At 62.5% G+C, this 115,343-nt stretch carries 92 protein-coding genes, 3 tRNA genes and 1 rRNA gene (1 of these 96 running past the window's edge); 52 read left to right on the top strand and 44 right to left on the bottom strand.

Annotated features, from left to right (window positions below; genetic code table 11):
* Positions 1 to 1,944: the 3' portion of a catalase gene (locus KRX51_RS00480; RefSeq protein ID WP_218361017.1), read on the top strand. Its footprint begins 183 nt before the window's first position; only the last 1,944 of its 2,127 coding nucleotides appear in the window; its start codon lies off the left edge, out of view; its stop codon occupies positions 1,942 to 1,944.
* 85 nt (positions 1,945 to 2,029) lie between these two features.
* Here the strand turns inward: KRX51_RS00480 and KRX51_RS00475 are convergent, their stop codons facing one another.
* Positions 2,030 to 3,625, bottom strand: coding sequence for a glutamate synthase subunit beta (locus KRX51_RS00475; RefSeq protein WP_218361016.1), 1,596 nt, complete (start codon positions 3,623 to 3,625; stop codon positions 2,030 to 2,032).
* The gene (gltB, locus tag KRX51_RS00470) at positions 3,618 to 8,228 is read right to left on the bottom strand and encodes a glutamate synthase large subunit (protein WP_218361015.1); all 4,611 of its coding nucleotides are present in this window, start codon (positions 8,226 to 8,228) and stop codon (positions 3,618 to 3,620) included. Before gltB ends, KRX51_RS00475 begins: the two co-directional genes overlap by 8 nt.
* 348 nt (positions 8,229 to 8,576) lie before the next feature.
* Here gltB and KRX51_RS00465 point away from each other — a divergent pair, with 348 nt between their 5' ends.
* From KRX51_RS00465 to KRX51_RS00450, 4 genes are all read left to right on the top strand, one after another.
* The gene (locus KRX51_RS00465; protein WP_255549328.1) at positions 8,577 to 9,476 is read left to right on the top strand and encodes an HNH endonuclease family protein; all 900 of its coding nucleotides are present in this window, start codon (positions 8,577 to 8,579) and stop codon (positions 9,474 to 9,476) included.
* A gap of 150 nt (positions 9,477 to 9,626) precedes the next feature.
* Positions 9,627 to 11,723 (top strand): acyl-CoA dehydrogenase family protein, encoded by a 2,097-nt coding sequence (locus KRX51_RS00460; protein ID WP_218361014.1) that lies wholly within the window; start codon positions 9,627 to 9,629, stop codon positions 11,721 to 11,723.
* Between the two features lie 238 nt (positions 11,724 to 11,961).
* Positions 11,962 to 13,692, top strand: a complete 1,731-nt coding sequence (locus KRX51_RS00455) for an AMP-binding protein (protein WP_218361013.1) — start codon at positions 11,962 to 11,964, stop codon at positions 13,690 to 13,692.
* A gap of 114 nt (positions 13,693 to 13,806) precedes the next feature.
* Positions 13,807 to 15,531: an AMP-binding protein gene (locus KRX51_RS00450; protein WP_218361012.1), complete on the top strand. Its 1,725-nt coding sequence runs from the start codon at positions 13,807 to 13,809 to the stop codon at positions 15,529 to 15,531.
* A gap of 109 nt (positions 15,532 to 15,640) precedes the next feature.
* On the opposite strand, the gene KRX51_RS00445 is transcribed toward KRX51_RS00450, so the two are convergent.
* The 5 genes from KRX51_RS00445 to lysX all read right to left on the bottom strand — a co-directional run bounded on the left by KRX51_RS00445 (position 15,641) and on the right by lysX (position 22,401).
* On the bottom strand, positions 15,641 to 16,177 hold the full coding sequence (locus tag KRX51_RS00445) for a hypothetical protein (protein WP_218361011.1): 537 nt from the start codon (positions 16,175 to 16,177) through the stop codon (positions 15,641 to 15,643).
* Between the two features lie 400 nt (positions 16,178 to 16,577).
* Positions 16,578 to 17,312, bottom strand: a complete 735-nt coding sequence (locus KRX51_RS00440; protein WP_218361010.1) for an SDR family oxidoreductase — start codon at positions 17,310 to 17,312, stop codon at positions 16,578 to 16,580.
* A gap of 7 nt (positions 17,313 to 17,319) precedes the next feature.
* Entirely contained in the window at positions 17,320 to 18,051 is a 732-nt protein-coding gene (locus KRX51_RS00435; RefSeq protein WP_218361009.1) for an SDR family NAD(P)-dependent oxidoreductase, read from the bottom strand.
* 40 nt (positions 18,052 to 18,091) lie between these two features.
* Complete coding sequence (locus KRX51_RS00430) at positions 18,092 to 19,111, bottom strand: prolyl oligopeptidase family serine peptidase (protein ID WP_218361008.1); 1,020 nt, start codon at positions 19,109 to 19,111, stop codon at positions 18,092 to 18,094.
* A gap of 11 nt (positions 19,112 to 19,122) precedes the next feature.
* On the bottom strand, positions 19,123 to 22,401 hold the full coding sequence (gene lysX / locus KRX51_RS00425; RefSeq protein ID WP_218361007.1) for a bifunctional lysylphosphatidylglycerol synthetase/lysine--tRNA ligase LysX: 3,279 nt from the start codon (positions 22,399 to 22,401) through the stop codon (positions 19,123 to 19,125).
* A gap of 204 nt (positions 22,402 to 22,605) precedes the next feature.
* Here lysX and KRX51_RS00420 point away from each other — a divergent pair, with 204 nt between their 5' ends.
* Together KRX51_RS00420 and KRX51_RS00415 are read left to right on the top strand one after the other, a co-directional pair.
* Positions 22,606 to 24,687 carry an NADPH-dependent 2,4-dienoyl-CoA reductase gene (locus KRX51_RS00420; RefSeq protein ID WP_218361006.1) on the top strand — a complete coding sequence of 694 codons (2,082 nt, stop codon included), beginning with the start codon at positions 22,606 to 22,608 and terminating at the stop codon, positions 24,685 to 24,687.
* Between the two features lie 329 nt (positions 24,688 to 25,016).
* Positions 25,017 to 25,991, top strand: a complete 975-nt coding sequence (locus KRX51_RS00415) for an endonuclease domain-containing protein (protein ID WP_218361005.1) — start codon at positions 25,017 to 25,019, stop codon at positions 25,989 to 25,991.
* Positions 25,992 to 26,184: 193 nt separating this feature from the next.
* On the opposite strand, the gene KRX51_RS00410 is transcribed toward KRX51_RS00415, so the two are convergent.
* Genes KRX51_RS00410 through KRX51_RS00400 form a run of 3 tightly spaced genes read right to left on the bottom strand, consistent with a single transcriptional unit; the run spans position 26,185 to position 28,181 of the window.
* On the bottom strand, positions 26,185 to 26,853 hold the full coding sequence (locus KRX51_RS00410; RefSeq protein WP_218361004.1) for a nitroreductase family protein: 669 nt from the start codon (positions 26,851 to 26,853) through the stop codon (positions 26,185 to 26,187).
* A gap of 57 nt (positions 26,854 to 26,910) precedes the next feature.
* Positions 26,911 to 27,609 carry a hemolysin III family protein gene (locus KRX51_RS00405; protein ID WP_218361003.1) on the bottom strand — a complete coding sequence of 233 codons (699 nt, stop codon included), beginning with the start codon at positions 27,607 to 27,609 and terminating at the stop codon, positions 26,911 to 26,913.
* Between the two features lie 26 nt (positions 27,610 to 27,635).
* Positions 27,636 to 28,181, bottom strand: a complete 546-nt coding sequence (locus tag KRX51_RS00400) for a methylated-DNA--[protein]-cysteine S-methyltransferase (RefSeq protein WP_218361002.1) — start codon at positions 28,179 to 28,181, stop codon at positions 27,636 to 27,638.
* A gap of 74 nt (positions 28,182 to 28,255) precedes the next feature.
* Here KRX51_RS00400 and KRX51_RS00395 point away from each other — a divergent pair, with 74 nt between their 5' ends.
* Entirely contained in the window at positions 28,256 to 28,564 is a 309-nt protein-coding gene (locus tag KRX51_RS00395) for a hypothetical protein (protein ID WP_218361001.1), read from the top strand.
* Positions 28,565 to 28,775: 211 nt separating this feature from the next.
* Here the strand turns inward: KRX51_RS00395 and KRX51_RS00390 are convergent, their stop codons facing one another.
* On the bottom strand, positions 28,776 to 29,669 hold the full coding sequence (locus tag KRX51_RS00390) for a cation diffusion facilitator family transporter (RefSeq protein ID WP_218361000.1): 894 nt from the start codon (positions 29,667 to 29,669) through the stop codon (positions 28,776 to 28,778).
* Positions 29,670 to 29,759: 90 nt separating this feature from the next.
* On the opposite strand from KRX51_RS00390, the gene hrpB reads away from it, so the two are divergent.
* Positions 29,760 to 32,273 carry an ATP-dependent helicase HrpB gene (gene hrpB, locus KRX51_RS00385; protein WP_218360999.1) on the top strand — a complete coding sequence of 838 codons (2,514 nt, stop codon included), beginning with the start codon at positions 29,760 to 29,762 and terminating at the stop codon, positions 32,271 to 32,273.
* On the opposite strand, the gene KRX51_RS00380 is transcribed toward hrpB, so the two are convergent.
* Entirely contained in the window at positions 32,270 to 33,481 is a 1,212-nt protein-coding gene (locus tag KRX51_RS00380) for a glycosyltransferase family 87 protein (RefSeq protein WP_218360998.1), read from the bottom strand. The two genes, hrpB and KRX51_RS00380, sit on opposite strands and share 4 nt — an antisense overlap.
* Before the next feature lie 104 nt (positions 33,482 to 33,585).
* Between KRX51_RS00380 and KRX51_RS00375 the strand changes: the two genes are divergently transcribed.
* The 4 genes from KRX51_RS00375 (at position 33,586) to KRX51_RS00360 (ending at position 36,471) form a co-directional block, all read left to right on the top strand.
* On the top strand, positions 33,586 to 34,629 hold the full coding sequence (locus KRX51_RS00375) for a triacylglycerol lipase (RefSeq protein WP_218360997.1): 1,044 nt from the start codon (positions 33,586 to 33,588) through the stop codon (positions 34,627 to 34,629).
* A gap of 9 nt (positions 34,630 to 34,638) precedes the next feature.
* A complete protein-coding gene (locus tag KRX51_RS00370) occupies positions 34,639 to 35,400 on the top strand; it encodes a YggS family pyridoxal phosphate-dependent enzyme (protein WP_218360996.1) in 762 nt (253 codons plus the stop codon).
* 159 nt (positions 35,401 to 35,559) lie between these two features.
* Positions 35,560 to 35,829, top strand: a complete 270-nt coding sequence (locus KRX51_RS00365) for a hypothetical protein (RefSeq protein WP_218360995.1) — start codon at positions 35,560 to 35,562, stop codon at positions 35,827 to 35,829.
* Between the two features lie 225 nt (positions 35,830 to 36,054).
* Positions 36,055 to 36,471, top strand: coding sequence for a Rieske (2Fe-2S) protein (locus KRX51_RS00360; RefSeq protein ID WP_218360994.1), 417 nt, complete (start codon positions 36,055 to 36,057; stop codon positions 36,469 to 36,471).
* Positions 36,472 to 36,900: 429 nt separating this feature from the next.
* Here KRX51_RS00360 and KRX51_RS00355 read toward each other — a convergent pair whose 3' ends face one another.
* Positions 36,901 to 38,517, bottom strand: coding sequence for an alpha/beta hydrolase (locus KRX51_RS00355; protein WP_218360993.1), 1,617 nt, complete (start codon positions 38,515 to 38,517; stop codon positions 36,901 to 36,903).
* Between the two features lie 156 nt (positions 38,518 to 38,673).
* On the opposite strand from KRX51_RS00355, the gene KRX51_RS00350 reads away from it, so the two are divergent.
* Positions 38,674 to 39,540 (top strand): SDR family NAD(P)-dependent oxidoreductase, encoded by an 867-nt coding sequence (locus tag KRX51_RS00350; RefSeq protein ID WP_218360992.1) that lies wholly within the window; start codon positions 38,674 to 38,676, stop codon positions 39,538 to 39,540.
* 13 nt (positions 39,541 to 39,553) lie between these two features.
* Positions 39,554 to 40,135, top strand: coding sequence for a hypothetical protein (locus KRX51_RS00345; protein ID WP_218360991.1), 582 nt, complete (start codon positions 39,554 to 39,556; stop codon positions 40,133 to 40,135).
* 8 nt (positions 40,136 to 40,143) lie between these two features.
* On the opposite strand, the gene KRX51_RS00340 is transcribed toward KRX51_RS00345, so the two are convergent.
* Positions 40,144 to 40,839, bottom strand: coding sequence for a lipocalin family protein (locus KRX51_RS00340; RefSeq protein ID WP_218360990.1), 696 nt, complete (start codon positions 40,837 to 40,839; stop codon positions 40,144 to 40,146).
* A gap of 112 nt (positions 40,840 to 40,951) precedes the next feature.
* Here KRX51_RS00340 and KRX51_RS00335 point away from each other — a divergent pair, with 112 nt between their 5' ends.
* The 3 genes from KRX51_RS00335 to KRX51_RS00325 are packed head-to-tail and all read left to right on the top strand — an operon-like array spanning position 40,952 to position 44,477.
* Positions 40,952 to 42,721: an McrB family protein gene (locus KRX51_RS00335; RefSeq protein WP_218360989.1), complete on the top strand. Its 1,770-nt coding sequence runs from the start codon at positions 40,952 to 40,954 to the stop codon at positions 42,719 to 42,721.
* Positions 42,722 to 42,737: 16 nt separating this feature from the next.
* Positions 42,738 to 43,955 (top strand): McrC family protein, encoded by a 1,218-nt coding sequence (locus KRX51_RS00330; RefSeq protein ID WP_218360988.1) that lies wholly within the window; start codon positions 42,738 to 42,740, stop codon positions 43,953 to 43,955.
* Between the two features lie 9 nt (positions 43,956 to 43,964).
* On the top strand, positions 43,965 to 44,477 hold the full coding sequence (locus KRX51_RS00325) for an NUDIX domain-containing protein (RefSeq protein ID WP_218360987.1): 513 nt from the start codon (positions 43,965 to 43,967) through the stop codon (positions 44,475 to 44,477).
* A gap of 550 nt (positions 44,478 to 45,027) precedes the next feature.
* Here the strand turns inward: KRX51_RS00325 and KRX51_RS00320 are convergent.
* Positions 45,028 to 45,110: transfer RNA gene (locus tag KRX51_RS00320), tRNA-Leu, on the bottom strand.
* A 280-nt stretch (positions 45,111 to 45,390) separates the two neighbouring features.
* Between KRX51_RS00320 and KRX51_RS00315 the strand changes: the two genes are divergently transcribed.
* The 7 genes from KRX51_RS00315 to pknB all read left to right on the top strand — a co-directional run bounded on the left by KRX51_RS00315 (position 45,391) and on the right by pknB (position 54,694).
* Positions 45,391 to 46,422 carry a DUF3662 and FHA domain-containing protein gene (locus KRX51_RS00315; RefSeq protein WP_218360986.1) on the top strand — a complete coding sequence of 344 codons (1,032 nt, stop codon included), beginning with the start codon at positions 45,391 to 45,393 and terminating at the stop codon, positions 46,420 to 46,422.
* 123 nt (positions 46,423 to 46,545) lie between these two features.
* Positions 46,546 to 47,010: an FHA domain-containing protein gene (locus KRX51_RS00310; RefSeq protein WP_218360985.1), complete on the top strand. Its 465-nt coding sequence runs from the start codon at positions 46,546 to 46,548 to the stop codon at positions 47,008 to 47,010.
* Positions 47,007 to 48,380 carry a PP2C family serine/threonine-protein phosphatase gene (locus tag KRX51_RS00305; protein ID WP_218360984.1) on the top strand — a complete coding sequence of 458 codons (1,374 nt, stop codon included), beginning with the start codon at positions 47,007 to 47,009 and terminating at the stop codon, positions 48,378 to 48,380. The genes KRX51_RS00310 and KRX51_RS00305 overlap by 4 nt, the downstream gene beginning before the upstream one ends.
* Entirely contained in the window at positions 48,377 to 49,735 is a 1,359-nt protein-coding gene (locus KRX51_RS00300; protein ID WP_218360983.1) for an FtsW/RodA/SpoVE family cell cycle protein, read from the top strand. Before KRX51_RS00305 ends, KRX51_RS00300 begins: the two co-directional genes overlap by 4 nt.
* Positions 49,732 to 51,174 carry a penicillin-binding transpeptidase domain-containing protein gene (locus tag KRX51_RS00295; RefSeq protein ID WP_218360982.1) on the top strand — a complete coding sequence of 481 codons (1,443 nt, stop codon included), beginning with the start codon at positions 49,732 to 49,734 and terminating at the stop codon, positions 51,172 to 51,174. The genes KRX51_RS00300 and KRX51_RS00295 overlap by 4 nt, the downstream gene beginning before the upstream one ends.
* 6 nt (positions 51,175 to 51,180) lie before the next feature.
* Complete coding sequence (locus KRX51_RS00290) at positions 51,181 to 52,635, top strand: protein kinase (RefSeq protein ID WP_370624944.1); 1,455 nt, start codon at positions 51,181 to 51,183, stop codon at positions 52,633 to 52,635.
* Between the two features lie 37 nt (positions 52,636 to 52,672).
* Positions 52,673 to 54,694 carry a Stk1 family PASTA domain-containing Ser/Thr kinase gene (gene pknB, locus KRX51_RS00285; protein WP_218360981.1) on the top strand — a complete coding sequence of 674 codons (2,022 nt, stop codon included), beginning with the start codon at positions 52,673 to 52,675 and terminating at the stop codon, positions 54,692 to 54,694.
* Here the strand turns inward: pknB and KRX51_RS00280 are convergent.
* Positions 54,676 to 55,344 (bottom strand): aminodeoxychorismate/anthranilate synthase component II, encoded by a 669-nt coding sequence (locus tag KRX51_RS00280; protein ID WP_218360980.1) that lies wholly within the window; start codon positions 55,342 to 55,344, stop codon positions 54,676 to 54,678. The genes pknB and KRX51_RS00280 overlap by 19 nt on opposite strands.
* A gap of 147 nt (positions 55,345 to 55,491) precedes the next feature.
* On the opposite strand from KRX51_RS00280, the gene crgA reads away from it, so the two are divergent.
* Positions 55,492 to 55,761 (top strand): cell division protein CrgA, encoded by a 270-nt coding sequence (gene crgA, locus KRX51_RS00275; RefSeq protein WP_218360979.1) that lies wholly within the window; start codon positions 55,492 to 55,494, stop codon positions 55,759 to 55,761.
* A 687-nt stretch (positions 55,762 to 56,448) separates the two neighbouring features.
* Here crgA and KRX51_RS00270 read toward each other — a convergent pair.
* Complete coding sequence (locus tag KRX51_RS00270; RefSeq protein ID WP_218360978.1) at positions 56,449 to 57,186, bottom strand: rhomboid family intramembrane serine protease; 738 nt, start codon at positions 57,184 to 57,186, stop codon at positions 56,449 to 56,451.
* Positions 57,187 to 57,232: 46 nt separating this feature from the next.
* On the bottom strand, positions 57,233 to 57,772 hold the full coding sequence (locus tag KRX51_RS00265) for a peptidylprolyl isomerase (RefSeq protein WP_218360977.1): 540 nt from the start codon (positions 57,770 to 57,772) through the stop codon (positions 57,233 to 57,235).
* A 108-nt stretch (positions 57,773 to 57,880) separates the two neighbouring features.
* Between KRX51_RS00265 and KRX51_RS00260 the strand changes: the two genes are divergently transcribed.
* Positions 57,881 to 58,912, top strand: a complete 1,032-nt coding sequence (locus KRX51_RS00260; protein WP_218360976.1) for a hypothetical protein — start codon at positions 57,881 to 57,883, stop codon at positions 58,910 to 58,912.
* A gap of 512 nt (positions 58,913 to 59,424) precedes the next feature.
* On the opposite strand, the gene KRX51_RS00255 is transcribed toward KRX51_RS00260, so the two are convergent.
* From KRX51_RS00255 to gyrA, 4 genes are all read right to left on the bottom strand, one after another.
* Positions 59,425 to 59,497: transfer RNA gene (locus KRX51_RS00255), tRNA-Ala, on the bottom strand.
* Between the two features lie 91 nt (positions 59,498 to 59,588).
* Positions 59,589 to 59,665 (bottom strand) — tRNA-Ile (locus tag KRX51_RS00250).
* Between the two features lie 96 nt (positions 59,666 to 59,761).
* A complete protein-coding gene (locus tag KRX51_RS00245; protein ID WP_218360975.1) occupies positions 59,762 to 60,088 on the bottom strand; it encodes a DUF3566 domain-containing protein in 327 nt (108 codons plus the stop codon).
* Between the two features lie 2 nt (positions 60,089 to 60,090).
* Complete coding sequence (gene gyrA, locus KRX51_RS00240) at positions 60,091 to 62,601, bottom strand: DNA gyrase subunit A (protein WP_370625039.1); 2,511 nt, start codon at positions 62,599 to 62,601, stop codon at positions 60,091 to 60,093.
* 201 nt (positions 62,602 to 62,802) lie between these two features.
* On the opposite strand from gyrA, the gene KRX51_RS00235 reads away from it, so the two are divergent.
* The 3 genes from KRX51_RS00235 to KRX51_RS00225 all read left to right on the top strand — a co-directional run bounded on the left by KRX51_RS00235 (position 62,803) and on the right by KRX51_RS00225 (position 64,162).
* Entirely contained in the window at positions 62,803 to 63,021 is a 219-nt protein-coding gene (locus KRX51_RS00235) for a CopG family transcriptional regulator (RefSeq protein WP_218360973.1), read from the top strand.
* Entirely contained in the window at positions 63,018 to 63,281 is a 264-nt protein-coding gene (locus KRX51_RS00230; protein WP_218360972.1) for a TetR family transcriptional regulator, read from the top strand. Before KRX51_RS00235 ends, KRX51_RS00230 begins: the two co-directional genes overlap by 4 nt.
* Before the next feature lie 77 nt (positions 63,282 to 63,358).
* Complete coding sequence (locus KRX51_RS00225) at positions 63,359 to 64,162, top strand: Abi family protein (RefSeq protein ID WP_218360971.1); 804 nt, start codon at positions 63,359 to 63,361, stop codon at positions 64,160 to 64,162.
* On the opposite strand, the gene KRX51_RS00220 is transcribed toward KRX51_RS00225, so the two are convergent.
* Positions 64,159 to 65,079 carry an alpha/beta fold hydrolase gene (locus KRX51_RS00220; protein ID WP_370624942.1) on the bottom strand — a complete coding sequence of 307 codons (921 nt, stop codon included), beginning with the start codon at positions 65,077 to 65,079 and terminating at the stop codon, positions 64,159 to 64,161. The genes KRX51_RS00225 and KRX51_RS00220 overlap by 4 nt on opposite strands.
* Positions 65,080 to 65,201: 122 nt before the next feature.
* On the opposite strand from KRX51_RS00220, the gene KRX51_RS00215 reads away from it, so the two are divergent.
* Positions 65,202 to 66,695 (top strand): lipase family protein, encoded by a 1,494-nt coding sequence (locus tag KRX51_RS00215; RefSeq protein ID WP_218360969.1) that lies wholly within the window; start codon positions 65,202 to 65,204, stop codon positions 66,693 to 66,695.
* A gap of 71 nt (positions 66,696 to 66,766) precedes the next feature.
* Here KRX51_RS00215 and gyrB read toward each other — a convergent pair whose 3' ends face one another.
* From gyrB to dnaA, 5 genes are all read right to left on the bottom strand, one after another.
* Positions 66,767 to 68,803, bottom strand: coding sequence for a DNA topoisomerase (ATP-hydrolyzing) subunit B (gene gyrB, locus KRX51_RS00210; RefSeq protein WP_218360968.1), 2,037 nt, complete (start codon positions 68,801 to 68,803; stop codon positions 66,767 to 66,769).
* A 125-nt stretch (positions 68,804 to 68,928) separates the two neighbouring features.
* Positions 68,929 to 69,573: a DUF721 domain-containing protein gene (locus KRX51_RS00205; RefSeq protein WP_218360967.1), complete on the bottom strand. Its 645-nt coding sequence runs from the start codon at positions 69,571 to 69,573 to the stop codon at positions 68,929 to 68,931.
* 9 nt (positions 69,574 to 69,582) lie between these two features.
* Positions 69,583 to 70,797: a DNA replication/repair protein RecF gene (gene recF, locus KRX51_RS00200; protein WP_218360966.1), complete on the bottom strand. Its 1,215-nt coding sequence runs from the start codon at positions 70,795 to 70,797 to the stop codon at positions 69,583 to 69,585.
* An 18-nt stretch (positions 70,798 to 70,815) separates the two neighbouring features.
* Positions 70,816 to 72,006 carry a DNA polymerase III subunit beta gene (gene dnaN / locus KRX51_RS00195; protein ID WP_218360965.1) on the bottom strand — a complete coding sequence of 397 codons (1,191 nt, stop codon included), beginning with the start codon at positions 72,004 to 72,006 and terminating at the stop codon, positions 70,816 to 70,818.
* Positions 72,007 to 72,389: 383 nt separating this feature from the next.
* Positions 72,390 to 74,147, bottom strand: a complete 1,758-nt coding sequence (gene dnaA / locus KRX51_RS00190) for a chromosomal replication initiator protein DnaA (RefSeq protein ID WP_218360964.1) — start codon at positions 74,145 to 74,147, stop codon at positions 72,390 to 72,392.
* 672 nt (positions 74,148 to 74,819) lie between these two features.
* Between dnaA and rpmH the strand changes: the two genes are divergently transcribed.
* The 7 genes from rpmH to KRX51_RS00155 all read left to right on the top strand — a co-directional run bounded on the left by rpmH (position 74,820) and on the right by KRX51_RS00155 (position 79,922).
* Positions 74,820 to 74,957, top strand: a complete 138-nt coding sequence (gene rpmH, locus KRX51_RS00185) for a 50S ribosomal protein L34 (RefSeq protein WP_005511646.1) — start codon at positions 74,820 to 74,822, stop codon at positions 74,955 to 74,957.
* Positions 74,958 to 74,969: 12 nt separating this feature from the next.
* Positions 74,970 to 75,350 carry a ribonuclease P protein component gene (gene rnpA, locus KRX51_RS00180; RefSeq protein ID WP_218360963.1) on the top strand — a complete coding sequence of 127 codons (381 nt, stop codon included), beginning with the start codon at positions 74,970 to 74,972 and terminating at the stop codon, positions 75,348 to 75,350.
* Positions 75,316 to 75,630 (top strand): membrane protein insertion efficiency factor YidD, encoded by a 315-nt coding sequence (gene yidD, locus KRX51_RS00175; protein WP_218360962.1) that lies wholly within the window; start codon positions 75,316 to 75,318, stop codon positions 75,628 to 75,630. The genes rnpA and yidD overlap by 35 nt, the downstream gene beginning before the upstream one ends.
* Before the next feature lie 60 nt (positions 75,631 to 75,690).
* Positions 75,691 to 76,707, top strand: coding sequence for a membrane protein insertase YidC (yidC, locus tag KRX51_RS00170; RefSeq protein WP_218360961.1), 1,017 nt, complete (start codon positions 75,691 to 75,693; stop codon positions 76,705 to 76,707).
* Positions 76,708 to 76,926: 219 nt separating this feature from the next.
* A complete protein-coding gene (gene rsmG / locus KRX51_RS00165) occupies positions 76,927 to 77,583 on the top strand; it encodes a 16S rRNA (guanine(527)-N(7))-methyltransferase RsmG (protein ID WP_218360960.1) in 657 nt (218 codons plus the stop codon).
* Positions 77,584 to 77,810: 227 nt separating this feature from the next.
* Positions 77,811 to 78,752 (top strand): ParA family protein, encoded by a 942-nt coding sequence (locus tag KRX51_RS00160; protein WP_218360959.1) that lies wholly within the window; start codon positions 77,811 to 77,813, stop codon positions 78,750 to 78,752.
* A gap of 48 nt (positions 78,753 to 78,800) precedes the next feature.
* On the top strand, positions 78,801 to 79,922 hold the full coding sequence (locus tag KRX51_RS00155; RefSeq protein WP_218360958.1) for a ParB/RepB/Spo0J family partition protein: 1,122 nt from the start codon (positions 78,801 to 78,803) through the stop codon (positions 79,920 to 79,922).
* Positions 79,923 to 80,066: 144 nt separating this feature from the next.
* On the opposite strand, the gene KRX51_RS00150 is transcribed toward KRX51_RS00155, so the two are convergent.
* The 7 genes from KRX51_RS00150 to KRX51_RS00120 form a co-directional block, all read right to left on the bottom strand.
* A complete protein-coding gene (locus KRX51_RS00150) occupies positions 80,067 to 81,251 on the bottom strand; it encodes an N-acetylmuramoyl-L-alanine amidase (protein WP_218360957.1) in 1,185 nt (394 codons plus the stop codon).
* Positions 81,252 to 81,323: 72 nt separating this feature from the next.
* The gene (gene trxA, locus KRX51_RS00145; protein ID WP_218360956.1) at positions 81,324 to 81,644 is read right to left on the bottom strand and encodes a thioredoxin; all 321 of its coding nucleotides are present in this window, start codon (positions 81,642 to 81,644) and stop codon (positions 81,324 to 81,326) included.
* Positions 81,645 to 81,718: 74 nt separating this feature from the next.
* Positions 81,719 to 82,681, bottom strand: coding sequence for a thioredoxin-disulfide reductase (gene trxB, locus KRX51_RS00140; protein WP_218360955.1), 963 nt, complete (start codon positions 82,679 to 82,681; stop codon positions 81,719 to 81,721).
* A 110-nt stretch (positions 82,682 to 82,791) separates the two neighbouring features.
* A complete protein-coding gene (locus KRX51_RS00135; RefSeq protein ID WP_218360954.1) occupies positions 82,792 to 83,385 on the bottom strand; it encodes a sigma-70 family RNA polymerase sigma factor in 594 nt (197 codons plus the stop codon).
* 103 nt (positions 83,386 to 83,488) lie between these two features.
* Positions 83,489 to 86,797, bottom strand: a complete 3,309-nt coding sequence (murJ, locus tag KRX51_RS00130; protein ID WP_218360953.1) for a murein biosynthesis integral membrane protein MurJ — start codon at positions 86,795 to 86,797, stop codon at positions 83,489 to 83,491.
* Between the two features lie 26 nt (positions 86,798 to 86,823).
* Positions 86,824 to 89,295: a hypothetical protein gene (locus tag KRX51_RS00125; RefSeq protein WP_218360952.1), complete on the bottom strand. Its 2,472-nt coding sequence runs from the start codon at positions 89,293 to 89,295 to the stop codon at positions 86,824 to 86,826.
* Complete coding sequence (locus KRX51_RS00120; protein ID WP_218360951.1) at positions 89,292 to 90,200, bottom strand: NUDIX hydrolase; 909 nt, start codon at positions 90,198 to 90,200, stop codon at positions 89,292 to 89,294. The genes KRX51_RS00125 and KRX51_RS00120 overlap by 4 nt, the downstream gene beginning before the upstream one ends.
* Before the next feature lie 112 nt (positions 90,201 to 90,312).
* Here KRX51_RS00120 and KRX51_RS00115 point away from each other — a divergent pair, with 112 nt between their 5' ends.
* A complete protein-coding gene (locus tag KRX51_RS00115) occupies positions 90,313 to 91,758 on the top strand; it encodes a CCA tRNA nucleotidyltransferase (protein ID WP_218362182.1) in 1,446 nt (481 codons plus the stop codon).
* A 26-nt stretch (positions 91,759 to 91,784) separates the two neighbouring features.
* Positions 91,785 to 92,405, top strand: a complete 621-nt coding sequence (locus KRX51_RS00110) for a YqgE/AlgH family protein (protein ID WP_218362181.1) — start codon at positions 91,785 to 91,787, stop codon at positions 92,403 to 92,405.
* 8 nt (positions 92,406 to 92,413) lie between these two features.
* On the opposite strand, the gene KRX51_RS00105 is transcribed toward KRX51_RS00110, so the two are convergent.
* The 3 genes from KRX51_RS00105 to KRX51_RS00095 are packed head-to-tail and all read right to left on the bottom strand — an operon-like array spanning position 92,414 to position 95,035.
* The gene (locus tag KRX51_RS00105; protein ID WP_218360950.1) at positions 92,414 to 93,481 is read right to left on the bottom strand and encodes a DUF695 domain-containing protein; all 1,068 of its coding nucleotides are present in this window, start codon (positions 93,479 to 93,481) and stop codon (positions 92,414 to 92,416) included.
* A 2-nt stretch (positions 93,482 to 93,483) separates the two neighbouring features.
* Positions 93,484 to 94,458 (bottom strand): bile acid:sodium symporter family protein, encoded by a 975-nt coding sequence (locus tag KRX51_RS00100; RefSeq protein ID WP_218360949.1) that lies wholly within the window; start codon positions 94,456 to 94,458, stop codon positions 93,484 to 93,486.
* A 10-nt stretch (positions 94,459 to 94,468) separates the two neighbouring features.
* Positions 94,469 to 95,035, bottom strand: coding sequence for an SdpI family protein (locus tag KRX51_RS00095; RefSeq protein ID WP_218360948.1), 567 nt, complete (start codon positions 95,033 to 95,035; stop codon positions 94,469 to 94,471).
* Between the two features lie 97 nt (positions 95,036 to 95,132).
* On the opposite strand from KRX51_RS00095, the gene leuS reads away from it, so the two are divergent.
* Positions 95,133 to 98,009: a leucine--tRNA ligase gene (gene leuS, locus KRX51_RS00090; RefSeq protein ID WP_218360947.1), complete on the top strand. Its 2,877-nt coding sequence runs from the start codon at positions 95,133 to 95,135 to the stop codon at positions 98,007 to 98,009.
* On the opposite strand, the gene KRX51_RS00085 is transcribed toward leuS, so the two are convergent.
* The 4 genes from KRX51_RS00085 to KRX51_RS00070 form a co-directional block, all read right to left on the bottom strand.
* Positions 98,010 to 98,399, bottom strand: coding sequence for a hypothetical protein (locus KRX51_RS00085; protein WP_218360946.1), 390 nt, complete (start codon positions 98,397 to 98,399; stop codon positions 98,010 to 98,012).
* Positions 98,400 to 98,429: 30 nt separating this feature from the next.
* Positions 98,430 to 99,341, bottom strand: a complete 912-nt coding sequence (locus KRX51_RS00080; RefSeq protein ID WP_218360945.1) for a universal stress protein — start codon at positions 99,339 to 99,341, stop codon at positions 98,430 to 98,432.
* Positions 99,342 to 99,638: 297 nt separating this feature from the next.
* Positions 99,639 to 100,127 carry a MarR family winged helix-turn-helix transcriptional regulator gene (locus tag KRX51_RS00075; protein ID WP_218360944.1) on the bottom strand — a complete coding sequence of 163 codons (489 nt, stop codon included), beginning with the start codon at positions 100,125 to 100,127 and terminating at the stop codon, positions 99,639 to 99,641.
* A gap of 410 nt (positions 100,128 to 100,537) precedes the next feature.
* On the bottom strand, positions 100,538 to 101,638 hold the full coding sequence (locus tag KRX51_RS00070) for an inositol-3-phosphate synthase (RefSeq protein ID WP_218360943.1): 1,101 nt from the start codon (positions 101,636 to 101,638) through the stop codon (positions 100,538 to 100,540).
* A gap of 395 nt (positions 101,639 to 102,033) precedes the next feature.
* On the opposite strand from KRX51_RS00070, the gene KRX51_RS00065 reads away from it, so the two are divergent.
* The 8 genes from KRX51_RS00065 (at position 102,034) to KRX51_RS00030 (ending at position 109,592) form a co-directional block, all read left to right on the top strand.
* Positions 102,034 to 104,199: a transglycosylase domain-containing protein gene (locus KRX51_RS00065; protein WP_218362180.1), complete on the top strand. Its 2,166-nt coding sequence runs from the start codon at positions 102,034 to 102,036 to the stop codon at positions 104,197 to 104,199.
* Between the two features lie 20 nt (positions 104,200 to 104,219).
* Positions 104,220 to 104,420 carry a hypothetical protein gene (locus KRX51_RS00060; RefSeq protein WP_218360942.1) on the top strand — a complete coding sequence of 67 codons (201 nt, stop codon included), beginning with the start codon at positions 104,220 to 104,222 and terminating at the stop codon, positions 104,418 to 104,420.
* Between the two features lie 123 nt (positions 104,421 to 104,543).
* The gene (gene rpsF / locus KRX51_RS00055; protein ID WP_218360941.1) at positions 104,544 to 104,831 is read left to right on the top strand and encodes a 30S ribosomal protein S6; all 288 of its coding nucleotides are present in this window, start codon (positions 104,544 to 104,546) and stop codon (positions 104,829 to 104,831) included.
* A 39-nt stretch (positions 104,832 to 104,870) separates the two neighbouring features.
* A complete protein-coding gene (locus tag KRX51_RS00050) occupies positions 104,871 to 105,419 on the top strand; it encodes a single-stranded DNA-binding protein (RefSeq protein WP_218360940.1) in 549 nt (182 codons plus the stop codon).
* Positions 105,420 to 105,476: 57 nt separating this feature from the next.
* The gene (gene rplI / locus KRX51_RS00045; RefSeq protein ID WP_218360939.1) at positions 105,477 to 105,932 is read left to right on the top strand and encodes a 50S ribosomal protein L9; all 456 of its coding nucleotides are present in this window, start codon (positions 105,477 to 105,479) and stop codon (positions 105,930 to 105,932) included.
* 642 nt (positions 105,933 to 106,574) lie between these two features.
* On the top strand, positions 106,575 to 108,053 hold the full coding sequence (gene dnaB, locus KRX51_RS00040; protein WP_218360938.1) for a replicative DNA helicase: 1,479 nt from the start codon (positions 106,575 to 106,577) through the stop codon (positions 108,051 to 108,053).
* A 91-nt stretch (positions 108,054 to 108,144) separates the two neighbouring features.
* Positions 108,145 to 109,236 carry an acyltransferase family protein gene (locus tag KRX51_RS00035; RefSeq protein ID WP_218360937.1) on the top strand — a complete coding sequence of 364 codons (1,092 nt, stop codon included), beginning with the start codon at positions 108,145 to 108,147 and terminating at the stop codon, positions 109,234 to 109,236.
* Entirely contained in the window at positions 109,233 to 109,592 is a 360-nt protein-coding gene (locus KRX51_RS00030) for a co-chaperone YbbN (RefSeq protein ID WP_218360936.1), read from the top strand. Before KRX51_RS00035 ends, KRX51_RS00030 begins: the two co-directional genes overlap by 4 nt.
* A 3-nt stretch (positions 109,593 to 109,595) precedes the next feature.
* Here KRX51_RS00030 and KRX51_RS00025 read toward each other — a convergent pair whose 3' ends face one another.
* On the bottom strand, positions 109,596 to 110,675 hold the full coding sequence (locus KRX51_RS00025) for a serine hydrolase (RefSeq protein ID WP_218360935.1): 1,080 nt from the start codon (positions 110,673 to 110,675) through the stop codon (positions 109,596 to 109,598).
* Positions 110,676 to 110,918: 243 nt separating this feature from the next.
* On the opposite strand from KRX51_RS00025, the gene KRX51_RS00020 reads away from it, so the two are divergent.
* Entirely contained in the window at positions 110,919 to 111,683 is a 765-nt protein-coding gene (locus KRX51_RS00020) for a PspA/IM30 family protein (RefSeq protein ID WP_218360934.1), read from the top strand.
* Positions 111,684 to 111,771: 88 nt separating this feature from the next.
* Here KRX51_RS00020 and KRX51_RS00015 read toward each other — a convergent pair whose 3' ends face one another.
* A complete protein-coding gene (locus tag KRX51_RS00015; protein WP_218360933.1) occupies positions 111,772 to 113,157 on the bottom strand; it encodes an NYN domain-containing protein in 1,386 nt (461 codons plus the stop codon).
* 191 nt (positions 113,158 to 113,348) lie between these two features.
* Between KRX51_RS00015 and KRX51_RS00010 the strand changes: the two genes are divergently transcribed.
* Positions 113,349 to 114,539: an MFS transporter gene (locus KRX51_RS00010; RefSeq protein WP_218360932.1), complete on the top strand. Its 1,191-nt coding sequence runs from the start codon at positions 113,349 to 113,351 to the stop codon at positions 114,537 to 114,539.
* Between the two features lie 481 nt (positions 114,540 to 115,020).
* Positions 115,021 to 115,343 (top strand): 16S ribosomal RNA (locus tag KRX51_RS00005); the annotation flags it as partial.

The following is a 115,343-nucleotide window of genomic DNA, read 5'->3' as shown; positions in this document are numbered from 1 at the left end:
TACGTCACCACCGCCCAGGGTGTGCGCCAGTCCCAGACTGACCACTCACTGCGCGCCGGTGATCGTGGCCCGACGCTGCTGCAGGACCAGCACCTGCGCGAGAAGTTGCAGCATTTCGACCGTGAGCGCATTCCGGAGCGGGTGGTGCATGCCCGTGGCGCCGGTGCGCATGGTGTGTTCACTGCCAATGGCCGCGCCGAGGGCATCACTCGCGCTGCGTTTTTGAAGAAGGACGCCCAGACCCCGGTTTTCGTGCGTTTTTCCACCGTGGCCGGTTTCCGCGGTTCCATCGACACTGCCCGTGACACTCGTGGTTTCGCGGTGAAGTTCTACACCGATGAGGGCAATTACGACCTGGTGGGCAATAACCTGCCGGTGTTCTTCATCCAGGACGGCATTAAGTTCCCGGATGTTGTGCATTCAGTGAAGCCGCATATGGATCGCGAGATTCCGCAGGCGCAGTCGGCGCATGATTCGTTTTGGGATTTCGTGTCGCTGCACACTGAGGCCACGTTCCACACGTTGTTCAATATGACCGACCGTGGCATTCCGCGTTCGTACCGGATGATGGAAGGCTTCGGCGTTCACACGTTCCGCCTGGTCAATGAGGCTGGTGAGACGTCTCTGGTGAAGTTCCATTGGAAGCCGCGTTTGGGCGTGCATTCGATGGTGTGGGAGGAGGCTGTGCTTTCCGGTGGTGCTGACCCGGATTTGCATCGCCGTGATCTTGCCGACGCTATTGAGGCCGGCGCTTACCCGGAGTGGGATTTGGGTGTGCAGGTCATGCCGGATACTCCGGATGAGACGTTTGAGGGCATTGACCTGCTGGATCCGACGAAGTTGGTTCCCGAGGAGCTGTGCCCGGTGGAGATCATTGGCACGATGAAGCTCACTGGCAATCCGACGAATTATTTCGCGGAGACTGAGCAGGTCGCATTCGCCCCGGGCAACCTTGTCCCGGGCATCGAGGCCACAAACGATGCGCTGCTGCAGGCTCGCCTGTTCAGCTACACGGATACGCATTTCCACCGTCTGGGTGGCCCGAATTTCGCCCAGTTGCCGATTAATCGCCCGCATGCGCCGGTGAATGATATGCAGCGCGATGGTTTTGGCCAGCAGGCTTTGCATTCTGGGACGTCGGCGTATCACCCGAATAGTGTCGATGGTGGTTGCCCGTTCCATGCGGATCCGCAGGCAGCGGCCGGTTGGCTGGAGGTCCCGAAGCAGGTTGCTGGGGAGAAGACTCGTACTAAGCCGGCGAGCTTCGAGGATCATTTCACGCAGCCGCGTCTGCTGTGGTTGTCGCTGACTGATATTGAGCGTCAGCACGTCACGGATGCGTACACCTTCGAGTTGGCGAAGTGCTATAGCGAGGTTATTCGCAAGCGTGTGGTCCAGGAGGTGCTGGCCCATATTGATTCTCAGCTTGCCGACGATGTCGCCGCTGGTCTTGGTTTGCCGAAGCCGGAGAAGGTTGCCTTGCCGGATCCGGAGCCGTCGGCTGCGTTGTCTCAGATTGGTGGCAGGTTCCCGCTTGATGGCCGCCAGGTCGCCATTTTTGTTGATGAGTCGGCGGCCGAGGCCGATCTCGCCGCTGCTATTAAGACTGTTGACGAGGCCGGGATGGTGCCGTTGGTGCTGGCCGCTACTGGTGGCAGTGTTGCTGGTGCGACGGTGAATCGTGCGTTGCATGCGGTGCGGTCGATTGAGTTCGATGCCGCCATCATTGCTGCTGATTCGCAGGCCCCGGAGGCGCGCATTCTCGTTGATGAGATGTTCCGTCACCTCAAGGCGATTGCTTTTGTTGGTGCTGGCGCGGAGCTGGTGGGGCGTGCTGCTGATGTTTCTGCCCCGGGCGTGATTGCTGCGGATAGTGTGCAGCAGGCTGCTGTTGAGCTTGCCGACGTTATGCCGGGCCACCGGGTGTGGGATCGCGCCCGCTAAACGCTGACAGTGCCCCCGCCTGCCCTGGGGCGCGCGCGAAACACCCCCGATACCGCGAGGTACCGGGGGTGTTGTGGTGTCTGGGTTAGACGCTGATGGGGTTGTCGGCGGGTTCGACTGCGCGCGGCAGGTTGGACTCGCCCATGAGTAAGCGGTCGACGGATTCAGCGCAGGCGCGGCCTTCGGCGATAGCCCACACGATGAGTGAGGCACCGCGGCCGTTATCGCCGGCGATGTAGACCGGGCCGTCGAATTGTGGCAGTCCGACGGTGTTGCCGGGCCGGGCGTTGTTGAGGTTGGTGTCGCCGACGGGGCGGTCGTTGGCGTCGAGGGCGCGGTAGTCCTCGTCGCGCTTGAAGCGGCCGCGTTCGTCGAAGCCGATGCCGAGTTCTTTGGCCAGGCCGGCGCGGTCGGCGCCGGTGAAGCCTAGAGCGATGAGCACCAGGTCGGCTTCGAGTTCGAAGTCGGTGTCTTCGACGGGTACGCGGCGGCCGTCGACGACCTTGACCTCGTTGGCGGATAGGCCGGTGACGTGGCCGTCTTTGCCGTGGAAGGCCACGGTGTTGGCGTTGAAGAGGCGGTTGCCCAGGGTCTTGCCGACGGTGCGGGATTTCAGGCCCAGCGCCTCAACCTGCTCTGGGGTTTCCTCACCGGTGAGGGTGTATTCGCCTTCTTCGTGCGCGGTGGCGACCTTCCATACCAGTGGCTGCATGGGCCACGGGGTGGAGGCGGCGCGTTGCCGTGGGGCGCGGGGGCGGATGTCGAGCTGGGTGACGCTGGTTGCGCCTTGGCGCAGGGCGGTGCCGAAGCAGTCGATGCCGGTGTCGCCGCCACCGATGACGACGACGCGCTTGCCGCGGGCGTCGATTTCGGGGCGCTCGGAGTCGCCGGCGACGACCCGGTTGGCCTGGGGTAGGTACTCCATGGCCTGGTAGACGCCTTCGAGGTCGCGGCCGTCGACGGGCAGGTCACGTGGCTGGGGGGAGCCGGTGGCTAGTACGACGGCGTTGAATTCGGCCAGGCGGGCGGAGTTCGGGGAGACGCCGGTGATGAATTTCACGCCTTCGCCGCGCATCTGCTCGAGTCGCCGGTCGAGGTACTGGGCTTCCATTTTGTAGTCCGGCACGCCGTAGCGCATGAGGCCGCCGAGGCGGTCATCCCGTTCGAAGACGGTGACGCTGTGGCCGGCTCGGGCCAGCTGTTGGGCGGCGGCCAGGCCGGCTGGCCCGGAGCCTACGACGGCTACGGACTGGCCGGTATCGAAGCTGGCCGGGATGGGCTGCACCCAGCCTTTTTCGAACCCGCGCTCGGCGATGGCGAGTTCGACGTTCTTAATGGTGACGGCGTCGTCGTTAATGCCGAGCACGCAGGCGCCTTCGCAGGGTGCGGGGCATAGCCGGCCGGTCCATTCGGGGAAGTTATTCGTCGCGTGGAGGCGGTCGAAAGCTTCCTTCCAGCGTCCTTGGCGCACCAGGTCATTCCACTCGGGGATGATATTGCCCAGCGGGCAGCCGGAGTGGCAGAACGGAACGCCGCAGTCCATGCAGCGTGAGGCCTGGCGTTCGATCTGGCCCTCGGGCGCGGCTTCATAGATTTCGCGCGAGTCCATCAACCGCAGCGGAACCGGGCGGTGTGCGGGTTCTTCGCGGTTGTACTTCATAAATCCACGGGGGTCAGCCATTGTTCACGGCCTCCATAATTGCTTCGTTGACGTCGAGGTTGTCGGCCTTGGCGAGCTCGATGACTTTCAAGACGCGGGCGTAGTCGCGCGGCATGACTTTCTTCAGCTGCGCGGCGTTGATGGTGGTGGTTGAGCCGGTGAGGCTGCGGTGGCGTTCGATGACGTTTTGCAGCCATTCGCGTTCTTCGGCGTCAGGCTCGCAGATATCGACCAGTTCAGGGTTGACCTGGTTGGCGAGGTTGCCGTCGTCGAGCAGGTAGGCGATACCGCCGGACATGCCGGCACCGAAGTTGCGGCCGACGGGGCCGAGCACGACGACGCGGCCGCCGGTCATGTATTCACAACCGTGGTTGCCGATGCCTTCGACCACGGCGAGGGCACCGGAGTTACGCACGCAGAAGCGCTCACCGACGCGGCCGGCGATGAATAGTTCACCGCTGGTGGCGCCGAAGCCGAGCACATTGCCGGCGATGATGTCTTCGGCAACATTGGCCGTCGGCGGGGCGCTGCGGGGCGGGCGTACCACGATGTGACCGCCGGAGAGGCCCTTGCCGACGAAGTCGTTGGCATCGCCTTCCAGGGTCATGGTGATACCGCGCGGCACGAAGGCACCGAAGGAGTTACCTGCCGAGCCGTTGAGCGCAATATTGATGGTGTTGTCGGGCAGGCCGTCGGCGCCGGTGGCGCGGGTGACTTCGTGGCCCAGGCGGGTGCCGACGGCACGGTCGACGTTGGAGATCTGGTGCTTCAGGTACACCGATTCCGGCTTTTCGCCGGTCGCGGCTGCGGCCAGGGTCGGGCCGACCTCGGCGAGGATGGTTTCGTCGAGAGTGCCGGCCAGGCCAGCGTCTTGTTGCTTGGTGCAGCGCACGTCCTGGTCCGGGAAGAACGGGGATTCGGCGCGGGCCAGGATGCGGTCCAGGTTGAGTTTGGCAGCGCGCGGCAGGTTGTCGAGGTCCTTGCGCGGGCGCAGGCATTCGACATGTCCGACGGCCTCGTCGATGGAGCGGAAGCCCAGTTCGGCGAGGTATTCGCGGATTTCTTCAGCGATGAAGGTGAAGAAGTTCACGACGTGTTCGGCGCGGCCGGTGTACTTCTTGCGCAGCGTCGGGTTTTGCGTGGCGATGCCGACGGGGCAGGTGTCCAGGTGGCAGACGCGCATCATGATGCAGCCCTCGACGACGAGCGGGGCGGTGGCGAAGCCGTACTCTTCAGCACCGAGCAGCATGGCGACGACGACGTCGCGGCCGGTTTTGAGCTGGCCATCGCACTGCACGCGGATGCGGTCACGCAGACCATTGCGCATCAGCGTCTGCTGGGTTTCGGACAGGCCGAGTTCCCAGGGGCCGCCGGCGTGCTTGAGGGAGGTCAGCGGGGAAGCGCCGGTGCCGCCGTCGTGGCCGGAGATGAGCACCACGTCGGCATGCGCCTTGGAGACACCAGCGGCGACGGTGCCCACGCCCTGCTCTGCGACGAGCTTGACGTGGATGCGCGCGCCCGGGTTGGAGCTCTTCAGGTCGAAGATGAGTTGGGCGAGGTCCTCAATGGAGTAGATGTCGTGGTGCGGCGGCGGGGAAATCAGGCCGACGCCCGGGGTGGTGATGCGCACCTCAGCGACCCACGGGTAGACCTTGTGCGGCGGCAGCTGGCCGCCTTCACCGGGCTTGGCGCCCTGGGCCATCTTGATCTGGATATCGGTGCAGTTGGTCAGGTAGTGGCTGGTCACACCGAAACGACCGGAGGCGACCTGCTTGATCGCCGAGCGGCGCCAGTCACCATTAGCGTCCGGTTCGAAGCGGGCAGCATCCTCGCCGCCCTCACCGGAATTCGACATTGCGCCCAGGCGGTTCATGGCGATGGCCAGGGTTTCGTGGGCCTCGGCGGAGATGGAGCCGTAGCTCATCGCGCCGGTGGAGAACCGCTTGACGATGGCGGAGACCGGCTCGACCTCATCGATCGGGATCGAGGGGCGGTCGGATGTCAGCTCGAATAGGCCACGCAGGGTCGCCAGTCGCTTGGACTGGTCATCGACCTTCTTGGTGTAGTCGCGGAAGACCGCGTACTGGCCGGTGCGGGTGGCGTGCTGGAGGGTGAAGATGGTCTCCGGGTTGAATAAGTGGTACTCGCCTTCGCGGCGCCACTTATATTCACCACCCAGGTCGAGTTCACGGTGCGCCTGCTCCTCCGGCCGGGGCAGGAAGGCACTGCGGTGGCGCGCTTCGACGTCGGCGGCGATCTCGTCGAGACCGATACCTTCCAGCGGGCTGAAGGTGCCCGGGAAGTACTCGTCGAGGAAGTCCTGCTCCAAGCCGATAACGTCGGCAAGCTGAGCGCCACGGTAGGACTGCACCGCGGCGATACCCATCTTGGACATCACCTTAAGCACGCCCTTGGCGGCGGCCTTGCAGTAGTTATGGCAGGCCTGGTCGAGGGTGAGGTCGCCGAGCTGGTTTTTCATGCGCAGCTCGTCGATGGTCTCAAAGGCCATATAGGGGTTGATGGCGTCGGCGCCGAAGCTAATCAGCATCGCCATGTGGTGGACCTCGCGGGCGTCACCGGACTCAATAATGAGCGAGGCACGCGAACGGGTCTTTTCCTCCACCAGGTGGTGGTGCACCGCAGAGGCCAGCAATAACGACGGGATCGGGGCGTTGTACTCGTCGGACTCGCGGTCAGACAACACAATGATCGACGCGCCACGGTCGATGGCCTCAGAGACCTCACGACGCACGCGGCGAATAGCGTTGCGCAGGCCACGGCCACCCTTAGCCACCGGGTACAGGCCAGAAATGACCGTTGCGGAGAAATCGGAGTACTCGGAGTGGCTGCCGAGTTCAGTCAGGGTAACCAGGTCGTGGTTATCCAGGATGGGGTGCTGCAGGCGAATCCGGCGGGCAGCGTCGGCGGTGGGGTTGAGCACGTCGGCCTCAGCCCCAAGCAGGGTATAAAGGCTGGTCACGGAGTGCTCGCGGATAGAGTCCAGCGGCGGGTTGGTGACCTGGGCGAAGCGCTGCGCGAAGTAGTCGAACAACATCCGGGGGCGGCTGGACAGGGCCGCAATCGGGGTGTCGGAGCCCATCGAGCCGATCGCCTCAGCGCCGGTGAGCGCCATCGGGCGGATGATGATGTCCACGTCTTCTTCAGTGATGCCGAAGACACGCTGGCGCAACACCGCGCGGCGGTGCGGCATATAGGTGTACTTGCGCTGCGGCAAGTTGTCCATGTCCACCAGGCTGCCTTCTACCCATTCGCGGTAAGGGCCGGTGGCGGCGATATCCCGCTTAATTTCGGCGTCATCAATAATGCGGCCGGCGGAGGTATCCACTAAGAACATGCGGCCGGGCTCGACACGGGTGCGCTGCACAATATGCTCCGGGGCAATATCGAGCACACCGGCCTCGGAGGCCATGATGACCAGGCCTTCGTCGGTGACCCAGATGCGGCCCGGGCGCAGACCATTGCGGTCCAGCACGGCGCCAATAACAGTGCCGTCGGTAAAGGCCACGGCGGCGGGGCCATCCCACGGTTCCATGAGGCAGGAGTGGTACTCGTAAAACGCGCGGACGTCGGGGTCGAGATCGTCGTCGTGCTCCCAGGCCTGCGGGATCATCATCATCATGGCGTGCGGCAGGGAGCGGCCACCTAGGTGCAGCAGCTCGAGGGCCTCGTCGAAACGGGCGGTGTCGGAGCCGTCGGGGTCACATACCGGCAGGGCGCGGTCGATGGAACCCAGCGCTTCGGAGCGGATGAAGGACTCGCGGGCGTTCATCCAGTTTCCGTTGCCGCGCACCGTGTTGATTTCGCCGTTGTGGGCGACCATGCGGTGCGGGTGGGCCAGCGGCCAGGAGGGGAACGTATTCGTCGAGAACCGGGAGTGGACCACCGCCAGCGCGCTGGTCAGCTCCGGGGACTGCAGGTCGAGGAAGAATTTCTCCAACTGCGGAGTGGTCAACATGCCCTTGTAGACCATGGTGCGGCTGGATAGCGACGGGAAGTACACGGTGTCGCTACCTGCGCCTTCGCCGGCGCCGCGTTCGCCGAGCTCACGCTCGCAGCGCTTGCGGACGAACCAGACCTTACGGTCGAGTTCCAGCCCGGAGAGCTGGTTGCCTTCGTGGTCACGGGCGGTGACGAAGAGCTGCTTGATGACGGGCATGGCGGCCCGGGCCATGGAGCCCAGGGAGGAGGCGTCGACGGGCACATCGCGCCAGGCGATGAGGTCGACGCCTTCTTCGGCACAGATATCTTCGACGGCGCGGATGGCATCGAGGGTGGCCATGCGGGCCTGCGGCAGGAAGCACAGGCCGGTGGCGTAGGCGCCGGGCTTGGGTAGCTGCACGCCGGTGCGGGAGAGTTCAGCGCGGCAGAAGGTGTCGGGCAGCTGAATGAGGATGCCGGCACCGTCGCCGGTGTTTTTCTCGGCGCCGGCGGCGCCACGGTGGTCGATATTGACGAGAGCCTGAATGGCCTTATCCACAATGTCGCGGCTGGCGCGGCCAAGAGTGTCGGCGATAAAAGCGACGCCGCAGGAGTCATGCTCGTGGGCGGGGTTGTAGAGGTCGCGCGAGGGTGAAGTCGCCTGTGGGCTCGTGTGGGAGGACATAGCGGGCCCCTATCCTGTTTTGGGCCCACACCGACCCTGATGCGGCGAGGTGCCTTGGTGTGGCAGCTCGCTGACCGGTTCGAAGTGGGCGCTTTGTACTGATTAAGTCCTACATTCGCCTACGACGAGCCCGGTAGCGAAACAAGTGCAACCTCATTTCCCCAGGTCAGCATTCAGGTGTGATGTATAGCACAACTGTGGTGTGGCAATTGATCGACCTGGTAAAAGCCGCGTAACCCTTGCGAAATAATGAGCGCACCCTAACTAAGGCCTACCTATGCCGGCGTGCCGACGGTATGTGCGAACCCGGGCACGGGCAATGTCCAAGCGGCCTCTACCGTTAATTCCATGCTCACATCACAGCCACTCAAGCACGCCCCCACCTACTTCTGCGCCATCGCGATGGGGTCAATACTGGTGCTTTCTGGCTGCGCGACCGGACTGTCTGAGACCACATCGACTGATGTGGACCAATCGCCAGCCCAGTCAACTCAGCCAACACATTCCGCTCCGCCTGCCGACGGCTACGACGGGGCTGGCGCGGCCGACGAGGCTGACGGGGCTGACTCCGCCCAGTCCTCCCCAGCCCAGCCCGGCGCGGCCCAGCCCGGCGCGGCCGCCGAGATTAACGCCATGCTGGACGACCTAGCGGTCAAAGGACGCGCGCCGAAAACCGGCTACGAACGCAAGCAGTTCGGGCAGCGCTGGAGTGATGATGTGCCAGTAGCTCTGGGCCACAACGGCTGCGATACCCGCAATGACATCCTGCGCCGGGACCTGACAAATATTCAGTTCAAACCCAATACCCGCGACTGTGTTGTGCTCAGCGGCATCCTGGTGGACCCCTACACCGGCGCCACAATCCAGTTCCAGCGCGGCAATACCACCTCCCGCGAAGTACAGATCGACCATGTGGTGGCCATGGCCGATGCCTGGCAGAAAGGCGCCCAGCAACTCGATGCGGCTACTCGGCAAAGTTTCGCCAATGACCCACTGAATCTGCTCGCGGTCGATGGCACCGCGAATCAGCAAAAAGGCGCCGGCGATGCTGCGACCTGGCAGCCGTCGAATGCCCAGTTCCGGTGCCGCTATGCCGCCCGCCAGGTAGCGGTGAAACACCGGTACCAACTGTGGGTCACCGAGGCTGAGCGCGCCGCCTTGGAACGTTGGTTGGGCACCTGTGGGCCAATGGATGCGGCTGCATTGGATTCAATTGTGGCCGGCGCGGAGGCAGCGCCGGTGAATTAAGCAGTCGCGTGTGCGTCAGCTAACGACCAGGTCGGCAGCCCTAAGCGTCGGCAAGCAGGATAGTGACACCTAAACAATTGCTGCGCGCAGTGCCCACTTTTGCGGCATTTTCCTATTTACCCTGGTCATATATCCGCGTAGCCTGGGCACATGACGAACAAAGATGACCTGGACCACACCGAAGGCATCACCAGCGCCGACAGCACACGAGGCCATGAGGCCTCCTCGGACGGCGCGGAGCGCTCCCATCGCCCGTCAAAATTGCCCACCGAGCCGAACCCGGCGGTAGCCGAGACGCTCATGAAGGCCCTCGACGGGCGCTGGTCTGAGCGCCGCGCCATCATGCGCGAGCTACTCGACGACGAATTTTTCCAACCGCAGTACGGCCTACCGCTGGATGAAGCCCGCGACGCGCTCATCCCGCGCCTGGAGAAACTACGCGACTGCGGCCTGCCACTAGGCGCGTTCACCGAGGCCCAGGGCGGCACCGGCAATACCGGCGACACCCTGACCGGCATGGAAATGATTGGCCACGCCGATCTTTCCGTGATGGTTAAGTCCGGCGTGCAGTGGGGCCTGTGGGGCGGCGCGGTCGAAGCGCTAGGCACCGAACGCCACTCCAAGTACGTGCGCGACATCATCAACCTGGACCTGCTTGGTTGCTTCGGCATGACTGAGCGCGGCCACGGCTCTGATGTGCAGAACCTGGAAACCACCGCCACCTACGACCCCGAAACCGAAGAGTTCGTGGTCCACTCCCCCACTGCCTCTGCGGAGAAGGTCTATATCGGCAATGCCGCTCGCCACGGCACGATGGCTGCCGTCTTCGCGCAGTTGCACACCCCAGATGAGAACGGCGAGCCCGGCGAGAGCCACGGCGTGCACTGTCTGCTGGTGCCGTTGCGTGACGACGAGGGCAATGCCTTGCCGGGTGTCACCATCGGCGACCACGGCCTCAAGGGCGGCCTGACCGGCGTCGATAACGGCACTTTCTCCTTCGACCACGTGCGGGTGCCCCGTGAGGCGCTGCTTAACCGGTTTGCTGATGTCAGCGCCGACGGGAAGTACAGCTCGCCTATTGAGTCGAAGAATCGGCGTTTCTTCACCATGCTGGGCACCCTGATCCGGGGCCGGATCTCTGTCGGTGCTGCTGCTGGTGCTGCCACGCGCACCTCCCTGGCCCTGGCTTTGAGCTATGCGATGCGGCGGCGCCAGTTTGAGGGCCTGCCCGGTAATGAGAAGCGCCTCATCGACCACCGTGCACACCGCCTGCGCCTGCTGCCGCTGCTGGCGCGCAGTTATGCCCTGGCGCTGCTGCAGAACCAGACCATTGAGCGTCTGCACGAGCAGGTGCAGTTGATTGACCACGGCAAGTGGGATGTGGCTAACCCCACCGAGGAACAGCAGTGGCAGCAGCGGGAAATGGAGTCCCTGGCCGCTGCGGTGAAGGTCGCCAATACTGAGCACGCCACTTTTGCCATCCAGGAATGTCGTGAGGCATGTGGCGGCGCTGGCTATATGGCAGAGAATCTGCTGCCGATCTTCAAGGATGACTCCGATGTTTTCACCACCTTTGAGGGCGACAATATGGTCCTCGTGCAGATGGTGGGCAAAGAGCTGCTGACCGCGTATGCGCGCGATATGGCGGACCTGGATCCGATGGATATGCTGCGCTTCGGCGTGGACAATATTTCTGACCTGGTGCGGCGGCGTACCACGGTGACCACCACGATTCAGTCGCTGCTGGACCGGATTTCGGACCGTGATGAAGAGTCCATGTTCGACCTGGCCTACCAGGTGCAGCTATTTGAGGACCGTGAGCAGAATCTGCTGAAGTCCCTGGCCCGGCGCCTGCGGGGCGCGAAGAAGATGGAGCCCGAGGATGCGGTGCGGGCTGTTGATGAGGCCCAGGATCACTTGATCGCCTGCGGTTTTGCCCGGATTGACACCTTGTTGTTGGAGGCGCTGGCTGAGGCTGAGGCCAAGATGGACCCGGCGGATGAAGCCACTGAGGTGTTCCAGCAGGTGCGGAATCTGTTCGCGCTGTCGGTTATTGATGAGCACTCCGGTTGGTACCAGGAGCAGAATATCCTTACTGGTTCGCGCACGAAGGCTGCCCGTGCTGCCGTGAATGACCTGGTTGATTCGCTTGGCCCGTGGTCGCAGGTGCTTGTCGACGCGTTCGGCGTGCCGGAGGCGTTGCTTGAAGTACCGATGCTTAACGACGCTGGCGTCGATGAGGCTTAAGTCGGGCGCAATCGGCTTGACGTGAGTGTTGGCCGCAGTGCGGCGTACCCCTGATCGTGGATTGGGTGTACGCCGCATTGTTCATTTTGTGACCAATCTGTAACACTTGCTGTGCCGCGGCCGATATTTAGAACGTGTCTAGCCATAAGGCTGCGCTAAAACACAGAATTGTTTTGTTAGCCTATCGAGACTATTATTTCGGCCGCCACCCGATTGCCTGCGAAGGAGTTCATAGCCAATGAAAACTGAGACGAACGTCGTACCCCACAACCCCATTTCCTTCCAGGTCAAAGCTGCACTGCAGTCCGTTAAACCACTCATGGAATCGGGTGCGCTCTACATGACGCCCGCTCAGGCCCCCAAAATAGCGAACTACCTGCGACGCTGGGGTTTCTCTGTGGCAGCACTTATCAATATGGGCGCACTGCGCTACCCCAACCGACTAGCCCTAGTCGACGATCTGGGCGAGCTCACCTATACCGAACTGCGTGACCAGACCGTCCAGATGACCAAAGAGCTCATCGACCGCGGCATGAATAATGAATCCTCCTTCGGCGTCATCGCCCGCAATGGCCGCGGCATCATCATCCCGATGGCGATGAAGGCCTTCACCGGCGCTCGCATCATGCTGATGAATATCGGCGCTTCCCCCTCCCAGATCGACGCCCTGGTCGAGCGCAATAACATCAACTACCTCTTCATTGACGAGGAGTTCCTGCCGCAGCTGCCGGAGGATATGCACGGCTGCCAGATCGTCATCACGCACCTCGAAGACCCCAATGACCGCTCCGGCCTGCCCGAAGGCGCCCTGGTCATGCAGGACCTCATCGACTCCGGCCTGCATTCCAAGGCCAAGCTGGAAGACCGCCCGAAGCAGTCCCGCATTGTCATCATGTCCTCCGGCACCACCGGCCTGCCCAAGGGCATCATGCGTGATGAGCCGAAAACCCCGGCCACCCTCGGCGCTATCGTCGACCGCGTGCCGTGGCGCCGCAATCTGGTCATCCACCAGGCCGCCTCCATGTTCCACGCCTGGGGCTGGGCAAATGTCATTATCGCCATGGGCACCGGCGCCACCCTTGTCACGCACCGCATCTTCGACGCGAAAAAGTGCATTGAGCAGTGCAAACAGTATGGCGTCAACGGTATGATTTCCGCCGCCATCTGGCTGCGCTTCCTCAAAGACGAGCTCGACGCACAACCGGACACCAAGATCGGCCCGTTCAAGTTCATGGTGTCCTCCGGTAACGCCATCCCGGCCTGGCTAGTCACCGCCCTGACCCGACGCTTCGGGCCCGTGGTGTGCAATTTCTACGGCTCCACCGAGGCCGGCCTGACCACCATCGCCACCGGCCCGGAACTTGCCGCCATGCCGGATACCGCTGGCCGCCCGGCGATTGGTGTGCGCCTGGCACTGCTCGACGAGAACAATAACGAGGTCCCGCGCGGCGAAATTGGTCGCCTGCACTGCGTCCAGGAAATGACCTTCAAGGGCTACCTGTCCGAGGACGATAAGTACACCACCGTTGACGGCATGTTCGAGATCGGCGACACCGCCCGCATGGATGAGAACGGATACCTCTATATCTGTGGCCGTTCCGACGACATGATCATCAAGGGCGGCGAGAATGTCTTCCCCCGCGAGGTTGAAGAGCTCGTCGGCCCAATGCCCGGCGTGGCCGATATCTACGCCCGCGGCGTGCAAGACGATGACCTCATCGCCGAACTGCACCTCTACGTGGTGCGCGATGACACCTCCGAAGGCGAGCAGCTCTCGGCGGAGGCCATCCAGTCCTACGTCGGCACGCACCTGGCGTCCTGGTCGGTGCCGGACAAGGTGATCTTCATGGATCACCTGCCGCGCAATGGTGCCGGCAAGGTGGTGCCGCGCTATATCGACGAGGCCCGCGAAGGCGACCCGGCATCGACGATGGCTGCGCGCCCGCATGCCGACACCGACGCTGAGTAGTCCCAGAAGGCGACAAAATTAACACAATATGGTCACAATCTGGGTATAGTTCGATATTTGGGCTCCGATTCACCCGCGCCGGGCCCCATTTCTAATGTGCCGAGGAGAACCACTGTGACCAGCCCCCAGGGATCGACGTCTCAACCCGCAATGCCGAAATCCGAGTACTACCCGGAGAAAAAGCATGGCGTTCCGGCCAAGCACGAGGCCATCCACATGCTGCAGGCGATTCCGCCGATTATCCGCACCGGCATGCTGAACGTCGGCGGGCCAGTGCAGGCCGCGAAATTCGTGGAAGGCGCCGTGCGCTGGGGTTTCTCCACTGCCGCCCAGATTCGTCGGTCCAGCTGTCGCGCGGGCGACCACACCGCCATCATCGACGATGACGGCCAGCTGACCTACCAGGAACTCGACGACCAGGCCACCGCCCTGGCCCGTAACCTCAAGGACGAGGGCGTCGGCCCTGGCTCCCGGATGGCGATCATGGCCCGCAACGGCCGCGGCATTATTTTCCCGCTGGCCGCGAAGGGCTTCCTCGGCTGCGATGTGCTGCTCCTGAACGTCGGGTCCTCCAAGCAGCAGCTCGACCGGATCTTCGCCGAGCACAATATCGACTACCTCTTCGTCGACGACGAATTCCTCGACCGCATTCCGACCGAGGCGCACCCCGACGTCAAAGTCACCGTCGTGCACATTTCCGATAAGGACAACCCGCCGCAGCTCAAACCCGGCTGGACGACCCTGTCGGAGCGCATCGCCACCGGCGGCCGCTCCAAATTCGCCCTGACCAACCGCAAGGGCCGGATCATCATCATGTCCTCGGGCACCACCGGCACCCCGAAGGGCGTTATCTACGGTGAACCGCTCACCCCGAAGGCCGCCGCCGGCATTCTGCAGCGCATCCCGTGGCGCCCGTACCAGGTGGTGCAGCAGACCGCCTCGATCTTCCACGCCTGGGGCTGGGCGAACCTCAATATCGCCCTGGCCGCGCGCTCCACGCTGGTGCTGCGCCGCGTCTTCGACCCGGTCAAGTGCATGGAGGACGCCGAGAAGCACGGCGTGAATGCCTACGTGTCCTCCGTCGTATTCCTCAAGGAGATGCTGGAGGCCGAGGAAGCAACCCGCGCCTTTAACCTCCACCAGCCGCGGTTCATTGTGTCCGCCGGCAATGCCATGCCGGCCTGGCTGGTGCGCAAGCTCAATGCCCGCTTCGGCCCGGTGACCTGCAACTTCTACGGCTCCACCGAGATCGGCCAGGTCTCTACCGCCTCCGCTAAGGAACTCGCCGCCAACCCGGAGACCGCCGGCCGCGCCATGCCCGGTGTTGCCCTGTCCATTCGTGATGAACAGGGCCGCGTGGTTCCCACCGGCACCATCGGCCGCATCTACTCGGCCAACGGCATGATGTTCAAGGGCTACACCAACCCGGACATCCCGATCGACATCATCGACGGCCAGGTCGCCATTGGTGACCTCGGCTACCTCGATGAGAAGGGCTACCTGCACGTATGCGGGCGTGCCGACGACATGATCATCAACGGCGGCGAAAACATCTTCCCGCTGGAAGCCGAAGAAGCCCTGGGCACCCTGCCCGGTGTGAAAGACGTCTTCGTCCGCGGCGACAAGACCGACCCGATCAAGTCCCGCCTCGTGGCCTACGTGGTCCGCGAGGACAATGAGGTCGGCCAGGCCCTGACCGAGGATGACGTCAAGCGCCACGTGGTGGACTGCCTCATCGAGCAGGCCGAACCCCGCGACGTGTTCTGGATGGACGACCTGCCCCGCAACGACACCGGCAAGGTGCTCAAGCGCGAACTGCCCGATATGCAGGACGCTTAGGCGCCCGCCAGCCCACAACGTCGGCAAGCACCAACGCCGACACCACAAGAAAAATGCCGCGCTCCCAACGAAGGGGGCGCGGCATTATTATCGCCGGTAGCGACCTGATTTAGACGTACACGTCGGCAGCGCGAACACGACCCGGAACCGTATTAACCACAGCGACCGTGCAGGCAATGCCGGTCAACTCAATCAGGCTATTCCAGTCCCCGTCGAGCAGGCCGCCCATAAAGACGCGCACCACAATAGCGACCGCACCAATAGCCACAACCGCAGCCTTGAACAGGCCAGTATTCGACGTCATATAAGCCGGAATCGCCAACGCGCCGCCAATAATGGCGAACACAATGCACAGCAAAGCCCAGCCGACAGCGGCGGACAGCGTGTCATTCGCGTAACCGGTGAGGCTCGTGACGATGGCGTCAACCAGCCAGACCAAAGCGCCAGTAATAACGCCGCCGAGCAACGCAGTGATGCCAATATTGGCCGCCAGGCTCTTGCCATCGAGGCGACCGGCGATGAGACCCTTCTGCGCCGGGGGCTCCTGGTACTGCTGGCCCTGGTATTGACCCTGGTACTGGTCCTGGTACTGGCCCGGATACTGGTTCTGGTACTCGGGCTCGCCGTAAGGGTTGGGGCGTGACATGGATACCTCACTAGGGTCCTGGGATTATTTACGCTTGCCCCGGGATGGTAGCAAGCAACGGTGAAACAGCGGCATCGTCGCGGCGGTTCGGTGCTGCTGCTGGGGTGCTGAGCGGGTGCACGGCGTGTGTGGTGCGTGTGGGGTGTGTGATGCGTGCGTGTGGCGCGTGAGGTGGGTGTGGCGCGTGGGGTGCAGGCGCGGGCGCGGGCGCGGCACCTGACAGCCCCGCTAACGCCTCCCGCGCACAAACCCGTACCAATTGCGCAGATCCGTACGAAATTTCGCACGGATCTGCGCAATTGGTACGGATCTGCCGAAAGAGGGCGACACCGGGCGCGAAAGACGGCGAAAAGGCAGCCGGCAGCCCACCCCAGCCACCGCCCCAGCTACCGCGCCCCAGCTACCGCCGCCCCAGCCACCGCCGCACCGGCCGCACCGTAACTTCCTCAACGATGGACTCGTCGGTGGTGTCCACGCACAGCCGCACCGCCCCGGCAATGGACTCGGGCCGCACGTAGACGCTGCCGTCGTAGGTGTCCGGCCCGTTGCCGCGGCGGGTCTGGATTTCCACCTGCATATCGGTATCGACCTTGCCCGGATGCACCGAGCACACCCGCACCGTGCCGCGTTCTTCCTCGCGCATCGCCATGGTCAGGGCACGCAGCGCGAATTTCGTGCCGGAGTATGGCCCCTGCTTCGGGCCTGACATGTACCCGGACCCAGAGTTAATCATCACCACGGTGCCGCGGGCGGCGCGCAGGGCAGGCAGCAGCAGGCGAGACAGTTCGGCCACCGCGAATACGTTGACCTCGAAAATGCGCCGCCACCGGTCCCGCTCGGTTTCCGCGATGGTTCCTTCGTCGTTAATGCCGGCGTTGTGCACCAAGACGTCGAGGCGTTCCAGGCCCAGCTTGCCGACGGCGGCAGCGAGGTCCGTATCCGAGGTGACGTCGCAGACAAATGTCGAGGCCGAGTCCAGCTCGTCGGCAATCGCCTGGGCGCCATCGACACTGGTGGCGCCGCACACAACGTGGTGGTCGCGGCCCAGGTCGTGGGCAATGGCGCGGCCAATACCGCGGCTCGCACCAGTGACCAGGGCAATGGGGCGGGTGGTGTTCTGTGGAGTCTCAGTCATATGCACCTTAAATAGAGGTCTGGTCGATCGGGGTGACCTGCACGAAGTCGATATTGACGTGGGCTGGGCGGTCCGCCACGAAACGGATTACCTCACCAATATCCTCGGCAGTGAGATTTTCCTTCCCCGCGTAGACAGCGTCGGCCTTCTCGGCATCGCCATCGAAACGCACCAGGGAGAAGTCGGTCTGCACACGGCCGGGGTCGACCTCGGTGACGCGCACACCATCGGCGGCGATTTCCTTGCGCAGCACCTCAGTCAGCGAACGCTCACCATGCTTGGCGGCGTTATAGCCCGCACCGCCGACGTAGTTGAAGCGGCCAGCCACCGAACCGACGTTAATCACCGCGCCGGAGGCGGACTTCAGTTCCGGCAGTAGCGCACGGGTCACCCGCAAGGTGCCCAGCACGTTGACCTCGTACATCCAGCGCCACTTCTCTTCGACAGCGTCCTCAACGCTTTCCAGCCCCCAGGCGCCGCCGGCGTTATTCACCAACACACCGACACCGCGGCCGGCCAGGGCGTCGGCAAGCGCATCGACCTGCTCCTGGTTGGTGATATCGACGGTGTGCACCTCGGCCACACCACCATTATTGGTAATGCTGTCGGCTAAACGCTGCAGGTTACCGGTACGGCGGGCACACAGGTGGACCTCCCAGCCAGCGGCAGCAAGCTGCTCGGCGGTGGCGGCGCCAATACCGGAAGAGGCGCCGGTGATGACTGCGATTCGATTCGTCATGGGCCCACAATAGCGCCGGGGCCCCCAATGCCCCACAGGCTCAGCCGGCCAGATGATCCAGGATCGCCTCGCGTGCCGACTGCCACGGCACCGCATTTGGATCAGCCCACGACGAATGGGCGGCGTCATCGAAAAGCCGCACATCAACCGTGCCGCCAGCCGCAGCGATACGGTCCGCGTACACCGTGGCCTGCTCGACGTTGACGACCTGGTCATTGCGGCCGTGCAGGATGGTCAACTGCTTCGTGATGTCAATATTCTGCGCCGGCGAGGCCAGGCGATAATGGTCTGGCACATCCTCCGGGGTGCCGCCGAGCAGGGCCGCCACAAACCGATCCTGGCGACTATGGGCAAGCGCCATGTCGTACACCCCAGCCACCGGCACGTATGCCAGCGGGATGAAACCCGGGTTCGCGCCGGGGGCTTCCGGGGGCAGCACCTGGCGTGTCGACACCCACGCGGTGAGGTTGCCACCCGCACTGATCCCGGTGACCACCACCCGGGATAGGTCCAGGGCCACCGGGGAGCTGGAGTGCAGGTTGGGGATGAAGTCAATCGCCGCGGCGACATCGTCGTAGGTGCCGGGCCAGCCACCGATATTGGGGTCTGTTGCCGCATCGGCGCCGGGCACGGTGCCCCGGTACTCGATATTCCACACCGCGACCCCACGCGAAACCATGTCGCTGGCCAGGGCATTCATGCCTTCTAGGGTGGATTGTTGGGTCCAGCCGCCGCCGTGGATCATAACCACCAGCGGCACCGGCAAGGCGGGGTCGAGCACCCGCGGCACGTAGAGGTCACCGAATTGGCGGGGCCCCTCGCCGTAGGCCACCCGGGCATCGGGTGCGACGAGCTCACCGGTGCCGGAGTCGAGGCGACCGTATTCGAGCCACGCTTCGGGGCCCGGCCGCTGCGGTGCGGGCTGCGCCGACGCGGTCGGCTCGCGGTCGGCGGTATCCTCAGACCACTCCGGCTCGAACACCACAATGCCTAGCGACACCAACGCCACCACCGACAACGCGGCGATGAGGAGAAGCTGGTATCGGGTAGGAATCTTCACGCTTTCCTACCCTAGCCGCGCGGGTCGGCTTCGGGCCGCACGAAGGGAAACGGCAGGCTGTCGCGGATACTTAAACCGGTAATGAGCATCACTAATCTGTCGATGCCCATACCCAACCCACCGGTGGGCGGCATCCCGAATTCCAGGGCACGCAGGAAATCTTCATCAACTTCCATCGCCTCCGGGTCACCGTCAGCGGCCAGCAAAGATTGCTGCTCCAGGCGGCGGCGCTGCTCCAGGGGGTCGGTCAGTTCGGTATAGGCAGTACCCAGCTCCACTCCCCAGGCCACCAGGTCCCACCGTTCGGCCACCCCAGGCTCGCTGCGGTGCGCGCGGGTGAGCGGGGACACGCTGGTGGGGAAATCGGTGTAGAACGTCGGCCGGCCGGTGTGCTCCTCCACCAGGCGCTCATACATTTCCAGCGAAATCTGCCCGGCGTCCCAGTCCGGCCGGTGCGGCACCCCGGCCTGGTCGCATAGCCTGCGCAGGGTGGCGGCGTCGGTGGCTGCAGTGAGCTGCTCGGTCTCGATTCCGCGCGCCCGCAGCGCCGTGGTGATCGCGTCGAAGAACCGCACTACCGGCCAGTCCCCGGAAATATCCACCGGCTGCCCGTCGGGCCCCGGCACTGTGCACTGCCCATTGGCGGCGATGGCGGCCTGCTGCACGATGTGTTGGCACAGCAGCCGCATGGAGGTGTAGTCGCCGTATATTTCGTATGCCTCGAGGATGGTGAATTCGGGGTTATGTGTCGCATCAACACCCTCATTCCGGAATGTCCGGCCAAGCTCAAATACGCGCTCCACACCGCCGCACAGCAGGCGTTTCAGGTACAGCTCCGGCGCAATTCGCAGGTACACGTCCTGGTCATAGGCGTTGATATGGGTCCGGAATGGCCGCGCATTCGCCCCGCCGTGTACTTGCTGCAGAATCGGCGTCTCCACCTCGAGGTACTGCTTGCCGACGAGCACGCCGCGCACTGCCTGCAGAATCGCCGACCGTGCCACCAACGCTTCCCGGGATTGCTTGCCGACGGCCAGGTCGACATGCCTATTGCGCACTCGCGTCTCCGGGTCCCGCAGGCCACGACGCTTATCGGGCAGTGGGTGCAGGCCCTTGGCGGTCAGCTGCGCAGAGTCAGCAAATAGCGAGGGTTCGCCTTTATCGGACCTGCCCGCAACACCGTCGACACGCACCAGATCGGCGAGGTCAACGTCGGAAAGCACCTGGTAGGCGGCACTGGTGCGCTCCACGAGGACCTGGCAGTCGCCGGTGAAATCACGCACCCGCAGGAAAATCACGCCACCGAAATCACGCTTGGCCAATACGCGACCAGCAATCGACAGCACCTCGCGGCTGCCCTGGGCAACAGCGCCGGCGATACCAGCACACGGCGTATCCGGCGCCGCAGCAACCGGCCACGGGTTCACCCCACTGGCCTGCATGGCGGTGGCCTCGGCGATACGGGCGGCGGTCTGCTCCGGAATGCGACGCGGGGCGGGCGCACCACCAGCAAGAATATCCGGCACCGCGGCATAGGCAGCCCGGGCGGCCGGGCTCGTCGCCGACGTCGTGGAATGCTTCAGCCGGCCCGTGCGCTGCGGCCACGGCATGAAGCCCTCCGCAATACCACCGGCCAAAGCCACCGACGGCAACGTACGGCGGTTGGCGAAACACACATACCGCGGCACCCACTGCGGGGCGTACTTCTGATTCGACCGGTACAACGCCTCCATCTGCCAAAAGCGGGATAAGAACGTCAGCACCCCACGGTTCAGGCGCAGCAACGGGCCCACACCCAGCTCATCCTCAGAGGCGAACACGGTACGAAAAACCGCGAAATTCAACGAAATCCGGCGCACCCCCACCCCGTCGGCGTTCTGGCACAGGGACGTCACCATCAACTCCACGCACCCATTCGGCGCCTGCGGAGCCCGGCGCATCGTATCCAGCGACGCACCGGTGCGGCCCCACGGCGAAAAGCTCAACAACGCCACCCGCTTGCCCCCGTGCAAAGCCTCAACCAGCAGGTTCTCACTATCGGCGGGGTCGCCGAGCCGGCCCAGCGCCATCGAAAAACCACGCTCATCGGTCGTGTCCCGCCACCGATCCGCATCGGCACTAATAGCGACGAACTCATCAGCACTGATCTCCCCATGCCGACGAATCCGCACACTCACCCCCGCATTGCCCGCGCGGTGCACCGCCTGCCGCAGCGCCTTCCGATCCGGGCCCGAAATGCGGTAATCAGCAGTGTCAATAATCGCCTCATCGCCCAGGTGGAACTCACTGAGCCCGGCGCGGCGCCACGCCCGTGCACCCGCCGCCGAGGCGCCCATCACCGCCGGGGTCCAGCCATAATTCCGGGCCATCAACAAAAAATTCGTGATGGCGCTGTCCCAATGATCCGGGTCACCAATAGGGTCACCGGAAGCCAAAATGACCCCGACCTCCACCCGGTACGACACCGCGGCACGGCCCGAATTGGCGTAGACCACCGACTTATCCCGGCGGGTGGCGAAATACCCCAAAGAATCATTCGCACCCCACCGGGTGAGCATCGCGCGGATAGCCGTCTCGTCAGCAGCAGTAAGCGAATTTTGCCCGCCCTGGGACCGCAACAGGGTAAACACCGCCCCAAGAAGAGCAACCGCCCCGAAAAAACTCACCACCAAGGCAACCCACTGCGGCGGGTGGCCGTCGAACTGATTCAACGGCAATAAAGAAAACCCCAGCACGCGGTTCAGCGTCCACCAGAACCGATCCTCGGCCACCAATGCCGCCGGGCCCGTACCAGGGAAAGTCCGCACCAACGCCCAACCACAGGCCGTGCCGATAATCACCAGCAGCGCGAATACCCCCACCGCCCGGCCAACTGCGGCGCGACGCACCTGTGCGGGAAACAGGTCCCTGGTCAGCACCAGCGCAATGAGGATAAGCGTCTGGGTGCCCACACCTATCCAATACAGCCCCGCCGGACTCGATTCGCCCAGGTCAACGCCTGCCAGCACGCCAAGGTTGTACACATTGCTCGCGGCGGTGATGGTGACAATCACCCACCAGGCGGCACGCTTCCGAGCGAAAATGCCAGCGGCGATAATGAACAACACCAACGCCCACGACACCGAGTATTCCGGGATCGGCAGCAGCACAATATCGAGCAGCTCGCGGATACCGCGCAGATTGCCGCGCAGTGGCGACACCACACTAAAAACCAACGCCACCACGGCGTAGCAGGTAAGCAACCAGCCATAGACCGCCGGGACCGCGCGAAGCACTCGTGACTGCGCCACTGTCTTCTCCTTCCGCCGGCGTCACCGTCGGCAAGCAACTACCGTCGGCAAGCAACCGACAGCTCATTGTAGCCTCGCCTAAGCAGACCACTATCGACACTGGTAAGCCGACATTTTTAGCCTACGCCCGCGTAACTAAGAAGCTCCTTTAGTTATTTCCCCGAAATGGCCCGGCACGCCCCGCCCACGTGCAACAATCTCGCCATGGTTCAGCCCAACCAGCCCGCACCGAACACCCCATACCCACACCTGACCGCACCCCTGAACGTCGGCCCGCTCACCCTGCGCAACCGCCTCGTCATGGGATCGATGCACGCCGGCCTGGAAGACCGCACCAAAGACATCCCCCAACTCGCCGCATACCTCGCCCGCCGCGCCGAAGGCGGCACCGGACTCATCGTCACCGGCGGATACGCACCCAATGTGGAGGGCTGGCTCCTGCCCGCCGGCTCCCTCATGGCGTCCAAACGCATGGCCCGCAACCACCGCCACGTCACCGACGCCATCCACGAACACAACTCCCACGTCGTACTGCAACTCCTCCACGCCGGCCGGTACGGCTACCACCCCCTCAACCGCAGCGCGAGCACCACCAAATCCCCCATCACCCCATTCAAAGCCCGCAAACTCACCGGCTTCGGCGTCCGCCGCACCATCAACGCCTACGTGCGGGCCGCGAAACTAGCCAAGGCCGCCGGCTACGACGGCATCGAAATCATGGGGTCCGAGGGCTACCTCATCAACCAATTCCTCGCCGCGCGCACCAACCACCGCACCGACGCCTGGGGCGGGTCCGCGGAAAAACGCATGCGCTTCCCCGTGGAAATTGTGCGCCGAATCCGCGACGAGGTCGGCGCCGACTTCCTCCTCCAATACCGCATTTCACTACTTGACCTGGTCGAAGACGGCCAAACCTGGGACGAAACCATCGAACTGGCCGGATTGCTTTCCGACGCTGGCGTCGACGTTTTCAATACCGGCATCGGCTGGCACGAAGCCCGCGTCCCCACCATCGTCACCTCAGTGCCGCGCGCAGCATTCGCGGAACTGTCCGGGCGGCTGCGTCGGGACGCCAATGTGACCGTATGCGCCTCCAACCGCATCAACAGCCCCCAACTGGCCGAAGCGATCCTCGAACGCGGCGACGCCGACCTCATCTCCATGGCCCGCCCACTCCTCGCCGACCCCGACATGCTGAATAAAGCCGCCGCCGGGCGTGCCGACGAAGTCAATACCTGCATCGCCTGCAACCAGGCCTGCCTCGACCACACCTTCGCCAACAAACGCGCATCCTGCCTGGTCAACCCGGTAGCCGGGCGCGAACTGGAACTCTTCCCCAAAATGGTGCCGCCGCGAACCACCCAACGCATCGCCGTCATAGGCGCCGGAGTCGCCGGCCTGGCCTTCGCCGAAGCAGCCGCCAACCGCGGACACACAGTCGAGATTTTCGAAGCCAGCCAATCCATTGGTGGCCAATTCCGGTTGGCTGCCCGGATTCCGGGCAAGGAGGACTACGCCGAGACGCTGCGGTACTTCCGCCGGCGCCTGGAAGTCCTTGCCGTGCCGGTGCACCTAGGCACCCGCGTTGACGTCGATGACCTGGGCGAATTCGACCACGTGGTTGTCGCCTCAGGCGTGACTCCGCGTGTGCCGAGCATCGCCGGCATCGACCACCCCAGCGTCATCCGGTACGACGAACTGCTGTCCGGGGCGAAAATCGCCGGCGAGCGGGTGGCGATTCTCGGCGCCGGCGGTATTGGTATCGACGTCGCTGAGTTCCTCACCCGCGAGTCCAACCAGAGCGTCGCCGAGTGGTCGAAACTGTGGGGCGTGGCGGACCCGGCCGAGTTCCGCGCCGGCCTGACCGAACCCATCGCCCACGAGGACGCCCCCGGCGCCATCGACCGCGAGGTGCACATCCTGCAGCGCAAGGAGACCCGCATCGGCAAAAACCTGGGCAAGACCACCGGCTGGGTGCACCGCGCCGAACTGAAAAAAGCTGGCGTGCACCACCACACCGGGGTGAGCTACCGCCGTATCGACGACGAAGGCCTGCACATCACTGAAAACGGGGAAGACCAGGTCATTCCGGTTGACTCTGTCATTCTGTGCACCGGCCAGGTGTCGGAATTGGCGCCGCTGGGGCGCACCGAGCCGCTTGACGACGCCGCCCGCGCCGCCCTGCCTGATCGCGTCACTGTCATTGGCGGTGCCGACGTTGCGGCCGAGCTTGATGCCAAGCGGGCCATTAAGCAGGCCGTGGACCTGGCCATGTCGCTCGGTTAGGTGGGGCGGGCGGCAGCGCCACCGTCGGCAGCGGCGGGCGGCGCCACCGTCGGACGTGCCCGTCGGCGCCACCGTCGGCAAGCCACCCCCAGCCGCCCCCAGCCGCAGATCCGTACGAATTGCGCAGATCCGTACGAATTGCGCAGATCCGTGCGAAATTCCGTACGGGTTTGCGCAATTGGTACGGATCTGTCATCACCAACCCTTTCCCAACCGGTTTCCCCCACCCGTTTGCCCACCCCGCCGCCGAAATTTTCGGATGGCACGGAACCAGAACCGGTGTTCGTGGCGTCTAAGTAGTAACGACGTCAACGGAGGGGGCCGCTGAAATGAGCGACGAGCGGGAATCATTGGTGATCAATACGGAATCGGGGCTGGTGCTGCGCAACGCCCAGTCCCCGCAAGGCCTGCGGGTGCTGCAATCGATGCTGCGCCGCGGTGAGCTCGCACCCGTTATCCGCGGTGTGTACGCCCGCCCGGAGGACCGCCCGCCGCATGAGCAGTTCGCGTTGCGCGCCCGCGCGGTCGGTCTGCGTTTCCCGGACGCGGTGTTGGCGGGTCCGGCCGCGGCGTCGGTGCTTGGCCTGGGGCATCTTCTGCCGCCGGGCCTGGTGGTTGATGTGGTCGCCCCGGGTTCGCGTAGTTGCCGTCGCGGCACGGCCATTCGCCGCCGCGATTATCGCCTGCATGGGGATACTCAGTGGGTTGACGGCATTCAGGTGACGACGTCGGCACGCGCTGCTGTGGAGTCGGCATTATTCTATGGGCCGTCATCGGGCCTGGTGACGGCGGAATCGGCGTTGTGGCGGGGCCGGTGCCGACGGCAGGACCTGGTTCGCGTGTTGGCGGGCTGCGCGAGTCGTTCTGGGGTGGCGCAGGCGCGCGAGGTGTGCGCGTTGGCCAGTGATCGGAGCCAGACGCCGGGTGAGTCGTTGGTGCGGTGGGTGTGTGCCCGCAATGGTTTGCCGCAGCCGTTGCAGCAGGTCAAGGTGTTTGACTCGCGGGGTTGTGGCATCGGGGTGGTCGATTTTATGTGGCCGGATCGCGGGCTGGTGGTCGAGTTCGACGGCCTGGTGAAGACTTCCGGCAAGTACGGTTCGCCGATGGCGGTGGCGCGCAAGCAGCTGAACCGGGAGTCGCAGCTGGTCAACGCTGGTTTGCGTGTTTTTCGCGGCACGTGGAAGCAGTTGTCTGACCCGGAGTGGGTGCGTCAGTTGGTGGTGGCGTTTAGCCAGCGGGAGGGCCGGGGTGGCGAATTTGTCGGGCGCTACCGGCTTGATGAGCTCTCCGCTTTCCGACGTTGACGCCGCCCGCTGCCCGCACCGCTGCCCGGCCGCGTCCCGCACTCACTAGCGCAGATCCGTACCAATTGCGCAAACCCGTACGGAATTTCGCACGGATCTGCGCAATTCGTACGGATTTGGCGTCCAGGCGCACCCGGGCGCACCCAGGCGCACCCAGGCGCGTCCAAGCGCCCAGCCACGCAGCCCGCAGCGCCTACTCCCCGTACCCCGCGCCCTGCCACTGGTCCACGTACACCCGCCGGGCCAGCGGGAAGCGACCGGGATTGTCCGGCGACTCCGCCGGCTCCCCGACAGCAAGCAGCAACGCGACGAACGCGCCGTCGGAAAGCCCGAGCACCTCGGCAGCCTGATCGGCGTCGAACCCGGTCATCGGCGAGGACGCCCACCCGAAGGCCGGGGCGAGCATCATGCCGTAGCTGGCGGCGATCATGGCATTACGCAGGGCGAATTCGCGGGAGAGGCCAGCGTCGGCACGCTTATTTTGGAAAGCGGTGATGATGCGGTTGCGTTCGGTGGCGGCGGCATCATCCCAGTAACCGGATTCAAGGTTGGCCACGGTCAGGTCGCTGAGGGTGTCGTGCCAGCCGTTGGGCTCGGCGATAAACGCGAGCAGCAGCGGCGCATTGGCCACCTGCTGCTGCCCGTTGGCGGCTTCGGTCAGGGCGGCGCGCACGTCGGGGTCGCGAACCACCACGACGCTGCGGTCCTGGATATTGAAGCTGCTGGGCGCCTCCATGACGAGCTCGAGGTAACGGCGCACGTCAGCGTCGGCAAGCTCACCTGGTTGGTAGACGCGGGTGGCGCGGCGGGCGCGGACGAGCTGTTCGGCGTGGTCGATGGACTGGGTGCTGTTGGTGGTCATGGCGCTCACCGTAGACGCAGCGGGCCGGTGCCGTCACAATCGCCTGCTGGCGGGGCGTTATTGCAGATTGAGTACGACAATCCAGATCGCGATGTGATGCAAAATGGCGGCGACGACGGTAGCGGCGTGGAAGACCTCGTGGAATCCGAACCAGCGCGGCGACGGGTTGGGCCACTTGAAGCCGTACACAAGCGCGCCGAAGGAGTAGACGACACCGCCGGCGGCGAGCAGCAGGACGACGGTGGGGCCGGCGCCGAGCCAGAGTTCGGGGATTTGCCACAGCACGAGCCAGCCGAGGAAAAGGTAGATGAGTACGGCGAGCCAGCGCGGGTGGTTGATCCACACGATGTTGATGAAAACGGCGGCCAGGGCGGATGCCCAGCAGGCGATGAGCAGTTGGGTGGCGATATCGGGCGCGAGGCAGCCGACGACGACGGGCCCGTAGGTGCCGGCGATGAATACGGCGATCATGGCGTGGTCGGCGCGACGCCAGGCTTGCACGGTGGCTTCGTGGCGGAATGGCCAGCGGTGGTAGAAGCCGCTGACGCCCATGGCGCCGGTGAAGCAGCCGACGTAGACGATGGTGGCGATGGCGAGTTCTTTGTTGCCGGTGCGGACGGCGAAGAAGATGAGGGCGATGCCTGCGATAAGTGCGGCGATGCTGGCGCCGACGTGTAGCCAGCCGCGCAGTAGCGGTCGTGGCCCCCGGTCGAAGGGGACGCGGGGGTTATGGGTGTCCGCGGTCTCGGGTGTCATATTCCATCATCCTACGGTTGCGTAGGTTAACTGTCCATCCGGATAGAAATTTCATGTTCCAATAACCATTTTTTGTAGTCCGCGCCCGGCCCGTACCTCCCCAGACCACCACTGGCCGGAACGATCCGGTGACACGGCACCACCAGCGGGACCGGGTTGGTCGCGCAGCTCGTCCCCGCCGCCCGGTGCGCCCGCGCCGAACCGGCCAGCGCAGCGAGTTCGGCGTAGGTCCGCGTCTCACCGAATGGGATTGCCCGCATGGCCCGCAGCGCCCGCGCCCGGAAACTCTCGCCGCGCAGTGCGGGCACGTCGAGCACTAGGTCGAAGTCGCGGCGCTGCCCGGCGAGGTATTCCTGGATTTGGGTGACTGCCGCGTCGAGGTGCTCGGTGGCTGGGTGGGTGTCTGCTGGTTGCTTGCCGACGTTATGGGCGCCGGCGGTGGGGCGGTGAAAGTCGATACTGGTCAGCCCCGCGGCTGTTGCGCTGATGAGGAGGTGTCCGCCTGGGCTGCTATGAAGGGGCAGCACGCGGGTGCAGGTGCGGGTGCGGGTGTCGTCGCTGGGTTCGTTCATCGTGTTCGGTGTTGTGGTGGTGGGGGGGGCGGTTTATGTTCGTATCACGCAATATCGATATAAGGGGTATCCATATGAGCAATACCGAGTCGATTCCCACTACGACGGTGACTGTGCCGCCGAATTCCGACGAGCAGTGGCGGGACAATTTCTTCGAGACCACCGGCACCTGTGAGGATGGCCATATTGTCCAGTTCGTTGATGGCAACCAGGTTATTGAGGAGCGGGGCTGCGTCGAACTGTCGCGTAATCCCCTGTTCGAGGCCATCGCGGACGGCGATTGGTTGACCGTGGGTTTGTTGAGTGTGGCGTTGCTGGCAGTGCTGATTGCGCTGATTGCTGCGGTGGTTTTCTTGGTGCGTTTTATTCGGCGCGGCAAATAAGGCGTCCTTCGGCGGCTGGGGGCGCCGCCGCCGACGCCGCCGCCGGCCGGAAGCGTGTCCGACGGCAAACCCGTACCAATTGCGCAGATCCGTGCGAAATTCCGTACGGGTTTGCGCAATTGGTACGGATCTGCGACGAGAGGGGCGCCCGGCACCGGCACGAGGACCCGCGCCTACCCGCGCCCACGCCCGCGCCCCCTCCCCCAGCCAGCTACAGGTCAACGTCGCCGTAGGCGCGCTCGTCTTCGATGGGCTCGAGGTGTGAGGAGATGTGGACGCCGGGAAAACGTTCGCGCAGCTCGTCTTCGAGTTCGGTGAGCAGGTCGTGGCCGCGGACGATGTCCCAGTAGCCGGGGACGAGGAAGTGGAATTCGATGAATTCGCGTCGCCCGGCTACGCGGGTGCGCACTTCGTGGATGTCGACTCCGTTGCGGATATTCCGGTAGCGCTCGATGATGCGGTCGACGTCGGCGCGGTCGTCGCCTTCCATGGCTTTGTCCATGAGTCCGTCGACGGCTTCGCGCCCCAGTTGCCATCCGGCGAAGAGGATGTTCAGTGCGACGGCGATAGCGATTACTGGGTCGAGCCAGAGCCATCCGGTCAGCCACACGAGACATACGCCGATGGCGACGCCGACGGAGGTCCATACGTCGGTCATGAGGTGTTTGCCGTCGGCGGCGAGGGTGATGGAGCGGTGTTTGCGCCCGGCGCGGATGAGGGTGAGTCCGGTTGCGGCGTTGGCGATGGCGGCGAGGAGGGATATTGCCAGGCCAAGGCCGATGGCTTCGACGGGTGCGGGGTTGAAGATGCGGTGTACTGCGGAGTAGATGATGAAGCCGGCGGCGGCGAGGATCATCGCGCCTTCGATGCCGGAGGAGAAGTATTCGGCCTTGGAGTGGCCGAATTCGTGGTCGTCGTCGGCGGGGGTGTGGGTGACGCGGAGGACGTAGACGGCCAGGAGTGCGGCGACGAGGTTGACGGAGCCTTCGGCGGCGTCGGAAAGCAGGCCGACGGACCCGGTGATGTACCAGGCGGTGGTTTTGAGGCCGATGTTAACTAGTGCCATGGCTACGGAGAGCCACGCAAATCGCTGCACTATATGCATTTGTGTGAATATACGCGGACGTGCATATTCTGTCTAGGGTGCGCACAGCCCCCGCACGCCCGCTACCTCCTCCTGGCATCCTTACTACCTATGAACGCCCCAGCTGCCACGGCCCCTTTCGATATCGCCACCATCGGCGCTGGTCTGCCCTTTGCCGCAGCCGCCGAGCAGCTCGCCCACGCCCTCGGCACGGTCGGCGCGAGTGCTGTCGTACAGGCCCCGCCTGGTACGGGTAAGACCACGCTGGTCCCGCCGATTGTGGCCAATGGCCTGGCCCAGGCGGGCGTGTCCGGCCGTGTTGTGGTCACCGCCCCACGTCGGGTGGCGGTGCGCGCGGCGGCGCGTCGGCTTGCGGAGCTTGCCGACGTTGAGCTCGGCCGGGAGGTCGGCTATACCGTCCGGGGCGACGCCCGCACGTGTGCCGCGACCCGCGTGGAGTTTTGTACCCCGGGTGTATTGGTGCGTCGGTTGCTTGCCGACGCTGAACTGGCCGGGGTTGCCGCTGTGGTGCTCGATGAGGTCCATGAGCGCGGGCTGGATACGGATATCGCCTTGGCGATGGTCCGGGATCTACGCGATCTCCGCGAGGACCTGCAGATTGTGGCGATGTCGGCGACGGTGGACGCGCCGCGTTTCGCCGCGTTGCTCGGTGACGCCCCGATTATTGAGGCCCCGGCGGTGCTGCATGAGTTGGATATTCGGTATGCCCCGCCGTCGGGCCCGGCCTTGGGTGCGCGCGGGGTGGAGTATGCCTTTGTGGACCATGTCGCCACTGAGGCGGCGAAACTGTCCGACGAGCTCGCCGCTGCCTATGGCGATGAGGCTGATGTGTTGGTTTTCGCCCCTGGTGTCCGTGAGGTTGATCGGATCGTCGGCACGCTGGAGCAGTCGTGTCCCGAGGTTGAGGTGTTGGCTTTGCATGGCCGGCTTGGCCCTGCCGACCAGGATCGGGTTGTGGCTGGTCGGGGCCGTCGGGGGCGCCGGATTATTGTTGCCACCTCCATTGCTGAGTCTTCGCTGACGGTGCCGCATGTGCGTGGCGTGGTGGATGCGTGTTTGGCGCGGGGCCCGCGGATGGACCGGGCGCGTGGCATGTCGGGCCTGGTCACAACCTCGTGTGCGCGGTCGTCGGCGGAGCAGCGGTCAGGTCGCGCGGCCCGGCTGGGCCCGGGTGTGGCGGTGCGGTGTATTTCGCAGTCGCAGTGGCCGCAGTTGGATGCGTGGCCGGCCCCGGAGATTGCGGTGGCGGATCTGACGCAGGCGATGCTGGATGTGGCGGTGTGGGGCACGCCGGGTGGTGTGGGTTTGCGTTTGCTTGATGCTCCCCCGCCGGCGCATGTGCAGATCGCGCATCGCACGCTGAGCAGTTTGGGGGCGCTTGCCGACGGTGGCGTCACCGATTTTGGTCGTATTTTGGCTGCTCTTCCGGTGTATCCGCGGGCGGGCCGGGCGTTGTTGCTGGCCGCCCCGGTGGTGGGGGCGCGGGCTGCGGCTGAGGCGACGGCGGTGTTGACTGATTCGCCTAGTGGGGATCTGACGCGGGGGGTGTTGAGTCAGTCCGCCAAGCGGGAGGCGCGGCGGCTGGAGCGTCTGGCTGGCCAGCATGCGGTGGCTGCTGCCCTGCCGGACCCTCCTGCGGCTGACCCGTCGGCGCTGGTGACGGCGTTGGCGTGGCCGGACCGGATTGCCCGGTGTCGGAATCGGGATACGGGTGATTATCTGACTGTTGGGGGCACTGCGGCGACGGCCCCGCCGGAGTTGCGGGGCCATGAGTGGTTGGCGATTGGTGAGGTCACGCGGGCGGCGGGGGCTGCTGGTGGCCGGGCGGGCGCGGTGATTCGGGCGGCTGCCCCGGCGTCGGTGGAGTTGGCGCAGTGGGCGGCTGCGTCGTTATGCACTGAGGATCGGGAGGTGCGTTTTTCCGGGGTGTTGGGCCAGGGCAGGGTGACGGCCCGGCGGGTGCGTCGGATTGGCGCGATTGAGTTGGCTGCCCAGCCGGTCACGGCGTCTGCGAGTGAGTGTGAGGCGGCGGTGTTGGCGGCGCTTGCCGACGACCAGGGCGTGCTGGTGCTCACTGAGGAGGCGGAGCGGTTGCGGGCGCGGATGGCGTTATTGCATGAGTATGTGGGTGCGCCGTGGCCGGATGTGTCGACTGCGGCGCTTGCCGACGAGGCGGCGGTGCTGCTGGCGGGCAGCGGCAGCTCCTCCCCGCGGGCTGTTGGTGTGGATCAGCTGCAGCGTTTATTGCCGTGGCCGGAGGCGGCGCGGCTTGACGAGTTGGTGCCGCAGCGGTTGACTGTGCCGTCGGGTTCGCGGGTACCGGTGACATATTGCCCCGGTGAGCCGCCGAAATTAGAGGTCAAGCTGCAGGAGTGTTTTGGGCTGGCCGATACCCCGACGGTGGCGGATGGCCGGGTGCAGGTGGTGTTGCACCTTTTGTCGCCGGCGCGGCGGCCGCTGGCGGTGACTAGTGATCTGCGTTCATTTTGGGATGGGCCCTATGCCCAGGTGCGCGCGGAGATGCGGGGGCGGTATCCGAAGCACCCGTGGCCGGAGGACCCGTGGTCGGCCCCGGCGACGAAGCGGACGAACCGGCGTACCTAGCCGGTCACGATGGCGGTGGTGCCGGCGTTGTGTTTCTCCGTCGGAACGCGGCCGATGAGGGCGGTAGCCACTAGGGCCAATAGCACCACCAGGCCCATAATTCCCTGCATATTGCCCCATAGCCACATGCCGACCGAGGTGGCGCGGCCGTCGGGCTGGCCGATGAAGACGGTGTAGGGGGCGATGATATTGGCGAGGTAGAACGCCACCCCGATCCCGAGGGCGAGCTTATTGCGCAGGGTGAGAAGCAGCGGCAGGCCGGCGCAGACGATGGACCAGTGGTGGCTGACTGCGTAGGGGCCGGTGACGCAGACGGCGATGATGACCACCATCAGCGCCAGCATGCTGCGCCCGGCGCGTTCGAACCTCCAGGCCGCCACACCGGCGAGTACGGCACCGGCGACGAAACCGGTGAGTGTGACGACTTCGAGTGCGGTGCCGGTGAGGCCACCGCGGGCGACGAGCCCGGATAGTGCTTGGTTGGCTTCGTAGGTCGGGGCGCCGCCGCGGTTGCCGGCGAAGAATTCGTCGGTCCAGTAGTAGATGGATTCTTTGAAGCGCACGGCGAAGCCGATGATGACGGTGACGAGGAACCAGCCGAAGGAGCGGGCGACGTTGCCCCATTGTCCGCGGACGAGGAAGAGCAGCGCGAAGGCGGCCGGGGTGATTTTAATGCCGGCGGCCACGCCGATGCCTAGCCCGCGTAGGGGTTTGGGGATGAAGCCGAGGACGTCGGCGATGACGAGTACGGCGAGGAAGACGTTGATCTGGCCGAAGCTGACGTTTTCCCAGAGTGGGTCGAGCACGAAAGCGGGCCCGAGCAGCAGTGTTGCTGCCAGTGCGGGCCGGGGTAGGGCGAGGCGGCGGCTGACCATCCAGAGGATCGCCCAGACGGCTGCGATGGTTGCTGCGGTCCAGATGATTTGGAGGGTGGTCGGCCCGGCCCAGGTGGTGGGGTAGAACAGCAGCGCGGCGAATGGCGGGTAGATGAAGCGAAACCCGGAGCGGGTGGGGAAATCTTCGGAGTAGAGGTCTTGGCCACGGCGTAGGGCCCACCCGGCGTCTTGGAAGACTTCGACGTCCATCATGTAGTAGGTGCAGGCCCGGTAGAGCTGCGCGCCGACGACGATGGTGGCGATGACTGCGGCGAGCCAGGTCAGTTGGCGTCGTCGAGCCACCGGCAGGGCCTGGAGTCGTTCGACAAGCATGGCAAAAATAGTACCGCGTATCGGTGTGAGTCTGGTTTATGTGGCTGGTGCCTGCCTGTGCTGTGCGGCCCCGCTGGCGCCCGATAGCGGATAGGCTTGTTTTTATGACGAATACGACTGCCTCGCACACTGCCGCCAATGCGCCCGCTGCAACTGGGCCGCGCACTAATTTTTTCCCGGTGGCGTTCTATCGCCAGTTGCGTAGTCCTGGGTTGATGCCTGCTGGGCTTGCCGACGACGTCTCGGACGCGGCTGGGTCGGAGAATGTGCCGGTGGTGCTTATCCACGGCACCTGGATGAGCGCGTATTCGACTTTTGCGATGCTCGCCCCGGAGCTGAAGAAGGCCGGTTTTAACTGTTATTCCTTTGATTATGGGGCTGATCCGGATTGCTTCGTCGGCAAGAATAAGGGGGTGGCGGGCACCGCGGATCTGACTGCGTCGACTGCGGAAGTGGAGCGACGTATTAATGAGGTTTTGGAGCGCACTGGTGCCGACCGGGTGGATCTGGTGTGCCATTCCCAGGGCTCGATTCATGGTCGGGCGTATGCGAAGAAATACGGCGCCGATAAGGTTCGTACCATTGTGAGTCTGGGTGGTAATCACCACGGCGTGACCCTCGGTGGGGTCGCCACCGTCGGAACCGCCTTAGAAAAAATAGGTATCCCCGCTTTTGCGATGGCAACCAAGGCGCTGGGCCCGGCCGGGCTGCAGCAGGTGCCCGGCGCGGAAGTATTCGACGGCCTCAATGGCGCCTCGGAGGTGGTCGAGGGCGTGCGCTATGTCAATCTGGCCACCAAATTCGACTGGATTGCCACCCCGTGGCGCGGCGCCTTCCTCGATTACCGCCGCGACGCCCCGCAGGCCACGTCCCGGCAGGTCACCAATATCCATGTCCCGGACTTAGCCCCAGGCGAGTGGCCGGACCACCTGTCGATGCTGTATTCGCCGGTGGTGGCGCAGCAGATTATTGCGTCGCTGAAGGGCACCCAGCCGCAGTTGCCGGAGCGGTCGACGGTGTTGCCGTCGATTGGTGCGGTGCCGCGGTGGGTGCGCAATGCCGTGGTGGGCGTGGCTGGTTTCGTGGTGGTGGACACAATTGCGGCAACTGTGGTTGGCACGGTGAAGCGCCTGCGCGGCGAGCGCTAACCTGGCTGCATGACTCTTAGCCACGACCTGCACGATCACAGCCCGGAGGCGATTGCCGCCCGTTTCGCCCAGGTGCGCCGCCGCGTGGATGAGGCCGCCGAGGCTGCTGGGCGCGCTCCGAGTGAGGTCCGGGTGCTGCCGGTGTCGAAGACCTGGGATGTGGATATCGTTTCGGGGGCTTGGCCGGTGCTTGCCGACGCTGGGTGCGACGCGCTTGCGGAGAACCGAGTGCAGGAGGCCGGCGCGAAGGCCGCTGAGTTGTCCGGCCCCCGCTGGGCGGTGATTGGGCCGCTGCAGACGAATAAGGCCGGCAAGCTGGTGGAGTTCGCGGACGAATTCCATGCGCTGGACCGGCCGAAGGTGGCCCGTGCGGTGCAGCGCAAGCTTGCCGACGCCGACCGCACGCTTGAGGTGTTTGTGCAGGTCAATACGTCAGGCGAGGGCCAGAAGGCTGGTTTCGCGCCGGATGCGGTGGCCGATTTCGTGGCGCAGCTCGGCCCGGGTGGGGACTTTCCGAACCTCATCCCCCGTGGCTTGATGACCATGGCGATGCCCACCGACGGCACTGCGGAAACGGATGCGGCGGTGCGGCGGTGTTTCGCCCAATTGCGCCAGCTGCGCGATGAGCTTGCCGACGTTGCCCCTGCTGGGGTGGACCTGTCGGAGCTGTCGATGGGTATGTCCGGCGATTTCGAGCTGGCCATTGCTGAGGGGGCGACGACGGTGCGCGTCGGCACCGCTATTTTCGGCCAGCGCGATTACTCGCAGTAGCCGCTGCGCTACTCGCCCCTCCGGCAGTCCGGCCCCTGGCCGCGGCAGCTGCTCGCCGCGCCAAACCCGTACCAATTGCGCAGATCCGTGCGAAATTCCGTACGGATCTGCACAATTGGCACGGATCTGCGCCGAGAAGGCAGGAAGGACCAACCGATAGTGACGTTCGACGGAACTAAGCCGGCTAGCTGGATTCGCCTGTGGGCAGCACTTTCTGCGGGAAACCTGATTGGCGCATCAGTCGTGCCTGTCCTGACTGCACGGTTTGCCGACCACGACAGTTGGTCAGAGGCGCTCCACCATGGTCAGGACACCTTGTGGGATATCGGTATCCCCACAGTCGCAATTCTCACCGCCATCACCGCCGCAATCGTCGGCGTGCTGTTGCTCCGAAACCGCCGGAGCAACAACGACAACGCCAGCTCCTAAGCCCTAACCGGCAATTACCGGTTAAGCGTCGGCAGGCAACAGACTCGACGGCTTGCCGGACAAGGTGATCACCAGCTCATCGCGAGCGCGGGAGGCAGCGCCTTTCCACAAGTCGGTACTTATTCTCCTTAGCCGTAACCACATCTAAGGTTCGCCTCATTTGAGCCGCTCAGGGTAGCTTTTGCGGATTCGGCGGTGTCGAGACTACGGCGTAGCCTTATCCACATGAACCGCAGCAAACCCGCTACCCCGACCACCGACGTCGTCGCCGGTGGCCTGTGCAACCGCCGTCGCTTCCTCCTTGGTAGCGCCGCCACCGCCGCTGGTGCATTACTGGCTGCGTGTGGCTCCTCCGAGGAGGCAGCCAAGGTAGCCGCCACTGAGGTTCCTGTCGGTGGCGGCGTGGTCGTCGGAAAGTACGTCATTACTCAGCCCGAAGAGGGCGTCTTCCACGCTTTTTCCGCCGTGTGCCCGCATCAGGGTTCCAAGATTTCCCGCTTTGAAGACGGTGCGATGGTGTGTCCCAAGCACAATTCGCATTTCGATATGACCACCGGCGATGTCATCTCCGGCCCGGCGCGTAGCGGTGCGGAGCCGGCTGCGCTGTCGGCGGAGAACGGCGAACTGGTCGTCGGCAGCTAGTCGAGGGGCGCTTACTCGCCGCTTTACCGCCGCCCCCGCGCGCAGATCCGTACCGTTTGCGCAAACCCGTACGGAATTTCGCACGGATCTGCGCAATTCGTACGGATCTGCATCGGCGCACCCCTCCCCCTGAGCTTTCCGACGCCGACGCCGCCGCACTCACCCCACCCCCAGCGCCACGACCGCGCCCAGCCACCCCACTGCCCGCCCGCGCCCAGCCACCCCACAATTCGCCGCGCCTACCCCCTCTTCCCGGCCCCTGCCACCGCCCCCACGCGCAGATCCGTACCTTTTACGCAAACCCATACGGAATTTCGCACGGATCTGCGCAATTCGTACGGATCTAGCCCACAAGCCCCGCGCAAGCGAAAAGGGGCTGCGAACCATCGTGAGGTTCGCAGCCCCTTCGCTGTGGGCTAAGCAGCTGGCCTAGTTCAGGTAGTAGTCGCTGACCAGGCCGGCAACCATATCGGCACCGTTCTTGGCGCCAAGCACGCCGTGGCCGTAGCCCTCGTAAACGTGGACGTCGCCGCCCATGTACTTCTCGATGGCCTCGTAGGAGATACCGGTCACCGCGGAGTCGTGGTTGTAGTGCAGGATGAGCGGCTTCTTCGTCAAAGCGGAGCCATCAGGGGTGATCGCGGCGCGGTGCGCCGGCCAGCCAGTGCACTTGAAGCCGGACTTCAAGCCGTCGGCGTTAATCTCCAGCATGTCGCCGTTGGTCACACCGTTGAACAGCACCTTCGGGGTCAACGACGGGTCAGCTGCGGACAGGTTGTCGTTGCAGATGATGCCGGTTTCGACCATTGCCATGGCGTTGATTTCCGCAAGCATGTCTTCTTCGGTCACGCCTTCGGGCATCTGCGGGGCGGGCAGCTCGCCGGTCTTCACAATGTCAGCGAGGATCGGCCACACGGACTCGGAGTACATGGCGCCGAAGGTGAACTGCATGATCTTCGACTGCTGGGCCTGCTTGCCCTGCAGGGCGCTGATGAGGGACTGGCCACGCCAGAGCACCGGCAGCACCTCGTTGACCACCGGCAGCAGGGCCTCGGGGTTGTCCTCGAAAGCAGCCGGGACATCGCCGACCTCAGCCGGCGGCGGGTAGACCTGGCCGGGGGCACCGACTTCCTCATTCACGCGCTCTGACCAGCGCTTGTACACGGCCAGCGGGGTGGTGCCCAGGCCGTAGGTGTCGTTACGCTCCGCCATCCACTCGAACATGGCGTTCAGCGCGTCACGGCGCCACGGCTCGCGGGCCGGGCCAAGGTCGAAGAAGCGATCATCGGGGTCGACGCCGGAGTCGAGGATGATGCCGTCAGTGTTGTTCGGGAACAGGGTGGCGTAGGTGGACATCAGGTCCGAGCCGTAGGACACGCCGTAGAGGCTGAGCTGGTCCACGCCGAGCTGCTGACGTACCTCGTTGAGGTCGCGGGCGGTGTTCTCGGTGGTGATGGTCTTGGCGTAGCCCGGCATCTGGGTTTCGCAGAGGCTGTAGAGCGCACCGAAATTACCTGCGGCCACACCCGAGAGCGGAATATCGGCGATATCGCAGTTCAGCGGGGTTGCCCAGCGCAGGCCGCGTGGCTGCACCGCGATGAGGTCGAAGTGTTCCCGGACCTGGGCGGGCATCTTGACGACGTCATCGCTGAACATGCCCAGTGCGCTGCCGCCAGGGCCGCCGGGGTTGCCGGCGATAACGCCCTGTCGGGAACCGGTGGCGGGCCGCCAGGAGAAGGTGACGGTGATGGTGCCGGCATCGGGGTCGGTGTAGTCCTTGGGCACCTCGGTCTCGGCGCACTTGGTGTCAGCGTCGGCAAGCGCAGCTGGGGGGCAGGGCTTCCAGTCGAAGTTTGAGAAGTCGGCGACATTATTCGTGGCGGTGTCGCCGGGGGTGCTTTGGCTGGCTACTGCGGGGGCGGCGAAGATGGCCGAGGCAGCGGTGGCCACAGCGAGTGTGGGGGCAAGGACACGGCGGGCGGTGGCGCCGAAGCCGGCACGACGAGTCACCGCGCCCGGCTCAGAGATGGGAACCGATGTGCTCATAGGGAGCGGGGGCCTTCCTAGTCACTGTCTATGGATACAGCCATGAAAGCAGATAAACGGAGTTCATCCTAGGGGTGGCGGGCAACTGATTCGCCCCAGCGCAGCACTATAATTGCCGGCAAAACCACTGCCGTTTCTGCTGTTAACAGGAGTCACATGAGCCCCGTGTCGCTACCCCGGTTTCGCGCCCCCACACTCCCCACCACCACACCAACCGCACTTGTCACCGGCGCCTCCTCCGGCATCGGCTACGCCACCGCCGAAGCCCTCCGCGACGCCGGATTCGCCGTCCTGGGCACCAGCCGCCGCGGCACCGAAGCACCACACCCCGACGGCATCACCATGACCGCCTTGGCCATGGACGACCCCGACTCCATCGCCGCCTGCGCCCAGCGTGCCGACGACTTCGCCCGCGACAATGGACACCACAGCATCGGCGCTGTCGTACTCAACGCCGGCGAGAGCCAGTCCGGCCCTCTGGAAGAACTACCCAGCGACGCACTCGAACGCCTCTTCCGCGTCAACGTCACCGGGCAGCTGGAACTGGCCCAACACCTTCTGCCCGGAATGCGCGCCGCCGGCCGGGGGCGGATGGTGTTCGTCGGATCCATGCTGGGCACCTTCCCACTGCCCTACCGATCCTCCTACGCCGCGGCGAAAGCAGCCCTGCGTACCGGGGCGCTAGCGCTTCGCGGGGAGGTCGAACAATTCGGCATTGGTGTCACCGTCGTCGAGCCGGGCTCTATTAATACCGGCATCTCCACCCGACGCACCCGCTACGGCGGGGCTGCGGACTCGGTCTACACCAAGCAGCTCACCACCATGCTGAAAAACCTCAACGCCAACGAGGCCAGCGGTATCAGCGCCGAGGCCGTCGCCGAGGTGATAGTTGCAGAAATCACCGCCCAGCGGCCTGCCCCCTACCGGGCCCGGGGCTCCCGGGCGGGGCTAGTGCTGCCGCTTTCCCGGGTGCTGCCACGACAAACAATGTTGGACCTGATCCGCAAAGTCCACGGTCTGTGATGGAATAAGCAGCATGACAACAGACCGCCTCGCCCGCATCATCACCGAAGTGTGCGCACCGTGGATCACCATCTCGCTCACACTGCTGGTCAGCGGCGTGGCCGTCGGACACACCGGACTCGGCATCGCAGCAGCACTACTGCTTGGCCCCGGCCCGATTGTGGGCTTCATCCTGGCTCACTACACCGGGCATATGACCAGCGGCCACCACGTCACTGACCGCGGGGAACGCAATATTGCTTTCGGCATCTTCGGCATCGGGCTTATCGGCGTGCTGGTGCTTTTCACGTTCTTCGACGCCGGGCGGGTGCTGTGGCTGATCCTGCTCAGCTCGGTCATTGTGGTGCTTGTCCTCGCCGGGCTCACGCTGCTGGGAGGGCATAAACCGTCGCTGCACGTCGCTTCGTGGGTGGGCGGCTGCGGCTGTTGTGCCGTGCTCGCCTCACCGTGGTTCGCGCTGCTTTTGCTCCTCACGCCGGCTGTGGCCTGGGCACGGGTGCAGATTTCACATCACACTGTGCGCCAGACAATTGCCGGCGGCATCGTCGGAACGCTCGGGCCGATTCTTCTGGCCATCGCGCTGGCCGTGTTCTAGCGCTGGTTTTATAGCGCGCAGACCGGGGTGGGTGTTTCCACACCACCGGCGACGGGGGTGGCGACGAATAGGCACGGCCACCAACCACGGTCGTCCAGGGTGGATTCGATCTCATCCCACACCTGCGGGCTTACCGACGGAGTGCGCGAAAGCACCCAGCCTGACTTTTTATCGGGGCTGCCGACGATGGCGATATTGCCGTCCTCAGACAGGTAGGTGATGCGGTAGTTGGTTTCACCATTGATGTCCTGGCCAGGGATGCCGTTGAAGGCAACGCGCAGTGAGGCGTTGGTTTCCGGGTTGGTCACCTTAGCCGCGCCGGTGATGCTTGAGCTGTTGCCAAACCAGTCCGTGCAGGTGTTGACCACACTGATTTTGCCGGGCTCGATGACCTTGTATTCGGCGGTGGTATCGCGGGCGCACTGCACCTGGAATATCTGCGGAATCGTGGCTAGCTGGTGCCAGGTGCCGGCGTAGCTGTCGATGTCCACGTAGTTGACCTGCGAGAGCTCCTCGCCGTCACCGAAGCCGGAAGAACCGAACAGGTCGGAGATATCGGAGGAGCTCGGCGGGATCGTCGGCAGTTCGGGGAGGTCGGACCCGGTTACCGGCGCTGCGTTGGCAGGGGCGGCTGCGGCGGTGAGGCCGATTGCGATGGCGGCGGTAGCGAGGGTGCGGGTGAGCGAACGCGCTGAGTGTTTCATAGTTTCGACGGTACAAGAATGCCGCATATCCCATTGGGGTCGCTCGGTCACGTACCCCCACCCCGCCCCGCCGCCGGCCGATAAAATAAGCCGCAAACGAAGGAGTGCATACATGGGTGAGATATACGGCAACTTCGCAGGCGTGGAAGCTTTTGGGCGCACCCTCAAGGACACGTGTCTTATCGATGGTGGCTCATTGCTTACCGACGCTGAGATCTGGACACCGGAGAACTTCGATGAGCTCTTCCACGCCTATAACGAGCATCCGGACAACTCCAGGCACTCCTTCGACACCAAGATCGTCGGGCAGCTAGCAGATATTTCCAACCCGGCGCGGCAACTCTTCGCCGAGCTCTACATCGTGGATCTGGCTGCTATTGGCAGCATGCTGGCTGAGACGAAACTGCGCAAAATCAACGCAGTACTGAATGACTGCGATCCTGCGGTATCCCTGACCGGTGATAACACCCCAGCCAAGGCCGGCAGCATTGTTGATCTCTTCGAAAACGGCGGTGTCCTCGATGGCGGGATGGGCTATAACTACGGCCGCTATAGCCAGTTTGAGTTTCTTATTGACTGGGGCCGTTGGTTCATGAGTCTTCCCCGGGACCAGCGGGTCAGATGCCTGGAAAACCCGGACGCTATTGAAGGCACCATCTGGGGCTACGCCGCCACTAACAGCTCCACTATTCAAGCGGTGCTGTGTTATCTCATCGATCCGGCGGCGTTTTTTCCCTGCGCCTCGAAGGACCTGGGACAGCAAATCGCCAGCCACTTCCGCTCCTACCTCACCGAGGACGAGGCGCAGCTCCATGATCAACGCCAATTAGCGATCATCGTCGATCGCATTCGCGAAGAACGCACTGAAGACTGGAATTTCTGGCTAGACAAAGACGAATGGCGAACAAAAAAGAAGGCGTCGAAGTCCGCGGCACCGAGTAGCCCCGCGGAGCTGCCGATCACCGCAACTGCGGAGCCGGACCCGGTTGACGATGAGATCGATGAACTCGCCTGCACCGGACTTCCGGATTTCCCCGCCGGAATCGCCGACCGTCTGCTGTTGCACCAGGACTGGCTCGTTAAGGTCCACCGTCTGCTTTCCTCGCGTAAGCAGATCATTTTCCAGGGCCCTCCGGGTACCGGTAAGACCTTCCTGGCGCGAAAAATTGCGCTTAACCTGGCTGGTTCTGCTGACCGGGTCACGATGGTGCAGTTCCACCCGGCGTATAGCTACGAGGATTTCTTCGAGGGTTTCCGGCCCACCGCCGATGGCACTTTGCAGCTGCGCCACGGCCCGTTACGTCGGCTTGCCGACGCTGCCCTGGATAACCCTGATTACCCACACTTCCTCGTGATCGACGAGATTAATCGCGGCAACCTGGCCCGCATTTTCGGTGAGCTGTATTTCCTATTGGAATACCGGGATCAGAGCATTGACTTGATGTACTCCGCCGAGCCATTCACGCTCCCGCCGAACCTGTACATCATTGCGACGATGAATACCGCCGACCGGTCCATTGCGCTTATTGACTCCGCGATGCGGCGCCGGTTTAGTTTCCTCACCCTGCACCCGGATAGTGAGCCCACGAAGTCGCTGCTCGCGAACTGGTGCGCTGACCGTGAGGCCGACACCATCGTGGTGGATTTGTGGTCCGCGATTAATCAGACCCTGGCTACTCGGGATAGGGAACGCATGCTGGGCCCGTCGTATTTCATGCGCACACCTGATTTCGATGCTGATTATCTGCTGGAACTCTGGGAAACCGACCTGGAGCCGCAGTTGAGTGAAATCTTCTACGGCCAGCCGGATTTTGTTGCTGATATTCACCGCGAATACTGCCGCCATATTGAGCTGTGGACCAGCGCACCAGCCGAGCAATAACGAGCAATAAGCAGCCATGACAGCCACCACGCGCACCCGGGTAGCTCGAGAAGCGGGCCGCATTCGCGACCTTGAGCTCACCCATGCCCAGGCCCGCCGACTCGAGGTCGATGGGGTGGGCACCTGCCGGCCCGGCGCGACTGTGGACACCTTCGACGTAGACGTCGACAATATTGCCGGGGTTGTCACCATCGGTGGCCTGCAGCTCATCATCACGCCGAAGCTGCCCGTGGGGTCGCTGCTGTGGCTGTGGGCCTACGGCAATCTCGGCATGAAGATGTTGGCAGCACCAGCAGCCCTGGATGACAGCGATATCACCGCCAGCGTCACACAGCTTTTCCTTGACCTTGTGGATAAGGCCATCGGCCCTGGGCTGCTGCAGGGCTACCGGGATGTCGATGACACCCATGTGGTGTTGAAAGGCCGGGTCCGGCTCGGTGACCAACTCTCCCGACATATGGGTGTGCTGCACCCCTTGGAGCTGACCTACCAGGAATACGGTGTCAATATTGCTGAAAACCAGCTGCTGCGGGCGGCTCTCCAGGCGCTGCACCGGGTTATCGGGTTGAGTAGCGCGGGCACGCTGAGTAAGCGTCGGCTGCACCTGCTGCACCGCCTGACGATCATGGACAAACGCTTCACCGGTGTCACGGTGGTCCCCGCCGGTGCGCCGCTGCCGCACTGCTCCCGCAACCGCCTTAACCAGCGCTATCACCAGGCACTCGACCTGGCGGAATTAGTGCTGTCGGGGTCCGGGGTGGACTCAGCAGCAGGCCATCTGGCTGGCCGTAGCTTCATCATCAAAGTCTGGGACGTTTTCGAATCAGCAGTGACGCGGGCTGTACGCCAAGCACTGCCGACCATGACGGTTCGAGGCCAATCCTCGCGCAGTTACGTCGACGGCCACCCGGCCCTGCAGCTGCGGCCCGATATCCTCATCGAAGACGAATGCGGGCGCACCCACGCCATTGCCGACGTGAAATACAAGCGGGCCGAGCCGACGCGCTCAGATATCCACCAAATGGTCACCTACGCGACGGTGTACGGGTTGCCTGCGGTGGACCTGATCTACCCGGCAAGCAACGCTGAACCGACCGGCACAATAGAAAAAATGCCGATTATCGGCACCGGAATCACTGTGCGCATCCACCGCGTGGACCTGACCGACCCCGCCGCGCATTTTGAAAACCACGTCGCTGACATCGCAGACGCCATCGTCGGCAAGCACACCTAGGGTGGAGTCATGATCCCAGAATTCATCGTCGACCTTCGCAAAGACATAGGACACAAGGAACTCTGGCTGCCAGCAATTACCGCCGTCATCATGCGTGATGCCGGCGCCACACCCGAGGTGCTGATGGCGAAGCGCTCCGACAACGGGCGGTGGACGCCGGTGACCGGAATTATCGATCCCGGCGAGGACCCAGACACCGCCGCGATCCGCGAATGCAAAGAAGAAACTGGGCTTGATGTCGAACTGGATTGCCTGATGTGGGTGCGAGCCGGCGATCCGACTACCCACGTCAATGGTGACCATGCCCGCTATCTTGACCACGCATTCCTCGCCCACCCCAGCGATCCGGAAGCCGAACCCTTCCCCGCTGACGGCGAAAACACCGAAACGGGCTGGTTCCGCGCTGATGACCTGCCGCCGATGGACGGTCGATTCCCCGAACTCATCGAGCACGCAACCCAGGTCTATCTCAACCCACATCAGCGCCGCGTCCTGTTCGGTAAGGACCGCCGCCAGCTCTAGCTGAAGGCCCCCATCACGACCATGGCGCCAAGGGCTGCCAGGTAGCGAAGCATTGTCGCGGCCTCAAACCAAGCACTAGCATTCCGACGCTGCCGACGCGCTACTTCTCTCCTGGACCCTAAGTATGTGCCGAAGCTCGGCCCCGATCATTCGGGAATACCCCGGGACCATTAGCCACGGGCTAACACCCCAGGGGTGATAGACGACGAGACCTCCCCGGCAGAAAGGCCCACTCTCAGCGCACCTAGGGTGGAGTCGTGATCCCAGAATTCATCGTTGACCTTTGCAAAGATATCGGCGACAAGGAACTCTGACTACCGGCAATTAGCGCCGCGATCCGCGAATGCAAAGAAGAAACCGGGCTCGACGTTGAGCTGGACTGCCCGATGTGGATTAGCGCCGGCGACCCCGTCACCTACGTCGACGACGACCACGCCCGCTACCTCGATCAGGCATCCGCTATCCACTCATTATCAGCCAGGTGAACTATGCGTGGCCTGGGACATCGAAAAACCCCGGCTCTCAAAGAGAACCGGGGTCTTCCTACTTGTGGGCGAAGGGGGACTTGAACCCCCACGTCCCGAAGGACACTGGCACCTGAAGCCAGCGCGTCTGCCATTCCGCCACTCGCCCGTGGCAACGCGACAACGTTAGCACGACATCCCGGCGAAGAACCAAATCAGCAGGTCAAAACCTATATCCGTGAGACCAAAAACACGCTTATTACCGCATCGTGGTGGCTTTACGTGCAGCACAAAGGCTACGGACATTCTTGGATACGCAGCGACTGAACCTATACTGATGGAAATACAGTGCCTACGGTGGACACCGTCCACCGCTTACATACTGACGAACGTACTCAAGCACCCAGGCCCCACAGCCAACGGCCTTGGGGGAAGGTGAACGGCCGTAGATGGATTTCCTCGGACGCATCCGCAAGCTGGATAGCACCCTGCAACGCGGGCTGGACAACGGCTTCGCGCGGGTTTTCGGCGGCAAGGTCGTCCCAAATGAGCTCGAAGAATGCCTCAAGCAGGAAATTGAGGACTTCCTCATGCAGGATGCCAACGGCCGCTTTCTGGCCCCGAACGACTTCCGCATTGGCGTCAGCCCCACCGACTTTGATCACCTCAGCACAGAAGAACACTCCCTGCCGCAGAACCTAGCCGACCGAATGTCGCGCTACTGCCGCAATAATGGCTGGTCGCTATCCGGTTCGGTAGCCGTGCGCATTGAGCTGGTGCCCTCACTACACACCGGTCAACTCAAAACGGCCTCCCAGTTCTTGGAAGGCAAGCGAGATAACTCCGGCTATGTCGGCGAGACCACCTCCGCACAGCGTGAAGCCGATACCGGCCCGGAAAAGGCCGCCACCCCCGCCGCTGAGGAGCACAACCCCGACACCCGCGGCACCTCCTCTGTGGTTGCCCCTGGCCCCGAGGCCGAGTCCCCGACTGAGCACGCCCCCGCCGGCACTGCAGGTGTGGCTGGCGCCTCCGCCGCCTCTGCTGCCTCCGCCGCCGCGGGCAGCGCCCCAGCCAGCGTCGACCGTTCCAACCGCGCCTGGGCTGATGCTGACTTCGCCGAACCGGCCACGACGGTCACTGGCGAGCCCGGCGCGCCCGATGCGCCTGCGGCCGCGCCACCGTCGGAAAGCACCCACACTGTGGTGCTGTACCTGCAGGACGGTTCCAACCGCACCTTCGAGGTCAGCGCCGGGTCCAATATCCTTGGCCGCGGCACCGCCTCTGACTTCCGGCTACCCGATACCGGGGTTTCCCGCCAGCACGCGGAAATCACCTGGGACGGGCGCGATGCCATCCTCGTGGACCTGCATTCCACCAATGGCACGCTGGTCAATGACACTCCGGTGGACAATTGGCTGCTCGCCGATGGCGACATTATTTCTATGGGCCACTCGGTTATGGAAGTCCGTTTTACTTAAGCTGCACACCTTGTGACGCGACCCCGGCCGTGCGCGCTGGCGCTCAATGTCCAGCCACGCGGTAGTCTCTCCACACAAACCCTTGCGGGGATCGACGCACAACGAAGGAGAGGAGGCAGGCACGTGGAGGCAATTATCTTCCTGCTGTCACGCATCGCAGTGCTGGTGCTGCTCTGGTTCTTCATTTGGATGACCATGCGTGCACTGCGCGCCGATACCAACGCCGCCGCGGGTCTGCGCCCGGTACGCCCTGTCGCACCAACTGGGCGGCCCCGGCCATTCCACCGCAGCCAGACTCCCCACCAGCTGCTGGTCACCGCCGGCCCGCTGGCTGGGTCACGTATGAATCTGAATAACCAGCGCGAAATCACTATTGGCCGCGCTGATGATTCAGCTTTTGTGCTTGACGACGATTACGCATCCGCTCGCCACGCGCGCCTCATTCCGCACGATAACGAGTGGTTCCTCGAGGATCTCGATTCTCGCAATGGCACGTTCCTCAACGGCCAGCGCGTGGATTCTCCCGAGAAGCTTGAAACCGGTATGGAAATCCGTATCGGCCGAACAACATTGAGGTTGCAGCCGTGACCCTCGCGCTTGACTACGTGACCGCTTCCGACCGCGGGTTGGTCCGTCAGAATAATGAGGACTCCGCCTACGCCGGCCCGCGCCTACTTGCGCTTGCCGACGGCATGGGCGGCCACGCCGCCGGCGAGGTTGCCTCCCAGCTGATGATCGCCGCACTGTCCAAACTTGACGACGATCAGCCCGACGCGGACCTCTTGGAGGCCCTGCGCTCGGCGATGAACGAAGGCAATGCCTCCATCGCCGAAGAGGTCGAGGCCAACCCCGCCACCGAAGGCATGGGCACCACCTTGACCTCGATGCTGTTCGATGGTCGCCGCGCTGGTGTCTGCCATGTTGGTGACTCTCGTGGCTACCTGCTGCGCGATGGCGAGCTGATCCGCATCACCCGGGATGACACCTATGTGCAGTCCCTGGTCGATGAGGGCCAGATCACCGCCGACGAGGCAAGCATGCACCCGCAGCGTTCCCTCATCCTTAAGGCCCTGGCTGGCCGTCCCGTGGAGCCGTCTCTGCAGTACCGCGAGGTCCACGAAGGCGACCGCTACCTGCTGTGTTCGGATGGCCTGTCCGACCCGGTCAGTGAGGAAACGATCCGGGATACCCTCTCCGAGGGCAGTCCTGCAGAAGCCGCTGATCGTCTGATCTCCCTGGCTTTGCGCTCCGGTGGCCCGGATAATGTCACGCTGGTTATTGCCGATGTGGTGGATTCGGCTCATCCCACCCCGTCGCAGCCCTCATTGGCTGGCGCATTGGGTGATCCGGCTGCCGAGTCGCCCCGCCCTGATACTGCCGCTGGTCGCGCCGCGGCTACCCGCCCGGCCGCTGAGCAGTCCCGGGCGGTGACGTCCACCCCGACTGGGGCGGACCCTACTAAAGGCCGCTGGCTGGTTATCGCCGCGGTCGCACTCGGCATTATCGCGGTTTCCGTGGCCGGTTTTTTCGGCTGGCAGCGGGTCAACGAAACGTATTATGTGGCCGCGACGGGCACTGATCCTCAGGTCATTGAGATCCGTGAGGGTATCGAAGGTGATGTGCTCGGCATGACGCTGAATTCGCACCACCAGTACGTGTGCCTCAACGGTGCCGACGAGGTCAGTCTCGTCGAGCCTGGTGTGGAGCTTGCCGACGCTACCTGCCCCCCGATGCGGGTGAAGGACCTCAATCAGGTCGGTCAGTCGATTCTGAAAAATGGTCTGCCCGCTGATAGTTACGACAAGGTCACCAGCCAGCTGAAGCGTCTGGCCGGACAGGCGCTACCGATATGCCCGGAGCAGCCCGCCGATAAGCCCGGCGCTGAGCCTGGTGACACCCGAGGAACCCCGGCTCCCGGCTCCCGGCCCGGGGAGAACTGCCGGGAGGTTACGCAATGACAGCCGCGTCCCCAACCGCACGTACCCGCGAACTTTTACTGCTGCTGCTTGCCGGTGTGTGCACGCTCATCGCACTGGTGTCGATGCAGCTGGGCCAGGGCCAGGGTGCCTCAGCTGATGTGCTGTGGATCCTGGGTGGTTTCATCCTGGTCTTCGGCGTCGCCCATGCGGTGATGTCCTTTTTCGCACCATATGCCGACCAGGTCATGTTGCCTGTCGCCGCTGCGCTAAACGGCCTCGGCTTGGTTATGATTTATCGCCTTGACCTGGCCAATGACACCTCCCTGGTGCGTAACCAGGTGATGTGGACCGTGCTGGGTATCGGCATGTTCGTGGCCGTCATGGTGTTGCTGCGCGACCACCGATCCCTGACTCGCTATGCCTACCTGCTAGGCCTGCTGGGCCTGTTCCTGCTGGCCTTGCCGCTGGTGTGGCCGTCCAGTATCAACGCCAATGCGCGGATCTGGATCTCCATTGGCCCGTTCTCGGTGCAGCCCGGCGAGTTCGCGAAGGTACTGCTGCTGATCTTCTTCGCCCAGCTGCTGGTCAATAAGCGCTCGCTGTTCAACGTCGCCGGGAAGCGGGTTTTGGGGATCGATTTCCCGCGCCTGCGGGACCTCGGCCCCATCCTTGTGGTGTGGGCAATCGCACTGCTCATCATGGGCGCACAGAACGACTTTGGCCCCGCGCTGCTGCTCTTCGGCACCGTGCTGGGCATGCTGTATATCGCCACGTCCCGGCCGTCGTGGCTCATCATCGGCCTCGGCCTGGTCGCCATTGGCGGTTTCGGTATTTACACCATCTCGGCGAAAATCCAGGACCGCGTCACCAACTTCGTCGACCCCCTCGCTAATTACGACACCGGCGGCTACCAGCTCTCCCAGGCCCTGTTCGGCATGAGCTGGGGCGGTGTGACCGGCACCGGTCTGGGCAATGGTTACCCGCAGAATGTGCCGGTGGCGCACTCCGACTTCATCCTCGCCGCCATCGGTGAGGAGCTGGGCTTCGTCGGCCTGTCCGGTGTGATCATCCTGTTCACGATCATGATCACCCGCGGCATGAACGTCGGCATGCAAGTGCGCGATTCCTTCGGCAAGCTCGCCGCCGCCGGGTTGTCCCTGACCCTGCTGATCCAACTATTCGTTGTGGCAGGCGGCATCTCTCGGCTTATGCCCATGACCGGCCTGACCACCCCGTTCATGTCGGCTGGTGGTTCCTCGCTGCTGGCTAACTACATTCTGCTGGCAATCCTGCTGCGCATCTCCGATTCAGCGCAGCGTCCTTGGACAACCACCGGAGCCGGTGATGCCAGCGCAGCAGTATCCGCAGCCGGAGCAAAGGGGGTGCACCGATGAATAAGGCAATCCGCCAAACCATGACGTTCTCGCTGGTGTTGGTGCTCATTCTGCTGGCGAATTTCACGTGGGTGCAGGCCTTCCAGGAGGAGAAGTACGCCCATAACGCACTGAACTTCCGGCAGTTCCTTGAAGAAAAGTCCACCCCGCGTGGGCAAATCACCGCCGGCGGCGAAATCCTGGCCCAATCCGAGCTCGGCAGCGATGACTTCTACCACCGCAGCTACACCTCGAACCCACAGGCCTACGGCCCCGTGCTGGGCTATATCTCGGACCTCTACGGGGCAGCTGGGGTGGAACAATCCCGCAACGGCATCCTCAACGGCACCGACCCGTCGCTATTCACCCGCCGCGCCATTGACACCATCACCGGCAAAGGCCGGGAAGGCGCCAATGTGGAGCTCACCCTCATCCCGGAGGCCCAGCTGACCGCCTACCAGCAGCTGGCCGCACAAGGCTATACCGGTTCCGTTGTGGCACTGCGGCCCTCTACCGGTGAGATTCTGGCGATGGCGTCCACCCCGTCCTATGACCCCAACCCCATCGCCAATAACGACGATGAGGTGTGGACCGAACTCACCGAAAGTGCCAACGCGCCACTGCTCAACCACGGCACCCAGCGTCCGCTGCCGCCCGGCTCCACTTTCAAGGTGCTCACCACAATCGCCGCAGTGGAAAACGGTGCCACCCCGGACACCCCGGTCACCGGCGCGAATGAGATCACGCTGCCAAATACCGAAACCACCCTGGAAAACTACGCCGGCCAAACCTGCGGCAACGGCGGCCAAGTACCGCTGAGCACCGCATTTACCCAGTCCTGCAATACTGCCTTTGCCGAACTGGCTATCCAGACCGGTGCCGATAAGCTCCGCGACGTCGCCAAGCGCTTCCACGTCGGCGACACGTTCGACGATCTTGGTGTCAACATGGAGCCCTCCACCATCGGTGAGATCCCCGATGATGCGGCACTGGGCCAGACCGCCATCGGTCAGCGCGACGTGTCCTTCACCCCGCTGATTAACGCCATGATCGCCGGCACGATCGCCAATAAGGGCGTGATGATGGAGCCGCACCTGATCAAGTCCATCACCGGGCGGGATCTCAACGTGCTCTCCGAGACCCGGCCTAAGAAAATTGACGATAAGGTCATCGACCCCAGCACTGCCGACGTCCTCACCGGGCTGATGCAGGGCTCCGAAGGCGGCTCCGGCGGCAACCCCAACGCCATCGCCTCGAAAACCGGTACCGCCGAGCACGGCGCGGTGCGCGGTGAACTGGCACCGCACGTGTGGTGGATGGGCTTTACCCTGCAAAGCGATATCGCTATCGCAGTGGTCGTGGAAGACGGCGGCAATGCCGGTGCAGGCGCTACCGGTGCTGCCGTAGCCGCCCCGATCGGTCGCGCTGTCATCTCCGCCATTGAACGCACGGGACGGTGATACCCAGTGACCGGATTTTCAGATGCCGGCACCGCCCGCGACGCGGAATTGGTGCAGGAACAGCTCGGCACTAGCCGCTACCTCATCCGAGGCTTCCTTGGCCGTGGCGGCATGGCCACGGTATGGCTGGCCGAAGACACCCACACCGGAAACCCGGTGGCGGTGAAATCACTGAAACAGGAATTCGCCCAAAACCCCGAATTCCGGCAGCGATTCCGCAACGAAGCCGCCGCCGCGCGTTCGGTGAGCAGCCGCAACTCGGTCAATATCATCGACTACCTCGAATCCGCCGGGGCCTGCCTGATCGTCATGGAATACATCCGTGGCGAATCAATCGCCGATGTACTGCGCCGCATGGGTGTGATCCCCGAACACCTCGTCATCGACGTGATCGACCAAGCCGCCCGTGGGCTATCCGCAGTACATGCTGCTGGTTTGGTGCACCGCGATATCAAACCCGCCAATATGCTGGTCACCCCCGACGGGCTGGTGAAAATCACGGATTTCGGTATCGCTAAGGCCGCCGAAGATGCCGCGCTGACCCGCACCGGCATGGTTGTCGGCACCGCCCAGTACGTCTCCCCAGAACAGGCCCGCGGAGATCTCGTCGAGCCGCCCTCGGATGTGTACTCCCTTGGGTGCGTCGCCTACGAGATGCTGTGCGGCCACCGGCCCTTCACCGCCGACAGCTCCGTCGCCGTCGCCCTAGCGCATATCAACAAAGCACCCGCCCCGCTGCCAGCCACGGTCAACCCGCATATCCGCGAACTCATTGGCATCATGCTGCGCAAGGACCCCGCACGCCGCTATGCCGACGGCGCCGAACTCGCCGCTGCGGTTCGCCACGTCCGCGATGGCCACCGGCCACCCCAGCCGGCAGGCTGGGCACCCCAAGTGCACCGGCAAACAGCGTCGGCACGCCCGGCAACCCAAGAACTCGGCCAGATGACCCGGCCCACCGGGCCGCAGGCCCCCTTCCCTGGCGCGCCTGAACCCGGGCGGCCCGAAGCATGGCCCTCACAGCAACCACCGGTAGTGGTGCCGCGCGGCACACCGCCCCGCCAACGCCCCCGGCGACACAAGGAGCCACGCACGCGCTCTCGCCTGGGCTGCGGCTGCCTGTTCAAGCTGCTCATCCTGCTTTTCTTCCTCACAGTGATCGCCATTGTGATGCTGGTTATCGCCGCCCGCGGCAGTGACCTGTTCTCCGGGCTGGGCTACGTCATCTCCCAGATGGTGCGCGGACATTTCGACGTCCTGCTTGACCAGGCATTGAGCTATTTGCCGCAGTGGCTGGGCAACCAAGGCGTGCCAGGTTTCGGAGGCTCGATAGACATCCCGGTTGACTCGTATTCGCCTGATGTGTCCTCGGTGCCCGACGCGCCACAACCAGACATTCCACAACCTCCAGAGGCACCCAATTTCGCACCGGACCAGCCCCAGGACGCAGGAGGCTTCTAATGGTTTTCACCGCAGTAATGAACCAGGAGATCCCGGCATGACCACCCCAGATGAACTTATCGGTGGCCGGTACCGGCTCGGGTCCGTGATCGGTTTCGGCGGCATGGCTGATGTCTACTCCGCCAACGACACCCTGCTCGGCCGCGACGTGGCCGTGAAAATGATGCGTGCCGACATGGCCCGCGACCACAATTTCGTGGAACGGTTCCGTCGCGAAGCCCAGAACGCAGCCCAGCTCAACCACCCCTGCATCGTGTCCGTCTTCGACACCGGGGAAACCAAGCGGGAATTCGGGGACGTGCCCTATATCGTCATGGAACTCGTCCGTGGCGAAACGCTGCGCGATATCGTGCGCAATAATGAGCGGATCAGTGTCGACAAAGCCGCCGGAATCCTCGCCGACGTGTGCGACGCCCTAGCGTTCTCCCACGAAGCTGGCATCATTCACCGCGATATCAAGCCCGCCAACATCATGATCACCAGCACGGGCACAGTGAAGGTGATGGACTTCGGTATCGCCCGCGCCCTGGGTGAAGCCACCTCCATGACGCAGACCGCCGCAGTCATCGGCACCGCCCAGTACCTCTCCCCAGAGCAGGCCCGGGGCCGCTCCGCCGACGGCCGGTCTGACCTCTACGCCGTCGGCTGCGTGCTCTACGAGGCCGTCACCGGGCAGCCGCCATTCTCCGGGGAAACCTCCCTGTCGGTGGCATACCAACACGTCCAGGATGAGCCGGAAGAACCCTCGCGTCTCATCCCGGATCTCACCAACTCCGAGGCCACCGCCATCGACGCGGTTGTGCTCACTGCCCTGGCCAAAGACCCAGCCGACCGGTATGACAACGCCGCCGATATGGCCAAAGACCTCCGCCGGTTGGCAAGTGGTCAGGTGCCGCTGGCCGCTCGTGCGCACGCCCCCCAGCCCCAGCCGGCTAATGACCCCCAGACCGCGGAATTCATGCCGCAGGCCGCAGCAGGGGCAGGTGCCGCCGGTGTTGCCGGTGGTGTCGGCGCAGCTGGTGTTGCTGATGCTCAGCGTGGCGCCAGGCGCACACCCGCACCGCGCCGAGGCGCCACCAAGACCTCCGGTGCGCGACGCAGCCCGCGCCGCCCCAAGGACTACCCCAGCCGACCCCGGCTATGGCCAGTTGTGGCGATCCTTGCCGTGCTGGGCCTCGCCGGTGGTGCACTGGCGCTGAACGTCTTCGGTGGCGATATCACCTCGCCAAGCAACGCCAACCGCGGCACCGTCACCGTGCCTGATGTGGCCGGCAAACCCACCGCTGAGGCCGAGCGGATACTCAATGCCGCCAACCTCAAAGTCTCCCGCCGCCAAGTGCCGCATCCCGACGTGCCCAAAGGCACCGCAATCGGCACCGACCCCGAACCCAGCACAGTTGTCGACGCAGATTCGACGGTCATTCTGAAGATCTCCAATGGCCCGAAGTACTTCAAGATGCCGAAAGTCATCGGGCTCAACGCCGATGAGGCCCGCAAGCGTCTTGAACGCGCAGGCCTTGAGGTGGATTCCCGGATGAAGGAGGAACCCTCCGACACCATCGCCGAAGGCGATATCTCCGGCCAGGACCCCGAGCCGGGCAAACGAGTCTCCGAAGGCTCGACAGTGCGCCTGGTGGTCTCCTCCGGTAGGGAAATCTCCACAGTCCCCGATGTCAGCGGCCGCGACGTCGCCGACGCCCGCCAAACCCTGGAAAACGCTGGCTATAGGGTCAGTGTGACCGAAGTCGATTCCACCGAAGAAGCCGGGCGGGTCATCTCCACCACCCAGGCCGGCGCCCAACTCGAACACGGCGAAACCGTGGAGATTCGGGTCTCCCGGGGCAACCAGATGCGGATGCCCTACCTGATGGGTAAGACCATGCAGCAGGCCGAATCAGAGTTGCGGGCAGCAGGCTTTACCGGCCCGATTAACCAAACCACCCGCCCGTCACCGGACCCGCGCCAGATCAATATCGTGGCCTCGCAAACCCCGGCACCGGACCAGATCATCAATAAAGACGAGCCCGTGGACCTGGAGGTTTACGTCCTGGGATTGTGAGCAGCAAAAGCAGCATGGTAGCCCTCCTGCTGCTTCTCAAGGTCGGCCAGCATCTGTTCCGGATGCTGGCCGCCTGCATGTACTAACCAATTCGCCAGCAACCGGTGGCCGAACTGAGTCAGCACCGACTCAGGGTGAAACTGCACCCCATGCAGCGGCTTCGACTCATGCCGCACCGCCATCAACATGCCCGAATCAGTATGGGCGGTGGCGATCAGTTCGTCGGGAAGCGTGGATTCATCCACGGTCAACGAGTGATACCGGGTGGCCGTAAACGGCGACGGCATACCAGCCAAAACACCGGTGCCGTCATGGCGGACCAAGCTCGTTTTGCCGTGGAGCAGCTCGTCGGCACGCACCACCGTCGCCCCAAAAACCTCACACAGCGCCTGGTGGCCGAGACACACGCCCAGCAGTGGGGTGTTGGTCTCAGCGACGGCGGCAATAATCGCGCGAGTCTGGCCGGCACTGGACGGGTTGCCCGGGCCAGGAGAGACCAGCACCGCATCGAAATCGGCGATGGCCTGCCGCGGGTCAAACAAGCGCGGGTCGTCGTTACGCCACACAGTGGTGTCCTCACCTAACTGGCCCAAGTACTGCACCAGGTTGAACACAAAGCTGTCATAGTTATCAACGACGAGAATCCGCATACCGCGGAAGTCTACTGATAGATTGTTCATGCAATTGGCGGGGTAGCCGCCGACACGCCCGCTGCGCGTAAGGTGTACGACGTATTGGGCATCAGAAACAGTGCCCACGTGCCCATCACGAGCGCAACGAAAAACGGAGGCGGCGTCATGCCCAAGGCAAAGGTCGACTACAACGCTGATAACGCGCCCGGTGGCGGCGGAATTAGCCGCACCCCGGTCAAGATCAACACCACATCCACGCCCCTGTGGTACAAGATTGTGATGTTCGGCCTGATGGCCATCGGCATGTTGTGGCTGGTCGTCAACTACATCGCTGGCCCGCACATCCCGTTCATGGTGGAGCTGGGCGCCTGGAATTTCTTGATTGGCTTCGGCCTGTTCATCATTGGTCTGCTGATGACCATGGGTTGGCGTTAGCAGCCCGCCCGCACCGCTTTTAGCCGCTCGGAGAGTTTATCTTCGGGCGGTTTTTTGCTGCCTCATGCCGCTGTGGATAGTTGGCGCAGTCCTCTCACCTGCTAAGTCGAACACGGTTTAGCTACGGGTGGAACATCGCGCGGCATTGGGGGTGGCTTTCCGACGCTACCCTCCCCCCGTTTCCCATACTCAACCAACCGGTGTTGGGGATTGCCCTTGGTCATAAAGTGAACAACACTGCCCACACCGCTGGGGATAACCGGTGGATAACTTTTCCCCATCGGCGGCCTGAGGGGCCAGAGAGTTATCCACAGTCGGTGGATGAAGGTGGTGGATGATGCCGGAAATAGACTTTCAACCTTGTCCACATGCTGTTGATAACCCTGTGCACAAGTTACATAGATGTGTGTCAGACGCAGCCCGAGGCCGTATCCGGCATGTTTTCCCGCTGTTCGTACATAGTTCCGGAAATTACAACAATGGGATTATCCACAGCTGTGCACAACTATGTGGATAGTGAATAACTGAGCGGCGGTGTTCATAACCCGGTGGATAAAGTGTGGACGGCTTGTGCACAACTACTGGGACTTTTTCCACATGACGGGGAATCCAGCGGCCCCCAATTATCAACCATGTGGAAAGCCACTACCCCCACTTATCCCCTCAAGTGAACATTGAAGGTCTTAGCTAGTACGTGCCACAGATCGGCCCCACCAACCACCACGCCACAGCCGCTATCGCCACCGCACCAGCCACCACGGCAAGGACCGCATAAAGCCGAAAACGTCGGCCAGCAGCCCCAGAACCACCAGCGCCGAACCGCCCCGTCAACACCGCAGCCCAACCAGCACCAACCGCAGACCCGGCCAACAAACCCCCAAGATGGCCCGACCACGACACATTCGGCACTACCACCGGCATCAAAAGGGTGACCACCACCAACACAGCAATCGGGCGCAATAATTGCCGATCCACCAACGCGAACTGCGCACCCAGCACCATCCACATACCCAACACCGCCCCGGACAGCCCCACCGTCGGACTCAGCGGAGTCCACCACAACACCGCCACCGACGACGCCGCCGCGCACACCACCAACATCAGCGAATACCGCAGCGACCCCCAAAACCGCTCCACCTGTGGTGCAGCCAAACCCAACAGCATGATGTTGGACAACAAATGACCCGGCCCAATATGCAAAAGCGGACCCGTAAACAGTCGCAATGGGGCAAACCACCCGGCACACATACCGGGGCCATAGATCGAAAAACCGGCTACCTCCGCTGAAGACAGATTCTCAGCGAAGGAGCCGGATAATGCCGCCGTGATGAAGTACACCACGACGGCGAGGGCAATCAGCGCCACCGTTATCGGGGCGCGGTCAAAATGGGCGCGCAGTCCACTGCGCTGCTGGGGTCCTGCCATGGACCCCAACGCTACCGGGCCAACCGGTACGCCCTGTGGAGGAAAACTAGTTCTTCTCGATATCGATACCGGTGATCACAACCGGCTCGACGGGACGATCCCAACGGTCGGTGCTGACCTTCTCAATCTTGTTGACGACCTCGCGGGAGGACTCGTCGGCAACCTCACCGAAAATGGTGTGATTACCGTTGAGATGCGGGGTAGCAACAGTGGTGATGAAGAACTGGGAACCATTGGTGCCACGGCCACCACGCTTGCCGGCATTAGCCATAGCCAGCAGGTAGGGGCGGTCGAACTGCAGCTCGGGGTGAATCTCATCGTCGAACATGTAGCCCGGGCCACCGGTGCCGGTGCCGTCGGGGTCGCCACCCTGAATCATGAACCCAGCGATGATGCGGTGGAAGATCGCGTTGTCGTAGAACGGACCTTCCTGAGTTCCGGAAGCATTCGCCGAGGAGTAATCCTTGGTGCCCTCCGCCAGGCCGATGAAGTTATCGACAGTGTTGGGAGCGTGGTTGCCGAACAGATCGATGACAATGTCACCCTGGTTCGTGTGCACGGTCGCGGTCGCGGTCTTGATAGTCACGCCGTCGACGATACCGGATGATTCTCGCTTGGGAACAACGCGGCGGGGTGAAAAGCCCTAACCTAGATAGAGAAGGCACGCGCACACATAAACGAGGAGACCGCGTACATGATCCCTAATACTTTCTCCCTGGCCCTTAAGGGCGCCCGTGGCGCCTACAAGACCTACGGAGATTACAAAAACAAAAAAGCCGCCGAGCTGTACGACACCATGCAGCACGCCAAGAAGGTGGCCGAGAAAAAGCAGGCCGAAGCTAAAGCAAACGCCGACGACGTGCGCGTGCGCGCCAAGGACGGTGCCCGCGAGCTCGCAGCCCAGCACAAGGGCGGCCGCGAAGAACTGGCCAAGGGCCTGGCTAACGCCCGCGACGAATTCGACGAACAGCGCGCCGAGCTGACCAAAAAGGCCGCGAAGAAGCGCAAGTCCTTCGAGAAGAAGGGCAAGAAGAAGTCCAAGCAGGCCAAGAAGGACCTGAAGGCCGCCCGTAAGGACGCGGCTAAGGAACTCGACGCAGCCCGCGTGCAGGCCCGCGCCCGCGCCGAAGAACTGCGTGACCGTGCCGAGCAGCTGGCCGGCAAGCGTGAGCAGGAAAAGAAGACCGGTGGTTTCGCCACCAGCACCCTGATCTTCGCCGCCGTCGCAGCCATCGTCGCTTTCGCAGTATGGAAGCTGCGCAAGAAGGACATGCCGGTGCAAACCGGTCCCGCCAAGGTCCGCAATGGCAACGGTGACGACCAGCTCAGCCTGAAGCGCGTTGTCAATGACCCCGCCGGTACCGTCGAGGCCGCCCGCGATAAGGCCGCCGAGGTCGCCGACGACGTTCGCGACAAGGCCGCCGAGCTCTCCCAGGAAGCCCAGGCTGAGGCCTCCGAGGTGAAGGCCAAGGCAGAGACCAAGGCCAAGGAAGTCAAGGCTGAGGCTGAGGCCAAGGCCGATGACTCCAGCGCTGCGGAAGAGTCCGCCGAGTCCGTGGCCGAGATGGCAGCCCGCGCCAAGGCTGCTGCCGAAGCCACCGCCGCCGCTTCCCGCGAGGAAGCCGAAGCCAAGGTCGACGCCCGCGCCGACCAGGCCGAGGCACGCGCCGACCAGGTGCTGGCTCAGGACGAGTTCAGCGCTTCGGACGACTCCGACAAGAAGTAAGCAGTAGCGCTGCTACTGCGCCTGACAATCCCGGTTCTGGTTTGCGCCAGGGCCGGGATTGTTGCGTTTGGGGGCTGCGTGCGGGTTGGCACGCGGCCGGCGGGGCTGCGGGAGCTCGTGTTGCGGAGCTGGTGGGGCAGATCCGTACGAATTGTGCAGATCCGTGCGAAATTCCGTACGGGTTTGTGCAAAAGGTACGGATCTGCGCGCGGGGGCGGTGGCAGGGCCGGGACGAGGGGGTAGGCGCGGCGAACTGTGGGGAGGCCAGTGCGCGGGCGGGCAGTGGGGAGGCTGGGCGCGGTCGTGGCGCCGGGGGTGGGGTGAGTGCGGCGGCGTCGACGTCGGAAAGCTCAGGGGGAAGGCTTGTGGGCTAGATCCGTACGAATTGCGCAGATCCGTGCGAAATTCCGTACGGGTTTGCGCAAAAGGTACGGATCTGCGCGCCGGCGCGGGACCGGGGACAGCAAAAGCCCGGCCCCACACTAAGTGCGGAACCGGGCTTTGCGTTGCTGTGGAGCCTAGGGGAATCGAACCCCTGACCCCCACCTTGCAAAGGTGGTGCTCTACCAATTGAGCTAAGGCCCCAGGTGGCTCACCGAACAAGTTCGGGGAAACCGTCATACGGAAAACCCGCGCCCGGAAGAGTTTGCACTCACCTTGGCGCGGGCCCGCATGGTGGTGGGCCTAGGAGGACTTGAACCTCCGACCCCTTCGTTATCAGCGAAGTGCTCTAACCGCCTGAGCTATAGGCCCTGAACCGGGATATAACTTAACCCGCCACTGAGGGTTACGCCAAATCACCAGTTCACACCTATTTTTTAGGCCATGCAACTGCACCCGCCGGCGCAATTATTCAACTAACCCAAGCTTCGCGCCGCCCACAAGGCCAGCACAAGCGTTATAGATGAACGCGCCAAGAGTAAGCAGCGCGGTCGTCAGCACCGCCCACAACAGACCAAGCACAGCAGAGGCGATGAAGATGCGGGTGAGCCCGAACTCGTCGCTGCCGATGAGGTCATTGAGGCTGTCCCACACGCCCATGCTGCCTAGCACCATGTACATCACGGCGACAGTGATCATCCACACAAGGAAAGCGATGACGCTCACTGCGGCGCTGATCCGCAGCATTGACCACGGATCCAGGCGCCGGAGTTCGGTGTACCCGCTGTTAGCCATCGCTATTTCCCTTCATCGGTGGCCGAGCTGGCTTTACTCGAACCGTCGGTGCCACCGGGGCGGCCGCCGACGATATCGAGCGTGCCGGTCTCGCTGACCTGCGCGGCGGTTTCTTCGCCTTCGGCCTCAACATTGCGGTCAATGGCGAGCAGCTCCGTGCCTTCGGCAAGGTTGACCAGGCGCACGCCCTTGGTGGCGCGGGAGGTCGCGCGGATCTCGGAAACGTTGGTGCGGATGATATCGCCCGCCGAAGTCACGGCGAAGATTTCGTCGTCCTTATCGACCACCAACGCACCCATCAGCGGGCCGCGCTTGCGGTCGTACTTGAGGGTGAGCACACCCTGACCACCACGGCCCTGGGTGGTGTATTCGGACAGCGGAGTCTTCTTGCCGTAGCCGCCGGTGGTTGCCACCAGCAGGTTCTGGCCTTCTTCGACCACAACCATGGACAGCAGCGAATCATCGCCCTTGAAGCGCATACCCAGCACGCCGGCGGTAGCGCGGCCCATGGGGCGCAGCACTTCATCGTCGGCGGAGAACCGGATGGCCTGTCCGCGTTCGGAGACCAGCAGCAGGTCATCTTCGGCGCGGCAAAGCCGAGCACCGATGAGGCTGTCGCCTTCCTTGAGGTTGATGGCGATCAAACCCGAGGAGCGGGCTGAATCGTAGTCCTCCAGGCGGGACTTCTTGACCTTGCCGGAAGCAGTGGCCAGCACCAGGTAGGGGGCGTCGGTGAAGGAGGAAATCTGCAGCACTTCGGCGATTCGTTCGCCGGGCTGGAATTCCAGCAGGTTCGCGACGTGTTGGCCGCGGGCGGCGCGGGTAGCTTCGGGCAGTTCGTATGCCTTGAGGCGGTAGACCCGGCCGGTGTTAGTGAAGAACAGCATCCAGTCGTGCGTGGAGCACACGAAGAAGTGGCGGATGATGTCGTCTTGCTTCAGGTCGGCGCCGCGCACACCCTTTCCGCCGCGGCGTTGGGTCTTGTAGGAATCAACCTTGGTGCGCTTGGCGTAGCCGGTGGAACTGATGGTGACGACGACGTTTTCGCGGGCGATGAGGTCTTCTTCGGTGACATCGCCCACAGCACCGATGATTTCGGTGCGGCGGTCGTCGCCGTACTTGTCGACGATCTCTGCCAGCTCATCGCGGACAATGTCGCGCTGCCGCTGCGGGGAAGCCAAGATGTCCTTGTAGTCGGCGATCTTCTTCTCAAGTTCGGCGAGGTCGTCGACGATCTTCTGGCGCTCGAGGGCGGCCAGGCGGCGCAGCTGCATCGCGAGGATGGCGTCGGCCTGGTCAGTGTCAATATCGAGCAGTTCGATCAGGCCGGTGCGGGCATCATCGACCGTCGGGGAGCGACGGATCAAAGCGATGACCTCGTCGAGCATGTCGAGGGCCTTGACCAAACCGCGCAGGATGTGGGCGCGCTTTTCGGCCTCGTCGAGGCGGTACTGGGTGCGCCGCACAATGACCTCGATCTGGTGATCGACGTAGAGGCGAATCAGCTGGTCAAGGCGCAGGGTGCGCGGCACGCCATCGACGATGGAGAGCATATTGGCACCGAAGCTGGTTTGCAGCTGCGAGTGCTTGTACAAGTTGTTGAGCACCACGCGCGGCACCGCATCGCGCTTGAGCTTGACGACGATACGCATGCCCCATTTGAGGTCGGACTCATCATCGATAGACGAGATGCCGGCCAGGCGGCCATCGCGGACCTGTTCGGCAATGGAGGCGATAAGGCGGTCCGGGTTGACCTGGTAGGGCAGCTCGGTGATGACGATGGATTGGCGGTTGCCTTCCTCCTCAATGGAGGTCACGCCGCGCATGCGGATGGAGCCGCGGCCGGTGGTGTAGGCATCGCGGATACCTTGGTCGCCGACGATTTGGCCGGCAGTGGGGAAATCCGGGCCCTTGATGCGTTCCATGACCGCCTCGAGGGTGGTCTTCTCATCGGCCTCGTGGTTTTCCAGGCACCAGCTGATGGCGTCGCCGACCTCGCGGAGGTTGTGCGGCGGGATATTGGTCGCCATGCCGACGGCGATACCGCCGGAGCCGTTCATCAGCAGCTGCGGCACACGGGAGGGCAGCACGACCGGCTCGGTGGTGCGGCCGTCGTAGTTGGGCTGGAAGTCGACGGTGTTTTCGCGGATATCGCGGACCATTTCCATGGCCAGCGGGGTCAGCCGGGCCTCGGTATAACGCATGGCGGCGGCACCGTCGTCACCGCGGGAACCGAAGTTGCCCTGGCCGTCGACAAGCGGGTAGCGCATGGACCACGGCTGGGCCATGCGGACCATGGTGTCGTAGATCGCGGAGTCGCCGTGCGGGTGGTAGTTACCCATGGTGTCCGAGACCGGCTTGGAGGACTTCACGTAACCGCGGTCGGGGCGGTAGCCGTTGTCGTACATCGCGTAGAGGATGCGGCGGTGTACGGGCTTCAGGCCGTCGCGGACCTCCGGCAGGGCGCGACCGACGATAACGGACATGGCGTAGTCGATATAGCTCGACTGCATCTCGTTATTGATGTCGATGGGTCGGATTTCGTCTCCGACGCGGCCGCCAGCGCTATCGGGGCCGAAGAGAGTGTCGTCGCTCACGTAGTTGTCCTTTGCTGTGTGCGGGCAATGCCTTCCATGGTACGTCCTGTGGGCCATAAAGCGGTTATGCTTTCCGACGTTGATACCGTCGTGGTATCAGCATGAAGGAGAACCGCGATGGCAATGACCCTGCGACTAAGCCCCGAACAAGACGCAGCCTTAAGTCTGCTCGCCCAGGCACACGGCACCTCCAAACAAGAAGCCGCCACCCGGGCCATTGTGGAAACCGCAGCCCGCACAGTGCGCTCAGCAGAGATCCGGGATCTCGCCCGACGTGAGGTCAGTGAATACCGCGCCTTAGATTCCCGTGTCCGCCGCGCCCGGGGAACACGATGATTGCCCCACTGACCAGCGAGGACATGCTGATCATCGCAGAAGAAGTATGCGAGGAATACGGCACCTCAATCCGCTCCGCGGCCGCCCTATGCGCAGTCGCCGCAGTCGCCCGTGGACAAATCGGCGGCATCCCGGTGCACCGCGATGCCCATGAATGCACTGAGGCCATCACCGACGCCATCACACGGCTAGCGCCGCTGCGTGAACATAACGACGTGCTCGCTGCGGTGACTATCGCGGCTGTGCATAAGCGGGGATAAAACAAACCTCCCCGCGGCGAATCCTGGTGTGCAGGTAGCCCAGTGCGGGGAGGAGTACGCAGATTATGATACCTACCATGGCAGATAAGTCAACCGTCCCTTCCGCGGTGTCCGATGCCCTGATCAACCACCTATCGCCGCAAAGATTGGCACCTTATCTCTACGAGTGTCACAACGACATCAACCGGGCTGTCAGCTTGTACCTACTCGACCGAGAAGTCGCCGTTGCCCTATTCCGTGATATCTCAGTCATCGAAGTTGCTTTACGAAATGCATTGGATCGAGCACTGGTTAACAAATACGGCGAATACTGGCATCGCCAGGCTGCAACGATTTTCGACCGACGTACCTTTGACCAGATTGCGGAAGCGTGGGACAGCTTGCCGAAACAGCGACGCAGCCATGACCCCGACAACCACAAAATTCGGGGGCGTTTAATCGCTGCTTGCACTTTCGGGACCTGGGTTGCCATGTTAGATAACGGTGGAAGCACAGCATGTAAGGCGCCGTCCAATAAAGCATCTCATGACGATGTGTGGGATCTCCAGACCCTGCTCACTGCTTTTAAAGGCGGACAGCTCATTTCCAAGTCAGAAGACAAAGCTCAATTCACGCGAGACTGGGTTTATCAACAGATCCGGCCGATACATCTCACGCGTAACCGAATCGCTCACCACGAATCGTTGATAAAGGGGATACCGATACCGGGTACCGGCAACTCAGACCGCGAAGTTAAGCGTATTCAGCTGAATGAAGCGCACCAGAAGTGCATGCGAGTAGCTGCAATGATCGACCAAGACCTACACACGTTTCTAGAGGGCACCAGCACAGCGAAACAAGCTATCGACCGAGTTGAGGCTCTACGGCAATCGGTCTGCTAGTCCGCTGGGGCGTCGAGTTCCCCAACGAATTGCTCGAAACGATCCGCGATGACCTTCGGCTCCCGGGCCCACCGGTTATGGCCGAGCCGCTCGTCGATGAATTCGAACCTGGCGGCCTGAGGCATCCACGAGGTCAGCGCCTTCGCTGAATCAGAGTTGCAGTCATCATCACCGGCGCAGGTCGTCAACAACACCGGGGTCGTGATGGTGCCGGCGGCGGTGTAGTAATCGATATCCGCATTGCGCACCCGCAGCCGGTTGAACATAGCCATGCCCGACCACTGCCACAGGTGTCGACGAGACTGGCGACCATAACCAGCCAGATCCAGTGGTCCCGAGGGCCAGAAACCAAGCACCGCAGAAACAACACGCATCACGGGCGCGCCAATACGCAACCGACGGCGGTCTGCACCGGTGAAATGCCCAACATAGGGAGTACCGGAGCCGATGTACATTGCCCCGTCGATATCGGCCTCATCCCTGCCGAGATAACAAGTCGCAATCTGGCCGCCCATGGAGTGGCACATGAAAAACACCGGCACCTCCTCCCCCACCACGCGACGGGCTTCGGCCACTGTCATGGGCATGTCCTGGGAGGCGATCTCGTGGTAGCCCCAGACTGAAAAATGTGAGGCCACTGCGCTCTGGTCGCCCTGGCCACGCAGTTCCGAAATCACCGCGACATAACCGCGTTCAGCCAGTTCGCGGGCCATTGGCCAGTAATAATGCCCGCCCATACCGAAACCAGGCCAGATGATGACAATGCCGCGTGGAGCATCAATAGCCGCGTCGGCGTCACCGTCGGCACGCTTTTCGAAGCCTTGAGGGAAGTACAACCGCAGCGGTGTTGTGGAGCCGTCCGGCATGGTGATCGGCACGATACGGTCAGGGGTTTTGGCGTGCGGTTGGGTGCTCACGGTGCTGACGTTAAAGGGTCGACGGCAATAGCGATAGTTGTTTTGGCGAATGCACAACACTATTTTCCGACCCCGGGCGCGTTTTCCCCTAAAACATCTCATGGTTTGGTATCTAAATGTTTATGACCAAGACCACAGTAACGGCACGTCGCGCCGCAGCGATCGCATTCTCCACGCTCCTCCTAGCCACCACCCCAGCCCACGCCGCACCATCATTCGGCTCCAGCTCGGGCACCAATGACGTCGTCAACGACAACAACGACCCCTTCTACGACACCAGTGCAGTAACCGCCGGCGCCCCCGGCGATATCCTGCGCACCCAACAAGCCCCCACCGGCCCCATGCCAGCCGGACTGGACTACCCGCTGCCATCCTCGGTGACAAAAATCCTCTACTCCACCACCGATATGTACGGCCAGGCCACACCAGTCAGTGGCTACGTCATCGAACCCTCGCAACCCTGGGTGGGCCCCGGTAACCGCCCGACGGTGGTAATCGGCCGCGGCACCGTCGGCCAAGGCGACCAATGCGCACCCTCGCGCAACTGGCCACTGGATAACCAGCCCGACCCAATCAGCTCCAAACGCGCCGTCGCCTTCGAAGGGCTCTACGACTGGATCTTCGCCGGCTCCGGGGTGCGCGTGGTCGTCACCGACTACATCGGCATGGGCACTAGCGGCATACACACCTACATGAACCGCGATGACCAAGCACACGCCATGATCGATGCCGCCCGCGCCGCCCGGAACCTCGTCGGCAACGACAACTTCGGACAAGTCGCCTTCTACGGCCACTCCCAAGGTGGCGGGGCCTCCGCCGCAGCCGTCGAAGCAGCCCCCTCCTACGGCCCAGACCTCGACGTCGCGGCTGCCTACGCTTCGGCACCACCGGCCGACCTTTCCTCCGTGCAGCGCCGTATCGACGGTTCCGACCTGATGGGTGCCATTGGCTTCACCATCAACGGCATGCTGCGCCGCTACCCCGAACTGGATACGGTGCTGCAGGACTACATCTCCGATAAAGGCCGCGCCGCCCTGGACGATATCTCCACCATGTGCACCAACGACGTAGTGCGCGAATACGGGTTCACCAGCACCTCCGACTGGACCCAAGACGGCCGCACGCTCGACGAGATCCTCACCGAACTGCCAGAAGCCCAACAGGCCATGGACGACCAGCTCATCGGCCTGGACACCCCCACCGCCCCGGTCATGATCGTCTCCGGTAAACACGACACCAACGTCGAATACCAGCAGGCCAAAGACCTGGCCAACCACTGGTGTGAGGCCGGTGCCAATATCGTCTACCGCGATGACTTCATGCCCCCGGTCAACACCAAGGACGTGAAGAATCACTTCATCCAGGCCATCACCGGCGCGCCCTTTGGTGTGTCCTTCATCCTGAGCCAGTTCGAAGGCGGCCCCGTCGTCGGTGGCTGCAATGGTGGCCTGCCGGACTTCGGTAGTTCCGAGATCGCCGGCGGCATCGCCGATCTTCCCGGCATCGACGAAGACCCCACAGTCGACCCCGACGCTGAAGGCGAGGACGACGCTGCGGGCTCGGATTCCATCTTCCGCGCCGACGCCATGTTCGACCCCTGGTCTGAACTGGGCTAAGCACTAATCACCACAGCCCCGGATGCGCTTGGCACATCCGGGGCTGTTGTGGGTATCAGTTACGCAGTTCGCTACACGTCAAGGAAACGAACATCCTTGGCGTTGCGGGTAATGAAGGAACGACGCGAGGAGACATCATCACCCATGAGGATGGTGAATAGCTCATCGGCCTTCTGGGCATCGTCGAGCGCAACCTGACGCAGCACGCGGTGCGTCGGGTCCATGGTGGTCTCCCACAGCTCGGAGGCGTCCATCTCACCGAGACCCTTATAGCGCTGGATGGAGTCATCCTTATTGATCTTGCGACCAGCAGCCAGGCCCTCCTGAAGCAGTAGGTCACGCTCGGCATCGGAGTAGGCGTAGCCGGGCTGCCCCTTATTCCACTTCAGCTTGTACAGCGGCGGCTGCGCCATGTACACGTGGCCCTCTTCGACCAGCGGGCGCATCAGGCGGAACAGCAAGGTCAGCAGCAGCGTCGCAATATGCTGGCCGTCAACATCAGCGTCGGCCATGAGGATGATCTTGTGGTAGCGCAGCTTCGAGATATCGAACTCGTCATGAATACCGGTACCCAGGGCGGTAATAATCGCCTGGACCTCGGCATTTTTCAGGGTCTTATCGAGGCGCGCCTTTTCGACATTCAAAATCTTGCCGCGCAACGGCAGGATGGCCTGGAATAGCGAGTTACGACCAGCCTTAGCCGAACCACCAGCGGAGTCGCCCTCCACCACGAACAGTTCGGACTTGATCGGGTCCTTCGAGCGGCAATCAGCAAGCTTGCCGGGCAGGCCGCCGATATCAGTGGCGGACTTACGACGCACCAGGTCACGGGCGTTGCGGGCAGCCTGGCGAGCATGTGCCGACGAGATCGCCTTATTGATGATGATCTTCGCCTCAGCAGGGTTGGCCTCCAACCAGTGGCCCACCTGCTCATTAGTCATCTTCTGCACATAGGAACGAACCTCGGTATTACCCAGCTTCGTCTTGGTCTGGCCCTCGAACTGGGGGTCGGGCACACGCACCGAAATCACTGCGGCCAGGCCCTCACGGCAGTCATCGCCGGTGAGGTTATTTTCCTTTTCCTTCAGCAGCTTGTGCTCACGCGCATACCGGTTCATCAAGGAGGTCAGCGCAGAACGGAAACCTTCCTCATGGGTGCCGCCCTCAATGGTGTTAATGGTGTTGGCGAAGGTGTGCACCGACTCCGAGAAGCCGTTATTCCACTGCATCGCGACTTCGAGCTCATTGCCATCAGCGGCAGCGGCATCGAAATGCAAGATGGTGGGGTGCAGCGCGGTCTTGGACTTATTCAGCGAATCGACATAGTCGCGCAACCCATTCGGGTAATGGTACACACGCTGCTTGACCTTCGGTTTCTTCGAAACCTCGTCGGCCTTTTCCTCATCGGCATCCTTGGCAAGGGCCGCGGATTCATGCTCGGCTTCGGCGGCGCGCTGCTCGGCTTCGAGCTCCTCTTCGCTGACGCGCTTATCGGTCAGCGTGATGGTCATGCCCTTATTCAGGAAGGCCATCTGGCGCAGCCGGCGCGAAATCGTCTCAAAGTCGAAGGTGGTGGTCTCAAAAATCTCGTCGCTAGGCCAGAACCGCACGGTGGTGCCGGTGCCGCGGGACTTCTTGCCCTGCTCGAGTTCTTCGGGGATAGCGTCGACGAAATTCTGCTTCCACAGGTAGCCGTCGCGCTTAATCTCGGCCTCAACACGATCCGATAGGGCGTTGACCACGGAAATACCGACACCGTGCAGACCACCGGAGATGGCGTAGGAATCGGAGTCGAATTTGCCGCCGGCGTGCAGCTGGGTCATGACGACCTGCACCGTCGGCATGCCTGAGGGGTGCATTTCGACGGGGATACCGCGCCCGTCGTCAACAACCTCAACACCGCCGTCTTCAAGCAGAGTGACATCGACCCGGGTGGCGTAGCCAGCCATGACCTCGTCTACGGAGTTATCGACAACCTCCCAGACGAGGTGGTGCAGGCCGCGTTCACCGGTGGAACCGATGTACATGCCCGGGCGTTTCCGGACGGCCTCGAGACCCTCGAGGATGGTGATGGACGAAGCGTCATAATGATTATCGGTCGTAGCCACGATAGGGCCAGTCTCCTTCTGCGCAATTGTGATACCTGGCCATTCTACCCGTAGTCCCCTACATGGGAACCATTCCCGCGCCGTTAGAGCGGCACTGGGGGCGTGTTTTCGACAACACCGGCGGATCAGCCGTAGGTATCGCGTGGCCCCCGGCCTTTGACGTAGTACTTGCCCTTACGCCAATTCGGCTGCGGCGGGCCCACAATTTTCAATTGCGTGACGACGCCGTCGCCGACGCTGTGCGCAATCTTGGCGATAATCGCCTCCTGCATCAGCCGCAGCTGAGTCGCCCACGCAGTCGACGAGGCGCGCAGCCGCAATGTGCCTTCGTCGAAAGAATCAATGGTGACCTGGGCGGCAAGCTCAGGGCCGACGATGCTCTCCCACTGGGTCAACACCACCCCACGGGCTAATTGCGGATTCCAGCCACGGTCAATAATCTGCTTGGCCAGCACCGACCCCAGTGGCTGCGGCCGACGTCGGCCATGTGTGCCGTACCGGATTCCTGGGGTATTGCGCAGTCGATCCGGGATCCGAGTGCCGGCCGCATCGCGCGGTACGGAATCAAATTCCGACGTGCGCTGGAAATCAGCGACACGACCCATGCCCGGAACCACCACATCGGCCAGCTCCGCCGGGCCGCGGCCACTCAACATATCCGTGGTGTGCTTCCGGGGTGGGGCCATGAGATTGGGCAGCGGCCCATTCTTTTTCGCCACTTCACGGAGCCGAGTAAAAACCTCAGTCACCAGGTCATCAGATTCAGCCATGGGCACTCACTACTGCGCGTCCAACACTGAGATGCGGCCATTATCGCCATCGCGCATATCGACATGGTGCGAGGTGAAACCAGCGTCGGCAAGCCCGTCGGGAAGCTCCTCCCCCACCGCGGAGGTGATGAGCACCTGCTCAGCCTGGCACGCAATCTCCACCAGCGCTTCCCGACGGCGACGGTCAAGCTCGGCGAAAACATCATCAAGGATGAGGATCGGGTCCGGGCCGTCCTCACGGAGCAGCAGGTAGGACGCCAAACGCAGCGCCAAGGCCATCGACCAGGTCTCACCGTGGGAGGCGAAGCCCTTAGCCGGCTGGTCGCCAAGCAGCACATCAATATCGTCACGGTGCGGGCCGACGAGGGAAATCCCCCGGTCAATTTCCTTGGTGCGCTGCTGCGCCAGACCGGTGAGCAACATCGCCTCAAGCACATCCGGCTCAGCCGGCACATCCTCTACCGAATCCCTCGCGCTACCAGCAGGAATATCCGCGACGAGGTCGGCGACTTTCGGGCGGTACCGAATCTTCGCCGCCCGCGACGTCGGAGCCAACGTCATATAGGCCTGCTCAATGAGGGGGCCCAAATCCCGCACTAATGCCAACCGCTCGGCAGTCACAATCGCCCCGACCCGGGCCAACTGGGCATCCCAGGTATCCAAAGTGGCCAAGGCGGCCTCACCGTCGGCAGCCGAATAACCCCGGCGCAACGCAGAACCCGCCGATTTTAGGAGAGCATTGCGCTGGCGGATGATGCGTTCATACTCGATGCGTGCCGACGCTAACCGCGGCCGACGCAAACCAATAAGGTCATCGAGATAGCGGCGTCGCTGGGCTGGCTCACCAGTAACTAACTGCAGATCCTCAGGGGCGAATAACACCGCCCGGACAGTGCCTAAAACCTCGCGCGGACTGCGCAAACGAGTACGGTTGAGCTGCGCCAGATTGGTTTTATGCGGGTTAATCAGCAGATGGGCGGTCAGCTCACGGCCATCATTGACAGCCGTGGCGGAAATCCGCGCAGTCTCAGCGCCAGCCCGCACCAATGGCGCATCAGCACTGACCCGATGTGAGGATAACGTCGCTAAGTAGCCGACGGCTTCGACGATATTGGTTTTGCCGAAGCCATTGCGGCCGGTGAAAACAGTGATCCCCGGCTCCAGGGTCAGTTCCACCTCTGGCCAGGAGCGGAAATCACGCAACGATAGCGAACGCAGGTGCATTAGCGTGCGTAGTGCGGCTTAACCCGGCAGACGCACGGGCATCAGCAGGTAGGTGTACTCCGTGTCCGGGGTAGGGAACATGCCCTCATCATTAGCTTCGGGCAGCTCATCAGGCTCGGGCACCAAAATCGCCGGGCGTGACGGCTGGGTAAAGCCCATCACCACACGCGGGGTGTGAATCTGGCTGAGCCCATCAGTGAGATACCCCGAGTTGAAGGCAATGAGCAGCGGCTCACCGACAAAAGCACAATCGATGATCTCCTCGGCGCTGCCGGTTTCCTCAGCCTGGGCGGACAGGCGCAGCTGGCCGTCGGAGAAGTCCATGCGCACCTGGGAGCTACGGTCAGCAACAGTCGACACACGCCGGATAGCTTCCCGCAACGGCTCGATCTCCACCGAGGCCACAGCCGAGTGCTCCTTCGGCAACAGCGGGCGGAACTTCGGGAAGTCCGCTTCCAGCAGGCGGGTGGTGGTGGTGCGCTTATCGCGCAGCACACCAAGCAGGCCGTCACCGCCGACGGGGCTGCCATCAGAACCATCACCAACAGCGATATTCACCGGGCCCGAGGTGTGCAGGTCAATGCTGCGGGCAGTATCGGCCAACGTCTTAGCCGGGATCAACAGCTCAGTGCGCTCGGAGGTCGTGGCCTCCCATTCAAAAGTGCGCACAGCCAGACGGAAACGGTCCGTGGCGGCGAGGGTGACTTTATTGTCCTCGGCCTCCATGCGGATACCGGTCAGCATCGGCAGGGTGTCATCCTTACCGGCGGCCACAGAAACCTGGCCGATGGCCTCGGTAAACACATGCGGGTCGATGGTGGCGGTATTTGCCGGCGGGGTTGGCATCTCGGGGTAATCCTCGAGCGTCATCGTCGGCAAGCGGAATTTCGACGAACCCGACGAAATATGGACCTTGCCGTCCTCGCACCGGATATCAATCGGCTGGTCAGCCATCTTCGAGATGATCTCGGACATGACCTTGCCGTTGACCACAAATTTACCGGTCTCAACGACCTCGGCAGGGATGCTGACCTGGGTAGATACCTCATAGTCATAGCCGGCGATATCTAGGCCATCATCAGTGGCTTCAAAAACCATGCCCCGAAGGATGGGCTGGGTCGGTCGGGTCGGCAAACTACGCGCCACCCAAGCCACAGCGTCGGCAAGCTGATCCTTGGCCGCGCGGACCTGCACGATGTCGTCAGTCATTATCCCTCCACTGTGCGCACGTCTGCGCACTACGTCTCAATATCCACCCAGCTTAGCCCAGACTGCGTAAACCGACAGGGCCAGGTGCGGTCCGAGACAGGCAATGCGGGAAGCGTTCTCGCGCTCCATCCACACACCCTTTTGTTCTTTGGAGTGATGAGTAGATCTAGTGGGAAGTAGTAATAGGGGGTGTGCACACTGTGGAGATCTCACACAAGCCCAGGTCGCACAGCGTGGCGATGTGTTCACACCGCGGTGCACAGGCTGTGCATAAATAGCGCTGGATGTGTATAACTTCTCGCCGGCGCGGAAACTAACAACAGTTCAACAGTTATTCACAGCTGCGTTGACAAGTTATGCACCAGGAAAAGCCCAGGTGACAATTAACTGCGCGCGCGCTCCTGAATGCGGGCCTTGAGCTCATCAATCTCGCGCCGAGTGGCGTCGTTTTCACTGATCTCGCGCTCAATCTTGTTATCGCCATGCAAAACCGTGGCGTGGTCACGGCCCCCCAGCGTCGCACCAATACTCACCAGCGACAGGTTCGTCATGCGGCGAATCAGGTGCATGGTGACCTGACGGGCGTGGCTAATCGGACGGGACCGACGCGGACTGCGCAAGTCATTAATCGACAACCCGTAGTACTCGGCAGTGGTGGAAATAATCAGGTCAGGGGTGATTTCCACTGAGCCGCCGCCGGTGCCAAGCACTTCGCGCGCCAGTTCCACACTCGGCTGGCGACGCAGCAGTGAAGCCTGGGCAGAAATCTGCAACAGGTCGCCCTCGAGGGCACGGATCGAGGTGTTGGTGTGCTGCGCGATATAAATCAGCACGTCCTCGGGGATATCCATATGGTCGAGCTGTTCGACCTTCTTCTGCAGAATCGCGATTCGCGTCTCCAGATCCGGCAATGACAAATCCGCGTATAGGCCCTGTTCAAACCGGGTGCGCAGGCGATCCTCCAGCGTGACCAACTGGTTCGGCGGGCGGTCCGAGGACAACACGATCTGCCGGTTGGTCTGGTACAACGCATTGAACGTGTGGAAGAACTCGCCCTGCGTGCCTTCCTTACCGGCCAAGAACTGGATGTCGTCGACAAGCAGCACATCCAGATTGCGGTACCGACGCTTAAACGACTCCTGGGCGTCCTCACGCAGCGAGGTGATGAAGTCGTTAGTGAACTCCTCGGAGCTGACGTACTTCAGGCGAAGGTCTTTTTGCAGATTCAGTGCGTAATGACCAATGGCGTGCAGCAAGTGCGTTTTGCCCAGCCCGGAAGGACCCGCGATATACAGCGGGTTATAGGAACGACCTGGGTTTTCTGCCACAGCGACGGCAGCCGCAGCCGCGATCTTATTCTGCGGGCCTTGGACGAAGGTGTCGAAGGTGTACTTCGGGTTCAGTGATGGCTCTTCGACCGGATCACTCATTTGGCGCGGCACCGAACCGGAGATCTCCGATACCGGAGCGGGACTGTCGCCGCTGGTCACCACCGACGGCATGGTGGTCACTGAAGGACGCGGCGGTTCAGGCTCAGTGCGCTGCTGGGAGTAGTCCTGGGGTGCGTAGTCCTGGGGTGCGTAATTATGGGCCGGACGTGATGAGTCCACACCGGGCAGATGCGGCGGCGGAGTCTGGGGCTGCTGCTCGGCAACAGGTGTGGTCCGCGCCGGCTGATGGGGTGCCGGTGGCTCAGCAAACCGGAATGCCGCCTGTTGGTGCGTACCCGGTTCGGTGTAATGCTGCTGGCCAGGCGATTCTTCTTCCGGGGCGAACCACTGCTCTGCGGCTGCGCGCTGCGATGGTGCATCCAGCGTCGTCGCATTAGGGCTATTGGGATCAGCATTAGCGGGCTGGTCGGCGACAGTGAGCACAACCTGGACCTCTTCGCCCATCACGGCACGCATGGCTTCAGAGATATGGCGATTGAGCTGTTCCTCAATCAGTGCTTTGGCCTGCTTAGACGATGTGGAGAGCAATACAAAGCTGTTGAGCCGACCGACCGGATGCACCGAATGCAGCAGGGAGCGTTCCGAGGCCAGCAGTCGAGGAGTCGGATTAGCCGGGTCCTCGCTGGCAGCAAACAAGGTTTCGACGACCTGATTCCAGATCTGTGCGAAGTCTTGTTGGTCGGTGCTCATGGATGCCCTGCTGTCGTTGTCGATGCTGTGGATGTGAATGCTAAAGAACCGGGTGCGGCGATGGCGTGAAAATCGGTGATGTTGTCGCTGCTGCCGTCTCCCTTCCACAGTCTGCACACAATGTCGTCAACATCGGCTTAGGTACTGCGACCTGGATTTCCACACACTTACCCACAGATGTGGATAGGCATGGCCCGGCGAACAGCCATAATTATCCACATTGAACTAACCGTGATCAAGTTTTCCACATTTCTAGGGTTAACCAGGTCTTTTAGCCTTAACGTTGGGTTTTCGCGCCCGCTTGTTGAGTAAGTTATCCGCAGTTGTCAACCCTCTATCAACACTTGAGGGGTACCCGCGGCGGGGTGACCTGGGATTCCGTAACCAAACGCGGGTTAGTCGGGACACAACAATTCCACCCCTTGATTTGTGATCTTGGGCGCGGCGCACGTACCCTTATCGCGTTCACTGTTCCCGGGGTGATAGTTACCCCCGGATCGGTTTCAGTAAGCGCCGCACGGTCACCCCCCGACCGCGCTTACGGCCCGGCCGAAGTTGTTGCGATTACTTAGCGCATCGGCAACGGGTGAAAATAGTCATTCAACAGGTGATGTGCGTACTGCGGGCAATCGACGCACTGCGAACATCACCGGTACACCGAGGAGTTTTAGCGTGTCCAAGCGGACCTTCCAGCCGAATAACCGCCGTCGTGCTCGCGTGCACGGCTTCCGTACCCGTATGCGCACCCGTTCCGGCCGTGCAGTTGTTGCTGCCCGCCGTAGCAAGGGCCGCGCCCGTCTGTCGGCTTAATCACCGTCAACTGTGCTGCCCCCGCAGTACAAACTGCACCGCTCCGCTGACTTTTCAGCAGTGGTGCGTTCCGGCCGCCGCGCTGGACGTCGCACACTCGTGCTTCACGTCCAACCGGCGGCCGTAGACGTATCTCAGCCCGCCATGGCCAACGACGAACCCTCGGTTCGCCGTGGAGGCCCCCGAATGGGTCTCATCGTGAGCAAAAACGTCGGTAATGCTGTGACCCGCCATGCGGTCTCGCGCAAACTCCGGCATATTTTCGCTCAGCTTGCCCCCGAGCTCGATCCCGGCACCGATATGGTGATTCGGGCTTTGCCGGCCGCAGCGCAGGCCACATCGAAGGAGCTGGAGAAGGATGTTCGATCCGCTCTTCGCAAACTCCAACGATGAACCCGGCCGCCGGCATTCCGTGCCGGCGCGGTCATTGCTGTGGCTGATTCGGCTTTACCGCCGCTATCTCTCCGCACCAAAAGGCTTCGGAACATGTCGCTTTGAACCGACATGTTCGGAGTATGGCGTTATTGCTATCCGACGCTTTGGTGCGGCCCGTGGTGGGTGGCTGACAACACTGCGCATTATCCGGTGTGCCCCTTGGCATCCCGGTGGCTGGGACCCCGTGCCGCAGCACTATCCCAGCCTGCGTGCCTGGTTGGCGCGCATGCACAGGTAACCTTTGGAACAGGCCCGTGGACGGCCCGTAGACGCAACGCCGACAGGAGACCGCTAGACCGTGCTTAACTTCGTGTATTGGCCGATTTCGGCCATCATGTGGTTCTGGCATCAGGCAGTAAGCCTGGTCCTGGAACCCTCTTCCGGACTTTCATGGGTATTCGCCATCGTGCTGCTCGTGGTCACCATCCGCTTGATCCTTTTCAAGCCGATGATGAACTCGCAGCGCGCGATGCTGAAAATGCAGAAGCTGCAGCCCATGATGCAGGACATCAAAAAGAAGTACGCCAACGACCAACAGCAGCAGGCCGTAGAGATGCGCAAGCTGCAGAAGGAAATGGGCGTCAACCCGCTCGGTGGCTGCCTACCGATGCTGGTGCAGATTCCTGTGTTCATTGGTCTGTTCCATGTGCTTCGTTCCTTCAACCGCACCGGTGATGCCGCCCGCGGTTTGGGGCTCAGCGTGGAGCAGAACTGGAATACCGCCAACTACATGTTCGGCGTGGACGATGTCCGCTCCTTCCTTCTTGCCCGTGTGATTAATGCGCCGCTATCGGGTTCTATCTCGATGCCGGCTGAGCAGTTCGCGGCCTTCACCGAGCCGGGTCTGGCACCGGACTTCACTCGGATGGATATCGCTATGGTCGCCATCCCGCTGATGGTCGTCTCCGCGCTTGCCACCCACTTCAATGCGCGTATGTCGGTTAACCGCACCCTGCGTCGTCAGGCTGAGGGTCTGCAGAAGCAGGCCGACGGTGTGATGGGCCAGCAGGCGGACATGATGAACAAGATGATGCTGTGGTTCTTCCCGCTGATGATTTTGTTCACCGGTGCGCTGTGGCACGTCGGTCTGCTGGTCTACATGTTGACCAATAACGTGTGGACCTTCTTCCAGCAGAAGTTCATCTTCGGCAAGCTGGATGAAGAAGAGCGCAACGAGATTGAGGCTGAAAAGGAAGCCAAGCGTCGCGCCCAGGCCGAGCTTGCCCCGAAGGTTGGCGCCAAGCCGACCAACCCTAAGAAGGGCCCCAAGTCTGCGAAGTCCAACTCCCAGAAGAAGCGCAAGAAGAAGAAGTAGTTCTTCCCGCTTGCCCGTCCACGTCACAAGCCGCCATCCAGAAGGATGGCGGCTTGTGGTTTCTCTGGGTGGCTGCTGACTGAATTACACAGCTGTCATTCGTGGCTGCGTTGTCCTTCATCCCGGTCGGGCGTTTAGGCTAAAGGCAATAACGTTGATTGCGATGTTTCACGTGAAACATCGTCTGCTCCCCGCCCGGAGCCGGAAAGGATCCTTCGGATGACTGACCACGAGAACGCACCACTTCCCTCCCCCGATGACTCGCTTATTGCGGACACCTTTGGCGAACGTGCGCAGTTGGCACACCGCTACCACCAGTGGCTCGCGGAGGAAGCAACAGTGCGTGGTCTTATTGGTCCCCGGGAAGTGCCAAAGCTGTGGGACCGGCACATCCTCAACTCGGTCCTCGTCTCCGAGGTGATCCCTGATGATGCGCGGGTAGCCGATATCGGTTCCGGCGCCGGATTGCCCGGCATCCCGCTGGCGCTTGCGCGTCCCGACGTTCACGTCACTCTCATCGAACCGCTGCTACGGCGGACGACCTTTCTCAACGAAGTCGTCGAGGATCTTGGCCTGGATAATGTCACGGTCGTTCGCGGTCGCGCTGAGGACAAGGCTGTACTCGAATCGGTCGGCAAGTTTGACGTGGTCACTTCCCGTGCAGTCGCTCCGCTTGGAAAATTGGCGAAGTGGAGTCTGCCGTTGGTCAAACGCGGCGGCGTAATGGCAGCGCTGAAGGGCTCAAGCGCTCAAGAGGAAATCGCGCGGGATGCGAAGGATATTAAGAAGGCCGGCGGCGGTGCTGCGGCCATTGTGGAACTGGGCGATTCCACCGATGCCACGCCGACCTATGCGGTACATATCCGAAAGCGCTGAGCGCCAAGTAGTAATGCTCCTCGGTTTTTAGCGGCGATGTTTCACGTGAAACATCGCCGCTGTGCTGTGCGCAATGTTTCACGTGAAACATCGCATTGAGGGTGCTCTGTCAGACCGACTAGAGTTGCCAGTAGTCCGGCGAGGCGCATTGTGCGATCGCCAATCTATAGAAATCACCCGACCACGGTCCGCCCAAGCACACAGCGACGGCTAATGAGGGGAAATGTATGTCCGGGAAGTCCTGGGAAGACACACCAATTGCTGCTGCCGCGAGGCAGGCAGCGCGAGTGCGCACACCCAATCGACTATCGCTTCCACGGCCGGAGCGGACTCGTCGCCTGACCATCGCTAATCAGAAGGGCGGCGTGGGTAAGACCACCTCTGCCGTCAACCTCGCTGCGGCTTTGGCTGCCCACGGCCTGAAAGTTCTGGTCATTGACTCCGACCCCCAGGGCAACGCTTCGACCGCCCTGGATATTGAGCATCGCAGTGGCACCCCTTCTACCTACGAGGTTCTTATTGGCGAGTGCCAGCCGGAGGAGGCTATTCAGCCCTCCCCCGAGTCACCGAACCTTTTCTGCATTCCAGCAACCTTGGACCTGGCCGGCTCCGAGATCGAACTCGTCAACCTGTTCAATCGGGAGTCCCGGCTTCGCATGGCGCTTACCGACGACTTCCTCGATGAGCACGGCTTCGATTACCTCATTATTGACTGCCCGCCATCGCTCGGCCTGCTCACCTTGAATGCTATGACCGCAGCTGATGAGGTCATCATTCCTATCCAGTGTGAGTTCTATGCGCTCGAAGGTGTCACCCAGTTGCTGAACAATATTCGGATGATTCGGCAGCATCTCAACCCTCGGCTGCATATCTCTGCTGTGTTGATGACGATGTACGACGGCCGTACCCGCCTGGCTGAAGATGTGGTACGAGAGGTGCGCAATCACTTCGGCGAAGCGGTACTGCGCAATATCATTCCGCGTTCGGTCAAGGTTTCCGAGGCGCCCGGTTATTCCAAGACGGTGATCTCCTATGACCCGGGTTCACGTGGTGCGCTGGCATATATCGACGCAGCGAAAGAACTCGCCGAGCGCGGCGATTATCTTCCGACGGAAGAATCGAATGCCATTGGTGTGCCTCCTGAGCACTCCGACGGCGGCAACTCCTAACCCCACTCCCCCATTGAGAACAACAGATTTGATCGGAAGAAACTGACGATGGAACACAAAGAACCGCGCAAGGGTGGCTTGGGGCGTGGCCTGGCAGCGCTGATTCCTACAGCCGCCGAAGCCCGACCGGGTTTGGGTCAGTCAGCAGCCGATGAGCTTTTTGGGCCGTCACAATCGCGATCCAAGGGCGACTCTGGCCCTACCCATACCAGCGGCCCAATTCGTCACGGTGACGGTACAAAAACATCCACCCAGCAACCGACGAAGAATGTTTCACGTGAAACATCAGCGCCGCGTGGCCGTGATTCGATGGGGGCCACCTACCGGGAAATCCCGGTCCCGATCATCTCCCCCAACCCGGAACAGCCGCGCCAGGTCTTTGACGATGAGCCGCTTAATGAACTCGCGCACTCCATCCGTGAGTTCGGACTTATGCAGCCGATCGTTGTCCGACATATTCCGCGCGCAAAACGGCCCAAGGCTTTAGAGCTCGCCCGGGAGAAGAACCCCGATGCCCCGCAGCCCGAATATGAGATCATCATGGGCGAGCGGCGTTGGCGGGCCGCACAGATTGCTGGGCTAGAAAACCTGCCGACAATCGTCCGCGAAACCGACGACTCGGCAATGCTGCGCGATGCCCTGCTGGAAAATATCCACCGCGTGCAGCTGAACCCTTTGGAAGAAGCAGCTGCCTACCAGCAATTGCTTGATGAATTCGGTGTCACCCAGGCCCAGCTGGCAGACCGTATTGGCCGCTCCCGTCCAGTGATTACCAATATGATCCGCCTGCTTGCACTGCCGGTACCGGTGCAGCGCCGCGTTGCCGCCGGTGTGCTTTCAGCAGGTCACGCCCGTGCGCTCCTCGGTGTCAAGGGTGGCGCTGATATCCAAGAGCGGTTAGCTGAGCGCATTATCGCCGAAGGACTCTCGGTGCGTGCCACCGAAGAAGCGGTCACCCTGCTCAACCGCGACGGGGAGAAACCAGCCCCCACCAAGCGTGAGCCTGCCCCGCAGCCAAAAAAGCTCACCGCCTGGGCAGACCAGCTCTCCGATGAGTTCGATACTCGAGTCACCGCGACTATGGGCAAGAAAAAGGGCAAGCTTGTGATTGAGTTCGGCGATCTGGAAGATTTCGAGCGCATTATGTCGCTCATCCACGAGAAAAACTAACGGGCCACGCTTGAAACATCACGCTACCAGCGCAAACACATAGAAAAAGGCCGGACTATCTGTATCAGTGCAGATAGTCCGGCCTTTTTAGCAGTTAATGCCTTAGCAGGCGGTCACGTCTAAATATCGCGCCACCAGCGCAAACTAATCGTCGAACTCGCTTTGCAAAAGCTCCGAGATGCTGAACGTACCAGTGGGGCGGTCATCATCATCGAGCAGGTACAGGCGCTTCACACCAACCAGAATTGCCTCGGCAATCCGGTCCCGCATCTCCGGGGAGGTTAAAATCGCGACATCCTCTGGGCTGGTCAGATACCCCAGTGCTACCTCAACGGTAGGCATCCGAGTCAGACGCAACACATCCCAGGTACGCGCATGCGTGCGACAATCTGCCAGCGGGGTACGCGCAACAATCTCACGCTGAATCAAGCCAGACAGCTGCTCACCGACCAAGGAGCTGCTGCCGTGGTGGGAGCCGAAGTAGAACGTGGCGCAACCATGTGCGCGGGTGTTCTGATACCGGTCAGCCTGTAAGGACAACACCAGATCGGCGCCGAAGGCATTGGCGAGGTCAGCACGCTCAGTGATACTGGGATTACCGGTACGCGGGCGCGACAAGATGGTCTCCATGCCCGCAGCAACCATTCGACCCTCCACCCGGGTACCCAGGTCCCACAGGATCTCTTCTTCCGTCAGGGCGCCATAGGGCCCGGAAACCGTCATACCCGGCTTATCTGCACCCAAACCAGGGTCGATCACCACGCGCTTGCCGGAAAGCTTCGGGCCGGCCTGACGGACCTGCTCACGCTCATGGAAATAGGCAGCCGAACCACCGGTGACACGGCGCCCAAGATAACTCAGAGCGCGCAGCGTATCGGGGCCGCAGATGCCGTCCACCGTGAGGGCATAATTGCGCTGATAATCGCGCACCGCCTGGTCTGTGCCGGGGCCATAGTGCCCATCGATGCGGTGGGTATAGAAACCTAATTCTTCCAGCGTCTTTTGGAGCTGCCCGACGTCATCGCCAGTCAGCGGATTCAGCGGGTCATAGTTCAGCACCCGCGCGCCGAGCTTATAGGACGCTTCCCGCAAGACATGCAAGGTCTGTTCGCGGATCACACCATCGGAAATGATGCCGCGGGACTGCTGGAAGGCGCGCAGCGCCTGTTCCAACTCGGGGTCGAATAGATCATCGTCGCCAGACCACTGTTGCGGGCTGGACTGGGTAGCGTTACCCGCATAACTAGGCAAAAGGCCTAGGCGAGCAAGAGCTGCTCGCACCTCTGCGACACGGGGACTCCGGTCGCCAACCCGCGGGGACTTCGACACCGACACCCGAACCTTTCCTAATACTGCTGAGTAGGCCCCCGCACGGGGGCCGTACGGGGGTTAGGTTACCAGCTAAAGGTGCTTTTCCAAGGTTCGACGGATGTTGGCCTTCGGCTGTGCGCCGATGATCTCGTCAACCTTCTTCCCGTCCTTGAAAACCAGCAGCGACGGCAGGGACATAATCTGGAACATCGCGCCGAGTTCGCGCTCAGCATCGACATCGACCTTGGCGAAGTCGACCTGGTCGGCCATCTCTTCCGACAGTTCCTCAACAACCGGGGCTAGGGCGCGGCAGGGACCGCACCAGCTTGCCCAGAAATCGACAAGGGTGAGCTTGTCGTTATCGGCGACTGCCTCGCGGAAATTTTGTGCTGTCACGGTCTGAACAGTCATGTTTCTCCTATCAAAATACGGATATCTATAAAGTCTACGCCGGTATGCCGGTGGACTACATCTCGCCAGAGACGCTATTTGGTACCAATCTGGCTACCCTGCTCCCCCTGCTGCGCCAGCAAAAAATGCTCAGCATCAAGTGCTGCAGCACAACCAGTGCCCGCAGCGGTCACCGCCTGGCGGTAGCGGGTATCCACCAAATCACCGGCGGCGAAAACACCCGGCAGGTTCGTGTGCGTCGTCGGGGCCTCAACAACCACGTAGCCCCCATCGTCGACACGCACCTGGTCTTGCACCATGCCCGAGCGCGGATCATGACCAATGGCGACGAACATAGCGGTGACATCCAACGTCGAGGTTTCCCCAGTCACCGTGTCGGTGAGCTCCAGGCCCGTCACCGAGTTCTCACCCAGCACCTTCGAGACGGTCTTATTCATAGCGAAGTGCACCCGCTCATTATTCTCAGCACGGTCCACCATGATCTTCGAGGCACGGAACTCATCCCGACGGTGCACAACGGTCACCGACTTGGCGAAGCGCGTCAAAAACGACGCCTCCTCCATCGCCGAATCGCCGCCACCAATAACCGCAATATCGTGATCCCGGAAGAAGAAACCATCACAGGTCGCACACGCGGACACACCGTGGCCCAGCAGCTCCTGCTCACCGGGAACCCCCAGATAACGCGGGGCCGCACCCATCGCCAGAATCACCGTGCGGGCCTGAATCTCTTCCTCGCCGACGAAAACCCGCTTAATATCGCCCTCGAGCTCCAGCCGGTCCACATCCTCCATGTGCAGCTCGGCGCCGAAACGCTCCGCCTGATTGCGCATCTCGTCCATCAAATCCGGGCCCTGAATGCCCTCGGCGAAACCGGGGAAATTCTCCACCTCAGTAGTGGTCATCAGCGACCCACCAAACTCGGTGCCTTCAAATACCACCGGCTTCAGCTCAGCGCGGGCGGCATAAATGGCGGCGGTGTAGCCCGCCGGACCGGAACCGACGATCACAACGTCGTGGATGGTGGTATCGCTCATGGAAAACAGCCCTCTCGAATGGATGATGCTCATCGCGTCTTCTCTGTCGCGAAGCCTACCGGGCTGCCACCCACACTGCCCACGCCCCCATAACCGGCACCGACTACCAGCTACGCCGCCCCGCGCAGCTCCGCAAAAAAGTGCTGCTGTAACACTTCTCGCCCCCGAGCACGCCGCGACTTCACCGTCCCCGGGGCAACCCCCATCGCCCGGGCCACATCAGACACCGGTATTCCCGCCACATCCACCGCCACAATCGCCTCGCGTTGGGTGTCGCTAAGCCTGCCCAGCGCCTCAGCCAGCACCACCGACGTCGCCGTATCCGTCGTCGGCCCATCAGCTAAGCCCTGGCGGCCCGCGACATCGGCAACAATCTCATTGCTCATCGGGTCCTGCCAGCTACGCGCCTGCGTACGCACCTGCGTGGCCGCCGCATTCACCACAATCCGGTGCAGCCAGGTCAGCACCGAAGATTCCGCCCGGTACACATGCGCATTCCGGTGCGCCCGAATCAACCCTTCTTGGACCGCCTCCACCGCGGCCGCATCCGAACCACAGGCCCGCCTGGCCACTCGCCACAGCTTCGCGCCATGCCGGTCCACCAGACGCGAAAACGCCCGCGAATCACCATGAATATGCGCCCTTAGCAGCGCCTGGTCACTGTCTTGCGCCACCCGCGCGGCGCGCCCTCCCGCGAAGTTCATGGCCCAAAATGTAGAAGGCCCGCAGCCACCCGGCGCTAGCTTGCCGACGCTGAGGCCGCCGCACAGTGGACAACACCACCATGTGTGGACAACTCCAGCCCGATTAGCGGCGAGTCACCGACACTTCGGCTACAGATGCCGCATTAGGCATCGGCAACTGGGAAACCCACACCAGCAAGTACCGCGAAGCCGGGGCGCCCTCGAGTTCAATATCGGTCGGCCCGGTCACCAACGTCGCCTGGCCCAGCAGCGCCAAGGACTGCGGATCTACCGCATCGGGCTTATTCAGCGCGCGGATCTGCACCACCGCGCCCGGAGAACCCAGGATGGAAATCTCGCCCGGCCGCACCGGACCAGCAAATTCCAACACCACACCAACACCGGGCTTGAAGTCCTGCGCTGTGGTACCGAACTGGGCGCTATAGACCGAAGTGGACCACGCCGTAGTCGGATTATTGTCGAAAACCAGCACCGCATCATCGGGATTATCGGGGCCGGCAAGCGGGTCATCATTAGGCGCCTGCCACTCGCGGGCGTCCTTAATCGTCACAGCCTCAGTAATGGCATCACTGACCGCGCCGGGGCCGCGCTTGACCGAATCACTATCCACTGGCGAAGTGTCGTCGGAGTTGAAAATCGCGAAGGCAGCAACCACCACAATCGCCGCCACCAACACCAGGGCAACAATGCCGCCGCCGATGCTCCACAGGCGCCAATTCGAGGTATGCCGCACCGGCGCCAAGGGGCCAGTCGACCCACTGCGTCGGGCAGCCTCAGGCTCCACCGCCATCGCATTATCCGAACCATAGGCAGCATCACGCAGCCGCTTGGCGACAACACCCGGGTCGTCGGTGGCCGCAGCCTCCGCAGCCTCCGAAATTGCCTCCGGGACCTCAGGGCAATCCCCTAATAGATGATGCAGCGCCGTGGCTGCACTAGCCGAGTCAGTAGCAACAGTCGCTCCCGGGCGCGGCGCCGGGAAGGCCAGCACCACACTGCCGTGCTCATCGACACGCAACCGCTCCACCGCGTCTAGGCCCAGCACCGTGGACTCATTATGCGCCCGCTCAAGGCCCTGGAATAAGCCGGACGCAGCCAGCGCAGCGGCCTCCGGGTTCGGGGTGCGCGACACCACCTTCGTCAGCGGCGCACCGGGCACCCACTCGGTGACCACAATGATCTCCACACGGTTGACCAATACGTCGATCACCGGGGCCACCCCGACCCCGGCGACACCGCGCAAACGTCGGGAAGCAGCAGCGACTTCGCGGGAAGCCTCCGCGGCGGTCAGCCCGTCGGTAGCCAGAGCCTGCGGGTCAACGAAAACCAGGCCCACTTCGCGCTTATCCGTCTCCCCCGGGCCGGTGTACTCCACCGCCCGCCAGAACCGCATGGCCGGCACCGTCGCCTCCTCAGAGACCAACCGGAAACGGCCATTGCGGATACGCTCACCAGGCACGAAACGGATCGGCCGGGCGGCTTCGGTCGGCAATGGTGGCAGCAGCGGGGAGGCAATAATGCCGTCGGCACCCATCGCCGCGGACTCGCCGGCAACGTCGGCAGCAGCAGCGCGCGCATCGACCTCAGCCAGCTGGCCGGGCTCGGTAGCGGACTTCTTCACCAGACGGTTCACGCCCGGCACCCGAGACAGTGCGCCGGCCACAGTGGCGACCTCAGATAGCGGCGAACGCATCAGAATCAAGCCCGTGAGCAGCAGGAACAGCAGGCCGCTGATAGCTACCCGCACTAAGTAGCCCACCGAACCCAGCGGGTCGACCACACCGGTCATTTCAATGAGCCGGTCCAGCAGAATCGCCACCACCACGGCCATCAGGGACGCACCAAAAGCCCATAAGCAGGTGGTCAGCGCCTGCCGCCCACCAAGACGACCCAAGGTGCGACGCAGCAGCACCACACCAATAATCGCGCCGGCGACAAAACCGAAACCATTCGCCGCGCCGAGCAGCACCACAACCCGCTCAGGCTCAATGGCAATGACCGGAGCCAGCACCGACAGCAGCACCTTCACCACAGTGATGCCGGTAATAATCATCGTCGGCGTCCACGCCTCTTCGCGGGCGTAGAACACACGCAGGTGCAGCAGCACCAGGGCATACGGGATCAAAGTGAACGCAGAGAACGATAGCGTCCAACCCAGAATATCGGCGGTGTCCTTGGTGAACAGGCCGTAGGCAAATAGGGCGTTGGCGATCTGCTGGCCGAAGCCGGTGAAGAACACCACCACCGGGATCAGGGCGATCATCGTCAAGCGCGTGCCGACGGACAGGTCGCGCACCACCGCCTCGTCATCGCCTTCGGAAGCATTACGCGACAACCGCGGCATGATGGCGGTCAATAAGGTCACGCCGATAATGCCGTAGGGCACCTGCAGCAGCAGCCACGACTGCTGGTAAATCGTCACCGCGGCATCATCGGCAACTGAGGCAATGCGGTTGGTGACGACATAGCCCAGCTGGGAAATAGCCACATAGGTGACAATCGCAACACCCATGCCGGCGAAGCGCTTCACCCGATCATCAATGCCCCACAGGGGCCGCAGATTCACGCCGGCTTTCAGCAGCGGCGGCACCATAATCAGCGCCTGTACCACCACACCCAGGGTCGTGCCGATGCCCAGCAGCAGAATGTGCGGGTCCGTCAGCGAGACTTGCGCATTGGGATCCAGTCGGCCCGGCACAATGAAATACAACATCAGCGTGGCAATTGCGACGACGTTATTCGCCACCGGAGCCCACGCACCGGGCTTAAACACGCCCTTGGTATTCAACACCGCCATGAGCAGCGAGAACACACCATAGAAGATGATTTGGGGCAGCAGCAGGAATGCAAAAGCTGTTGCCATGCCGACGTTGACCTCACCGTCGGCAGCCAAGTTAATCCTGGTCAGGATAGGCGCAGCCGCAACAGCGAGCACCGTGACCACCAACAGCAGAGTCAGCGCCACTGTCAACAGCCGCCGGATGAAGGCCTCACCCCGGTCGGGGTCTTCCTTCTCGGCGCGCACCAGCACCGGCACCACCAAGGAGGTCAGCACCGCACCGAGCACAATCTCGGTAATGAGGTTCGGCAGCGTATTGGCGGTATGGAACGCAGAAGCGACCGCAGGGCCGAGCACCGCGCCGATAAGCACACTGCGCAAGAACCCCGTGATCCGGGAAATCAGCGTCGCAATGGCCATAGACCCGGTAGAACGCACCACCTCAGCATCCGAGGCCACCCCATTGTTATTGGTGGCGACGGTCTGGGTCTCTGCCGGGGGCCGGCTGAGATCCGGGGTGCGCTCCGAACGGCGCGGAGCGCGCGGGGCAGGGATAGGTGCTGGCGGCGCAGGCTGCCGGATCCGATCTCGCTGGCCGGGCGCTGCGGCGGGGGTCGACGCAGGATCAGTCACGGTAACCATTGTTCATGATGAGAGGCCTAGCTACGAATCTTGGTACCCCGTCGGCGCGTCCGGCCGACGAGGAATCCGACAACAACGAGCACCGCAACACTAGTAACCACCAGCATTGATGTCACGCCCGGGCCGGACTGCACGGTAATGGAAACGGGGGCGGAAATAGGTGTGGCCTGTGGGGTTTGCAAAACCATGGACAGTTCCGAGCGGCGCCGATCCCCAGGGTCCACATCCGGGTACAACTGCAAGGTCAGCGACCCCTTCGGCGGCAATACCGTCGGCTCCACCAGCGGCTTGGACATTCCCTGACCACTGAGCACCACATGCGCCGGCACCGGCAGCGGCAAACCATTCGACGCCACCACAGCTACCGGCGAGGCGCCCGTGGCACGGGTATAAAGCCCACCCGGGGCCAGCAACCGCACCGATTCGCGCAGCTGACGCACCATCTGCCACGTCTGCGTGGAGATATAACTGCTGCGTTGAGTGGTGATATTCGACAACCGATCCCGAGAATGCCGGTCCACCGTGGTGAGCATGCGCAGCACATCCCGACGCAACGGGCGGGTGAACTGGTTCGGGGTCAGCGACAGCTGATCGGAGGGAACCATCAAGTTGGTCAACTTCTGAATCCCCTGCGCAATCGACCGGGCCTCCGCAATGCCTTCGGTCGTCACCGCCGTCGGATCATCGGCAACAGAAACAACCGCGCCGGTGCCCTGGCTGTACCCACCAGCTAATGGGCCAACAGCCTCAGCCAGCGGCACGGTGCGCAGTAATCCATCCTCCACAGCCGACTGCACGGCATTGAGGAACCGAGTCGACTCCGACCGTCCCGCCGACCAATCCGGCGGCGGCATGGCGATTAAGGCACCACTGCCGCCATCACGTACCTCCTGGTAAAGCGTGCCGACGGCAGACTGCATCCGCGCTGTTGCAGAATCCAGGCGCAAAGAATGGCGGGCGGCGGGGGCCGAGAACCCAGTAATACCCGGATTAGTACCTGTCGCGGCAAGGGCGGTACTCAACGGCGCAGAAACCGTCACCGCGCGCACCGCCGGGCGCAGCAGCACCGCGGTACCCGGGTCGACCACTCCCCCACCAGCAGAAACAGTGTTGTCGGCGACGAGGGTGCGGTACTCGGCGGACTGCACCGCAAAGCGTGACACCATATCCGCCGCATCATTGGTGAGGTACCCCTCCGGTGGCAGGACAATATTCGGAAGGACTGGGCGGCCCAAAATATCGGAGACGGTGCCGGCACCATCGTGGAACCAAATGCTGGAAATATCCGGGTCCCCCACCGCCGCGACCGCATCGGCCTGCGCTGAGCCCCACGGCAACGCGACAACACACATATCCGAGGTAATAGTGCGCAGCCGGTCCAGCCAATCCCGGGCGATCTCCGCGTCCTCTGCGGGCTGGGCATTGCCCTCGTCGTCACGGCCCCAAGAATCACGCAAGCGAGTACCAAAGGACGCCGGATCGGGGCGCTTGGTGCCCATGAGGTAGCCGTCGGCCATGCGAGTGGCGGTGAGCAGCAACTCCGGGTCAATAGCGACGCAGGTGGCAGCCTTCACCTGGGTGCCAATGGGGCCCTGTAAATCAGTCAGCGCCTCAAGGCGGGCATTGAGCAAACCATTGGCCATAGAATCGCTCAGCGAATGGTTATAGAGCATTAACTCCGCCGCGATCGGGCCATCTTGGACCTCACCGGGCTGCAGCGGCGAATACGCAGCAATAGGCCAAATCAGCGACACCGGGCGCGGCTGCCCACCAGCAAAAGTCTCCGCTGCAGGCCCCGCAGCCTCCGGATCGGTGGCTTCCGCATCAGGCTCGGCAACGTCCTCGGCTGCGTCCTCGGTGGCTTCCTCGGTTGTGTCCTCGGTGTCCTCCTCGGCGCCGACACCGTCGGCAAGCACCGGCACCAACGTGCGGGTCTCCCCCAACAACTGCACAATGCCGTTCTCCGGCCGACCATTGGCATTCACCAAAATCGGATACACACCAGGATCAGAAATATCCAAACCCGACGGCAGTGGGGCGGACAACCGCACCGAGACCGTACGCGTCACCGAATCACCAGGCTTAATATCAAAAGACCGGCCGAACTTCGTCGCCGCCACAAACGCCGCCTCCGGCTCGGCCATCACCTGCTCGGCCTGGTCAGCGTCGGTAAGCGCATCCATCCGCTGCGTACGCAACGACACATTCTTCAGCGGATCATCACTGTTATTCGTCAGCTCCACCGACAACTGCAGGGTCTGCCCCACCCGCGCCGCCTGCGGACTGACCTGCGTGATCGACATCTGCAATGCGCCACTGGAATCACCCCGCGCCGAAGAACCAAACCACCGCTGCGCCGACTTCACCCCACTAGCATCCGCAGACTGCGCCCACGCAGCAGCACCCCCACCAAGCACGCCCAATACCAGCGCCAACGACCCCACCAACGCCGCAATAATGGCCCCTAAGCGACGCCGCCGCACACTCATCGCGGAGTCAACCTTCCGGCCGCACACTCCGCCCTAGCAAGATCCGGGAGAATGTCATGGGCGCGCCGGGCGAGCTTGCGCTCATCGGCATAAGCCAGTCGCTCCACCAGGCCAGCTACCGGCACCCACTGCACCTCAGTGACCTCCGGGTCCTCATCATCAAGATCGCCGTCGATATACCGCAGCAAATGATGATGCACCGTCTTGTGGATACGCTTGCCCTCAGAAACGAACCAATAATCAATAACACCCAGCTCAGCGAGGGTAGCGCCGCGAATACCGGTCTCCTCCCACACCTCCCGCTCAGCGGTGGCACCATGGCCCTCACCGGGCTCAACATGGCCCTTCGGCATAGACCACAGCAGCCGACCACGCCGATCCAGGCGGCCAATAAGAGCCACATAGATACGGCCCATATCCACCTCATTGGTTTTCGGGTCGACCGCTTCGGCCAGACCAGAAATCACCAGACCGCCAGCCGAGGTCTCCACCGACGTTGGCATCTGCGGCTGCGACTGATTGCGGTTATGCGACCGGCCTTTAGCCTGATTGCGGTTCTTAGCATTGCGGTTATTGCCGCCATTGCGGCCGCCAGAACGACTGCGATTACCGCCGCCAGAACGATTGCGGTTCTGGTTCTGGCCCCGCTGCCCCTTATTCGGGCCCCCACGGTTGCGGCGCTTACGGTTGCCGCCGCCCTGGTTCTTATTCTGCTTCGGCTGCTCACCAGGCTGCGCGGCCTTATCGCCAGCCTCCTGCGGCGCCGACGACGCAGCGCCAGAGCCCTGCTGACTCTGCCGCTGGCCGCGTCGGTCGCCAGACTGCTGCGGGCCGCCGCGGCGTCGCGGCCGACGTCGCCGCCGCCTGGGCCCATTCTTCGGGCCTGCGCCATCGGTGTCCGTCATGCCCAATACCCTAGCGGGCCACTGGACAATCCCGGGTAGGGTGTCTGCCGTGACTGAGCAGACTCCACATTCCCGTCCCGCCGCGGCCGACGAACACACCCAGCGCACCGCCATGCTGGCCCGCGCCGACGCCGCCATAGGCGCAGAGGCAGACCTGCTCACCCCACTAGCCGTCGCCTTTGCCGAACACAACGCCCAGCTGCACCTCGTTGGTGGTTCAGTGCGCGACGCATTGCTGGGCCGCCTCGGCCATGACCTTGACTTCACCACCGACGCCCGCCCGGACACCATCCGCGAAATCCTGACGGCGTGGGCGCCGGCAGTGTGGGATACCGGTATCGAATTCGGCACTGTCTCCGCCGAAAAAGCGGGCCGCCAAGTGGAGATCACCACATTCCGCGCCGACCAATATGACCAGGTCAGCCGCAACCCTGAGGTCACTTTCGGGGATAACCTCAACGATGACCTCATCCGCCGCGACTTTCGCTGCAACGCCATTGCCGTGCAATTGCATGCCGACGGCACCCGCACCTTCGAAGACCCCCTCGGTGGCTTTGACGACGTCGTCGCCGGCCGCCTGGATACCCCCGGGGCCCCAGAGGTGAGTTTCGGCGATGACCCGCTGCGGATGCTGAGGGCCTGCCGATTCGTGTCCCAACTGGAGTGCACTGTCTCAGACCGGGTGCGCACCGCAATGACCGATATGGCACCCCAGATTGAGCGGATCACGGCCGAACGGGTCCGCGCGGAACTGGACAAGCTATTCCTCGGCGCCGATCCGGCCCGGGGGATCAATTTGATGGTCAGCACTGGCCTGGCTGATTACGTCATGCCGGAGCTGACCTCGATGGTGGCGATGTCCGATGAACATAAGCAGCACAAGGACGTCTACCAGCACTCCCTGCAGGTAATGCGCCGCGCCATCGCCCAGGAAGAGCCCGGTGAACCGGATCTGACGCTGCGGATGGCCGCTTTGCTGCATGACTGCGGCAAGCCGGAAACCCGCGAGATTCACGATAATGGTGCCGTCACCTTCCACCACCACGAAGTTGTGGGCGCGAAAAAGGCCCGCCGCCGGATGCGGGAACTCAAATACCCCAAGCGCATCACCAATGACGTCTACCAGCTGGTCTACCTGCACATGCGCTTCTACGGCTATGGCGAAGGCAAGTGGACTGACTCAGCTGTGCGTCGTTATGTCACCGACGCCGGGCACCTGCTGGACCGGCTCAATAAACTCGTCCGCGCCGACTGCACCACCCGCAATAAGAAGAAGGCCGCCCGGCTAGCCCGGGCCTGCGACAACCTCGAGGAACGGATCGCGGAAATCGCTGAAAAGGAGAACCTGGCCAAGGTACGCCCGGATCTCGACGGCAACGAGATCATGGAAATCCTGGACATTCCCGCCGGCCCCAACGTCGGTAAAGCGTGGAAGCACCTCAAGGACCTGCGGCTAGACCGCGGCCCCATGGAGCGCGAGGACGCCATCCTGGAATTGAAGAACTGGTGGTACGCGCAGTCCAACCCCGATGAGCCGGAAACGGATGAATCGGCATAATGGCGGGCATGAATCCTGAGTTCAACATGTCCGGTGAGCGCCTATTCGACAATCTCGAGCGCATCACCCCCGAGGCCGGCATGTTGCTGGTGGCGGCGCCGAATATGCGCTCTGGTGAGTTCGCCCGGTCCGTCATCTTCATCATTGAGCACGATGAGGCCGGCACCCTCGGCGTGGATCTGACCACCCGCTCGGAAACCCCGGTGCATAATGTGCTGCCGGAATGGGCCGACATGATGGTCAAGCCCCCGGTGGTCTACGTCGGCGGGCCAGTCAACCAAACCCAGCCGATCTGCCTGGGTGTGGTTGCCAATGGCGCTGAGTTGCCGACCATGCCTGTCGCAGAGCTCGGCGGCGCGCCTTTGATGCAGCCGCTGGCCAGCAGGTTCGCCATTATTAACCTGGCCGCCGAGCCTGAGCAGCTCTCCGGGCTGTTCACCGGGGCGCGGCTATTCGCCGGCTATGCGGGTTGGGGCGCCGGCCAGCTCGATGACGAGATCCAGGCCGGCGACTGGTTCGTCGCCCCCGCCCTGCCCTCGGATCTGCTCGCCCCTGCGCTTGCCGACGTATGGGGCGACGTCATGCGCCGCCAGGACTGGCCGCTACCGCTGTACGCGACCTTCCCCAGCAATACCGCCGATAACTAGGCCGGCCGCTAAACCCGCAGGTGGCCAATATTGAGCCACGCCGGGTCATGCGCGGCGTGCACCTCATGCTCGCCCTGCTGCCAGGTATCGGCCTTGGCCCGGATCTCCTCGACGAGGCCGGCGTCGCTGCGCACGTAGAAGTGCAGCAACCGCACCCCATCGCAGGTTTCCGCGGCAACGAAGGCACCCTTATCGCCCAGGCAGTCGGCCATATCCTGGCCCAACTCATCCAGCGCGGTGATCGATTCCTGCGTCGGCAAGCCCTGCTCGTCGACATGCGAGTACAGCAGCTGTACCGCAATATGCTCATCAAGCAGCGGGTCTACCAGCGGTGATAGTGGGCCACGGGCGGTGACGTGCACCGGGGAACCATCGGATTCGCCCTCGAGGCCGTACCAAGCCGGGCAGGTATCGGCGACCTGAGCGACCACCCCGGGCAGCTCAGCTAGCGGGATGGACTCCTCGGGCACCTCGCGGGAGAAAATGATCTGGCCCAGCCACAGGCCCAGGGCTTCTTCACCAAGGGTGAGCTGCAGCAGCATGAAACCAATCTGGGTGACATCGCGCTCGGCTTGTTCGGTGGCTTCGCTCTCATCTCCGGGCTCCACCGCATCGAGCAGTTCGCCGAAAACGGGGTGGTAGAGGCGCACTCCGACGATGGTGGTGCCCACCATGGTCTCCACCACAGCCTCGGCTGGGTCAATGGTGTGACCAGCCCAGGTGATGCTTGCCGACGGGTCGGGCTGGCGCATATCGGTAATGGCCCACACCTCGTCATCAGCCGGGGCGGCCTGGATGACTCGGCGTGCCACCGGGCGCAGTTCCGGGTCGCCGCCGGCGGTGATGGTAAAGAGGTGGCGGGAATCATTGCCGGGGCCGAAACCCCAGGCTAGGCGGGGATCGATGTCGGCAACGCGCTTGCCGACGGCCTGCTGCACATCGACCGGGTCACCGGTGCCGGTGAACATGGCGTCGAGACGCTGGGCGCCGGACTGGTTCCACCAATCCCATAGGGCAGCAATCGCCTCGGGGCTCGGCGGCGTGGTGGGCTGGGGCTGGGCGTTGTTGTCGGTCATGCCTATGGTCTATCAGGATCTGCGACCTCGCGGCCCCACCGGGCGGCATAGACCGCACAAATCATGAGCTGAATCTGGTGGAAAATCATCAGCGGCACAATGATGAGGCCCGCCTGGGGCCCGAAAATCACCGCTGCCATGGGCAGGCCAGTGGCCAGGGACTTCTTCGACCCGCAGAACTGGATCGCGATCCGGTCTGCCCGGTTGAAGCCCAACCGGTTGGCCAACCAGCCGGAACCGCGCAGCATCGCTTCGACCAGCAGAATCGACAACACCACCAGCAGCACAATGTCGGTCACCGGCACCGAATCCCACACGCCTTGCACAATGCCCTGGGAGAAGGCGGAGTACACCACCATGCCGATACCCAGGCGGTCCACATTTTTCGTTCGTTTGGCTGCGGCGAAGGGCAATACCCAGCGTCGGGTGAGCTGGCCGAGCGCGAAGGGCACCAATAACTGCAGTGAAATATCGATGAATACTGAGCCATCGACTTTTACCGCCCCGCCGGTGGCCATCAGCAGCATCACCAGCAGTGGGGTGAGCACGATGCCCAGCAAGTTTGAGGCCGAGGCGCTGACAATGGCGCCGGCGATATTGCCATGCGCCACCGAGGTGAAATTCACGCTGGACTGCACTGTTGACGGCACTAGCGTGAGGTACAAAATACCGAGATATAGCCCCGGGGCGAGCACCATATCCAAAGGCTTCGCCGCCAGCCCCACCAGGGGAAACACTACGAAGGTGAGTGCCAGAATGGTCAGGTGCAGCCGCCAATGTTTCAGGCCGTCAAAAGCCTCAGCGGGGCTTAGGCGAGCACCGTAGAGGAAAAACAGCAGCGCAATTGCAAGTTTCGTCGCCAGGCTGAACCCCTCGGCGAACTCACCACGCGCCGGCCAGATAATGGCCAGCACCACCGCCAACACAATAAGAACAATCAGCGGGTCCGGGCGGTAGTTCTTCAAGCGCTGCAGCATAACCAGGCCCCTATGCGCCGCCCTGGCCGTCGGCATTGCCTGCGGCGCGGCGCAGCGCGTCGAGGTCCACATTCGCAGGTTTCGAACCGGCAGCGGGGGCGCTGTTCTCGCAGGAACCGCAGGAGCCGCAGGAATCATCACTGCCGCAGCCGTGGCTGGTTTCCGCAGCCGCGGTGCTGCCGCAGCCACCTGAGGAGCAGCAGTCGCCATCGTCGGACTCCGCCTTGCGCTTGGTGTCCAAGATGGCGATGGTGTGCGAACCAATAGCGGCGCCCACACCGATCATGAACACACCTACCAGGGCGATAAGCACCACGAAGAACCACAGCCAGCCCGACGACTCAGGTTGGGTGGCCAGTAAAGCCAGCGCCGCGGAGCCCAAAAACGCCCCGGCGGCAGCAGCCCACGGGGGGCCGGCGACCTGGTGGGTGATGTCCCAGTTCTCTTTGCTTTCGCGGGCCTCGGGGGCACGGATGCCGATATAGCTGTTGCCGGGCAGGCGTTTTGTCCAGGCCAGGGCAGCTACGACACCGACGAACAGGGCGATAACCAGCAAAACCACGGGAATGGCGATCATGGCGCCGAGTTTACGTCGCCGTGGTTCATCCGCCGCGTTCGGATAGCAGGTGAGGCCCACCAGGACTGTGGCTGATGAGCCGTTACACTGTCTTTCCATGACTAACAGCGGGAATATTGCCGAGGCGAATAACAATTACACACCCGATGTCGCAGCAGCCATCGAATCGAAGTGGCAGGGCTATTGGGCTAGCAGTGGCACGTTTAATGCACCGAACCCGGTCGGTCAGCTAGCACCGGCCGATGGTGCAGCGCTGCCTCAGCAGAAGCTGTTCGTCCAGGACATGTTCCCCTACCCCTCAGGTGTGGGCCTGCACGTCGGCCACCCGCTGGGCTATATCGCCACCGACGTTTTCGCCCGCTTCCACCGCATGCAGGGCGCCAACGTTTTGCACACCCTGGGCTACGACGCCTTCGGCCTGCCTGCTGAGCAGTACGCGGTACAGACCGGCACTCACCCGCGCACCACCACCGAGGCCAATATCGCCAATATGGAGCGCCAGCTGGGCCGCCTGGGCCTGGGCCACGATAAGCGCCGCTCGTTTGCCACCACGGACACTGACTACTACCGGTGGACCCAGTGGATTTTCCTGCAGATTTTCGACTCCTGGTTCGATGAGCGCGATGGCCGGGCGCACCCCATTAGTGAGCTTGTCGACGCTTATGCCAGCGGTGAGGTGCCGCTTCCCGACGAGTTCGCCGGGCGCAGCTGGCAGGACCTGTCCACTGTTGAGCAGGAGCGCGCCCTAGAGGCCCGCCGCCTGGTGTACCGCTCAAATTCGACGGTGAATTGGTGCCCGGGCCTGGGCACCGTGTTGTCCAATGAGGAAGTCACCGCCGAGGGCCGCTCTGAGCGCGGTAATTTCCCGGTCTTCCGGAAGCGGCTCGGCCAGTGGATGATGCGGATTACCGCCTACGCGGACCGCCTTACCGACGATCTTGAGTTGCTGGACTGGCCGGACAAGGTCAAGACCATGCAGCGCAACTGGATCGGCCGCTCCCGGGGCGCGGAGGTGACCTTCACCGCTGAAGCCCACGGCCAGACCCACGACATCACCGTGTTCACCACCCGCCCGGACACGCTGTTCGGTGCGACCTATATGGTGCTCGCCCCCGAGCTTGACCTGGTCGACGAACTCGTCGCCGATGAGTGGCCGGAGGGCACCCGGGACGCCTGGACTGGTGGCGCCGCCACCCCGGCTGAGGCCGTAAGGAAGTACCGGGCGGAGGCTGCGGCGAAGTCTGACTTAGAGCGCCAGGAGAATAAGGATAAGTCCGGTGTTTTCACCGGTACTTTCGCCACTAACCCGGTCTCTGGTGAGCAGGTCCCGGTCTTTATTGCGGACTATGTGCTGGCTGGCTACGGCACCGGCGCAATTATGGCCGTTCCCGCCCATGACCAGCGTGACTACGATTTCGCCAAGGCCCTGGACCTGCCGATTGTTCAGGTAGTCTCCGGCGGCGATATTTCCACCGAGGCGTTCACCGGCGATGGTGTGGCGGTGAATTCCGCCAATGATTCGGGTCTTGATATCAACGGCTTGGGCGTAGCTGAGGCAAAGGAAGCCACTATCGCTTGGCTCGAACAGCGCTCCGCCGGCACCGGGGCCACCCAGTACAAGCTGCGCGATTGGCTTTTCGCCCGCCAGCGTTATTGGGGCGAGCCTTTCCCCGTGGTCTACGACGAGGACGATGTGGCCCACCCCCTGCCGGAATCCATGCTGCCGGTCGAGCTGCCTGAGGTGGAGGACTATAAGCCCGTCACTTTCGACCCCGATGATGCCGATACTGAGCCGCAGGCCCCGCTGGCCAAGGCCACCGATTGGGTCACCGTGGAACTCGATTTGGGTGAGGGCAAGAAGACCTACCGCCGCGATACCAACGTCATGCCTAACTGGGCGGGTTCTTCCTGGTACCAGTTGCGCTATATCGACCCGAAGAATGATGACGAGTTCTGCGCGCTGGAAAATGAGCGTTACTGGACGGGTCCGCGTCCCGACGTGCACGGCGAAGGCGATCCGGGCGGTGTGGACCTCTACGTCGGCGGTGTCGAGCATGCTGTGTTGCACCTTCTCTACACCCGCTTCTGGCATAAGGTGCTCTACGACTTGGGCTATGTCAGCTCCGTGGAGCCCTACCGTCGGTTGTTCAACCAGGGCTATATCCAGGCCCACGCCTACACCGACGCCCGCGGCGTGTACATGCCCGCAGCCGAGGTTGTGGAGCGCGACGGCAAGTTCTTCGTCGGTGACACCGAGGTGTTCCAGGAATACGGCAAGATGGGCAAGTCCCTGAAGAATGCCGTCTCCCCCGATGAGATCTGTGAGAATTACGGCGCTGACACCTTGCGTGTCTACGAGATGGCTATGGGGCCATTGGATACGTCGCGACCCTGGGCGACGAAGGACCTGGTGGGTTCGCAGCGTTTCCTGCAGCGCGCCTGGCGCCTGGTGGTCGACCAGAACACCGGCGGCCTAGGAGTATCCGATGAGGCGCTGAGTGAGGATGACCTCAAGGCGCTGCACCGCACCGTCGAGGCAGTCACCACCGATTACGCAGAGCTGCGGGATAACACTGCCGTCGCCAAGCTCATTGAGTACGTCAATTACCTGACCAAGACCTACGGTGATACCGCTGCCCCGCGTGCGGCCGTTGAACCGCTGGTGCTCATGCTCGGCCCGGTCGCCCCGCATATTGCTGAGGAATTGTGGCAGCGCCTGGGCAATGACAAGTCCCTGGCGCATGGCCCGTGGCCGACCTATGACGAGAAGTACCTGGTTGATGATTCGGTCGAATACCCGGTGCAGATCAACGGCAAGGTGCGCTCGCGTGTGACGGTGCCTGCCGACGCTGACCGCGAGGCTGTCGAGGCTGCGGCGAAGGCTGATGAGCGCATCGCCAGCTACCTCGAGTCCGGTGAGATCAAGAAGGTCATTGTTGTGCCCGGCAAGATGGTCAACCTCGTAGTCAAGTAGTTAGCGCACGCCCAGCATGGCGATGGGCAGGGTGCCGGTCATCCAGATCAGGGTGAACGGCATCAGTACCCAGCACATCGCCAGCCAGGGCCGCCAGCGCAGCCTGCGGCTCCACTGCACCCAGGTCAGCCAGAAACACCCCAGCGCGCCGAAGAGGCTGACCAGGCTCGGCACAATCGGGAATAGCAGCTCAAAGGTGTGCGAGCAGATGAAGTGGGATTTGCCGGCAGCACAGATCGGCCCGCCGGTGACCGCGCCGATAATGGCGATGATGGCTGCGGACAAAAATGTCGCGGCGATAACTCCGGCGGTATAGGCGTAGGCGCGCCGCCCGGAGCGTTCATTGCGTTCCAAGCGCTCGAGTGGATCGGAGATCTCGTCGGTAGCCATGTAGCTGACCATACGCGGGTTGGCCGCGTTTTAGGCCGGAGTGATAAGCGTCGGCACGGTGAGGTAGCGCAGCAGCTGGTTGGTCGATGACCCAATGAACACCCGGCCAAATGGGCCCAGCGTGGAAGAACCGAGCACCATCAGGTCGCCCTTCTTCCACTTCACCGAGGCAACTGCGCCTTCCCAACCGTTACCGGAACCAACCTCAGTGTGGATTCGCAGGTCAGGGTGACGAGTTTGGGCGCGATCGCGGCCCCGGTCCAGTAGTCCCATCGCCTGCTCGTGCCACTCGACCATGAGGTCATCGGCGGTACCGAAATGGCCCGCATCGGGGTACATGGAGGCCCCCGAGGGGGTAAATGCCACCAGGCGCAGTGGAACTTCCCATGCCCGGGCTAGGTCAGCGGCTTTTTCTAAGGCGATATGTGACTGCGGAGTATCAATATAGCTGCAGGTAACGCGGGTGACGCCGCGCTTAGACAGGTGTGGTGTACCCGGCACTACTGCCAAAGGTTTCGGCGAGTAGTGCAGCATTGCGTCGGCGGCGGAACCGGCCCGGAAATGGCCTTCTGGCGCGTTGTGGTGGCTGCCCAGGACAATGAGGTCGGCGTTGAAATCCTCGGCCGCTCGGCAAATTTCGGCTGCTTCGGAGGTGGATTCGTAGATCAAGACCGGTTCGTCGGCAAGCGCTCCCTTGCGTAGACCAGCGTGTTTGGCGGCCTTGAGGATGTGCTTCCGGGTGGACTTGGTCAGTTCCTGCACCCAGGAATCGGTATCGCTGGTGCGGGCAAGTGAGGTCAACGGCCAGCCGCGGGCAATGATAGCCACGAACTGGATTTCGACCCGGCAGGTTTGTGCAAGCCAGGCGGCGAAGGTGAGATTTTCTTGGCCAGCGCCTCCAGGGCGCCACGCGACCGTGATACGGAGTTTGCGCGTGGTCATAGTGTCTCCTGGGCGGGTCTAGGGCGTGGAAATCGCCATCCGTGGGCTGCGGGGCAAAAGACCACGTCGTTATGTCCCAAAGCTGCTGGACACAACCGTGGTGTAACCAACAGTTTACTGACCGGTCGCACCATGTTGTAGTTGTGGGTACCAAAGTGAGTGCGGGACGGTTTCACCGTCCTCCCAGCGCACACCCAGAACACGCCGAAAACACACTAAAGCCGCCGCAGTCATAAGACGTGCGGCGGCACATAGTGCACAGAGCAACAACCACACCGTGCGGTGTAGTGGGCCGGTTTATTTGCCGTTGATTTCCTGCTCGACAACCTTGCCGTAGTTCTCCAGGATGGTGCGCATCACCGGGACGAGCTGCTCGCCCAGGGCCAGCTGCTCGGGATTCAGGGAGGCGAACATCGCGGCCATCTGCTCATCGCGTTCCTTGGTAACGCGAGCCAGTTCGGTGCGGCCCTTCTCAGTGAGTTCGACGCGAACGCCGCGGCGGTCCTTCGTGTCGCGGACGCGCTCAACCATGCCGGCGTCTTCGAGATGATGCACGGCATTGGAAGCGGTGGGCATCCGAATGGCCTCGGCCTCTGCGAGCTGGTTAATGCGGCAGGGGCCGATCTCGTGCAGGGTCATCATGATGGACAGCTGGGCTCGGCTCAGCTGTGACTCTTCAGAACGGCGACTGTAGAGAAGCTCCGCGCGGGTGAGCAACGGCCGTAGCTGCTGCGCCAAAGCGAGCGCATTGAGCTCGCTTTGATGAGCGGTGTTGGGATCAGTCATGTGACGAATCGTATCCGAAAGATAGGCCTGCTTGCCAGTGCAAAATAGTTCTAGGAAAACAGGTATTGATTCGACAATGGGATTGAGAAATACTCTCGCCATCCCGACGGCACGAACTTTGTCGAACCACGACACCCGATAGCGCCTATTCCTGCAGGAAAAGAATAAAAAATTTCGCCTAGCCTGCGCCCACGCGACAACGCAGCCCAACCAGCGCGGAGAAAAATCCGATACCCAGTCCCCTCCCCCGCCGCCCCGGCCGGGGGTAACGGGGGTAGCTCTGGGAGACCGAAGGTGGCTTCGAGAACCCACAAAACGGACGGGTCGAGACCGTACGCAAAACCCAAAAGGCGGCCCCGAAAGGCCGCCTTGGGACGCGAAAAAATTCCGCTGGTGTGAATTACACCGAATTACTCCGGGGTCGGCAGTTCGCCGCCGGCGATGAAGGTCTCCAGCTGAGTGCGGGCGACATCGTCGGCAAGCTGCTTCGGCGGGGACTTCATCAGGTAGGAAGCAGCCGGGTACACCGGGCCACCAACGCCGCGATCCAGGGCGATCTTCGCCGCGCGCAGCGCGTCAATGATGATGCCGGCAGAGTTCGGCGAATCCCACACCTCGAGCTTGTACTCCAGGTTCAACGGCACCTCGCCGAAAGCCTTGCCCTCAAGGCGGACATAAGCCCACTTGCGGTCATCGAGCCAGGCAACATAATCCGACGGGCCGATATGCACATTGCGGTCATCGATCAAGCCAGACAGCGGGCCGGTCAGGTTCGAGGTCACCGCCTGAGTCTTGGAGATCTTCTTCGACTCGAGGCGATCGCGCTCCAACATATTCTTGAAGTCCATATTGCCGCCCACATTGAGCTGCAAGGTGCGCTCAAGGCGAACGCCACGATCCTCGAAGAGCTTCGCCATCACGCGGTGGGTAATGGTCGCACCAACCTGGCTCTTAATATCGTCGCCAACAATCGGCACCCCAGCGTCGGTGAACTTCTTCGCCCACTCCGGGTCCGAGGCAATGAACACCGGCAGGGCGTTGACGAAGGCCACCCCGGCATCAATGGCGCACTGCGCGTAGAACTTATCGGCCTGCTCGGAACCGACCGGCAGGTAGGACACCAGCACGTCGACCTCGGCGTCCTTGAGCGCCTGCACCACGTCGACGGCCTCTTCCGAGGACTCCTCAATGGTCTCGCGGTAGTAGCGGCCCAGGCCATCCAGCGTCGGGCCGCGCTGCACGGTCACGCCGGTCTTAGGCACATCGGCAATCTCGATAGTGCAGTTTTCCGAGGCATCGATAGCGTCGGCCAGATCCAGGCCGACCTTCTTTGCATCAACATCAAAAGCGGCAACGAATTCCACATCAGAGATGTGGTAGTCGCCGAACTGCACGTGCATCAGACCCGGCACGGTGTCGTCCTTATTGGCATCTCGATAAAACTCGACGCCCTGGACCAGGGATGATGCACAGTTACCGACGCCGGCAATGGCTACGCGAATAGAACTCATGTGACTTTTCGTCTCCTTGACACTCTCGGGCACAACCGGAATCGGAGGACCCAGGAATATGACGCTATCTGTCGGGCGGGCTATCCGAGAAGTCAAGAACAGCCGCAACGAAGGTGAACCGATAAAGATGGCGCCACGGGACTTTCGCCGGTGTGGGAAGAAAAATCCTAGGCCCGAGGATCGTCTCTAGCGCAGCGAACTCGTATTCTGGAGAGTCAGTAATACATACGCCTAGATCAAACATGCGATGATTGGCGTATCCACCGCAGGTGAACATGGGAGACGGCGTGAGCAACGAACGGAGCAATGGTGCTGCCGGTAGTGACTTCGAGCCGCAGCACAGCGGCGCTGAGGATGTGTACTTCGATGCTGACGACGCGCGTGAAGAGGATCATATGAGTTCGACAGAGGCTACGGCCCAGCCATCAACGGGGTCCCGCAAGCAGTTATTCGCCTGGCTTGCGCTGGCCGTGGTGCTAGTCCTGCTCGCGCCCTTCGTCATTTTCGGTTTTTCCTACGCAGCTACTGATGTGCCCAGCCCAGAAGAGCTGGAAAATAACCAGATTGCTGTGATTTATGACCGCACTGGCGAAAACGAACTCGCCCGGATCGTGCCCGAGGCCGGCAACCGTGAGGCAATTGACCTCGACGAAGTGCCGGTACAGGTGCGCAATGCCGTGCTGGCCGCCGAGGACCGCGAGTTCTACACCAACCCCGGCTTCTCTATCAGCGGCTATGCCCGCGCTGCTTGGGGTGCGGTAACTGGTGACCGTTCTGCCGGCGGCGGTTCGACCATCACTCAGCAGTACGTCAAAAACGCCGTGGTCGGCAACGAGCGCACCCTGACTCGTAAGGCCAAAGAGCTGGTGATGGCGGCGAAGATGGCTCGCCAGTGGTCCAAGGACGAGATCCTTGAGGCCTACCTGAACACCATCTACTTCGGCCGCAATGCGTATGGCATCTCCGCTGCGGCCGAGGCCTACTTCGATAAGCCCATCAATGAGCTGTCCACCACTGAAGGTGCTGTGCTGGCCGCCTCGATTCAGCGCCCCTCGGCACTGGACCCGTGGACTAACCGCCCCGAGGCCGAACAGCGCTGGAATTACGTGCTCAACGGCATGGTCGAGATGGGTGTCCTCGACTCTAATGAGCGCTCCTCTATGAGCTACCCCGAAACCATTGACCCGGCCTCGGTGCCCGCCCCGGCACAGGTTGATGGTCCCGAGGGGTTGATCCGTAACCAGGTCATCTCGGAGCTTAACGACGAGGGCATCAGCGAAACCGAAGTCAACACCCAGGGCCTGCGGATCACCACCACCATCGACCCGACCGTGCAAAACGCTGCCCTTCAGGCGGTGGATAGCTACGTCGATAAGGACAATGGCCAGCGCTCCGCGGTGGTGTCCATTGACCCGACCAATGGTGCGGTGCGCGCCTACTACGGCGGTGATGACCCCAATGGTTGGGACTACGCCAACTCCGGGCTGCAGACCGGTTCGACATTCAAGATTTTCGCCCTGGCTGCGGCGCTCGACCAGGACATCCCCCTGTCCAAGATGTACAGCTCCGCTCCGGTGCAGACCGGCAACGTGACTGTCACCAACGTCGGTGGCGAAACCTGTGGCACCTGCCCTATTTCCGAGGCACTGCGGCGCTCCATGAACACCCCGTTCATCCGCCTGCAGAATGATCTGAAGCGCGGACCCGATGACACTGCCGCAATGGCGCACCGCCTCGGCGTTGCCGAGTCCATCCCCGGTGTGGGCAAGACTCTGGTCGAAGAAAACGGGCACACCCTCGAAGGCGTGACCCTGGGCCAGTACCAGACCCGCCCGCTGGATATGGCCTCCGGCTTGTCCACGCTGGTTGATAATGGCGTCTACCACAAGCCGCACTTTGTGCAGAAGGTGGAAACCAATACCGGTGAGGTGCTCCTCGACCGCGGCAAGGACCCGGTCAAGGGCGACCAGCGGGTCTCCAAGGCAGTGGCGACCAACGTCATCGACGCGATGAAGCCCATTGCGGCCTACTCCAACCAGGCGCTGTCTGGTGGCCGTCAGTCCGCAGCCAAGACCGGCACCACCCAGCTGGGCGATACTGGCTTGAATAAGGACGCCTGGATGATCGGTGCCACCCCGCAGTTGGCCACCGCAGTCTGGATGGGCATGGTTGACGGCTCCGCGCTGTACAACTCTTGGGGCGGCGTGATGTACGGCGCCCAGGGCCCGGGTTCCATCTGGAAGTACGTCATGGACAACGGGCTTATCGACGAAGATTTCGAGTCCTTCGACCGCCCGGAAGCTGTCGCGGGTCAGGCCGGCCGGCCGTCGTGGGGCGGCGGCACTGCCTATACCCCGCCGGCGACTACTGTCGCCCCGGAGCCGGAGACCACCGAGTCCACCCCCGAGCCTGCTCCTGTGGAGCCAGCCGAGCCCGTCGTGCCGGGACTGCCTGAGATCCCCGGTTTGCCGATTCCGGGCCTGCCCGGCGGTGATGGCGGCGGTGATGGCGGCGGTGGTGCCGGAGATGGTGGCGGCGCCCCTGAAGGCGGCGGCCAGTAACCAGGATTAGTTAGCGGCGAATGAGAAGCTCCATGGACATGTGGATGTTTGTGACCATGGGGTGCGTGCTCGTGGGATTCCTCATGTTTGGCGGCTCCTTCGCCGCTTTCATGTATGGACGATCACGCACTCTGGTGTGGGGTCTCGCGCTGGGTGCGATGGTGTTATGCACCATCATTCCCACCACTATTGCGGTGTTGTGGGGTGCCCGCGGAGGCTAAGGATTAGTCGGACAACCCGGACGTGGGCTACCATGTCCGGGTTGCTTGACGCAACGACCCTCCTGCTGCGGCGACGTGCTGCAGCCGATTCCAATTACTAGACCATAGGAGGTGATGAGGTCCGTGCGTCACTATGAAGTCATGATCATCCTCGACCCGTCGATTGATGAACGCACTGCAGGCCCGTCCCTAGAGAAGTTCCTCGACGTTGTCCGTAAGGACAAGGGTGAGGTCACCAAGGTGGACATCTGGGGCAAGCGCCATCTGGCCTACCCCATTGAGAAGAAGAACGAGGGCGTCTACGCCGTCGTCGAGCTCAACTGCGAGCCGGACACCGTCAAGGAGATGGACCGCCGACTCAACCTGACCGATTCCGTTCTGCGCACCAAGGTGCTGCGCGGAGATCGCTAGGACCCGGAGCAACCAGGTCCGCCCCACAGGAGCGAAAATATGGCACAGGGAGAAACCCCCATCACTTTGATTGGCAACGTCGTTGCCGATCCTGAGCTTCGCTACACCTCTTCTGGTGTCGCGGTTAGTAACTTCCGCGTGGCATCCACGCCGCGCGTATTTGATAAGCAGTCCAACCAGTGGACTGACGGTGAGGCACTATTCCTCACCTGCAACTGCTGGCGGGACATGGCTGAGAATGTGATGGAGACCTTGAGTAAGGGCACGCGCGTTATCGTGTCGGGCCGCTTGCGCCAGCGCTCCTACGAAACGCGGGACGGCGAACGTCGTACCGTGTTCGAGATTGAAGCCGAAGATGTCGGCCCCTCGTTGAAGTTCGCTTCTGCTCAGGTCAACCGCAACCCCCGTGGTGGCGGCAATAACCAGAGCTATGGCGGCAACCAGGGCGGCAATTTCGGCGGTAATCGTGGCGGCGGTCAGGGTGGAAACCAGGGCGGCAACTTTGGCGGCAATCAGCCGACTGAGGACCCTTGGAATTCCGCACCCAGCTCCGGTGGTTTTGACGGCGGCGACGAGCCCCCGTTCTAAACCAACTGAGCCACCCACTTTTTTGACCAACAGACATTCACCCGAAAGGCAGGGATCATGAAGCTGATCCTCACCGCCGCTGTTGACCACCTCGGTGTCGCTGGCGACATCGTCGAGGTTAAGCCCGGCTATGGACGTAACTACCTGCTTCCGCGCGGTCTGGCGATTGTCGCCACTCCCGGTGCGGAGAAGCAGGTCGAGGGCATTCGTCGTGCCCAGGAGGCTCGCGAAATCCGCGACCTCGATCATGCTCGCGAAGTTAAGAACACTCTGGACGGCCTGGAGAACGTTTCCGTCTCCGTCCGCGCAGCAGAAAACGGCAAGCTCTTCGGCTCCGTTTCCGCAGGCGATATTGCCGAGGCCATTCGTGAGGCCTCCAACCAGGCAGTTGACAAGCGCGCCGTTGAACTGGCCCCTGGCCAGATCAAGTCTCTCGGCTCGCACACCGTTGACATCGCACTGCACCCGCAGATCACGGCTCACGTTTCCGTGAAGGTCGTCGCCGCCTCCTAAGAGGCCGGCATAGACGGCGGCTAGTACAGCTAGCCCACAGACAACAGCACACCCCGGGGCTCCGGGCGTCAGAAATGACGCCAGGGGCCCCGTGGTGTATCTGCTTAACCGACCCCTGCCAGGTAGTTTCAAACGGCTACACACCGGTGTGCGCAGGGGGGTTGACAAACCCCGATCCCATAGTGGACAACCACTGTGGAAAAACTGTGGGTAACTGGTTCTGAGTTTGTGCTGTTCACGACCATTTGGTGAACATAAGGTTCAACCAAAGGTTAATCCGTATCTGTTGGGACGTGTGTACGAATGGCATTCGCAATTGCGGTTTTGATCACACTCCCCGGCCAAAAATAGCCTCCTACCTGCACAGATGATGAGTTCATGCAGGTCGCGGGGGTGAGTGTTGCGCCCGCCAGGCGCCGCCGTCGGCAAGCGACCTGGGCATTCATCAGTTGTTCACACAACGCCCCAAGGTTGTCCACAAAACTGTCCACACCGACTGTGGATAACTTCGGGGAAAACTGGGGAAAGCTCTCCGCGCCATCCCCACCCGAACGCAGTAGACCACCACGAAATGGCTAGCATGGACGCCCTAAGGCACCACGGGCGAAACCACCGCCATACCAAGAAAAGGGAACACCGGAAATGACGAGCCCAGGAAGTAGTCGGCCATTCGACGGCCCCGATTACACCGGCAGCAACTACGCCGACGTTCCACCGCCACCAGAAGACTCCGGCTACCCACACGACGACTACAGCAGCGCCCCACGCCCCGGTGCCGGCGGCTCCACTAACTTCGACCGCCGACCACCGCACAATATCGAAGCCGAACAGGCCGTACTCGGCGGAATGCTGCTCAGTGACTCCGTAGTCGCCGACGTGTACTCACTGGTCAAGGCCGAGGATTTCTACCGGCCCGCACACCAGGCCATCTACAACGCGATCATCGCCACCTACGGTGACTCCGCCCAAACCGACCCGCTGCTCGTCGCCAACCGACTGGAAAAATCCGGCGACCTGGAACGCATCGGCGGCGCACCATACCTGCACACACTCACCGCCATGGTGCCCACCGCGGCCAACGCGCACTACTACGCGCGCATCGTCGCAGAGAAATCCCTTATCCGCCGCCTCGTCGACGCCGGCACCCGCATTGTCCAAATGGGCTACGCAGGCCAAGAAGATACCGAGGCCGAAAAATTAGTCGACGCCGCCCAACAGGAACTTTTTGACCTCACCGGCGCGGAGCAAGCCGACGACTACGCCCGCATGGAAGACCTGCTAGAGCCGACAATGCTCGAGCTGCGCTCCATCGAACAAGACGGCGGCCTGGCCCACGGTGTCCCCACCGGCTTCGTTGACCTCGATAACGTCACCAATGGCCTACACCCCGGGCAGATGATCATTATCGCCGCGCGCCCTGGTGTGGGTAAGTCCACGCTGGCCATCGACTTCATGCGCGCCGCATCCATCCACCACGGCAAAACCTCCGTCATCTTCTCCCTGGAGATGTCGAAGTCCGAGATCATGATGCGCATCCTTTCGGCAGAAGCGAAGGTCAAACTGGCCAATATGCGCGCCGGCAGGATGACCGAAACTGAATGGAGCCGCCTCGTCGAGGGACTGGGGAAGTGGAGCGAAGCGAATCTCTTCATTGATGACTCGCCGAACCTCACCATGATGGAGATCCGCTCCAAAGCCCGGCAGCTCAAACGCGAACACGACCTCGACCTCATCGTGGTGGACTACCTGCAGCTGATGAGCTCCGGCAAAAAGGTCGAATCACGTCAGCAGGAGGTCGCCGAGTTCTCCCGAAACCTCAAGCTCATGGCCAAGGAGCTCGAGGTGCCGGTTATCGCCATCTCCCAGCTCAACCGTGGCCCGGAGACCCGAACTGATAAGCGCCCCCAGATCGCCGACCTTCGTGAGTCCGGTTCGCTGGAGCAGGACGCCGATATCGTGCTGCTGCTCTACCGGCCCAGCTCTCAGCCCGGTGAAGATGAAAGCGAGTCGCCAGATGCGGACATCATCATCGCCAAGCACCGCGGTGGACCGCTGACAACAGTGCGGGTGGTCGCACAGCTCAATATGTCCCGTTTCGTCAGCGCCAGCCCCGACCCCTAGGCCGGTTCTTAAAAAACGCGGGGGAGCGGGTAGTCTATTCGCGCGCTGTTGCTGCTGGTGACTGAGTGATGCGACAACCGAGGAGATGCCTGTGCCCCGTTCCATTACGCCTTCCCGCGCCTCGGCGGCTAACGGAATCCGTTATGGCCGGGTGCAGTGGGTTGATGCTGCAAAAGGTATCTGTATCGTCCTCGTGGTCGTCGGGCACGCCATCACCGTGTTGCAAAACCACGGCTATGAACCCGGGGTGTGGGCGACAATTAACCTCACCCTCGGCCCAGTCCGGATGCCACTGTTCTTCTTGTGCTCCGGCCTATTCGCCGCCAAAGCGCTTTCCGAATCCTGGCCCAAGCTCGCGGACCGGCGCATTTGGGTAATGGTCTGGCTCTACGTGGTGTGGGTGCCGCTGCGAGAGATCTGGATGGCAGCCATCCCAGAAACCCAAGTGACCGACTCCGGCGCCCAGGCCCCACCCATCGCCGACCCCAGCAGCTGGCTGCCCATGCTCGGCCGGATGGCCCACGCCGCCTACGAGCCCACCGGCTACCTGTGGTTCCTCTACGCCCTGGGGCTCTACGCGGTGTTGTCGAAGCTATGTCAGAACGTGCACCCGCTGATCCAAATCGGTGTCGCTGCGGTAGTCAATATCGTTTCCCCATTCTCTGGGCACAGCTGGACCTGGGCATTTATCACCCAGATGTACGTCTTCTACCTCATCGGCATGTACGCCGCCCCGTGGATTTTCGCCATGGCGCGCCGCCGCAATATATGGCTCACCCTGGGGTCACTGGCCGCCTATATCGCCGCCGTGGCGTACATCCTGACGCACTTTAACAATTTCAACGAAGCCAATATTGGCCCGGTGCGCTTCACCATGGCCCTCGTTGGCCTCGTCGCTGTCATTAATGTCATTGCGATGTTTGAGGGCACCATCGTCATCGAACCGTTTAACCGACTCGGTTCACGCACCCTGCCGATCTTTTTGATGCACATCCCGATGATGACGGTCATCATCTTCCTGCTGAACCTGGTGCTGTCTGCGGACCCAGGCCTGCCGTGGCAGCCGGTTATTCTCGCCCTGATGGGCATCGCCGGCTGCCTGAGCCTGCATAGCGTATTGATGAAACGCGGTGGCCGGTGGCTGTTTAAACGCCCGGCCTGGACTCATTTCGCTAAGGCATGAGCACCGTAGCGCTCACCGAGGACACCTTCGCCCAGGGCATTGCCGACGGTGTTGTGCTTGTCGACGTATGGGGCTCTGGGTGCATCCCGTGCCGCCAGTTCCACCCGATTTTCGAGGACGCCGCCCAGCGGCATCCCGACGCTACCTTCGCCACCCTATTCGCCGACGACAACCTGAACCTCGTTGGCGCATTGCGGGTCAATACCGTACCCACAGTGCTGGTTTTCCGCGACGGGGTGCTGGTCTACCGGCATTGTGGCCTGATTAAAGGCGCGGCGCTCGATGAGCTGGTAGCCCAGGTCAGTGCCCTGGATATGGATGAGGTCCGCCGCGGCCTTCATCAGGACGGGCGCTAACCACTAGGACCGGCGGATAAACCAGCCCAGCCCAAAACCGATCGCCGCGGCAGCAAGAGCACCCAGGACGGCCAGTGCCACCGGGATGCCGCCACCGTCGGAAAGCTGCTTCGTCTCCGCAGCCTGGGGCATATCTTCCGGGTCGACGGGCTGGCGCCTCTGCGCGGCATTTTCGGCCTGGTAGGCGCCGGTACCGCTGACTACCGTGCGGATCGCGTCGGTGAGGTCATTGGGATTGTTCACACCGGTGGTTAACACGGCAATAGTGAAGCGCTGGTCCTCGCCGAAAAAACCGGCGGTAGTGCGGCGCGACGGGTCCACCCAGCCGTTTTTCTGGCCGACGAGCTCCTCCGGCATCGCCGCGCGGATACCGATGTCCTGGTTCATCGCCCCATAGGAGTACTTCGGCACCGAGATCAGCAGGCGCTTATAGTAATCAGTTTCCTCCCGGGAAAGACCACCGCGGCCATCGAGAATGCCGTCGAAAAACCGGCACATATCTTCCGGAGTGCTCTTCACCAGGGTCCACAGGCCACCGGAGGTGGTGTCGGGGAGGTCGTAGCGTTTCGCCGCATTATCAATAATTTCGGAGCGGCCATAGGTGTCCCACAGCCGGGTAGTGGCGTCATTATCGGACAGGCGGATCATGCGGTCGCGCAGCTCAGCCTCCGGCTCCGCGGAAACCGGCATCTCGCCGACGCCCTGGGCGATACCGTTTTTAGGTGGATCGTAAACCTGGTAACCGATCGTCTCCGCGATGAACACCTTCGCCAGGCTGGCCAGGGTGAACTGCTGCGCACCGTGCTTATTGGACACCATGGTGTTTGTCGCCCGGTCCAGAATCGCAATGCCGATCACGTCGCCACGTTTCTGGAAATCCTCGGTGACCTCGGTCATGTGCTTCCGCATCAGGGCGTAGTCCACCGGCGGGACGTCCTCGTCGGGAAGCACCGCCCACGGGGCAGGTTTCGGCGCACGCGGGGCAGTAGTGGGCGGCGGAACCGACTTCTTAGTGGGCTTCGGCTTCTTTTTCCCCGAGGTTTTCTTCGCCTTCGACGAGCTCGGCTGTTTTTCAGCGGCCACTGTCTGTGCTGGTGTAGCACTATAAGCATGACTGGGCAGCGCCGCGGCGGGGGTACTAGCGACTGGCAACAAAAGCAGTGCTGCTGTGGTGGCAACACAACCTGCGACGCTGTTCCGCGGAAAGTCCATGAGCAATGATGCTACAACGCCGCCTATCCGGTGCACAGGCCCGACGCGGCGTACACAAACCCGTAGCATGGTGTGCACATACGCAGCCGCTAATCAGACTCCGAGGAGACTGCAATGCCCAATCCGTTCAGTAAGGGCTGGAAGTACCTGATGTCGTCGTTCGATAAGTCGATCGAGGACAATGCCGACCCGAAGGTGCAGATCCACCAGGCCGCGGAGGCTGCCCGCGAGCAGCATCGCCAGATCCAGCAGCAAGCAGCGACGATTATCGGCAACCGCAACCAGCTGGAAATCCGGATGAGCAAGCTTGGTGAGCAGCGCGACACCCTCGGGGCCAATGCCCGCGCCGCGCTGAAACAGGCCGAAAAAGCGCGTGCCGACGGTGACGAAAACCGCGCCCAGGAGCTCGAATCCACCGCTGAGGGCATCGCCACCCAGTTGGTGACCGTGGAACAAGAGCTGGAAAATACCGCCGAGGCGCATCAGCGGGCCAGCCGCGCCGCCGAGGATGCCCAAGCTCAGGCCCGCCGTTCGGAGCAGGAGTACCAGCAACTCTCAGAAACAATCCGGGACCTGGAAGCTAAAGCCGACCAGGCCAAGATGCAGGAAACTGCGGCCAAAGCGATGGATGGGATCAACGCGCCGGGCCATGACCCATCGGTGCCGACCCTTGACGATGTGCGGCACAAGATCGAGTCCCGCTACGCCAACGCCTTGGGCGCCCAGGAGTTGGCCGAGAATTCTGCCGACGACACCATGGCGCAGATCGAATCAGCCAGCACCGATATGCGTGCTAGCGCCAAGCTTTCAGAGATTCGCGCGCAACTCGAACGTGATTCAGCCGGGGAGCTCGAAGCCGGCGAGGACGATCCGAAATAACACCAAACGGGCCACGGACAGCGACGTCCGTGGCCCGTTAGATGCGCCCGGTTGGCGGCCCGTTGGATGCGGGCGGTGGTGACTGTGATTAGTCGCGGCCGTCCAGGGGATTGCGTCGCGCCAGCAGCAGCGCCCGGATTCCGGCGTGGAAACCATCGCGCAGGTTCACCCGCTGCGTTTCGGTGAGCGTGTACTCGTGCAGCGTCGAGCAGGCGAACTGCAAAAGCGGACGATCGATCTCCGGGGGCAGGCCGCCACCAGAAAGCAAGTGCGCCTCATCGCGCTGCGTTTCGGTGGCAGCGGCATCGAACCACCAATTTGCGTACTGTTTGCCCACCTCAAACGGGGTCTGGAAACCAGATTCCATCCACACCTCATTCGGGAAGGGGACATAACGCGACCGCAGTTTCCGGCGCGGGGCCATCATCGACGGATTCGGTCGGGCCCCTGCAGCAGCACCTGGGGTCGGGCCGGGAATCGGGCCCGGCTTGGGTTTCTCCTCCTTAGCGGCGCTGTTATCCGCAGTGGCTGAGGTGGTTTCAGCGGGGTCTTCGCCCTCATTTACCGGAGCGGCAGTGCCCTCTTGCCTAGGTGAATGTGAAGGTTGTTCGACCTGTTCGGGCGATATTTCGCTCGGGGTGTCGGCCGGTTTTGGCTCCTCGCCTGGCTTATCCGCAGCAGCTGGCGTTGGCTCAGGCTGAGCCGGCGCGGTGGGCGGGGCCGGAGTGGCGGCGGCATCGGTGCCCGCATCGCAGCTGTCGCCGTCGGAAAGCGAAGACTGCTGTGCTGGCTCGGCGGACTGCTCCGCAGTTGTGGTCTCCGATCCCGGCGGAGTGCGTCGGGTATCGGGAACCGGGGCGGCATCGAGTTGCTCTGGGGGAGTGGCGTCCCCGATTGGTTTCGGCGGCACCGCCGGCGGCAGCGGCCCCTCTAGCACGTTGAGCTGCATACACTCGGCGAAGTCTTCGCGCGGGTCGAGGATTGTTGTCGTATCGCAGGCATACCGCAGCGCCGAGGACATGGAATCCCAGCCGAAGCCGTACAGGTGTACCCGGGTACCAGCGTCGGAAGCCGCATGGACTCCCGGCAGCATGTCCGCATCACCAGAAACCAGCACAATATCCGAGGCCAGGCCCTTCATTGCGGCGGTCACCATATCTGCCACAAGCAGCGTGTCCACGCCCTTTTGGGTGCGCCGATCACCCCACTCGATGAGCTGGCCGGCACGCAGCCGAACCCCGTCGAGGGTGCGCAGTTGGCGCTGGTAACGATGCGGCCCCGATTCTGGGATGCCGTCGTACCAGTTTTGCCGTTGGACAGGTTGATTAACTTGCTGCGAGGTCATTCGGTCGAGAATCCGAACAACTTCGCGGAGGTCGATTTCTAATTGGCCACGGGCCCCGGTCTCCCACGAGTTATAAAAGCTCGCAAGTAGATAGGACGTGTCGACGTACACCAATGTTCGTTCAAGCATGGGCTCCTTCAATTCCGGACTCACATGTTCCCTAATTTGATTCGTTGTGTGATCCAGGATGCACGAATTAGCTCTGCTCGTGTCCCATTGGGCGGGTTGGTCTGAGCGCGAGAGGTCCCGCTTGGGCTACTAGCATGGCGGTCGTTGCCGGTCACGCCCGGAATCCGCATTGAGGGAGGTTGCGCCCACCGATGAAAACTTGGTTCGTGCGGCTTGTAGCAGTCAGCGTCTTTGCCCAAGCTGTGTTCAATGGCGGGCGCGTGTTGCTTAGTTACCGGGTGCTTGCATTTGGTGGCGACGCGGAACTTATCGGCTGGTTTACCGCGGTGTTTTCCCTTATGCCGCTGCTTATTGCGCTGCCCGCTGGTCGCCGAGCCGACACCGGTCATGCCCCTGGGGTGATGCGCCTGGGGCTTATTGCCACTCTTATTGCGCCGGTTGTGATGGCAGCCTCAACTGGGTTGTGGATGTTGTTGGCCGGCTATGCGGCGCTGGGGTGTGCGCACATGCTCACCCTCATTGCCGCGCAGGGCATGGTGGCCCATTTGCGCAGTACGGCCCGTGGCATGGATTCGCTTTTCGCATACTTCACGCTCGGCATCTCCGCGGGCCAGTTGTTTGGCATCATTTTTTCCGGCTGGATTGCCGCACAGCATCAAGGCGAGCAGGTTGTTGACACCACCCCGGCGCTGATTGCCCTGGTGGGGCTCGCGGCGCTGACGGTGGTGTTGGGGTGGCGGCATGCAGGAGCTTTCCGACGCTATGTGCGCGCCGAGGAAAAAACCGCGGACACCCCGGACCACGAGGGCGCGCTGTCGATCCTGAAACACCGGGGAATGAGTTCTGCGATGTTCGCCGCAATCACGGTGATTGTGGCGATTGACCTGTTGACGGCCTATATGCCGGTGCTTGGCGCGGAGCTGGGTCTTTCGGTGGGGGCGGTGACGATGATCCTGGCGGCGCGGTCTGGGTTCGCGATGATCTCGCGGGCTTTTATGCCTCGGATTACGGCGTCGTTGCCGCGTGACATGGTGCTTATTGTGTCGATTGTGGTGGGTGCTGCGGCGCTGGTGGCGATGCCGTGGTTGACCACTGCGGTGGCTTTGACCTGCGCGACTGCGGTGTGTGGCTTTACCTGGGGGCTTGTGATGCCAATGACGATGACGTGGGTGTCGTCTTTGGTGCATGAGCAAGACCGTGCGTTGGCGTTGTCGGTGCGGTTGATGGGTAACCGGCTTGCTCAGGTCGTGTTGCCGCCAGTGGCGGGTATTGGTGCCGGCGTTATTGGTGCTGGCTCGGTTTTTGCGATGTCAGGAATCTTGATGGCCTGTGCTGGAGCCACGACGGTGTTGGCGAAGAAGCAAGGCACTTTGACGCGTTAGTTAATCCGCCATTTTCAGGCCGTGTGCTGGGGATTTGGTGTGGTGTGGTGGGTGTGTGTAGTGTTTCCGGAGTCAGCGAGACAGACAGCCGGTGGCCGAGAGGTTACGGATTGTTGGTTTTGCTGGTGTGGGGGAGAGCGAGAAAATTTTTTTTTCGGTGGTTGATTTGACTGCTGTGGAGAAGATGTTCTAAGCTTTCCTGTTGCTGCTGAAAAACGGCCTGTGGTGGTTGTTGGTCAGTGTGCGCGTGTTGTGTGAGAACTCGATAGTGTGCCGATGTACTAATTTTTTTTGTGTGCATTGCTGGTTGCGTGCCCTTTTTTTGGGTGTGTGGTTGGTGGTGTGCGCGTTGGGTGCCTGCCCGCTCCCCGTGTGTGGTGGGTGCCTTTTTTGGAAATGCCAGACCGGCTGGCGCCTGCTTTGTGTGGGTGTTGGTTGGTGTGTTGTTTTTGCTAGGTTTTGGCTTTCTGCTGAAAGTTTTTTTGTGGAGAGTTTGATCCTGGCTCAGGACGAACGCTGGCGGCGTGCTTAACACATGCAAGTCGAACGGTAAGGCCTCAAGCTTGCTTGGGGTACACGAGTGGCGAACGGGTGAGTAACACGTGGGTGACCTGCCCTGCACTCTGGGATAAGCCTGGGAAACTGGGTCTAATACCGGATAGGACCAATCATTGTGGTGGTTGGTGGAAAGTTTTTTCGGTGCAGGATGGGCCCGCGGCCTATCAGCTTGTTGGTGGGGTAATGGCCTACCAAGGCGGCGACGGGTAGCCGGCCTGAGAGGGTGGACGGCCACATTGGGACTGA

This window comes from Corynebacterium sp. TAE3-ERU12 (assembly GCF_019209905.1).
In the GTDB taxonomy this organism is placed as follows: domain Bacteria; phylum Actinomycetota; class Actinomycetes; order Mycobacteriales; family Mycobacteriaceae; genus Corynebacterium.
Note: the sequence above shows the minus strand (reverse complement) of the source record. Positions and strands in the feature narration are given on the sequence as shown.

Excerpts from the sequence above, each read along its gene's own strand:
- KRX51_RS00475 (WP_218361016.1), bottom strand. The coding sequence starts at position 3,625 with ATGGCTGACCCCCGTGGATTTATGAAGTACAACCGCGAAGAACCCGCA.
- gltB (WP_218361015.1), bottom strand. The coding sequence starts at position 8,228 with ATGTCCTCCCACACGAGCCCACAGGCGACTTCACCCTCGCGCGACCTC.
- KRX51_RS00465 (WP_255549328.1), top strand. The coding sequence starts at position 8,577 with ATGCTCACATCACAGCCACTCAAGCACGCCCCCACCTACTTCTGCGCC.
- KRX51_RS00460 (WP_218361014.1), top strand. The coding sequence starts at position 9,627 with ATGACGAACAAAGATGACCTGGACCACACCGAAGGCATCACCAGCGCC.
- KRX51_RS00455 (WP_218361013.1), top strand. The coding sequence starts at position 11,962 with ATGAAAACTGAGACGAACGTCGTACCCCACAACCCCATTTCCTTCCAG.
- KRX51_RS00445 (WP_218361011.1), bottom strand. The coding sequence starts at position 16,177 with ATGTCACGCCCCAACCCTTACGGCGAGCCCGAGTACCAGAACCAGTAT.
- KRX51_RS00440 (WP_218361010.1), bottom strand. The coding sequence starts at position 17,312 with ATGACTGAGACTCCACAGAACACCACCCGCCCCATTGCCCTGGTCACT.
- KRX51_RS00435 (WP_218361009.1), bottom strand. The coding sequence starts at position 18,051 with ATGACGAATCGAATCGCAGTCATCACCGGCGCCTCTTCCGGTATTGGC.
- KRX51_RS00420 (WP_218361006.1), top strand. The coding sequence starts at position 22,606 with ATGGTTCAGCCCAACCAGCCCGCACCGAACACCCCATACCCACACCTG.
- KRX51_RS00415 (WP_218361005.1), top strand. The coding sequence starts at position 25,017 with ATGAGCGACGAGCGGGAATCATTGGTGATCAATACGGAATCGGGGCTG.
- KRX51_RS00410 (WP_218361004.1), bottom strand. The coding sequence starts at position 26,853 with ATGACCACCAACAGCACCCAGTCCATCGACCACGCCGAACAGCTCGTC.
- KRX51_RS00405 (WP_218361003.1), bottom strand. The coding sequence starts at position 27,609 with ATGACACCCGAGACCGCGGACACCCATAACCCCCGCGTCCCCTTCGAC.
- KRX51_RS00400 (WP_218361002.1), bottom strand. The coding sequence starts at position 28,181 with ATGAACGAACCCAGCGACGACACCCGCACCCGCACCTGCACCCGCGTG.
- KRX51_RS00395 (WP_218361001.1), top strand. The coding sequence starts at position 28,256 with ATGAGCAATACCGAGTCGATTCCCACTACGACGGTGACTGTGCCGCCG.
- KRX51_RS00390 (WP_218361000.1), bottom strand. The coding sequence starts at position 29,669 with ATGCATATAGTGCAGCGATTTGCGTGGCTCTCCGTAGCCATGGCACTA.
- hrpB (WP_218360999.1), top strand. The coding sequence starts at position 29,760 with ATGAACGCCCCAGCTGCCACGGCCCCTTTCGATATCGCCACCATCGGC.
- KRX51_RS00380 (WP_218360998.1), bottom strand. The coding sequence starts at position 33,481 with ATGCTTGTCGAACGACTCCAGGCCCTGCCGGTGGCTCGACGACGCCAA.
- KRX51_RS00375 (WP_218360997.1), top strand. The coding sequence starts at position 33,586 with ATGACGAATACGACTGCCTCGCACACTGCCGCCAATGCGCCCGCTGCA.
- KRX51_RS00370 (WP_218360996.1), top strand. The coding sequence starts at position 34,639 with ATGACTCTTAGCCACGACCTGCACGATCACAGCCCGGAGGCGATTGCC.
- KRX51_RS00360 (WP_218360994.1), top strand. The coding sequence starts at position 36,055 with ATGAACCGCAGCAAACCCGCTACCCCGACCACCGACGTCGTCGCCGGT.
- KRX51_RS00355 (WP_218360993.1), bottom strand. The coding sequence starts at position 38,517 with ATGAGCACATCGGTTCCCATCTCTGAGCCGGGCGCGGTGACTCGTCGT.
- KRX51_RS00350 (WP_218360992.1), top strand. The coding sequence starts at position 38,674 with ATGAGCCCCGTGTCGCTACCCCGGTTTCGCGCCCCCACACTCCCCACC.
- KRX51_RS00345 (WP_218360991.1), top strand. The coding sequence starts at position 39,554 with ATGACAACAGACCGCCTCGCCCGCATCATCACCGAAGTGTGCGCACCG.
- KRX51_RS00340 (WP_218360990.1), bottom strand. The coding sequence starts at position 40,839 with ATGAAACACTCAGCGCGTTCGCTCACCCGCACCCTCGCTACCGCCGCC.
- KRX51_RS00335 (WP_218360989.1), top strand. The coding sequence starts at position 40,952 with ATGGGTGAGATATACGGCAACTTCGCAGGCGTGGAAGCTTTTGGGCGC.
- KRX51_RS00330 (WP_218360988.1), top strand. The coding sequence starts at position 42,738 with ATGACAGCCACCACGCGCACCCGGGTAGCTCGAGAAGCGGGCCGCATT.
- KRX51_RS00325 (WP_218360987.1), top strand. The coding sequence starts at position 43,965 with ATGATCCCAGAATTCATCGTCGACCTTCGCAAAGACATAGGACACAAG.
- KRX51_RS00315 (WP_218360986.1), top strand. The coding sequence starts at position 45,391 with ATGGATTTCCTCGGACGCATCCGCAAGCTGGATAGCACCCTGCAACGC.
- KRX51_RS00300 (WP_218360983.1), top strand. The coding sequence starts at position 48,377 with ATGACAGCCGCGTCCCCAACCGCACGTACCCGCGAACTTTTACTGCTG.
- KRX51_RS00295 (WP_218360982.1), top strand. The coding sequence starts at position 49,732 with ATGAATAAGGCAATCCGCCAAACCATGACGTTCTCGCTGGTGTTGGTG.
- pknB (WP_218360981.1), top strand. The coding sequence starts at position 52,673 with ATGACCACCCCAGATGAACTTATCGGTGGCCGGTACCGGCTCGGGTCC.
- KRX51_RS00280 (WP_218360980.1), bottom strand. The coding sequence starts at position 55,344 with ATGCGGATTCTCGTCGTTGATAACTATGACAGCTTTGTGTTCAACCTG.
- crgA (WP_218360979.1), top strand. The coding sequence starts at position 55,492 with ATGCCCAAGGCAAAGGTCGACTACAACGCTGATAACGCGCCCGGTGGC.
- KRX51_RS00270 (WP_218360978.1), bottom strand. The coding sequence starts at position 57,186 with ATGGCAGGACCCCAGCAGCGCAGTGGACTGCGCGCCCATTTTGACCGC.
- KRX51_RS00260 (WP_218360976.1), top strand. The coding sequence starts at position 57,881 with ATGATCCCTAATACTTTCTCCCTGGCCCTTAAGGGCGCCCGTGGCGCC.
- KRX51_RS00245 (WP_218360975.1), bottom strand. The coding sequence starts at position 60,088 with ATGGCTAACAGCGGGTACACCGAACTCCGGCGCCTGGATCCGTGGTCA.
- gyrA (WP_370625039.1), bottom strand. The coding sequence starts at position 62,601 with ATGCAGTCGAGCTATATCGACTACGCCATGTCCGTTATCGTCGGTCGC.
- KRX51_RS00235 (WP_218360973.1), top strand. The coding sequence starts at position 62,803 with ATGGCAATGACCCTGCGACTAAGCCCCGAACAAGACGCAGCCTTAAGT.
- KRX51_RS00230 (WP_218360972.1), top strand. The coding sequence starts at position 63,018 with ATGATTGCCCCACTGACCAGCGAGGACATGCTGATCATCGCAGAAGAA.
- KRX51_RS00225 (WP_218360971.1), top strand. The coding sequence starts at position 63,359 with ATGGCAGATAAGTCAACCGTCCCTTCCGCGGTGTCCGATGCCCTGATC.
- KRX51_RS00215 (WP_218360969.1), top strand. The coding sequence starts at position 65,202 with ATGACCAAGACCACAGTAACGGCACGTCGCGCCGCAGCGATCGCATTC.
- KRX51_RS00205 (WP_218360967.1), bottom strand. The coding sequence starts at position 69,573 with ATGGCTGAATCTGATGACCTGGTGACTGAGGTTTTTACTCGGCTCCGT.
- recF (WP_218360966.1), bottom strand. The coding sequence starts at position 70,797 with ATGCACCTGCGTTCGCTATCGTTGCGTGATTTCCGCTCCTGGCCAGAG.
- dnaN (WP_218360965.1), bottom strand. The coding sequence starts at position 72,006 with ATGACTGACGACATCGTGCAGGTCCGCGCGGCCAAGGATCAGCTTGCC.
- dnaA (WP_218360964.1), bottom strand. The coding sequence starts at position 74,147 with ATGAGCACCGACCAACAAGACTTCGCACAGATCTGGAATCAGGTCGTC.
- yidD (WP_218360962.1), top strand. The coding sequence starts at position 75,316 with ATGTTCGATCCGCTCTTCGCAAACTCCAACGATGAACCCGGCCGCCGG.
- rsmG (WP_218360960.1), top strand. The coding sequence starts at position 76,927 with ATGACTGACCACGAGAACGCACCACTTCCCTCCCCCGATGACTCGCTT.
- KRX51_RS00160 (WP_218360959.1), top strand. The coding sequence starts at position 77,811 with ATGTCCGGGAAGTCCTGGGAAGACACACCAATTGCTGCTGCCGCGAGG.
- KRX51_RS00155 (WP_218360958.1), top strand. The coding sequence starts at position 78,801 with ATGGAACACAAAGAACCGCGCAAGGGTGGCTTGGGGCGTGGCCTGGCA.
- trxA (WP_218360956.1), bottom strand. The coding sequence starts at position 81,644 with ATGACTGTTCAGACCGTGACAGCACAAAATTTCCGCGAGGCAGTCGCC.
- trxB (WP_218360955.1), bottom strand. The coding sequence starts at position 82,681 with ATGAGCGATACCACCATCCACGACGTTGTGATCGTCGGTTCCGGTCCG.
- KRX51_RS00135 (WP_218360954.1), bottom strand. The coding sequence starts at position 83,385 with ATGAACTTCGCGGGAGGGCGCGCCGCGCGGGTGGCGCAAGACAGTGAC.
- KRX51_RS00125 (WP_218360952.1), bottom strand. The coding sequence starts at position 89,295 with ATGAGTGTGCGGCGGCGTCGCTTAGGGGCCATTATTGCGGCGTTGGTG.
- KRX51_RS00120 (WP_218360951.1), bottom strand. The coding sequence starts at position 90,200 with ATGACGGACACCGATGGCGCAGGCCCGAAGAATGGGCCCAGGCGGCGG.
- KRX51_RS00115 (WP_218362182.1), top strand. The coding sequence starts at position 90,313 with ATGCTGGCCCGCGCCGACGCCGCCATAGGCGCAGAGGCAGACCTGCTC.
- KRX51_RS00110 (WP_218362181.1), top strand. The coding sequence starts at position 91,785 with ATGTCCGGTGAGCGCCTATTCGACAATCTCGAGCGCATCACCCCCGAG.
- KRX51_RS00105 (WP_218360950.1), bottom strand. The coding sequence starts at position 93,481 with ATGACCGACAACAACGCCCAGCCCCAGCCCACCACGCCGCCGAGCCCC.
- KRX51_RS00100 (WP_218360949.1), bottom strand. The coding sequence starts at position 94,458 with ATGCTGCAGCGCTTGAAGAACTACCGCCCGGACCCGCTGATTGTTCTT.
- KRX51_RS00095 (WP_218360948.1), bottom strand. The coding sequence starts at position 95,035 with ATGATCGCCATTCCCGTGGTTTTGCTGGTTATCGCCCTGTTCGTCGGT.
- leuS (WP_218360947.1), top strand. The coding sequence starts at position 95,133 with ATGACTAACAGCGGGAATATTGCCGAGGCGAATAACAATTACACACCC.
- KRX51_RS00085 (WP_218360946.1), bottom strand. The coding sequence starts at position 98,399 with ATGGCTACCGACGAGATCTCCGATCCACTCGAGCGCTTGGAACGCAAT.
- KRX51_RS00080 (WP_218360945.1), bottom strand. The coding sequence starts at position 99,341 with ATGACCACGCGCAAACTCCGTATCACGGTCGCGTGGCGCCCTGGAGGC.
- KRX51_RS00075 (WP_218360944.1), bottom strand. The coding sequence starts at position 100,127 with ATGACTGATCCCAACACCGCTCATCAAAGCGAGCTCAATGCGCTCGCT.
- KRX51_RS00070 (WP_218360943.1), bottom strand. The coding sequence starts at position 101,638 with ATGAGTTCTATTCGCGTAGCCATTGCCGGCGTCGGTAACTGTGCATCA.
- KRX51_RS00065 (WP_218362180.1), top strand. The coding sequence starts at position 102,034 with ATGAGTTCGACAGAGGCTACGGCCCAGCCATCAACGGGGTCCCGCAAG.
- KRX51_RS00060 (WP_218360942.1), top strand. The coding sequence starts at position 104,220 with ATGAGAAGCTCCATGGACATGTGGATGTTTGTGACCATGGGGTGCGTG.
- KRX51_RS00050 (WP_218360940.1), top strand. The coding sequence starts at position 104,871 with ATGGCACAGGGAGAAACCCCCATCACTTTGATTGGCAACGTCGTTGCC.
- rplI (WP_218360939.1), top strand. The coding sequence starts at position 105,477 with ATGAAGCTGATCCTCACCGCCGCTGTTGACCACCTCGGTGTCGCTGGC.
- dnaB (WP_218360938.1), top strand. The coding sequence starts at position 106,575 with ATGACGAGCCCAGGAAGTAGTCGGCCATTCGACGGCCCCGATTACACC.
- KRX51_RS00030 (WP_218360936.1), top strand. The coding sequence starts at position 109,233 with ATGAGCACCGTAGCGCTCACCGAGGACACCTTCGCCCAGGGCATTGCC.
- KRX51_RS00020 (WP_218360934.1), top strand. The coding sequence starts at position 110,919 with ATGCCCAATCCGTTCAGTAAGGGCTGGAAGTACCTGATGTCGTCGTTC.
- KRX51_RS00015 (WP_218360933.1), bottom strand. The coding sequence starts at position 113,157 with ATGCTTGAACGAACATTGGTGTACGTCGACACGTCCTATCTACTTGCG.
- KRX51_RS00010 (WP_218360932.1), top strand. The coding sequence starts at position 113,349 with ATGAAAACTTGGTTCGTGCGGCTTGTAGCAGTCAGCGTCTTTGCCCAA.